General features: G+C 66.1%; 98 protein-coding genes and 4 pseudogenes (1 of these 102 running past the window's edge). 40 read left to right on the top strand and 62 right to left on the bottom strand.

Going from position 1 to position 115,343, the window contains the following annotated elements; genetic code table 11:
* Positions 1-16, top strand: the end of a protein-coding gene (locus ACFFDA_RS26520; RefSeq protein WP_404480249.1) for an HAD family hydrolase. The gene continues 686 nt to the left of window position 1, outside the view; 16 of the gene's 702 nt are visible here — the last part of the coding sequence; the start codon falls outside the window, past its left edge; the stop codon is at positions 14-16.
* Positions 17-179: 163 nt separating this feature from the next.
* On the opposite strand, the gene maiA is transcribed toward ACFFDA_RS26520, so the two are convergent.
* The 4 genes from maiA to phhA all read right to left on the bottom strand — a co-directional run bounded on the left by maiA (position 180) and on the right by phhA (position 3,428).
* Positions 180-818, bottom strand: coding sequence for a maleylacetoacetate isomerase (gene maiA, locus ACFFDA_RS26515; protein ID WP_404480248.1), 639 nt, complete (start codon positions 816-818; stop codon positions 180-182).
* 3 nt (positions 819-821) lie between these two features.
* A complete protein-coding gene (locus ACFFDA_RS26510) occupies positions 822-1,385 on the bottom strand; it encodes a VOC family protein (protein ID WP_404480247.1) in 564 nt (187 codons plus the stop codon).
* 64 nt (positions 1,386-1,449) lie between these two features.
* The gene (gene hppD, locus ACFFDA_RS26505) at positions 1,450-2,574 is read right to left on the bottom strand and encodes a 4-hydroxyphenylpyruvate dioxygenase (RefSeq protein ID WP_404480246.1); all 1,125 of its coding nucleotides are present in this window, start codon (positions 2,572-2,574) and stop codon (positions 1,450-1,452) included.
* On the bottom strand, positions 2,571-3,428 hold the full coding sequence (gene phhA / locus ACFFDA_RS26500) for a phenylalanine 4-monooxygenase (RefSeq protein WP_404480245.1): 858 nt from the start codon (positions 3,426-3,428) through the stop codon (positions 2,571-2,573). Before phhA ends, hppD begins: the two co-directional genes overlap by 4 nt.
* Positions 3,429-3,534: 106 nt before the next feature.
* Here phhA and ACFFDA_RS26495 point away from each other — a divergent pair, with 106 nt between their 5' ends.
* Positions 3,535-3,996, top strand: coding sequence for an Lrp/AsnC family transcriptional regulator (locus ACFFDA_RS26495; RefSeq protein ID WP_404480244.1), 462 nt, complete (start codon positions 3,535-3,537; stop codon positions 3,994-3,996).
* 46 nt (positions 3,997-4,042) lie between these two features.
* Here the strand turns inward: ACFFDA_RS26495 and ACFFDA_RS26490 are convergent, their stop codons facing one another.
* The 3 genes from ACFFDA_RS26490 to ACFFDA_RS26480 form a co-directional block, all read right to left on the bottom strand.
* On the bottom strand, positions 4,043-8,812 hold the full coding sequence (locus ACFFDA_RS26490) for an NAD-glutamate dehydrogenase domain-containing protein (protein ID WP_404482888.1): 4,770 nt from the start codon (positions 8,810-8,812) through the stop codon (positions 4,043-4,045).
* 318 nt (positions 8,813-9,130) lie between these two features.
* A complete protein-coding gene (locus tag ACFFDA_RS26485; protein ID WP_404480243.1) occupies positions 9,131-10,054 on the bottom strand; it encodes an ROK family protein in 924 nt (307 codons plus the stop codon).
* 5 nt (positions 10,055-10,059) lie between these two features.
* On the bottom strand, positions 10,060-11,220 hold the full coding sequence (locus ACFFDA_RS26480; protein WP_404480242.1) for a glycoside hydrolase family 68 protein: 1,161 nt from the start codon (positions 11,218-11,220) through the stop codon (positions 10,060-10,062).
* 169 nt (positions 11,221-11,389) lie between these two features.
* Between ACFFDA_RS26480 and ACFFDA_RS26475 the strand changes: the two genes are divergently transcribed.
* The 6 genes from ACFFDA_RS26475 (at position 11,390) to msrA (ending at position 18,279) form a co-directional block, all read left to right on the top strand.
* Positions 11,390-11,515 (top strand): hypothetical protein, encoded by a 126-nt coding sequence (locus ACFFDA_RS26475; RefSeq protein ID WP_404480241.1) that lies wholly within the window; start codon positions 11,390-11,392, stop codon positions 11,513-11,515.
* Between the two features lie 48 nt (positions 11,516-11,563).
* Complete coding sequence (locus ACFFDA_RS26470; protein ID WP_404480240.1) at positions 11,564-12,904, top strand: MFS transporter; 1,341 nt, start codon at positions 11,564-11,566, stop codon at positions 12,902-12,904.
* 46 nt (positions 12,905-12,950) lie between these two features.
* Positions 12,951-14,015, top strand: coding sequence for a LacI family DNA-binding transcriptional regulator (locus tag ACFFDA_RS26465; protein ID WP_404480239.1), 1,065 nt, complete (start codon positions 12,951-12,953; stop codon positions 14,013-14,015).
* Between the two features lie 129 nt (positions 14,016-14,144).
* A complete protein-coding gene (locus tag ACFFDA_RS26460) occupies positions 14,145-15,851 on the top strand; it encodes an Hsp70 family protein (protein WP_404480238.1) in 1,707 nt (568 codons plus the stop codon).
* Positions 15,848-17,524, top strand: a complete 1,677-nt coding sequence (locus ACFFDA_RS26455) for a hypothetical protein (RefSeq protein WP_404480237.1) — start codon at positions 15,848-15,850, stop codon at positions 17,522-17,524. The genes ACFFDA_RS26460 and ACFFDA_RS26455 overlap by 4 nt, the downstream gene beginning before the upstream one ends.
* 83 nt (positions 17,525-17,607) lie before the next feature.
* The gene (msrA, locus tag ACFFDA_RS26450; protein WP_404480236.1) at positions 17,608-18,279 is read left to right on the top strand and encodes a peptide-methionine (S)-S-oxide reductase MsrA; all 672 of its coding nucleotides are present in this window, start codon (positions 17,608-17,610) and stop codon (positions 18,277-18,279) included.
* Positions 18,280-18,390: 111 nt separating this feature from the next.
* Here the strand turns inward: msrA and ACFFDA_RS26445 are convergent, their stop codons facing one another.
* Both ACFFDA_RS26445 and ACFFDA_RS26440 read right to left on the bottom strand, forming a co-directional pair.
* Positions 18,391-19,569, bottom strand: coding sequence for an NAD(P)/FAD-dependent oxidoreductase (locus tag ACFFDA_RS26445; protein WP_404480235.1), 1,179 nt, complete (start codon positions 19,567-19,569; stop codon positions 18,391-18,393).
* Positions 19,566-21,188: an NAD(P)/FAD-dependent oxidoreductase gene (locus tag ACFFDA_RS26440; RefSeq protein WP_404480234.1), complete on the bottom strand. Its 1,623-nt coding sequence runs from the start codon at positions 21,186-21,188 to the stop codon at positions 19,566-19,568. The genes ACFFDA_RS26445 and ACFFDA_RS26440 overlap by 4 nt, the downstream gene beginning before the upstream one ends.
* Positions 21,189-21,360: 172 nt before the next feature.
* On the opposite strand from ACFFDA_RS26440, the gene ACFFDA_RS26435 reads away from it, so the two are divergent.
* Complete coding sequence (locus ACFFDA_RS26435; protein WP_404480233.1) at positions 21,361-21,990, top strand: hypothetical protein; 630 nt, start codon at positions 21,361-21,363, stop codon at positions 21,988-21,990.
* 34 nt (positions 21,991-22,024) lie between these two features.
* Here ACFFDA_RS26435 and ACFFDA_RS26430 read toward each other — a convergent pair whose 3' ends face one another.
* The 4 genes from ACFFDA_RS26430 to ACFFDA_RS26415 form a co-directional block, all read right to left on the bottom strand.
* The gene (locus ACFFDA_RS26430) at positions 22,025-22,975 is read right to left on the bottom strand and encodes a winged helix DNA-binding protein (RefSeq protein ID WP_404480232.1); all 951 of its coding nucleotides are present in this window, start codon (positions 22,973-22,975) and stop codon (positions 22,025-22,027) included.
* 89 nt (positions 22,976-23,064) lie between these two features.
* Positions 23,065-24,081 (bottom strand): ferrochelatase, encoded by a 1,017-nt coding sequence (gene hemH, locus ACFFDA_RS26425; RefSeq protein WP_404480231.1) that lies wholly within the window; start codon positions 24,079-24,081, stop codon positions 23,065-23,067.
* Positions 24,081-26,378 carry a molybdopterin cofactor-binding domain-containing protein gene (locus ACFFDA_RS26420; protein WP_404480230.1) on the bottom strand — a complete coding sequence of 766 codons (2,298 nt, stop codon included), beginning with the start codon at positions 26,376-26,378 and terminating at the stop codon, positions 24,081-24,083. The genes hemH and ACFFDA_RS26420 overlap by 1 nt, the downstream gene beginning before the upstream one ends.
* Before the next feature lie 43 nt (positions 26,379-26,421).
* On the bottom strand, positions 26,422-27,453 hold the full coding sequence (locus ACFFDA_RS26415) for a P-loop NTPase (RefSeq protein WP_404480229.1): 1,032 nt from the start codon (positions 27,451-27,453) through the stop codon (positions 26,422-26,424).
* 307 nt (positions 27,454-27,760) lie between these two features.
* Here ACFFDA_RS26415 and hflK point away from each other — a divergent pair, with 307 nt between their 5' ends.
* The 3 genes from hflK (at position 27,761) to ACFFDA_RS26400 (ending at position 31,514) form a co-directional block, all read left to right on the top strand.
* Positions 27,761-28,954 (top strand): protease modulator HflK, encoded by a 1,194-nt coding sequence (gene hflK, locus ACFFDA_RS26410; RefSeq protein ID WP_404482887.1) that lies wholly within the window; start codon positions 27,761-27,763, stop codon positions 28,952-28,954.
* A gap of 11 nt (positions 28,955-28,965) precedes the next feature.
* On the top strand, positions 28,966-29,805 hold the full coding sequence (hflC, locus tag ACFFDA_RS26405; RefSeq protein WP_404482886.1) for a protease modulator HflC: 840 nt from the start codon (positions 28,966-28,968) through the stop codon (positions 29,803-29,805).
* A 164-nt stretch (positions 29,806-29,969) separates the two neighbouring features.
* On the top strand, positions 29,970-31,514 hold the full coding sequence (locus tag ACFFDA_RS26400) for a Do family serine endopeptidase (protein ID WP_404482885.1): 1,545 nt from the start codon (positions 29,970-29,972) through the stop codon (positions 31,512-31,514).
* Positions 31,515-31,823: 309 nt separating this feature from the next.
* Here ACFFDA_RS26400 and ACFFDA_RS26395 read toward each other — a convergent pair whose 3' ends face one another.
* The 3 genes from ACFFDA_RS26395 to ACFFDA_RS26385 all read right to left on the bottom strand — a co-directional run bounded on the left by ACFFDA_RS26395 (position 31,824) and on the right by ACFFDA_RS26385 (position 35,115).
* Positions 31,824-34,040 (bottom strand): transglycosylase domain-containing protein, encoded by a 2,217-nt coding sequence (locus ACFFDA_RS26395; RefSeq protein ID WP_404480228.1) that lies wholly within the window; start codon positions 34,038-34,040, stop codon positions 31,824-31,826.
* 132 nt (positions 34,041-34,172) lie between these two features.
* Positions 34,173-34,571, bottom strand: coding sequence for a peptide-methionine (R)-S-oxide reductase MsrB (gene msrB / locus ACFFDA_RS26390; protein WP_404480227.1), 399 nt, complete (start codon positions 34,569-34,571; stop codon positions 34,173-34,175).
* A 79-nt stretch (positions 34,572-34,650) separates the two neighbouring features.
* Complete coding sequence (locus ACFFDA_RS26385; RefSeq protein ID WP_404480226.1) at positions 34,651-35,115, bottom strand: cupin domain-containing protein; 465 nt, start codon at positions 35,113-35,115, stop codon at positions 34,651-34,653.
* 56 nt (positions 35,116-35,171) lie between these two features.
* On the opposite strand from ACFFDA_RS26385, the gene dapE reads away from it, so the two are divergent.
* Positions 35,172-36,314, top strand: coding sequence for a succinyl-diaminopimelate desuccinylase (gene dapE / locus ACFFDA_RS26380; protein WP_404480225.1), 1,143 nt, complete (start codon positions 35,172-35,174; stop codon positions 36,312-36,314).
* A 127-nt stretch (positions 36,315-36,441) separates the two neighbouring features.
* A complete protein-coding gene (locus tag ACFFDA_RS26375) occupies positions 36,442-37,761 on the top strand; it encodes a dicarboxylate/amino acid:cation symporter (protein WP_404480224.1) in 1,320 nt (439 codons plus the stop codon).
* Between the two features lie 28 nt (positions 37,762-37,789).
* Here ACFFDA_RS26375 and ACFFDA_RS26370 read toward each other — a convergent pair whose 3' ends face one another.
* The 3 genes from ACFFDA_RS26370 to dapB all read right to left on the bottom strand — a co-directional run bounded on the left by ACFFDA_RS26370 (position 37,790) and on the right by dapB (position 39,692).
* Entirely contained in the window at positions 37,790-38,176 is a 387-nt protein-coding gene (locus tag ACFFDA_RS26370) for a hypothetical protein (protein ID WP_404480223.1), read from the bottom strand.
* 134 nt (positions 38,177-38,310) lie between these two features.
* Complete coding sequence (gene nth / locus ACFFDA_RS26365; protein WP_404480222.1) at positions 38,311-38,967, bottom strand: endonuclease III; 657 nt, start codon at positions 38,965-38,967, stop codon at positions 38,311-38,313.
* Positions 38,964-39,692 carry a 4-hydroxy-tetrahydrodipicolinate reductase gene (gene dapB / locus ACFFDA_RS26360; protein WP_404480220.1) on the bottom strand — a complete coding sequence of 243 codons (729 nt, stop codon included), beginning with the start codon at positions 39,690-39,692 and terminating at the stop codon, positions 38,964-38,966. The genes nth and dapB overlap by 4 nt, the downstream gene beginning before the upstream one ends.
* Before the next feature lie 124 nt (positions 39,693-39,816).
* On the opposite strand from dapB, the gene ACFFDA_RS26355 reads away from it, so the two are divergent.
* A complete protein-coding gene (locus ACFFDA_RS26355) occupies positions 39,817-40,527 on the top strand; it encodes an NAD-dependent deacylase (RefSeq protein WP_404480219.1) in 711 nt (236 codons plus the stop codon).
* Between the two features lie 31 nt (positions 40,528-40,558).
* Here ACFFDA_RS26355 and ACFFDA_RS26350 read toward each other — a convergent pair whose 3' ends face one another.
* From ACFFDA_RS26350 to ACFFDA_RS26285, 14 genes are all read right to left on the bottom strand, one after another.
* Entirely contained in the window at positions 40,559-41,332 is a 774-nt protein-coding gene (locus tag ACFFDA_RS26350; RefSeq protein ID WP_404480218.1) for a HesA/MoeB/ThiF family protein, read from the bottom strand.
* Positions 41,329-41,721: a DUF983 domain-containing protein gene (locus ACFFDA_RS26345; RefSeq protein ID WP_404480217.1), complete on the bottom strand. Its 393-nt coding sequence runs from the start codon at positions 41,719-41,721 to the stop codon at positions 41,329-41,331. The genes ACFFDA_RS26350 and ACFFDA_RS26345 overlap by 4 nt, the downstream gene beginning before the upstream one ends.
* 233 nt (positions 41,722-41,954) lie before the next feature.
* Positions 41,955-42,806: a diguanylate cyclase domain-containing protein gene (locus tag ACFFDA_RS26340; RefSeq protein ID WP_404480216.1), complete on the bottom strand. Its 852-nt coding sequence runs from the start codon at positions 42,804-42,806 to the stop codon at positions 41,955-41,957.
* A gap of 266 nt (positions 42,807-43,072) precedes the next feature.
* Entirely contained in the window at positions 43,073-44,641 is a 1,569-nt protein-coding gene (gene dnaA / locus ACFFDA_RS26335) for a chromosomal replication initiator protein DnaA (RefSeq protein ID WP_404482884.1), read from the bottom strand.
* Positions 44,642-45,094: 453 nt separating this feature from the next.
* Positions 45,095-45,355, bottom strand: coding sequence for a 30S ribosomal protein S20 (gene rpsT, locus ACFFDA_RS26330; RefSeq protein ID WP_404480215.1), 261 nt, complete (start codon positions 45,353-45,355; stop codon positions 45,095-45,097).
* 178 nt (positions 45,356-45,533) lie between these two features.
* On the bottom strand, positions 45,534-46,346 hold the full coding sequence (gene mutM / locus ACFFDA_RS26325; RefSeq protein WP_404480214.1) for a bifunctional DNA-formamidopyrimidine glycosylase/DNA-(apurinic or apyrimidinic site) lyase: 813 nt from the start codon (positions 46,344-46,346) through the stop codon (positions 45,534-45,536).
* A 73-nt stretch (positions 46,347-46,419) separates the two neighbouring features.
* The gene (gene ribA, locus ACFFDA_RS26320) at positions 46,420-47,502 is read right to left on the bottom strand and encodes a GTP cyclohydrolase II (protein WP_404482883.1); all 1,083 of its coding nucleotides are present in this window, start codon (positions 47,500-47,502) and stop codon (positions 46,420-46,422) included.
* Positions 47,499-48,287, bottom strand: coding sequence for an exodeoxyribonuclease III (gene xth, locus ACFFDA_RS26315; protein WP_404480213.1), 789 nt, complete (start codon positions 48,285-48,287; stop codon positions 47,499-47,501). Before xth ends, ribA begins: the two co-directional genes overlap by 4 nt.
* Before the next feature lie 384 nt (positions 48,288-48,671).
* A complete protein-coding gene (locus ACFFDA_RS26310) occupies positions 48,672-49,328 on the bottom strand; it encodes an outer membrane lipoprotein carrier protein LolA (protein ID WP_404480212.1) in 657 nt (218 codons plus the stop codon).
* A gap of 42 nt (positions 49,329-49,370) precedes the next feature.
* The gene (rpmG, locus tag ACFFDA_RS26305; protein ID WP_007688317.1) at positions 49,371-49,538 is read right to left on the bottom strand and encodes a 50S ribosomal protein L33; all 168 of its coding nucleotides are present in this window, start codon (positions 49,536-49,538) and stop codon (positions 49,371-49,373) included.
* A 154-nt stretch (positions 49,539-49,692) separates the two neighbouring features.
* Positions 49,693-50,487, bottom strand: coding sequence for a polyphosphate kinase 2 (ppk2, locus tag ACFFDA_RS26300; RefSeq protein WP_404480211.1), 795 nt, complete (start codon positions 50,485-50,487; stop codon positions 49,693-49,695).
* A gap of 3 nt (positions 50,488-50,490) precedes the next feature.
* Positions 50,491-51,303, bottom strand: a complete 813-nt coding sequence (locus ACFFDA_RS26295; RefSeq protein ID WP_404480210.1) for an undecaprenyl-diphosphate phosphatase — start codon at positions 51,301-51,303, stop codon at positions 50,491-50,493.
* Between the two features lie 207 nt (positions 51,304-51,510).
* A complete protein-coding gene (locus ACFFDA_RS26290; protein ID WP_404480209.1) occupies positions 51,511-53,667 on the bottom strand; it encodes a M13 family metallopeptidase in 2,157 nt (718 codons plus the stop codon).
* Between the two features lie 169 nt (positions 53,668-53,836).
* Complete coding sequence (locus tag ACFFDA_RS26285; protein ID WP_404480208.1) at positions 53,837-55,666, bottom strand: ABC transporter transmembrane domain-containing protein; 1,830 nt, start codon at positions 55,664-55,666, stop codon at positions 53,837-53,839.
* Between the two features lie 214 nt (positions 55,667-55,880).
* On the opposite strand from ACFFDA_RS26285, the gene ACFFDA_RS26280 reads away from it, so the two are divergent.
* The 5 genes from ACFFDA_RS26280 to ACFFDA_RS26260 all read left to right on the top strand — a co-directional run bounded on the left by ACFFDA_RS26280 (position 55,881) and on the right by ACFFDA_RS26260 (position 60,296).
* Positions 55,881-57,125 carry a polyhydroxyalkanoate depolymerase gene (locus tag ACFFDA_RS26280; RefSeq protein WP_404480207.1) on the top strand — a complete coding sequence of 415 codons (1,245 nt, stop codon included), beginning with the start codon at positions 55,881-55,883 and terminating at the stop codon, positions 57,123-57,125.
* 142 nt (positions 57,126-57,267) lie between these two features.
* Positions 57,268-57,987, top strand: a complete 720-nt coding sequence (locus ACFFDA_RS26275; RefSeq protein WP_404480206.1) for a murein L,D-transpeptidase catalytic domain-containing protein — start codon at positions 57,268-57,270, stop codon at positions 57,985-57,987.
* Positions 57,988-58,069: 82 nt separating this feature from the next.
* Positions 58,070-58,684, top strand: coding sequence for a TetR/AcrR family transcriptional regulator (locus ACFFDA_RS26270; protein WP_404480205.1), 615 nt, complete (start codon positions 58,070-58,072; stop codon positions 58,682-58,684).
* Positions 58,684-59,697: an XdhC family protein gene (locus tag ACFFDA_RS26265; RefSeq protein WP_404480204.1), complete on the top strand. Its 1,014-nt coding sequence runs from the start codon at positions 58,684-58,686 to the stop codon at positions 59,695-59,697. The genes ACFFDA_RS26270 and ACFFDA_RS26265 overlap by 1 nt, the downstream gene beginning before the upstream one ends.
* Positions 59,694-60,296, top strand: coding sequence for an NTP transferase domain-containing protein (locus tag ACFFDA_RS26260; RefSeq protein WP_404480203.1), 603 nt, complete (start codon positions 59,694-59,696; stop codon positions 60,294-60,296). The genes ACFFDA_RS26265 and ACFFDA_RS26260 overlap by 4 nt, the downstream gene beginning before the upstream one ends.
* An 11-nt stretch (positions 60,297-60,307) precedes the next feature.
* Here ACFFDA_RS26260 and ACFFDA_RS26255 read toward each other — a convergent pair whose 3' ends face one another.
* From ACFFDA_RS26255 to ACFFDA_RS26245, 3 genes are all read right to left on the bottom strand, one after another.
* Positions 60,308-61,087: a TetR/AcrR family transcriptional regulator gene (locus ACFFDA_RS26255; protein WP_404480202.1), complete on the bottom strand. Its 780-nt coding sequence runs from the start codon at positions 61,085-61,087 to the stop codon at positions 60,308-60,310.
* 199 nt (positions 61,088-61,286) lie between these two features.
* Complete coding sequence (locus ACFFDA_RS26250; protein ID WP_404482882.1) at positions 61,287-62,483, bottom strand: FAD-dependent monooxygenase; 1,197 nt, start codon at positions 62,481-62,483, stop codon at positions 61,287-61,289.
* 128 nt (positions 62,484-62,611) lie between these two features.
* Positions 62,612-64,309, bottom strand: a complete 1,698-nt coding sequence (locus ACFFDA_RS26245; protein WP_404480201.1) for an alkaline phosphatase family protein — start codon at positions 64,307-64,309, stop codon at positions 62,612-62,614.
* Between the two features lie 122 nt (positions 64,310-64,431).
* Between ACFFDA_RS26245 and ACFFDA_RS26240 the strand changes: the two genes are divergently transcribed.
* Positions 64,432-66,483, top strand: a complete 2,052-nt coding sequence (locus tag ACFFDA_RS26240; RefSeq protein ID WP_404480200.1) for a protein-disulfide reductase DsbD family protein — start codon at positions 64,432-64,434, stop codon at positions 66,481-66,483.
* 42 nt (positions 66,484-66,525) lie between these two features.
* Here ACFFDA_RS26240 and ACFFDA_RS26235 read toward each other — a convergent pair whose 3' ends face one another.
* The gene (locus ACFFDA_RS26235; RefSeq protein ID WP_404480199.1) at positions 66,526-67,935 is read right to left on the bottom strand and encodes a M16 family metallopeptidase; all 1,410 of its coding nucleotides are present in this window, start codon (positions 67,933-67,935) and stop codon (positions 66,526-66,528) included.
* Positions 67,936-67,947: 12 nt separating this feature from the next.
* Positions 67,948-69,381, bottom strand: a complete 1,434-nt coding sequence (locus ACFFDA_RS26230) for a M16 family metallopeptidase (protein ID WP_404480198.1) — start codon at positions 69,379-69,381, stop codon at positions 67,948-67,950.
* A gap of 717 nt (positions 69,382-70,098) precedes the next feature.
* Here ACFFDA_RS26230 and ACFFDA_RS26225 point away from each other — a divergent pair.
* Genes ACFFDA_RS26225 through virB11 form a run of 9 tightly spaced genes read left to right on the top strand, consistent with a single transcriptional unit; the run spans position 70,099 to position 80,559 of the window.
* A complete protein-coding gene (locus tag ACFFDA_RS26225) occupies positions 70,099-71,778 on the top strand; it encodes a DUF1800 family protein (RefSeq protein ID WP_404480197.1) in 1,680 nt (559 codons plus the stop codon).
* Positions 71,742-73,172, top strand: coding sequence for a DUF1501 domain-containing protein (locus ACFFDA_RS26220; RefSeq protein WP_404480196.1), 1,431 nt, complete (start codon positions 71,742-71,744; stop codon positions 73,170-73,172). Before ACFFDA_RS26225 ends, ACFFDA_RS26220 begins: the two co-directional genes overlap by 37 nt.
* On the top strand, positions 73,169-73,549 hold the full coding sequence (locus tag ACFFDA_RS26215; RefSeq protein WP_404480195.1) for a TrbC/VirB2 family protein: 381 nt from the start codon (positions 73,169-73,171) through the stop codon (positions 73,547-73,549). Before ACFFDA_RS26220 ends, ACFFDA_RS26215 begins: the two co-directional genes overlap by 4 nt.
* Before the next feature lie 4 nt (positions 73,550-73,553).
* A complete protein-coding gene (locus ACFFDA_RS26210) occupies positions 73,554-73,838 on the top strand; it encodes a type IV secretion system protein VirB3 (RefSeq protein ID WP_404480194.1) in 285 nt (94 codons plus the stop codon).
* Between the two features lie 28 nt (positions 73,839-73,866).
* Positions 73,867-76,281 (top strand): VirB4 family type IV secretion/conjugal transfer ATPase, encoded by a 2,415-nt coding sequence (locus tag ACFFDA_RS26205; protein ID WP_404480193.1) that lies wholly within the window; start codon positions 73,867-73,869, stop codon positions 76,279-76,281.
* 4 nt (positions 76,282-76,285) lie between these two features.
* The gene (locus ACFFDA_RS26200) at positions 76,286-77,497 is read left to right on the top strand and encodes a type IV secretion system protein (RefSeq protein WP_404480192.1); all 1,212 of its coding nucleotides are present in this window, start codon (positions 76,286-76,288) and stop codon (positions 77,495-77,497) included.
* Positions 77,494-78,426, top strand: a complete 933-nt coding sequence (locus tag ACFFDA_RS26195) for a TrbG/VirB9 family P-type conjugative transfer protein (protein ID WP_404480191.1) — start codon at positions 77,494-77,496, stop codon at positions 78,424-78,426. The genes ACFFDA_RS26200 and ACFFDA_RS26195 overlap by 4 nt, the downstream gene beginning before the upstream one ends.
* Positions 78,427-78,429: 3 nt before the next feature.
* The gene (locus ACFFDA_RS26190) at positions 78,430-79,515 is read left to right on the top strand and encodes a TrbI/VirB10 family protein (protein WP_404480190.1); all 1,086 of its coding nucleotides are present in this window, start codon (positions 78,430-78,432) and stop codon (positions 79,513-79,515) included.
* 6 nt (positions 79,516-79,521) lie between these two features.
* Complete coding sequence (gene virB11, locus ACFFDA_RS26185; RefSeq protein WP_404480189.1) at positions 79,522-80,559, top strand: P-type DNA transfer ATPase VirB11; 1,038 nt, start codon at positions 79,522-79,524, stop codon at positions 80,557-80,559.
* A gap of 152 nt (positions 80,560-80,711) precedes the next feature.
* Here the strand turns inward: virB11 and ACFFDA_RS26180 are convergent, their stop codons facing one another.
* Positions 80,712-81,536, bottom strand: coding sequence for an IS5 family transposase (locus tag ACFFDA_RS26180; RefSeq protein ID WP_404477960.1), 825 nt, complete (start codon positions 81,534-81,536; stop codon positions 80,712-80,714).
* Positions 81,537-82,042: 506 nt separating this feature from the next.
* On the opposite strand from ACFFDA_RS26180, the gene ACFFDA_RS26175 reads away from it, so the two are divergent.
* Positions 82,043-82,627, top strand: a complete 585-nt coding sequence (locus tag ACFFDA_RS26175) for a hypothetical protein (protein WP_404480187.1) — start codon at positions 82,043-82,045, stop codon at positions 82,625-82,627.
* 363 nt (positions 82,628-82,990) lie between these two features.
* Here ACFFDA_RS26175 and ACFFDA_RS26170 read toward each other — a convergent pair whose 3' ends face one another.
* The 5 genes from ACFFDA_RS26170 to ACFFDA_RS26150 form a co-directional block, all read right to left on the bottom strand.
* Complete coding sequence (locus tag ACFFDA_RS26170; protein ID WP_404480186.1) at positions 82,991-83,281, bottom strand: UPF0149 family protein; 291 nt, start codon at positions 83,279-83,281, stop codon at positions 82,991-82,993.
* A gap of 80 nt (positions 83,282-83,361) precedes the next feature.
* The gene (gene tnpC, locus ACFFDA_RS26165; protein ID WP_404478319.1) at positions 83,362-84,888 is read right to left on the bottom strand and encodes an IS66 family transposase; all 1,527 of its coding nucleotides are present in this window, start codon (positions 84,886-84,888) and stop codon (positions 83,362-83,364) included.
* Between the two features lie 154 nt (positions 84,889-85,042).
* Positions 85,043-85,396, bottom strand: a complete 354-nt coding sequence (gene tnpB / locus ACFFDA_RS26160; RefSeq protein WP_011608149.1) for an IS66 family insertion sequence element accessory protein TnpB — start codon at positions 85,394-85,396, stop codon at positions 85,043-85,045.
* The gene (gene tnpA, locus ACFFDA_RS26155) at positions 85,393-85,743 is read right to left on the bottom strand and encodes an IS66-like element accessory protein TnpA (protein ID WP_404477676.1); all 351 of its coding nucleotides are present in this window, start codon (positions 85,741-85,743) and stop codon (positions 85,393-85,395) included. Before tnpA (ACFFDA_RS26155) ends, tnpB (ACFFDA_RS26160) begins: the two co-directional genes overlap by 4 nt.
* Positions 85,744-85,947: 204 nt before the next feature.
* A protein-coding gene (locus ACFFDA_RS26150; RefSeq protein WP_404480184.1) for an IS3 family transposase occupies positions 85,948-87,128 on the bottom strand; the annotation gives its coding sequence in 2 pieces (ribosomal slippage) (positions 85,948-86,855 and positions 86,855-87,128; 1,182 coding nt in all).
* A gap of 52 nt (positions 87,129-87,180) precedes the next feature.
* Here ACFFDA_RS26150 and ACFFDA_RS26145 point away from each other — a divergent pair.
* Positions 87,181-87,318, top strand: a pseudogene (locus ACFFDA_RS26145) (IS3 family transposase); the annotation flags it as partial.
* A 241-nt stretch (positions 87,319-87,559) separates the two neighbouring features.
* Positions 87,560-88,726 carry a nucleotide sugar dehydrogenase gene (locus tag ACFFDA_RS26140; protein ID WP_404480185.1) on the top strand — a complete coding sequence of 389 codons (1,167 nt, stop codon included), beginning with the start codon at positions 87,560-87,562 and terminating at the stop codon, positions 88,724-88,726.
* A 228-nt stretch (positions 88,727-88,954) separates the two neighbouring features.
* Here ACFFDA_RS26140 and ACFFDA_RS26135 read toward each other — a convergent pair.
* The 4 genes and pseudogenes from ACFFDA_RS26135 to tnpA (ACFFDA_RS26120) all read right to left on the bottom strand — a co-directional run.
* Positions 88,955-90,135 (bottom strand): IS3 family transposase gene (locus ACFFDA_RS26135; RefSeq protein WP_404480184.1). Its coding sequence is split into 2 segments (ribosomal slippage): positions 88,955-89,862 and positions 89,862-90,135, totalling 1,182 coding nucleotides; the frame shifts between segments, so codons are not numbered across the junction.
* Positions 90,136-90,200: 65 nt separating this feature from the next.
* A pseudogene (tnpC, locus tag ACFFDA_RS26130) lies at positions 90,201-91,259 on the bottom strand (IS66 family transposase); the annotation flags it as partial.
* A gap of 31 nt (positions 91,260-91,290) precedes the next feature.
* Positions 91,291-91,617 (bottom strand): IS66 family insertion sequence element accessory protein TnpB, encoded by a 327-nt coding sequence (gene tnpB, locus ACFFDA_RS26125; protein ID WP_404476432.1) that lies wholly within the window; start codon positions 91,615-91,617, stop codon positions 91,291-91,293.
* A gap of 26 nt (positions 91,618-91,643) precedes the next feature.
* Positions 91,644-92,003 (bottom strand): annotated as a pseudogene (gene tnpA / locus ACFFDA_RS26120) (IS66-like element accessory protein TnpA); the annotation flags it as partial.
* Between the two features lie 156 nt (positions 92,004-92,159).
* Between tnpA (ACFFDA_RS26120) and tnpA (ACFFDA_RS26115) the strand changes: the two are divergent.
* The 3 genes from tnpA (ACFFDA_RS26115) (at position 92,160) to tnpC (ACFFDA_RS26105) (ending at position 94,541) form a co-directional block, all read left to right on the top strand.
* On the top strand, positions 92,160-92,510 hold the full coding sequence (gene tnpA, locus ACFFDA_RS26115) for an IS66-like element accessory protein TnpA (protein WP_404477676.1): 351 nt from the start codon (positions 92,160-92,162) through the stop codon (positions 92,508-92,510).
* Positions 92,507-92,860 carry an IS66 family insertion sequence element accessory protein TnpB gene (gene tnpB / locus ACFFDA_RS26110; RefSeq protein WP_011608149.1) on the top strand — a complete coding sequence of 118 codons (354 nt, stop codon included), beginning with the start codon at positions 92,507-92,509 and terminating at the stop codon, positions 92,858-92,860. Before tnpA (ACFFDA_RS26115) ends, tnpB (ACFFDA_RS26110) begins: the two co-directional genes overlap by 4 nt.
* A gap of 154 nt (positions 92,861-93,014) precedes the next feature.
* Positions 93,015-94,541 carry an IS66 family transposase gene (gene tnpC / locus ACFFDA_RS26105; protein WP_404478319.1) on the top strand — a complete coding sequence of 509 codons (1,527 nt, stop codon included), beginning with the start codon at positions 93,015-93,017 and terminating at the stop codon, positions 94,539-94,541.
* 249 nt (positions 94,542-94,790) lie between these two features.
* On the opposite strand, the pseudogene ACFFDA_RS26100 reads toward tnpC (ACFFDA_RS26105), so the two are convergent.
* The 11 genes and pseudogenes from ACFFDA_RS26100 to ACFFDA_RS26050 form a co-directional block, all read right to left on the bottom strand.
* Positions 94,791-95,636 (bottom strand): annotated as a pseudogene (locus ACFFDA_RS26100) (IS5 family transposase); the annotation flags it as partial.
* 128 nt (positions 95,637-95,764) lie between these two features.
* On the bottom strand, positions 95,765-97,060 hold the full coding sequence (locus tag ACFFDA_RS26095) for an O-antigen ligase family protein (RefSeq protein WP_404480183.1): 1,296 nt from the start codon (positions 97,058-97,060) through the stop codon (positions 95,765-95,767).
* A gap of 283 nt (positions 97,061-97,343) precedes the next feature.
* A complete protein-coding gene (locus ACFFDA_RS26090; RefSeq protein ID WP_404480182.1) occupies positions 97,344-98,390 on the bottom strand; it encodes a glycosyltransferase family 4 protein in 1,047 nt (348 codons plus the stop codon).
* 66 nt (positions 98,391-98,456) lie between these two features.
* Complete coding sequence (locus tag ACFFDA_RS26085; RefSeq protein WP_404480181.1) at positions 98,457-99,839, bottom strand: hypothetical protein; 1,383 nt, start codon at positions 99,837-99,839, stop codon at positions 98,457-98,459.
* Between the two features lie 84 nt (positions 99,840-99,923).
* The gene (locus tag ACFFDA_RS26080; protein ID WP_404480180.1) at positions 99,924-100,937 is read right to left on the bottom strand and encodes a glycosyltransferase family 2 protein; all 1,014 of its coding nucleotides are present in this window, start codon (positions 100,935-100,937) and stop codon (positions 99,924-99,926) included.
* 2 nt (positions 100,938-100,939) lie between these two features.
* Positions 100,940-102,196: a hypothetical protein gene (locus ACFFDA_RS26075; RefSeq protein WP_404480179.1), complete on the bottom strand. Its 1,257-nt coding sequence runs from the start codon at positions 102,194-102,196 to the stop codon at positions 100,940-100,942.
* Entirely contained in the window at positions 102,184-103,284 is a 1,101-nt protein-coding gene (locus ACFFDA_RS26070; RefSeq protein ID WP_404480178.1) for a glycosyltransferase family 4 protein, read from the bottom strand. Before ACFFDA_RS26070 ends, ACFFDA_RS26075 begins: the two co-directional genes overlap by 13 nt.
* A gap of 313 nt (positions 103,285-103,597) precedes the next feature.
* Complete coding sequence (locus ACFFDA_RS26065; RefSeq protein ID WP_404480177.1) at positions 103,598-104,758, bottom strand: hypothetical protein; 1,161 nt, start codon at positions 104,756-104,758, stop codon at positions 103,598-103,600.
* Between the two features lie 4 nt (positions 104,759-104,762).
* Entirely contained in the window at positions 104,763-106,961 is a 2,199-nt protein-coding gene (locus tag ACFFDA_RS26060; RefSeq protein WP_404480176.1) for a GumC family protein, read from the bottom strand.
* Positions 106,962-107,074: 113 nt separating this feature from the next.
* Positions 107,075-108,445 (bottom strand): O-antigen ligase family protein, encoded by a 1,371-nt coding sequence (locus tag ACFFDA_RS26055; RefSeq protein ID WP_404480175.1) that lies wholly within the window; start codon positions 108,443-108,445, stop codon positions 107,075-107,077.
* A 112-nt stretch (positions 108,446-108,557) separates the two neighbouring features.
* On the bottom strand, positions 108,558-108,818 hold the full coding sequence (locus ACFFDA_RS26050) for a hypothetical protein (RefSeq protein ID WP_404480174.1): 261 nt from the start codon (positions 108,816-108,818) through the stop codon (positions 108,558-108,560).
* Positions 108,819-108,892: 74 nt separating this feature from the next.
* On the opposite strand from ACFFDA_RS26050, the gene ACFFDA_RS26045 reads away from it, so the two are divergent.
* The 3 genes from ACFFDA_RS26045 (at position 108,893) to galE (ending at position 111,787) form a co-directional block, all read left to right on the top strand.
* The gene (locus ACFFDA_RS26045; RefSeq protein WP_404480173.1) at positions 108,893-109,831 is read left to right on the top strand and encodes a PDZ domain-containing protein; all 939 of its coding nucleotides are present in this window, start codon (positions 108,893-108,895) and stop codon (positions 109,829-109,831) included.
* 94 nt (positions 109,832-109,925) lie between these two features.
* Positions 109,926-110,633, top strand: a complete 708-nt coding sequence (locus tag ACFFDA_RS26040) for a polysaccharide biosynthesis/export family protein (protein WP_404480172.1) — start codon at positions 109,926-109,928, stop codon at positions 110,631-110,633.
* 137 nt (positions 110,634-110,770) lie between these two features.
* Entirely contained in the window at positions 110,771-111,787 is a 1,017-nt protein-coding gene (gene galE, locus ACFFDA_RS26035) for a UDP-glucose 4-epimerase GalE (RefSeq protein ID WP_404480171.1), read from the top strand.
* An 18-nt stretch (positions 111,788-111,805) separates the two neighbouring features.
* Here the strand turns inward: galE and ACFFDA_RS26030 are convergent, their stop codons facing one another.
* From ACFFDA_RS26030 to ACFFDA_RS26020, 3 genes are all read right to left on the bottom strand, one after another.
* Complete coding sequence (locus ACFFDA_RS26030) at positions 111,806-112,384, bottom strand: Smr/MutS family protein (protein WP_404480170.1); 579 nt, start codon at positions 112,382-112,384, stop codon at positions 111,806-111,808.
* A complete protein-coding gene (locus tag ACFFDA_RS26025; protein WP_404480169.1) occupies positions 112,381-113,631 on the bottom strand; it encodes a murein transglycosylase A in 1,251 nt (416 codons plus the stop codon). The genes ACFFDA_RS26030 and ACFFDA_RS26025 overlap by 4 nt, the downstream gene beginning before the upstream one ends.
* A gap of 87 nt (positions 113,632-113,718) precedes the next feature.
* Positions 113,719-114,405 (bottom strand): Tim44/TimA family putative adaptor protein, encoded by a 687-nt coding sequence (locus ACFFDA_RS26020; protein ID WP_404480168.1) that lies wholly within the window; start codon positions 114,403-114,405, stop codon positions 113,719-113,721.
* 368 nt (positions 114,406-114,773) lie between these two features.
* On the opposite strand from ACFFDA_RS26020, the gene secB reads away from it, so the two are divergent.
* Complete coding sequence (secB, locus tag ACFFDA_RS26015; protein ID WP_404480167.1) at positions 114,774-115,289, top strand: protein-export chaperone SecB; 516 nt, start codon at positions 114,774-114,776, stop codon at positions 115,287-115,289.
* Positions 115,290-115,343: the final 54 nt, after the last annotated feature.

Below are 115,343 nucleotides of genomic sequence, written 5' to 3'. Positions count from 1 at the left end.
ACCGACGGCGGGCTGACGCCCTCCCTTTGCCCCCGATGCCGGCGGGTCCTTCGTGAAACCCTCGCAGTGGCAACGAAGGGGACGAACGACATGCGCCGATCCTGCCGGGCTGCTGCTCGCGATCGACGGCTGGAGTACATACAGGCCCACATCCTGAACGCGCCCGTGAAGGCCTCTGCTCAGGCCGGCTGGTTGTCCGGATGCGCGGCCGCGAAGGCCGGGTCCTGGAGGCAGGCTGCCTCGATCCGCATGCAATGCGGATAAGGCCCAAGGTCGAAGGCGAAGCGCCGCGCGTTGTGGAGTTGGGGTACGAGCACGCATTCGAAATAGCCCGGCGCATCGAACAGGAAATCGCCAGTATCCCGCTGGCGCAGTCGCTCCTCCACGCCGGTCAGCGTCTTTTCCAGCCAGTGCCAATACCAGATGTCGACTTCCGCCTGGGCATGGCCGAGGTCCAGCTTGAGGTATTCGAGCACCGGAGAGTTGAGCGGCGCATGCAGTTCGGTGGCGATCGCCAGCGCCAGTTCGCGCGCGGCGAAGCGCTTCTCGATCCCCGTCGGCAATAGCGGCCGATCGGGAAACCGCTCGTCCAGCCATTCGAGGATCGCGATCGACTGGGCGTGAACCACCCCGTCCGCCTCGAGCGCGGGCACGCCGGCGAAGGGGTTGAGCGCGCGGAAGGCATCGCCGCGCTGCTCGCGCGCCAGGAGGTTCACCGGCACGATCTCGTGATCGAGGCGCTTGAGGTTCAGGGCAATGCGGACCCGGTAGCTGGTCGAACTGCGACGATAGCCATGGAGGCGAAGGAGCGCGCCCATCGGTCAGCTTTCCGCCGCGATCTTTTCGTGGAGCCAGGCGGCGTGGCGCGGGGCCTTGCGGGTGCGCGCCCATTCCTCCAGCATGTCGGCCGCCACTGCCTTGAGGCTCCCCATCTGGTCGGCGGTGCCGAACTGCCAGGCCAGTTCCAGGCGGTGGCCGTTGGGGTCGAAGAAGTAGATCGACTTGAACACCCCGTGATGCGTGGGACCCACCACCTCCAGCCCGGCGGCCTGCGCGCGGGCCTTGGCGGCGACGAGGCTCTCCTCGCTTTCGACCTTGAAGGCGATGTGCTGGACCCAGGCGGGCGTGGCCTCGTCGCGCCCCATCTCGGGCGCATTGGGCAACTCGAAGAAGGCCAGCACGTTGCCGCCGCCGCAATCGAGGAAAACGTGCATGTACGGGTCCGGCGCGCCGGTGGAAGGGACGGTGTCCTCGGCGATCGCCAGCATGAAATCCATGCCCAGCACGTCGCGGTAGAAGTCCACCGTCTCCTTCGCGTCGCGACAGCGATAGGCTACGTGGTGGATGCCACCCAGCACCGGTGGCGTTGTCGGCTCCGAGGCCATCGTTCTCTCCCGTTCTTGTCCTCTCCGTTCGTGCGGGGCGAACGGGGGCGCGGCGATTAAACAGTCATTCCGCCGGTTCGTCCACTCCCACCGCATCGCCCGGCGCCACCTTCAGCACGCCGCGGCGCACCTGGTCGCGTTCCATGCTTTCGAACAGGGCCTTGAAGTTGCCGTTGCCGAAACCGTCGTCGCCGCGCCGCTCGATGAACTCGAAGAACACCGGACCGACGCGCGCCTCGGCGAAGATCTGCAGCAGCAGGCGCGGCTGGCCTTCCCCGGTGGTCCCGTCGAGGAGGATGCCGCGCGCCTTGAGTTCGCCGACCGGCTGGCCGTGACCGGGCAGGCGCTCGTCCAGCATCTCGTAGTAGGTTTCCGGCGGGGCGGTCATGAACGGCACGCCCAGTGCCTTGAGCCGGTCCCAGGCGGCGGGAAGGTCGTCGCAGATGAGCGCGATATGCTGGATGCCCTCGCCGTTGAAGGCGCGCAGGAACTCGTCGATCTGGCCCTTGCCCCCATCGGCTTCCTCGTTGAGCGGGATGCGGATCTTGCCGTCGGGTGCGGTCAGCGCCTTGCTGGTGAGGCCGGTATATTCGCCCTTGATGTCGAAGTAGCGGATCTCGCGGAAGTTGAAGAGCTTCTCGTAGAAATCCGCCCAGTAGGCCATGCGCCCGCCGTAGACGTTGTGGGTCAGGTGGTCGATCTCGGCAAAGCCTGCGCCGACCGGGTGGCGGTCGACGCCCGGCAGGTACTCGAAGTCGATGTCGTAGATCGACAGGGCCCCGTCGCCGTCCTTCTCGTAACGGTCGATCAGGTAGATGATCGAGTTGCCGATGCCGCGGATGCCGGGAAGGTGCAGTTCCATGGGCCCGGTGCCGACATGTACCGGCTCGGCCGAGCGGGCCAGCAGTTCCGCATAGGCCGCCCGCGCATCGCGCACGCGAAAGCCCATGCCGCAAGCGGACGGGCCATGCTCGCGGCTGAAGAACCAGGCGGGACTGTGCGGCTCGTAGTTGGTGATGAAGTTGATCGCCCCCTGCCGCCACAGCTCGACGTCCTTGGAGCGGTGGCGCGCAATGCGGGTGAAACCCATCGCGGTGAAGACCGGCTCCAGCACCCCCTTCTCGGGAGCGGAGAACTCGACGAACTCGAAACCGTCGAGACCGATGGGGTTGGCGGGAAGGTCGGTCATGGGGTTCCTCCGGTGATGGATCTCTCGTCCGGCAGCATGGTGCCGGCGGGCAGCGGCGCGTGCGTGCGCCAGGTTTCGTAGACGGGGCCGAAATCGAGCGCGACGAGCGCCTCGATCAGTTGCGGCAGGCTTTCGAGGACGAAGTAGGTCTTCTGGAAACTGTCGATCATGTAGCCGGTGCGCATGATCCTTACGGGCTCGAACGGCAGGCGCAGCACGGCCCGATCCTCGATCGCGAAACGGGTCTCGCCCGACGAGGAGATGATCCCGGCGCCGAAGACCTTGAGCCCGCCCTCCTCGCGCACGAGACCGAACTCGATCGTGTACCAGTAGATGCGCGCCAGCATGTCCAGCGCATCCATCGCCATCGCCCGGGCGCCGGCCTTGCCGTAAAGCTCGAGGAAGTCGGCGATGGCGGGGTCGAGCAGCATCGGCACATGGCCGAAGAAATCGTGAAACACGTCTGGTTCGACGAGATAGTCCAGTTCGTGTTCCTCGCGCAGCCAGCGCGTCACCGGAAAGCGGCGGTGGGCGAGATGGTCGAAGAACACCGCGTCGGGGATGAAGCCCGGCACCGCGACGAGCCGCCAGCCCGTCGCGGCGGCCAGGACGAGGTTGGCGTCCTCGAACCGGGGAATGCCGCCCGCGCAGTCCAGCCGCGCCAGCCCCTCGCGGAACGAGGCACAGGCGTGGGTGCGCACCAGTTGGGACTGCCGCGCGTAGAGGCGGCGCCAGCGTTCGTGCATCTGCGGGGTATAGGCATGCCACTCCTGCCCGACGGTGTAATCGTCGGCGGCGCCTTCGTACTCTCCCCGAAGGCCGCTGCTGGACGTGAGCGTGCAGGGCTTCTTCATGAAAAGAGAATAACACAGCCCTTGCATCAGTTCCGTGCGATTGTGCCCGGCCTGCGAAACGTTATTGGTGGAATCGACCAGGACAATGCCATTTGGGAGGTGATCCGTGCAGCTCGACGAATTCGACCGAAAGATCATCGCGACCCTTCAGGAAGATGCGCGCATGCCGGTCGCGCAGGTGGCGGAACGGGTCGCCTTGTCTGCCACGCCGGTCAGCCGGCGGATCAAGCGGCTGGAGGACGAAGGCGTGATCCGCGGCTATGCCCCCGTTCTAGACCCCCGCAAGCTGGGCTTCGAGCTGGAAGCCTACGTGCTCATCAATCTCAACGCCCACGTCGACGAGAACATCGCCCGCTTCGAGCAGGCGATCGCCGAAAACCCGCACGTCATCGCCTGCCATGCCGTGACGGGCGACATGGACTACCTGGTGCGGGTGATGGCGCGGAACGTGGAGCACCTCTCGCAGATTACGCTGCGCACCTTGCTGCGCATCCCCGGGGTGCGCGACGTGAAGTCGATCATCGTGCTGGAGACGGTGAAGGAGGAACGGGCGTTGCCGCTGGGCTGAACCGCAGCGTCGAAGCCGGCGCCCCGCGATCACGGGGCGCCGGATATCACCGCCCCAGCAGGTTCCGCGCCTGGCTGGCGATCTGCGCGAGCATCGCCGGGGTCACCGCCACGGCATGTTCCGCGCGATGGACGATCGCGCGGAAGGCGCTGATCGCCGCCATGTGTTCGCGCCCCCACGCCTCGGTCGCGGCAAGCGGGTCACTCTTGCCCGCCTTGGTGCGCGCCAGCCCACGCAGGAAGTCGAGGCGCATCTGCTGGAAATCGCGCGCCAGGCCTGCGACGAGCAGGCGCTCCCACGGATCGGACGGGCTCATCATCGCCGCGCTCGCCTGCGCCCAGTCGAGTCCGAGGCCGGCGCCGACGCGGGTGAAGGCAGTGACCAGGCGGCGCGGCGCGATCCCGGTCTCGGCCGCCAGCGAGGCGATGCCGACGGCGCCGTCGAGGTCGAACAGATTGCCCACCTGAGCCGCCACGTCCTCGGGCGCGCCGAGGTCCCTGAGGCCCTCCAGCAGCTTGCGCGAATGGGCCAGCGTACGCTCGCCCAGCAGTTCGAGCGTGTCGGTCGAAAGCGCGCCGATGCCTTTCTCCAGCTTGGCCGCAAGCTCCGACGGCGCCACCCGGCCCGCGCCCGCGCGCAGCAGGTCGGCCATGTGACCGCGCACCGCATTGGCCACCATCTCGAACAAGGCCACGCGTGCGGGCTCGGCCATCGGCGCGGTTTCCAGCCGCTCCCACAGCGCGTCGAGCCCGAACAATCGGTCCGCCAGCGCGAAGGCCGCCGCGATCTGCGCGAGGTGCGCGCCTTCCTCCTCGGCCAGTTCGAACGGCGTGACGATGCCGAGGCGATTGACGATGCGGTTGGCAAGCTTGGTTGCGATGATCTCGCGCGCCAGGCGATGGCCCTTGATGAAGCGCGCGAACTTCTTCTGCATCGCCTCGGGGAAGGCGGTGAGCAGCATGTCCGAAAGGCTGGGATCGGACGGCAGGTCGCTGTCCTCGATCGCGGCCTGCAACACCAGCTTGCCACTGGACAGCAGCACCGCCAGTTCCGGCCGGGTCAGCCCGCGCCCGTCCTGGGCACGGCGCAACAGCACGTCGTTTTCGGCAAGGCCTTCGGTGCGGCGGTCGAGATGGCCGCCTTCCTCCAGCGTCTCGATCAGGCGGATCTGCGAAGGCATGACTTGCGCCCCGCCCCGCTCGGCGATCGACAGGGCAAGGGCCTGGAGGCGGTTGTCCTCGAGCACCAGCGCGGCGACGTCGTCGGTCATCGAGCGCAGCAGTTCGACGCGCTTCGGCTCGGTCAGCTTGCCCGCGCGCCGGGCGGCGGCGAGGGCGATCTTGATGTTGACCTCGTTGTCCGAGCAGTCGACGCCGGCGGAATTGTCGATGAAGTCGGCGTTGATGCGCCCGCCCTTGCCCGCGAACTCGATGCGCCCGGCCTGGGTGACACCCAGGTTCGCACCCTCGCCGATGACCCTGGCGCGCACTTCGTTGCCGCTGATGCGCAAGGCGTCGTTGGTGGGATCGCCCACCTGGACGTTGTTCTCGGCCGAGGCTTTCACATACGTGCCGATGCCGCCGAACCACAGCAGGTCGACCGGCGCGCGCAGGATCGCGGTAATCAGCGAATCCGGGTCGATCTCCCGGGCATCGATGCCCAGCACGGCGCGCACTTCGTCGCTCAGCGGGATCGACTTGAGCTTGCGCGGGAACACCCCGCCGCCCTTGGAGATCAGCGCCTTGTCATAGTCGTCCCAGCTCGACACCGGCAGGTCGAACAGGCGCTGACGCTCGGCCCAGCTCGCCGCCTGGTCGGGATCGGGGTCGAGGAAGATGTGGCGGTGGTCGAAGGCGGCGACCAGCTTGAGCGACTTCGACAGCAGCATGCCGTTGCCGAAGACGTCGCCCGACATGTCGCCGCAGCCGACCACGCGCACGGGGTCGGCCTGCACGTCGACGCCCAGTTCCAGGAAGTGGCGCTGCACCGAAAGCCAGGCGCCCTTCGCGGTGATGCCCATGGCCTTGTGGTCGTAGCCGTTGGAACCACCGCTGGCGAAAGCGTCGTCGAGCCAGAACTGGCGGCTTTCCGCGATGCCGTTGGCGACATCGGAGAACTTCGCGGTGCCCTTGTCGGCGGCGACCACGAAATAGGGGTCCTCGCCATCGAGCACGACCACGCCTTCGGGGTGCACCACCTTGTCGGCGACGATGTTGTCGGTGATCGACAGCAGGGTATCGACGAAGACCTCGTAGCTCGCCTGGCCTTCCGCCGCCCACGCCGCGCGGTCCCGCGCGGGGTCGGGCAACTGCTTGGGATAGAAGCCGCCCTTGGCGCCGGTCGGCACGATCACGGCGTTCTTGACGCGCTGCGCCTTCATCAGGCCGAGGATCTCGACGCGGAAGTCGTCGCGCCGGTCGGACCAGCGCAGGCCGCCGCGCGCGATCGGGCCGGCGCGCAAGTGGATGCCCTCGACCCGCGGCGAATAGACGAAGATCTCGCGCCAAGGCACCGGCTTGGGCAGACCGGGAACGAGCGCGGAATCGAACTTGAAGGCCAGCGCCACCTCGCCCGCCGGAGCGAAGGCATTGGTGCGCAGCATGGCGAGCACCATGGCCCGGAACGAGCGCAGCAGGCGGTCGTCGTTGATCGCGTTGACGTCTGCCAGGCCGGTGCGGATCGCTTCTTCCGCAGCCGCGCGCGCCTCCTCGCGATCACCCGCGAAGGCGGGATCGTGGATCGCCCGGAACAGGCTGACGATCCCGCGCGTGACCACCGGCGCGCCGAGCAGCGCATCGACCACGGTGGGAACCCCGAAATGCGTGCCCGCCTGGCGCAAGTAGCGATACCAGGCACGCAGCCAGATCGCCTCGGTGCTGGTGAGGCCAAGGCCGGGAACGAGGCGGTTGAAGGCATCGTTCACCGCCGCGCCGTTCAGCACGGCGCGCATCGCGTCCTCGATCATCGGCGCGCGTTCGAGAACCTCTTGGGCGGCGCGTCCCCCACCCAGTTCGAGCGTGAAATCGTGGATCGTGCCGAGCTTGCCCTTCTCCAGCGGCGTGGGCATTTCGCCCAGGACGCGGAAGCCGAAGTTCTCCAGCCCCGGCACCGCGTCGGACAGGGGCAGGCTGCCTTCCGACTGGTAGATCTTGAGCCGCAACTGCCCATGCGCGTCGCCTTCGTGGGCATAGAGGCGCACGTCGCGGTGAGTGCCTTCGCGGGCCGCTCCTCCGCGCTTCGCGTCGGCCGCCTCGCCCACCGCGATGCGGCGCATGCAGGTGATGTCGGTCGCCGCCTCGGCGGCGCCGTATTCGCTGCGATAGCCCATCGGGAAGGCTTCGGCGTAGCGCCCCGCAACGGCAGCGGCGCGGCCCGGCTCCAGCGTGGTCGCCAGCGCCGCCTCGACCGCCTCGGTCCAGCCCCGCAGCAGGACCTGCAGCTCATGGTCGAGATCGGCCTCGGAGGGCTCGTGGTTCCCCTCGCGCACGTCGAGCGTGTAGCGCAGCATGGCAAGGTTTCCGGCTTCCACCTGCAGGCTCCAGTCGAGCGTGGCGGCGTCGGCCGCGGCCTCGATCATCGCCTGGATGCGGCGCTGCATCTGGGTGGAGAGCATGTCGCGCGGCAGCCAAACGAAGGCGAAGATGTGGCGCATCAGCGGCGAGCGGGTGATGAGCAGGCGCGGGCGCGGCCGGTCGACAAGGCCGGTCATCGTCATCGCCAGCCGCTCCACGTCGGCCTCGCCCAGGCCCAGCACGAGATCGTGCGGCAGACTGGTCATCGCATGGGCCAGCGCCTTGCCGGTATGGCCGGTGGGGTCCAGATCGAGGCGCTGCGAGAACGTCGCCAGCAGCCCGCGCAGGCGCGGCACGCGGTCGGGCGTGGCGGCAAGCGCGGCGCTGGTCCACATGCCGGCGTGGACGGACAGCGCGGTCACGTTGCCGTCTTCGATCACCGGCACCAGGAACAGGTCCATCGGCACGCGGCGGTGGACGGTGGCGATGCGGTTGGCCTTGATCGCCATCGGTGCATGGACGGCTCCGTCCACGATCAAGGCATCGAAGGCCGCGAAGGCGCGATCGTAGCTGGCGTCGGAAAGGACGTCCTCCTTGTCGATCCGGCACACGCCGAGGCAATCCGAACGGCTGCCGTCGCGCCCGCGGGTGACGTGGCCGAGCTGGGTGAGCATGCCATCGGCGAACCAGCGCAAGAGTTCCGAGCCCTCGGCATCGGCGACGCGGTTGGCATCGGCGCGCATCGCCTCGACCATGCGCGGCCAGTCGGCGACGGCGGCGCGCACGTCGGCCAGCGTCGCTTCCAGCGAGCGCAGCAGGTCGCGGCGCTGGCGGGCGTCGACACGGGCCGTCTCGATGTAGATCATCGATTCGCGCCCCGTGGCCTCGGCCATTTCCTCGGGGAGGCCGGTGAGCCGGCCCTTGGCGTCGCGCTGCACGGGGACGACCGGATGGACGAGCCGGTCGATCACCAACCCCGCATCGGCGACCGCCGCCGCGACCGAATCGACCAGGAACGGCATGTCGTCGTTGACCAGGGCGATGCGCAGGAGGCGACGCGCCTCGCTGGCGGAGGCCAGTTCGATCGTCGGCTGGCCGACGGTGCGGGTCTGGGCGGCGGCGAGCAGGAAGCGCGATGCCTCGTCGATCCAGGCACCGCTTTCGCCGGCAGCGGGGCCGTCGCCCGGCAGGATCGCGTCGCGTACGTGAACGGCGATCGCGTCCTGCAACGCATCGGACGTCTTCGCCCCCCGCTTCCTGGGAACCCGGGCCTTGCCGGGGACGGTCAGTTCGCCTGCGCTCATCATGTTCTCCGCGATCGTCGATTTTTCAATTGGATCGATCCCGCTTCTGCGTCGGGATTGTAGCGTTGTGACCATATAGGCCGGTTCGAACGATACTCCACCCGCCCGGCCAGGAATTTACCCTGCATCGGACACGACCATGACAACCGTGCTGCGCGCCCTTGCGTTGCGACCCGAAGGGACGGCGTTTGCCTCACGAATTTGCGAGCCTAGTAACACGATTCCCTCACGACGCAATATTCGTTCAATCGTGCGCAAGTTATTTCAGGAGCGCCGGCCATGGCCACGCGGCCCGCTTCGGGGAGCGAGGCGGAAGCCTCAGGCCTCTGCGGCGATCGCCCGGGCCGCGGCGGTGCGGTCTTCCAGCGCACGGGCGGCGAGGACGAGCGCGCCCATCGGACCGGCATCGTCGCCGAGCAGCGGTGCCACGATCAGCCGAGCGAGCCTTTCGCGCGTGCATTCGCGCAAGTAGCCGCCGAGCAGCGCGGGCACGCGTGCGATCGCCATCGGCAGGAGGTGCGGTTGTCGGTTCGATACGCCGCCGCCCACCACGATCCGTTGCGGCGACACGGTCAGGATCAGCATCGCGAACAGTTCCGCAAGGTCCTGCGCCACGGGCTGCCAGGCGGGATCGTCGGGATCGACGCGCGAAGGATGCGTGCCCAGTCGCGCGGCGAGGCCCGGACCGGCGACGAGGCCCTCGATACAGTCGCCATGGAACGCACAGCCCCCCTCGAACCTGTCGCCGGCGGCGCGGCGCAGGCGTACGTGGCCGATCTCGGGATGGAGCAGGCCGTGCGCCGGCTCGCCTGCGATCAGGATGCCGCCACCGATGCCGGTGCCGATGGTGAGGTAGACCATGCTCTCGCAGCCTTGCGCGGCACCGAAGCGATGCTCGGCCAGCGCGGCGCCGTTGACGTCGGTGTCGATCGCCACCGGGCAGCACAGCGCGGCGTGGACCGGCCCGGCCACGGCCGCGCCGCTCCACCCGGGCTTGGGCGTGTCGAGCATGAAGCCATGGTCCGCCGCCTCGCGCGAGACGCGGACCGGGCCGAAGCTGGCGATGCCCACGGCGTCGACCGGCTTGTCGTCGCGCCACCCCCGGATCGCCTCGATGGCGCGGTCCAGCGTCGCGGTGGGGTCGGTGGTGGGGAACTCCATCCGCTCGTCGATGCGGCCCGGCTGGCCGAGCACGACCACCGTCTTGGTTCCGCCCAGTTCGATGCCTGCCAGCTTGTGCATGTCACTCACCCGTCCTTGAGCGTGGCGCTATCGCCCTCCAGACGCAACTTCAGGAAGGGGGCGAAAGTTCCGCCGAAATGCGCACGTCCGGGCGGCTTCTCGCACGCGGTGGCATCGTCGATGCCCCAGTAGTCGACGAAGCTGGTGACGGACAAATCCGGGAGAACCCACCAGCTATAGGCCTGGAACGGCTCCGTGGCGGGATTGGCGAAAACCAGTCCGTGCCCGTTGAGCAGGCTCCAGGGGCCTTCGATACGCTCGGCCACGGCGCCGTAGAGGCCCGTCGGCGCGGCAATGCCGGGCGCGAAGACGTTGGCCTGGGTCGACCAGAACAAATACAGCAGCCCTGCGTGGGCGACGACGTGCGGGCGCTCCAGTTCGTTGTTGACCCCCGATGCGTCGATCAGCGGCGGCAGCTTCTCGAACTCGCCCACGTCGCCGCGGCCGCGCCGGGCGCAGCCGATGACGCCGTTGTAGCGGCCCAGATCACGCGCGGAGGACGCCGTGAACAGGAGATATTCCTCGCCCGCCGGCGTGCGCCACGTCGCGGGATCGCGGAAGGCCTTGATCTTGCCGATCTCGCCTGTGCCGTCGTGGCGGCTCATGTAGATAAGGTCGACCGGGACCGTCAGTTCGACCGGGTCCGACCAGCCGGTGAAGGCCCCGCCCTCCCCCGTTTCTCCCCCTTCCGCAAGCCGCGTGGTCGAGGCGAAGAGGCGCTGCTGGAAGGTGGGCTCCGCCTCACCCCGCGTACCGGCGGCCGTGAAGTAGAGCGTGACCAGCTCATCCCCGTAGTGCGCCGAGCCCGACCATTCGCGGCTGCCGGGCGTGAAGTCGTCGGGAAACGTGGCGCCCAGGGGATCGAACCGCCCGTCGATGCGATGGAAATGGTGGATGCGCGCCTTGCCGTGGCGAGCTTCGGGATCGTCGCAAGCCGGGGCAGCGAGCGCGAACCACAGCTCGCCGCCGCGCCAGCGAACCGGCATGCCCCGCCCGCAAGCCAGCGGCCAGGCATCCCACACGTCGAGATCCGCCGCGATCCGGCGCACGTCGCAGCGGCCGAGGACGGGCGCCTGTGGCACTGGCCGGTCCGCCAGCATCGCCAGGTCCGTTGCCGCCCATCGCAGCGTGACGGGGCATTCGGGAAGTTCGGAAGCGAGATTCATCGGCCCATCTCCTACAAACGATTGTATGAGATGGAAATGAAAAACATGCAAGGACGGGAAAGTCACTATACGTATCGTTACTGAGGAAATTTTCCGTTCTCTAATAAAAATGAACCATGATTGTCTGATGACGCGATACCTTAAAGAAACGCACAGGAAACCGATGCGCTTGACCGGTATCGCATGGAACGTTGCGAGGCCCAGGAAAATCGCCGCCGCCGCCGTGCCGCAGGCGTTTCTCGAGGCACTGCAATCGATTATTATCAAACATATGCTGTCGACACCGCTATTTTAGCGTTAAGGCCTGTCCCAACCGCAGGATTCGACAGGAATTTCGAAGGAAATGTCGATCGGCACGTCGAGCAGGCCGGACCCCAGACTGTCGCTGCTGCGCATCTTCGAGATGAACATCGGCTTCTTCGGACTGCAGTTCAGCTTCGGACTGCAGCAGGCGAACATGGGGCCTATCTACGCCTACCTCGGCGCGAGCGAGGCGATGATCCCCCTGCTCTGGCTGGCAGGCCCGGTGACGGGGCTTGTCGTCCAGCCGCTGGTGGGTGCGATGAGCGACCGCACGCTCTCGCCGCTCGGACGGCGCACGCCCTACTTCCTCGTGGGGGCGGTTCTGTGCTCGCTGGCGCTGCTGCTGATGCCCCATTCCTCCGCGCTGTGGATGGCGGCGGGCCTGCTGTGGATGCTCGATGCCGGCAACAACGTGACCATGGAACCCTACCGCGCCTACGTCGCCGATCGCCTGGCGCCCGACCAGCGCACCGTCGGGTTTCTGACCCAGAGCGCCTTCACGGGCCTGGCGCATACGCTGTCGTACCTGGCGCCGTCGCTGTTCGCGGCCCTGGTGGACCGTCACCTGCTGGGCGCCAACGGCGTGCCGGAGATCGTGCGGCTGGCCTTCGTCGTCGGCGCGGTGCTGTCGATCTCCAGTATTCTCTATTCGATGACCCGCGTGCCCGAACTGCCGCTCACGCCCGGGCAGCGCGCCGCGATCGCCGCCGCGCCGCTCACCTGGCGCGGCACCTTGGGCGAAATCCGCTCCGCCATCGCCGAGATGCCGCGCCCGATGCGCCAGCTCGCCCTGGCGATGGCGTGCCAGTGGTACGCGATGATGGTCTACTGGCAGTACATCGCCTTCGCCCTCTCGCGCTCGCTCTACGGCACGTCCGACGCCTCTTCGGACGCCTTCCGCGACGCGGCGCTGACGGCGCAGCGGCTGGGCGCGGTCCACAACACGGTCGCCTTCGCCGCCGCCCTCCTGCTGATCCCGGTGGTACGCCGGCTCGGCGCGCGCTCGGTCCATGCCGGGTGCCTCGCCGCCTCGGGACTTGCGATGACGGCGATCCCGTCGACCGCCTCGCTGCCGCTGCTCGTGGCACTGATGGCGGGGATCGGCCTGGGCTGGGCCGGCATGATGGGCAACACCTACGTCATGCTCGCCGATTCGATCCCGCCGGCGCGCAACGGCATCTACATGGGGATATTCAACCTCTTCATCGTCATCCCGATGCTGTTCGAGAACCTGACCCTGCCGCTGCTCTACCGGTCGGTGCTCGGCGGAGACGCACGCAATGCGCTGGTGCTTGCCGGAATACTCATGCTGGCGGGCGCCCTCGCCACGCTGTTCGTCGATGCCGGTCGTCGGCCGGACCGAAACTCGACTGCTAACTGAACAAGTTACTTCCGGCGCGGCAATCCCGGTGATAAGGCTCGCGCCCATGGCGGCAGGGACGGGTGAGAACACGGGTAGCAGCGATGGCACGGACACGTCCGGGCCATCCGTAGAGGTACGTACCCTCGCCGACCTTGCACGCGTGGCCGGGGTTTCCGCCGGCACCGTGTCGCGGGCGCTGGCGGGCAAGTCCCTCGTCAACACCGAGACGCGCGAGCGCATCCAGGCGCTGGCCCGGCAATACGGTTTCCGCCCCAACCAGATGGCCAGCAAGCTGCGTTCGCGGCGCACCGGCGTGATCGGCGTGGTGATCCCGCTTGGCCACGAGAAGCGGCAGAGCATCTCCGACCCGTTCTTCCTCACCCTGCTCGGCCATCTGGCGGACCAGCTGACGGAAAGCGGATACGACCTCATGCTCAGCCGGGCGATTCCCGACGGCACGTCCGACTGGCTGGAGCGCATCACCGGTTCGGGCATGGTCGACGGGGTGCTGGTGATCGGCCAGTCCGACCAGTCCGACGTGATCGACCGGGTCGCGGCGCATTATCGCCCGCTCGTCGTCTGGGGCAACTACCGCCAGGGTCAGGCCCATTGCGTCGTCGGCACCGACAACGAGATCGGTGGCCGGCTCGCGGCCGAGCACCTGATCGCATCGGGCGCGCGGCGACTGGCGTTCCTGGGCGACACGACCGGCATCGAGATCGCCATGCGCCATCGCGGTGCGGCCATGGCGGCGAAGGAGGGCGGCCTTCCCCTGGCGCACATTCCCGTCAATCTCGCGACCACCGAGATGGGACCGCAGATCAAGGCGGCATTGGCCATGCACGTCGACTACGACGGCTTCGTCTGCGCCTCCGACCTCATCGCCATGTCGGCTCTGCGCGTGCTCTACGAGACCGATCGCGCGGTGCCCGACGACACCCAGATCGTCGGTTTCGACGACCTGCCGCTGGCCGCGCAGACGATGCCCCCGCTCACCACCATCCGTCAGGAGATTGCCGAGGGTGCGCGGGTCATGGTGGAGAAGCTGAAAGCGCGGATCGAGGGCGAGGACACCTCCAGCCTGGCGATGCCGCCCAGCCTCATCGTGCGCCGTACCACGCGCGGGTAAGAGCGGACATTGCCGCGGGACAGACGGCCACTTCGCCCTTTACCCCCCGCCCGCGATGCCGCTACTCACGCCATAGGCCCCGGCGAAATCGAGGAAGATCGTGGTTCTGAAGTACCCCGGCAAGGTCCCATGCTGATCGGCATCGACCTTGGCACCACCAACAGCGCGGTCGCCATCTGGCAGAACGGCGAGGCCCGGCTGGTCCCCAATGCCCTGGGCGAACTGCTGACCCCGTCCGCCGTCGGCATCGCGAAGGACGGCCAGGTCTGGATCGGCACGCCCGCGCTCGACCGCATGGCCGGCCACCCGCAGGACACCGCCACCAGCTTCAAGCGCCTGATGGGGACCCAGCGCACCGCGCGGCTGGCGGCCCGGGACTACAAGCCCGAGGACGTCTCCGCGATCGTCCTGGAAGCCCTAGTCCGCGACGTTGAGGCACTGACCGGCGAGAAGCCGACCGAAGCCGTCATCACCGTTCCCGCCTATTTCAACGACCGCCAGCGCAAGGCCACTCGCCGTGCCGGGGAACTCGCCGGGCTGTCGGTAAGCCGCCTCATCAACGAGCCGACCGCCGCGGCGCTCGCCTTCGGCCTGCAGGACAAGGGCGACCGCGAGCCGTTCCTCGTCTTCGACCTGGGCGGCGGCACGTTCGACGTCTCGGTGGTCGAGATGTTCGACGGCATCGTCGAGGTCCGCGCCTCGGCGGGCGACAATCGCCTGGGCGGCGACGACTTCGACGATGCGCTCGCCGCCTTGGTCAAGCCGCGCCTCGATCCCGAGGGCATGCTGGCGCAGATCCCGGACGAACGCCGCCAGGCCCTGCTCAAGCGCGCCGCCGAACGCTGTCGCCGTGCCCTGAGCACTGCCGGGGAAGCGGAGTTCGTGCTGACGATCGGCGAAACCCGCCTCGCCGCCACCGTCACCGAAGCCGAGTTCGAGGCCGCCGCCGAGCCCCTGGTGCGCCGCCTGCGCGAGCCGGTCGTGCGCGCCCTGCGCGACTGCGCGATCGATGCCGCCGAGCTGTCCGAGATCGTCCTCGTGGGCGGCGCGACGCGGATGCCGGTGGTGCGCAAGGCGATCACCCGCCTGTTCGGCCGCTTCCCCAACTCCTCGGTCCATCCCGACCACGCGGTCGCGCTGGGCGCCTCGATCCAGGCCGGCCTCGTCGGCCGCGACGCGGCGCTCGACGAGATCCGCATCACCGACGTCTGCCCCTTCACGCTCGGCGTCGAAGTGGCCGAGCAGGACCGCTACGGCGGCCTCCAGCGCGGCCTTTTCTCGCCGATCATCGAGCGCAACACCCCGGTGCCGGTCAGCCGCGTCAACAGCTACTCGACGATGGGCGACGGCCAGAAGCAGATCGAATTCGCCATCTACCAGGGTGAGGCCCGCGAGGTGTCTGGCAACGTCAAGCTGGGCCAGATCGCAGTGCCGGTGCCGCCGCGCCCCGCCGGCGAGGTCAGCGCGGAGGTGCGCTTTTCCTACGACAGCTCCGGCCTGCTCGAAGTCGACGTGCACGTCCCCCTCAGCGGCGAGAGCCACAACCTCGTCATCGTCGACGAGGAGGACCGGCCGGACAGGAAGGACATCGAGAAGCGCCGCGCCGCGCTCGCCAGGCTCAAGCATCATCCCCGCGAAGAGGCCGGCAACGTCGCCCTGATGGCCCGCGCCGAGCGCGCCTACGAAGACCATATCGGCGAATTGCGCCAGATGATCGGCCATTGGATCACCGAATACGCAGGGGCCCTCGACACCCAGGACCCGCGCCGCATCGCCGACGCGCGCGACTTCCTGGCGACCCGGCTCGACGAGGTCGAAAGCGCCAGTCCGCTGTGAGCGGCTATCCCTGGTCGACGCTGGGCATCGCGCCCACGGGTGATGCCCGGGCGATCCGCAGCGCCTATGCCGCGCGTATCAAGGCCATGGACCTCGACGCCGACGTCGAAGGCTATGCCGAGCTACGCGGCGCCCGCGACCTAGCGCTGCGGCTGGCGAAGACCATGGACCTGCCCTCGGCGGAGCCCGAACCCGCCGCTGCACCAGTGCCCGCCTCGCCCGCGCAGTGGCCGCACGCCCCCGCGACCCTTGCCGGCGAGTGGCACGGCGATCCCGCGCTATCCGCCCGGCTGGGGGAGGATTGCGGCGACAGGATGGGCCGCGTCTCTCCGGACTTCTCGGTTACCGGCGTCGGCACCGGCGAAGCCATCGCCCCCAGCACCGTGGACCCTTTCGCCGTGCCGCTGCTGCAAGGGCACGGCACGGCCTCGGTGGCGATCCGGGGAACCCCGATATCGCCGTTCGCCCGGCTCGCCGCGATGCTCGACCCGGCCGGCGCCCCGGGCCTCGCGCCGATGGACGAGGCGGAGGAAGCGCAGGCGCTCACCCTGCTCGCGGCCGTGCTCGACGTGGTCCATGCCTCCGACCTCGCGCGGCAGGACGAGATCGAGGACTGGCTGGCGAGCGTCCTCGCCGACGCCTGGCCCCGCAGCGCGCCGCTGCTCGACGAAGTGGACGCCGCCTTCGCGTGGAACCGCGAATGGGGCAAGGTCGATGCCCGCCCCGCGATCGAGTACCTGGGCGCGCGCCTGCGCGGCTATCGCTTCCAGCGCAAGGTGCGCGAGAAGGGCCACCGCTACCACAAGGCCTGGGCCGAACTGAGCCGCCCGGGCAGCGCCGGCCCGCTGCGCTTCCTGCGCGCGGGCGGCAGCGACGTGCGTGGCCTGCTCGCCGGCATCCGCAAGCATTTCCCCGAAGTCGAGGACCATCTCGACGCCACCCGCATCGCCTCGTGGGAGAAAGGCAGCGCGTGGTCGACCGGCGCCATCGTGTTCTTCGGGCTGGTGCTGATGGGCATCCTCCTGAGCCTCGGTGATCCCAAGGGCTTCGATCCCGCGGCGCGCTCGCAGACGATCGCCGCCACGATCGCCGAAGCGTTCGGCCCGGGCCACGAGATCAACTGGCTCAAGCGGCTCCAGCCCGACCTTGCCTCCAAGCTTTCGGACGCCATCGAGATCGCCCCCGACGGCAGGATCGACCGGCAGGGCAGCATCGAGAGCGGGGTGGCGCTGGTCCGGTCGCGCACCTATCTCGACGGCCGGCAGCTCGAAGGGCAGGATTTCGAGACCACCATGCGCCTGCGCCTCGCGCTGCTCAAGGCGGCGCAAGCCGATGGCGTCGCCGCGTGCCGCGCGATGATGACGCTCGCATCGCCCCCGCCCTCCACGCCGGTGCCCCCGCAAGTGCGCGACGCCGAACGGCGCTTCGCCGCAAGCCTGGTCGAACGGGGGCTGCTCGAGGCACCCGACAAGCTCGACGGGAGTTCCGCCAAAGTGCCGGGCGAACTCGTGCGCAAGGTGGTCGAGGCGACCAAGCTTGGCACCGACGACGTCGCGCAGGCGATGCAGGGCAGGGGCACCGACGCCAACCGCTGCGCCGCGACGGTCGCGCTGCTCCAGGCGACGCTGGAGTGGCAGGGCGAAGGGCGCCGCGCTATCCTGCTGACGTTGTAGCCCTCCGCCGCCGCTGCGGCCCTGAGCGGCGTCTGGTAAAGGGGCTCTGCATCCCCATATCCGGGGAAACCGGAGAGTCCCTCATGCCGATCCGCCCCCTGCCCCTGCTTGCCGCCACCGCTGCGCTTGGCCTGTGCGCCGCCGGCCTCGCCTCGTGGGTCGACACCCCCGCCAGCGCGGCTGCGTTCCCGGCACCTCCGGCCGAAAAGGCCGTTCCCAAGGGGGATCAGGTCGCAGTGCTGGCGGGCGGCTGCTTCTGGGGGATCGAGGGACTGTTCGAGCATGTCCGCGGGGTCAGGTCAGTAACGGCGGGCTACGCCGGCGGCACCCGCGCCGACGCCACCTATCGCGCGGTTTCCAGCGAACGGACCGGCCATGCCGAGGCGGTGCGCATCGTCTACGATCCTTCGCAGGTCAGCTATGGCACGCTGCTCAAGGTGTTCTTCTCGGTCGCGCACGACCCCACGCAAGTCGACCGCCAGTTTCCCGACACCGGCCCCAGCTACCGCTCGGCGGTGTTCCCCCAGAACCCCGGCCAGCGCCAGGTCGCCGCCGCCTACATCGCCGCACTGGGCCAGGCGCGGGTCTTTGCAAGACCCGTCGCGACGAAGATCGAGACCGGAGCGTTCTACCCTGCGGAGAGCTATCACCAGGACTTCCTGCGCCGCAATCCGACCAACAGCTACATCCGCCGCTACGACGCGCCCAAGCTGGCGGCGCTGCGGTCGAGTTGGCCGGCGCTGTACCGGAACTGACGCCGTCCAGCCGCCGTCGTCCCGGGCTTGATCCGGGACCGTGGGCAAGGCCCGCTTACGTCGCCTCGAAAGTACCCCACGGCCCCGGGTCGAGCCCGGGACGACGGGGCATCAGATCGACAAGCCGGCAGCCCTCGCGCTCGCCCAGGCCCACTGGAAGTTGTAGCCGCCCAGCCAGCCGGTTACGTCCACCGCCTCGCCGATCGCATAGAGGCCGGGCGCCTTGCGCGATTCCATGGTCTTCGACGACAGTTCCGCTGTGTCTATGCCGCCCGCGGTGACTTCGGCCTTGGCGTAGCCCTCGGAGCCGTCCGGCAGGAACGGCCAGCGCGCCAGCCGCGCTTCGGCGGCAGCCAGCGCCTTGTCGGACAGGTTGCCGATCTCGCCCTCGAGCCCGAGCCGCGCCGCCAGCGCATCGGCCAGCCGCTCGGGCAGGCCATCGCCCATGGCCTTGCGGAACGACAGGCGCGGACGTTCGCGCTTCACGGCCTTGAGCCAGCCTTGCGGGCGGTCCGGCACGAACTGCGCGCTCACCGTGTCGCCGCGCTTCCAGTAACTCGATATCTGCAGGATCGCAGGGCCCGAGAGGCCGCGATGGGTGAACAGCGCCGCCTCGCGGAAGGCGGCCTTGCCACCGTCGATGCGTGCGACGATCTCGGTGGAGACGCCCGAAAGCTCGCGGAACAGCGCCTCCTCTCCGGGCAGCGTCAGCGGCACCAGCGCCGGGCGCGGTTGCACCACCTTGAGGCCGAACTTGCGCGCGAGGTCGTAGGCGAAGCCGGTCGCGCCCATCTTGGGGATGGACGGCCCGCCGGTCGCGATCACGAGGACCGGGGCGCTGGCACAATGGCTTCCGTAGTCGACGCGGTAGCGCCCGTCGGCATGCTCGACAGCCCCGGTCGCATCGCCGCAGCGGACGGTCACACTACCCTTTGCGCATTCCTCCAGCAGCATGGCGACGACCTGCTTCGCCGAACCGTCGCAGAACAACTGGCCCAGCGTCTTCTCGTGCCAGGCTATGCCGTAGGCCTCGATCAGGGCGATGAAATCGGCGGGAGTGTAGCGACTGAGCGCCGACTTGGCGAAGTGCGCGTTGCCGGCGATGTAGCGGTCGGGAGCCGTGTGCAGGTTGGTGAAGTTGCACCGCCCGCCGCCCGAGATCAGGATCTTCTTTCCCGCCTCGCCCGCATGGTCGAGCAGCAGCACCCGCTTGCCGCGCTGGCCGGCGGTGGCGGCGCAGAACAGGCCCGCCGCGCCGGCGCCCAGGACGATCGCGTCGTAGTCGGTCATGCCGGCACCAGTTCCAGCGCCAGCGCCTCGGCCACGCGGATGCCGTCGACAGCGGCCGAGAGGATGCCGCCGGCATAGCCCGCCCCCTCGCCCGCCGGGTAGAGCCCCCGAGTATTGACGCTGTGGAAGTCGCGCCCGCGCGTGAAACGCACCGGCGAGGACGTGCGCGTCTCCACCCCGGTCATGACGACATCGGGGTGGTCGTAACCGGGCACCTGGCGGCCGAACACCGGCAGCGCCTCGCGGATCGCCTCGACCGCGAAGTCGGGCAGGCATTCCTGCAGGTCGGTGAGATGGACGCCCGGCTGGTAGCTCGGGTTCACTGCGCCCAGTTCGGTGGACGGCCGGCCGGCGAGGAAATCGCCCAGCTTCTGCGCCGGCGCCTTGTAGTTCGAACCGCCCGCCACGAAAGCCAGCTTCTCCAGCCGGCGTTGCAGCGCGATGCCGGCGAGAGGGTGGCCGGGGAAGTCGCGCTCGGGCGTGATGTCGACGACGAGGCCGGAGTTGGCGTTGAACTCGGCGCGCGAATACTGGCTCATGCCGTTGGTGACGACGCCGCCCTCCTCGCTGGACGAGGCCACCACGCGGCCGCCCGGGCACATGCAGAAGGAATAGACGGTGCGCCCGTTGCCGGCCTTGTACGAGGTCGAATAGGCCGCCGCGCCCAGGATCGGGTTGCCGGCGCAGGGACCGAAGCGAGCCTTGTCGATCCAGCTTTGCGGATGCTCGATGCGCACTCCGATCGCGAAAGGCTTGGCCTCCACGTAGACGCCCCGCGCGTGCAGCACTTCGAAGGTATCGCGCGCCGAATGGCCCACGGCCATGATGACGTGGCTGGTTTCGAGGAACTCGCCGCTGGATAGCTGCAGCCCCCTGAGGCGCCGCGCGCCGGCCGCGTCCTGGTCGATGACGAAATCGTCCACCCGCGTGTCGAAGCGGTATTCGCCGCCCAACGCCTCGATCGTCTCGCGCATGGACATGACCATGGTGACGAGGCGGAACGTGCCGATGTGCGGGTGCGCCTCGGTGAGGATGTCCTCGGGCGCGCCGGCCTTCACGAACTCGGTCAGGACCTTGCGCCCCAGGTGCCGGGGGTCCTTGATGCGGCTGTAGAGCTTGCCGTCGGAAAACGTCCCCGCCCCGCCCTCGCCGAACTGGACGTTGCTTTCCGGGTTCAGTTCCGAGCGGCGCCACAGGCCCCAGGTATCCTTGGTCCGCTCGCGCACCGCCTTGCCACGCTCGATGATGATCGGCCGCAGGCCCATCTGGGCCAGCACCAGCGCGGCGAGCAGCCCGCAGGGGCCGGCACCGATCACGACCGGCCGAGGCCCGGCATAGCCCTCGGGCGCGCGGGTGACGAACTTGTACGAGGTGTCCGGCGCCCTGCGCACATGCGGATCGTCGGCGAAACGGGCCAGCACGCCGTCCTCGTCGCGCACCGTGACGTCGAGTGCATAGATCAGCTTGATCGCGTGCTTGCGGCGCGCGTCGTTGCCGCGGCGCACCACCGTCACGCGCTCGAGATCGGCGGGCGCAAGGGCCAGCCGCTCGCAAACCGCCGAGTCGAGCTGGGCGGGGGTATGGTCGAGAGGCAGGGCGAGGTCGGTCAGGCGAAGCATCCGCGCGCCTTTATACGCTCGCGCGCCCGAGCGCCATCGCCGCCTTGCGCACGGGCCCGGCTTGAGCGGCTCGGAGCCACGCGGCCGAATCTGCTCCCCAAGTCGCTGCACCAGGTGGCGGCCGAGGCCTCCGTGCATAACCTGGCCTACCTCACCGAATCGCAGCCGGCCCGTGCGCAAGGCGGCGGTGGTGCGCCGGGCACAACTGGCCGACTACCGCGACTTGTGTTTCTTCCACCAGTCGCTGTTCGTGCGGCCCGGCCGCAAGCCCCTGCGCACGCCCGACTGGGACATGCTGGGAGCACTGCTGGCGGGCGTACCGGCCGGCCTGCGCCGCACTGGCCGGAGCGAATTTACGATCGGCGATGGCGACTTCGAGGTGGGCGACGATACCCTCGCCGATTTTCTCGAAGCGCTCGTCAGGCATGCCCCGGCGCGACTGCCGCTGGCACCGTTCGCGGCCTCGCCGTTTCATTGCGAGGCGATCTTGCGACTGGTCGACCGCGGTATCGTCGAATTGCATTCGCTGCCGTTCCCGGGCGCGCTGGAACCGGGTGAACGTCCACGCGCCAATGCCCTCGTGCGGGCCATGATCGGGCGCGGCGAGACACGGCTGTTCACGCTCGACCACCGCGCCATCGCCATCAGCGAGGAGGGGCCGCGCCGGTTCCTGTCCCTCCTGGACGGCAGCCGCGACCGCGCCGAACTGGCGGCGGAATGGGAAGCGTCCGGCTTTTCGGTGCAGACCGACGTGGATACGGCGCTGCGCCAACTGGCCCGGGCGGGGCTGCTTTCGGAATGACGGGCCGGCGCCACTTCCACTGGATGGGACCAGACTACACAGGAAGCGGGGCAGTCAGGACGATTTCGGTGAAGTAGCGAGCCATGGCCATGGCGGCCTTGTCGCTCAGTTCGATGAAGGCACGGCGGCGGTCGACCTCGTCGTTGACGCGCACGAAAAGGCCGGCCTCCACCAACTGGCCGATCCAGCGCAGCGCGGTCGTGGGCGGAACCGAGGCGGCGATGCACAGCGAGGTGACCGAGACCTGCTTGCCCTCGATCCGCGACGCGGTGAGATCGAGCAGCATGTCCCAGGCGGGATCGGCGAACAGATCGCCGTCTAGGAAACGGGCGCGCAACTGGCGCTGGCGGATGATCCGGCGGACCAGCTTGGCATCGGGAAGCCGGGTCTCCGCGTGCGGCGCCAGGGGGGACGGAGCGGGGACTTCGACAGGGGAAAACCGCGGGTCGAGGCGGTCTATGCGGCCGGCGATCTGCCCGACCTGTTCGCTCAGGCGCAGGAGCATGAGGCGGTCGTCTTCGGAAAGTTCGCGCAGGCGGCCGGACGGGAAGCCCGCCAGCACCTGCCCCAGAGCGATGACCCGTTCGGCACGGTCCGGGGCGACCAGCAGGACCGGACGCGACTGGTCCATGCAGGCGAAGACGTCTTCCAGCGCATCGACGCTGGTCGAGACGATCAGCCGAAGCTCCCCCTGCCCGGCCCGCATGTCGAGTCGGGCCAGTGCCGCCAGTGCGGCGGCATCGACTTGCGGACAGTCGACCAGCACGACATCCCCCAGCGACTTTTCCCTGCCGTCTGCCAGGTCCGCCAGCGCACCTGCCGTCCTGACCGTGAGCCCGGCGGCCTGCGCATCCTCGCGCAACGTGGCGCGCAAGTGAGCGCGATCGGCGTAGATCGACAGCACGACCGGCCTGTCGGCGCCCGACTTTCTTTCCGGCGTGGGTCCGTAGCCGAAATCGGGCTGGATGAAATCCGTCTCGCGCATCGGTTCCGACTCCCTGTCCTTGTTGGAACATAATCGGAACAAATCCAACCGGCGTCAAGAAACCCCGCGGTTAAAAGGCTGCAAGCCGGTCAGGTGGGCCACCAGCCCGACAGTTCGCGGCGGACCAGCGTTTCGAGCATCGCCAGGCCTGGGGCACGGTCGTTGAGGCAGGCGAGGACCGCGAGGCGTTCGCCGCCGGCGGCCTCGAACACCTCGCGCGCGCGGATGGCAAGTTCCTCCAGCGTTTCGACGCAATCCGCCGAGAAGCCCGGCGCGGCGATGGCGATGCGGCGGGTGCCGGCTTTCGCCTCGGCCTCGAGCGTGGCTTCGGTGGCGGGTTCGAGCCATTTGGCGCGACCGAAGCGGGACTGGAAGCTGGTCTCGATCCGGAGGCCGGGAAGCCGGGCGGCGAGGCGCTCGGACAGCAGGCGCGAGGTCTTGCGGCAGTGGCAGTGGTAGGGGTCGCCCAGTTCGAGCGTGCGCTGGGGCATGCCGTGATAGGACAGCAGCAGCAGGTCCGGCGGGAAGTCCAGCGCCTCCACTTGCGCGGCGAGGTCGTCCTCCAGCGCGCCGATATATGCCGCATCGTCATGATAGGGCGGCAAGGTCCGCAGCGCGGGTTGCCAGCGCATCCGCCCCAGAGCGGCGCCCAGGCTGTCCATGACCGAGGCGGTCGTGGCGCCGGAGTACTGCGGGTAGAGCGGGGCGACGAGGATGCGCTCGCATCCGGCGTCCTTCATGGCCTGCAGGCGCGAAGGGATCGACGGGTTGCCGTAGCGCATTCCCCAGTCGACAAGCACGCCTTCGCCCAGCAGCCCCTGAAGGCCGCGCGCCTGAGCCGCCGTGATCGCCGCGAGCGGCGAGCCTTCGCTCGTCCAGACCTGAGCATAGGCGTGAGCGGATTTTGCCGGACGGGTGCGCAGGATGATGCCGTGGAGGATCGGCTTCCAGGCGATGGCGGGAATTTCCACCACGCGCGGATCGGACAGGAACTCGGCCAGATAGCGACGCACCGCCGCCGGCGTCGGCGCATCCGGGGTGCCGAGGTTGACCAGCAGGACGCCGACTTTGCCGGTGGCGACCTCGGGATGACTTGCAGACAGCATCACAATTCCTCGCCGAAAAAGGGCAGGCGGCGCAGGCGAAGACCCGTCGCCGAATAGAGCGCATTGGCGACGGCCGGGGCGACGGCGGCGACGCCCAGTTCGCCGGGGTCGGCGGGATCGGCCTTGCTCTCGACGAACTCGACCTCGATCGTGGGACAGTCCGCCAGCGTCGGCAGGCCCATGGCGGCAAGGCTCTCGCCGTCGGGGCGGCCGCCTTCGTAGCGCACCGCGCAGCCAAGCGCGAGGCCGAGGCCAAAGACCAGGCCGCCCTCGATCTGCTGGCGCGCGATGTCCAGGTTGACGATACGGCCAATGTCGACGACGGCGCTCAGGCGGTCGACGCGCACGCCGCCATCGGCCTTTGCCGCGTCGCGCCGGGCACTGGCGACGACGGCGATGCGGCCTCCGCTCTGCCCGCCCCCGCTCTCTCCGGCCCCGATGACGTGGCAGGCAATGCCCTGGCCGCTGGCGTCGCCCCCGCCGCCCCATTGCGACAGCGCGGCGACGCGTTGCAGGCACTCGGCCAGGCGCGGGTCCCGGCCGAGCATCGCCATGCGATAGGAGAGAGGTTCGCGGCCGGCCTTGTGGGCCAGTTCGTCGACGAAGCTCTCGTTGAAGAAGGCAGTCCAGGCGTGGGCATTGCCCCGCATCCGGGCCGTGGGCAGGCCGATGCGCACGGGGACATGGTCGACCACCAAGCTGGGGATCGCATAGGCCGGCACCGCACCTTCCAGCGCCATCGGGTCCGGCCCGCCCGCCGCGGCGGCGATGGCATCGAAGGGGGTGTCGCCCTCGAACAGGCGGCGGCCGAATTCGCGGGCGGTGGCGGGAACGGCGACGCGCGCGCGCCAGCCGGCGATGGCGCCTTCGGTATCGACCCGCGCGCCCATGACGGCGACCACCGGAGTGCGCGGGAGGCCGGCGCGGAACTCCTCGCGGCGGTCCCAGGTGAGTTGCACGGGCTTGCCGATGGCCTTGGCGATCACCGCCGCCTCCACCGCCTGGCCGAATTCGAGCCGGCGGTCGAAGCTGCCGCCGATCGCCATCGGATAGAGCACGACGTCCACGACATCGAGGCCGACGGCACGGGCGGCGGCCTCGCGAGTGGCCTCGGGGACTTGCGTGCCGGCCCAGAGTTCGAGGCGCCCGTCGCGCAGGCGCGCTGCGGCAGCGGCGGTCTCGATCGTGGCGTGGACGGCAGGGGCGACTTCGTAGCGGAGCTGCACCGGCAGGCCGCCCTGCACAACGCCCATGTCGCCCTGCCGGTGCAGCGTATGGGCAGTGCCCATGTGCATGGCCTCGTCCATCGCGGCGTCCACCGCATTGGTGTCGGTGCCCGCGGCTACCTTGAAGCGCGGGGCCATCCGCGTGAGAGCCTGCTCGGCCGTCCAGCTATCGGTGGCGACGGCAGCAACCCAATCTCCACCCCTGACCACCCCGAGGTAGCCGCGCATGGCCTTGGCCGCCGTCTCGTCCAGCCCGGAGAGCGACGCGGCCATGCCGATCGGCGCGTGGCGGATCGCGGCAAAGACCATGTCGGGCAGGCGCACGTCGCCGGCGAACGTCCACGAACCGTCCACCTTGGAAGGCAGGTCGAGACGGGGATAGCGCAGCGGCGCACCCGGCGGGTACTCGCCGGGACGCTCGGCCATCGGCTCGGCACGCAGCGGCGGCGGGGACGGCGGGGAAAAGGCTGCGGCCTCCTGCGCCAGCGCGCCGAAGGGCAGGCGCTTGGACTCATGCCTGACGAAGCCCGCGATCGCCTCGCATTCCTCCCAGGCGACGTTCCAGCGCGCGGCGGCGGCCTGCATCAGCATCGCCCGCGCGCAGGCCGCCGCCGCGCGCGCCGGGGCCTCGTAGGCGGCGAGCGCCGTGCCGTCGGCAGTGGCGTTGAAGCGGCGCCCCTGTGCCCAGCGGCGCGTCGCCAGATCGTCGGGCCCGTCTGCCAGCGAGGGGGCCAGCGGCATCCACAGCGGCGCCCACTTCGCCGCCAGTGCGAGATTGGCATAGAGCGCGCTGACCGGCGCGGGCTCCACCGCGACCTTCCGCCAGTCGGCGCCCAGTTCGTGCGCGACGACTTGCGGGATCAAGGTGGTGACGCCCTGCCCCATCTCCACTTGCGGCACGGCGACGGTGACGACGCCGTCGGCGCCGATGGTGATCCAGGCGTCGAAGGCGAACTCGCCCTTGCCGGGCTCCAGGGGCAGTGGATAGCTGCGCGGACGCAACAGGAAGCCGAGCGTCAACCCGCCGCCGGCCAGCGCGCCGATCAGCACCTTGCGCCGGGTGACGGTCATGAGATCACCCCCATGCCGGATGCCGCCCGAACCTATCCATCCCCTAGGCCGCCTCGTCCAGCCACCCAGCGACCTGCCGGGCGAGCGTTGTGAACGCCTCGGCCTGCGGGCTGTCGCCGGCGGCGGTGGGGGTCCCGGCATCGCCCTCGCGGCGGATCGTGATGTGGAGCGGGATGCGGCCGAGGAACGGAACGTCCATCTCCTTCGCCGCAGCTTCGGCGCCGCCGGAGCCGAACGGGTCGCTCACCTCGCCGCAGTGGGGGCAGGCGTAGCCGGCCATGTTCTCGACCACGCCGACCACCGGCACGCCGCCCTTGGCGAACATGTCGAGCGCACGCGCGGCGTCCATCAGCGCGAGGTCCTGGGGGGTGGAGACGATCACCGCCCCCGCCGGCCGGAAGCGCTGGAGCATGGTGAGCTGGATGTCGCCGGTGCCGGGCGGCAGGTCGACCACCAGCAACTCCGCCCCGTCCCAGTGCGCCTCGAGCAACTGGACCAGCGCGCCCGAGATCTTGGGTCCGCGCCACGCTATCGCCTGCCCGGCTTTCGACAGATGCGCCATCGAGAGCACTGGCACGCCCCAAGCGCTCTGGAGCGGCACCAGCCGCCCCTCGTGGGCGACCGCGCGCTTGTCCTCGGTGCCGAGCAGCCGAGCTTGCGAGGGTCCGTAGATATCCGCATCGACGAGACCGACCTTGCGCCCCATGCGGGCCAGCGCGATCGCGAGGTTCGCGGCCAGCGTCGACTTGCCGACCCCGCCCTTGCCGGAGCCCACCGCGAGGATGCGCGGACCGGCCGGAGCGGGCGCGGCTGCAACGGGAGCTGCGGCGGGAGCTGCGGCGGGGGCAGCCTTGTCCGCCATCATCGCCACACGCACTTCCGAGACGCCCGGTGCGGGTTCCAGCGCCGCCTTGACTGCCGCCTCCAGCCCGTCGCGCGCGGCCGGCGCAAGGCCGCTGGCGTCGAGGACCAGGATCGCCCTGCCCTCGACGAGCCGCAGCGACTGCAGGCGGTCCGCAGCTTCGATGGGCAGCAGCGCCTTCAATTCGTCGCTCGTTCCTGCACCGCTCGTCACTCGCGTCTCCGCAACAATAATAAACATTCGCCATTTTCCGCGACAGCGGGGCCCCGCCTCCCGGCATCGCGTTTCGATGCGGCGGGAGACGAGCCCCCGCGTTCGCAGGGAGGACGAGAAGGAATTCGGGCAGCACCGTGGCGCCATCCCGTCGCCGCTCAGGTGGAGTACCCGAGGAAAAAGGGCAAGAGAGGCACTGTTATTTGGCCGGAGGGTTCTTATAGATAGCCTCATGAAAGCATTCGGTGGTGCAGGAACGCGCAGCGGCGTGTCGGGGGAAGACGCAAGGGTCGACGGCGTGTCGGCGATGGCCGGCCGCAGCCCCTGGGGCGGCGGCAAGGACGGCGACGGCCCCTCCGACGAGGACGGCGAAGCGGTCGGCGGCGGCGATCCGTCGCCCGGACGCGAGCCCGAAGCCAAGGACGGCGGCAAGGACGGGGAGCGCCGCGGCCCGCGCAATCCCTGGCTGCCCAGCGGCGATGCCCTTCCGCCGCGCCGCTCCGCCGGCATCGAGGACATCTTCCGCAATCGCGACCAGCGCCGCCCCGGCGGCGGTGGCGGCCCGCGCGGGCCGGCAGGCGGCTTCCCCAATTTTCCGCGCCGGCCCGACGGCAAGTCGTGGCTGCCGCTCGGGATCGGCGCGGCGCTCGTGGTCCTGCTCGGCTTGTCGAGCGTCCACATGCTCGGCCCCAAGGAACAGGGCGTTGTCACCACCCTGGGCAAGTATTCGCGCACCGTCGATTCCGGCGTCTCGGTGACCCTGCCCTGGCCGATCGAGCAGGTCCAGGTGGCCGACGTGCGTTCGTTCTCGGTGGACATGATCCCCGACAACGAGAACGAGAAGCTGATGCTGACGAGCGACAAGAGCCTCGTCGACCTCAGCTACCTCGTGCGGTGGAACATCAAGGACCTCAAGAACTACACCTTCCGCCTGACCGACCCCAAGGAGACGGTCCGCGAAGTGGCCGAGGCGGCGATGCGCGCCTCGATCGCGCAGGTTTCCCTGAGCGATGCCCTCTCCGGTGCCGGCCGTGCCCAGGTCGAGCAGGACGTGCGCAACCGCATGCAGGTCATCCTAGACTTCTACCGTGCCGGCATCTCGATCCAGGGGGTGGAGATCAAGAAGGCCGATCCGCCGGCCAAGACCAAGTCCGCGTTCGACCAGGTCAACGTCGCCCAGCAGGAATCCGAGCGTGACCGCTCCGAAGCCCGTGCCTGGGCCCAGCAGGTCATCGCCCGCGCCCAGGGCGACGCGTCGGCATTCGACAAGGTCTACGAGCAGTACAAGCTCGCTCCCGAGGTCACCAAGCGCCGCATGTACTACGAGACGATGGAACGCGTGATCCGCGACAACGACACGGTCGTCGCCGAAAAGGGCGTGACGCCCTACCTGCCGCTCGCCGAATTCAAGCGCCGTGCTCCCGCCGCGGACGTCGGCGCGCCCGTGGGCGTAGACCCCGGCACCTCTGTGACCGCTCCGACAGCGCGGGGTGGCCAGTGATGGGCAACGCGATGGGCAACCTCTGGCAGGACTACAAGGCTGCATGGATCGCCGCCGGCGCGGTGGTGATCGCGCTGATGCTCAGCGTCATAATCGTCCCCGAGGACGAGCAGGCGGTGGTGGTGCAGACCGGGCGTCCGGTGCGTGTCTACAACCCCTTCGTCGACAAGGCAGCCTTCGGCCAGACCGGCGCGGGCGTCCATTTCCGCATCCCGCTGGTGGAGCAGGTCATCCGCATCGAGAAGCGCTTGCTCTCCGTCGACATGGAGCAACAGCAGGTCCTGTCCACCGACCAGCAGCGCCTCAACGTCGACGCCTATGCCCGCTTCCGCATCGTCGATCCGGTCAAGATGGTCGAGACCGCCGGCACCACCGAGCGCGTGACCCAGCAGTTGCAGCCGATCCTCTCCTCGGCCGTGCGCCAGGAGCTGGGCAAGCGCACGTTCCAGTCGCTGCTGACCGCCGAGCGCGGACAGGCGATGGAGAACATCCGCGACAGCCTCGAGAACGAGGCTCGCGAGTACGGCGCCCAGATCGTCGACGTGCGCATCAAGCGCGCCGACTTGCCCGAGGGAGCGCTCGCCGCCGCGTTCGTCCGCATGGAGGCAGCACGCCAGGAAGAGGCCAAGACGGTCGCCGCACGCGGCCAGCGCGACGCGCAGATCATCCGCGCAGACGCCGAGGCGCAGGCCGCCAAGATCTACGCCGACGCCTTCGGCAAGGACCCCGCGTTCTACGATTTCTACCGGGCGATGCAGAGCTACTCGGTGTCCTTCGCCAAGGACCAGGGCGGCAAGACCATCCTTCTTTCGCCCGACAATGCCTATCTGAATCATTTCAGGGAGCCGTAAGTGGTTCTGGTCGTTGCAGGCCAGGACCGGAGAATGGCGGAACGCCGGCATCATTCAAATCCGGTTAAGCTCACAAGGCCTCAATCGGCGGTGAGTTTCCTGGCCAGACCGGCCGAGACCGATGCAGCACCGCCGAAACGGAGGAATCAAAGGACGTGAAGCCCGTGCGATACGCTTATGGATTGACCAGCGCGCTCCTTCTCGGAGGCGCCACCGCAACGCTCGTCACCGGCTACCCCGCAGGCGCGCAGGTGGCCCAGAACGAAACCAGCGAAATTACCAGGACCGTTCCCCGGGCCGGCGCCCCTGCCAGCTTCGCGGACCTGACCGCCCAGCTCGCCCCGGCGGTCGTCAACATCTCGACCCGCCAGAAGGTGCAGGTCGCGGGCAGCGGCAACAATCCCTTCGCCGGCACCCCGTTCGAGGGCCTCTTCGGCGGTCAGGGCGGTGGCCAGGGCGGCGCCCCCCAGACGCGCGAGGCGCAGTCGCTCGGTTCGGGCTTCATCGTATCGGCGGACGGCTACGTCGTCACCAACAACCACGTCATCACCGCCGACGGCAAGGGACAGGTCGAATCGATCACCGTCACCATGCCCGACGGCACCGAGTATCCCGCCAAGCTGATCGGCAAGGACGCCGCCTCGGACCTCGCGGTGCTCAAGATCGAAGCCAAGAAGGCGCTGCCGTTCGTCAAGTTCGGCGATAGCCGCAATGCCCGAGTGGGCGATTGGGTGATCGCCATCGGCAACCCGTTCGGCCTCGGCGGCACGGTCACCTCGGGCATCGTCTCGGCGGTCTACCGCAACACCGGCGCCGGCGGTGCCTACGACCGCTACCTGCAGACCGACGCCTCGATCAACCGCGGCAACTCGGGCGGGCCGATGTTCGACATGAGCGGCCAGGTCATCGGCATCAACAACGCGATCTTCTCGCCCACCGGCGGCAGCGTCGGCATCGGTTTCGCGATTCCCGCCGAAACCGCCGCCCCGCTGGTCCAGAAGCTCATGAAGGGCGAGGCGATCGAGCGCGGCTACCTGGGCGTGCGCATCCAGCCGATCAACGAGGATCTCGCGGACTCGCTCGGCCTCGAGCACAACAAGGGCGAGTTCATCCAGGCCGTCGAGCCCGATGGCGCCGCCGCCAGGTCCGGCATGCAGGCCGGCGACGTGGTGGTGAAGGTCGGCGGCAAGGAAGTGACGCGCGACCAGAACCTCTCGTTCCTGGTCTCCAACATCGCGCCGGGCAGCCGCGTGCCGATCGAGGTGATCCGCAACGGCAAGCGCGTGACGCTCAACGCCACGGTCGCCAAGCGTCCCAGCGAGGAGGAACTGCAGCAGTCGTTCGATCCCAACGGCGAACAGGACGACAATGCCTTCAACAACGCGCCCACCCAGCAGGAGCAGGGCGCGGTGGAGAAGTCGCTCGGCCTCTCGGTCACCCCGCTGACGTCGCAGATCGCCCGCCAGCTTGGCGCCGCGGACGGCACCAAGGGTGTCGTCGTGGTTGCGGTCGATCCCAACTCGGACGCCGGCCAGAAGGGCTTCGCGCGCGGGTTCATCATCCTGGAGGCCAACGGCAAGCCCGTCGCCACCCAGGCGGACCTCAACGCCGCGGTCGCCGCGGTCAAGGCCGACGGCCGCTCGGCAATCCTGCTGCGCGTCCAGCCGCGCGGCCAGCCCGCCACGTTCGTGCCGGTGCGCCTGCGCTGACGCCGGACTGACGGAAAAAGAAAAACGCCCGCCGGAGCGATCCGGCGGGCGTTTTCGTGCGTGAGTGGCCGGAAGGAGGCGGTGCCGGCTGGCTCGACCGAGGCCGCATTCGTTGCCGTCGGGCACCGCCGAGGCGCAGCCGAAGCCTTGGACCAAGACTACCTGAGGTTCGTCATTGCGACCCCGGCGAATACCCGGGTCGCAATGACGATGTTACGTAAAGTCGAATGAACGAACGGGCGTCCCTTGATGGACGCCCCCGGGTGTTGCCGCACGCTGACGAGGAGCCTGCCTGGCCCCGACCTTCGATCAGGGCTGCGTCACCGGCGAGCGCAGCGGCGTCGGGCGTGCGGTCGGCGTGGGGCGGGGTGGCGGATAGCCGGTTACCTGCCCGGGCCGCAGCCCCGGGTCCTCGTTGCCGCGCCCCGTGGCGCGATCGAGGAAGTCCTCGTTGGCGGCAGGCGGCGCATCCTGGGAGCCTCTCTGCGGCCGCCCCGGCGTTCCCCCTTGACCATAGTCGGGCACCATCGCCGGCGCCGGTAGGGTCGTGCCGTCCTCGTAGCGCGGCTGATCGGCCTGGGCACCGCCTTCGGGGTGCACCAGGTTGCCGTTCTCGTCGGTGTAGTAATAGTCCTCGGGACTGCCCTGGAGTTGTTCGTCGTCGGGCTCCAGCTGCCATTCGGGAAGCTTGAGTTCGGTGTCAAACGGCTCGACCGGACGGTTGGCAACCGCGACCTTCATGTAGTCCGCGAAAGCCCGCGCGGGCGCATGTCCGCCAGAAAGGCCGCCGACCGCCTTGGCATCGTCGCGCCCCATCCACACGCCGGTGGTGATGCCGCTGGAAAAGCCGAGGAACCAGCCGTCCTTGTTCGAACTGGTAGTGCCCGTCTTGCCCGCCACGGGGCGCCCGATCTGCGCCGCGCGGCCGGTGCCGGTGGCAACTGCGGTCTGTAGCAGATCGGTGATCCCGGCGGCGACGTAGTGCGGCACCAGGACCGAGCCACGCACCGACTTGTGCTCGTAGAGCAGTTCACCCGATGTCGTCGTCACCTTGACGATGCCATAGGGCTCGACCGAAGTGCCGCCGGCCGAGACCGCAGCGAAGGCCCGCGTCATGTCGATCACGCGCACTTCGGACGTGCCCAGCACCATTGCCGGCTTGGTGTTGATCTGCGAGGTGATGCCGAAGCGGCGCGCCATGCTGGCCACGGTGCCGAAGCCGACTTCGTTGCCCAACTGCGCGGCGATGGTGTTCTTGGAATAGGCGAAGGCAGTACGGATGTCGATCTGGCCGGCGAAAGTGCGCCCGGAGTTCTGCGGGCTCCAGCCGTCGATCGTCACCGGCTCGTCGACAACGCGATCGTCGGGCGTGTAGCCCGCCTCGAGCGCGGAAAGGTAGACGAACAGCTTCCACGCCGAACCGGGCTGGCGCAGCGCGCTGACCGCCCGGTTGTAGTTCGAATTGACGTAGTCGGTACCGCCCACCATCGCCAGCACCGCCCCGTCGCGGTCCATGCTGACGAGCGCGCCCTGCGCGCCCTTGGGCACGTTGGCGTCGACCGCCTTGGTCGCGGCGTTCTGCATGCCCACGTCGAGCGTCGTCCAGACCTCGATCGGCTCGTTGTTCTCGGGGAGAAGCATGTCGAGCTGCGGCAGTGCCCAGTCGGTGAAGTAGCGAACCGAGTTCTGGCCCTTTTCCTTCGCGACACTGACGTTGTTGAAATCGACCGAATCCGCCTCGGACTGCGAGAGCACGCCCTCCCGCGCCATCAGGCCGAGCACGACCTTGCCGCGTCCGATCGCCGCCTCGACGTCGGCCGTCGGCGAATAGTTCGACGGCGCCTTGACCAGCCCCGCGATGATCGCCGCCTCGGCGGTCGACAGCTGGGTGCCGGGATGGCCGAAGAACTTGCGGCTCGCCGCGTCCACTCCATAGGCACCGCCTCCGAAGTAGACCTTGTTGAGGTACAGCTCGAGGATCTGGTCCTTGGAGAACTTGCGCTCCAGCGCCAGCGCCAGCACCATCTCGCGCGCCTTGCGCGTCCACGAGCGGGTGTTGTTGAGGAAGATGTTGCGCGCCAGCTGCTGGGTGATCGTCGAAGTCGCCTTGGCGCGGTGGTCCGTCGTCAGCGAAACATAGACCGCACGGGCCAGGCCGATCGGGTCGACGCCGGGATGCTCGCGGAAGCGCCGGTCCTCGACCGAGACCAGCGCATCGCGCATGATCGGGGGGATGTCGGAATAGCTCAGCCACTTGCCGTAGCTGGGCCCGAGCGAGACGAGTTCGCGCCCGTCACGCGCGCGAACGACGATCATCTGGCCGTTCTGACTGCTCTTGAGCGCGCTGTAGTCGGGCAGCTCGCGCATCGTGAAGAAGACGGCGGTGCCCAGGAAGATCGCGCCCAGCAAGGCGAGCGCGGCGCCCCAGATGAAAACGGCGCGCACGATGCGGCGCCACAGCGGCATGTTCACAGGCTCGGCAGATGCGCCGCGGCCCGCGCGGCTGCGGCCGGAATTCTTGGCCATGGGTAAGGTGCAAACCCCGAATGTAGGACGAAAGGTGCGGTCGCTCCTACACCTTGCACGGGCTTTTGTAACCCGAGGTGAACGCATGGTCCCTCGACCACCCGCTGCAGGGGGCGGTCAACGCCCCCGGGGTCAGTCCTTCGGCAGGAACTCCAGCGAAGCGCTGTTGATGCAGTAGCGCAAGCCCGTGGGTCCGGGGCCATCGGGGAAGACGTGGCCGAGATGGCCTTCACACTTCGCGCAATTGACCTCGATGCGCACCATGCCGTGCGAGACGTCGCGATGCTCCTCCACGGCGCTCTCGTTGACCGGCGCGGTGTAGCTCGGCCAGCCCGATCCGGAGTTGTACTTGGTATCCGAGGTGAACAGGGGCTCGCCGCAGCCAGCGCAGGCATAGAGGCCTTCCTGCTTGTTCTTCTCGTACTTGCCGGTGAACGCGCGCTCGGTCCCGGCTTCGCGCAGGACGTGGTACTGCTCGGGAGTAAGACGGTCGCGCCACTCGGCATCGGTGAGGTTGATCTTGTCGGTCATCCAAAGCTCCTTCGGACGCGGATATGGGTGGAAATGCAAAGAGTTTCCAGACTCCGTCCTGCGCTCAAAGCGAACGGCTCTAGCCCGGCCGACGTGTCGCGTAGGGCGTCCCGTCCCTGCGACAGTAGCCTTCGGGGCCGAAGGTCATGTCGATGTCCGGGTAGGCGCCGGTGCCGTCGCGATTCCCGGCGCTCACCGCGATGAAGCTGCAATCCGCGTCGCTCTCGTTGACGAGGTGATGGCCGTTGGTGACGCCCTTCGCCCAGGCGCAGACGTCTCCGGGGCCGAGTACGGTGCGGCCCTCGTCCTCCACCAGCACCGCTTCGCCGGTCAGCATGACGAGCAGTTCGTCCTCGTCGCCATGCCAATGCCGCTGGCTCGACCAGGCACCGGGTTTCAGCACGACGTGGCTCGCGCCCATCGCGGTCAATCCGCCCACGGGCGCGAGGCGGCGCCACCAGCGGCCCTGCACGGCCGCGTCGAAGGGGGCGGGATAGCCGGTCGCATTGGACTGCGGAATGGCGTCGACGTCGAGTTTGGGCACGGCTGCGCTGTCCTCCCTATGGCCTTGTGCGACCTCCTGTGCGATGGCGCGAACCTATGTCCCAGACCCTTTCCCAGACTGCAAGCGTCCTCGAACTGGCCGAGGCCCTGATCGCCTGCCCGAGCGTGACGCCCGCCACCGGCATGGTGTTCGACTGCCTCGAAGGCCAGCTCGCCCCCCTCGGCTTCGAGGTCGTCCGCTTCCTCGCGGGCGAGGCGCCGGACGGGCCGGTCGAGAACCTCTTCGCGATCCGGCGCGGACCCGAAGGATCGCGCCACCTCGCCTTCGCCGGGCACCTCGACGTGGTGCCACCGGGGGATGGCTGGACCACAGGGCCGTTCCTGCCCGAACGGCGCGGCGACCTGCTCTACGGCCGCGGCGCGGTGGACATGAAGGGCTCGATCGCGGCGATGGTCGCGGCAGTGGCGCAAGTCCCTCCCGAAGCCGGCACGATCAGCTTCGTCATCACCGGCGACGAGGAAGGCCCCGCCCGCTTCGGCACTCTCGCGCTGATCGACCTCATGCGCGAAAGAGGCGAGATTCCCGACTTGTGCCTGGTGGGCGAACCCACCTCGGTCCATCGCCTCGGCGACATGATGAAGGTCGGCCGGCGCGGCTCGGTCAACATCTGGCTCGAAGTCGAAGGCGTGCAGGGCCACGTCGCCTACCCGCACCTCGCCGACAACCCGATCACGCGGCTGGTCGCCATGCTCGCCGAACTCGACGCCATCGTGCTCGACGAGGGAACCGACTGGTTCCAGGCGAGCAACCTGGAAGTCACCGATCTTTCCTGCGGCAACCCCGCCACCAACGTCATCCCGGCGAAGGCGTCTGCCCGCATCTCGATCCGCTTCAACGACCTCCACACCGGCGAGGGCCTCGCGAACCGGGTCGCCGAAATCGCCGGGCGTCACGGCGGCACCACCCGCGCGGTCATCTCGGGCGAGGCGTTCCTGACCCAGCCGGGCGTCTTTTCCGCCATGCTCGCGGACGCGATCCGCACGGAGACCGGGATCGAGCCCGAACTGTCGACCAGCGGCGGCACATCGGACGCGCGGTTCCTCAAGGACCTGTGCCCGGTGATCGAGTTCGGCTTGTGCAACGCGACCATGCACAAGCGCGACGAGGCCGTGGCGGTGGCCGACCTCGAGGCATTGGTGCGAATCTTCCGGGGCGCCACACTCGCCGCCTTGGCGTAGTCCCGGGGACTCGATACCCGAGCCTGCACCTTCATTGCGAACCCGATGACGGTCGGCGTTGACCGATCGGGTCACGCTGTTAGGCTCCGAGCGTAGGGCTTTCGGGCAATTTCAGTACGAGGTACGAATGGGCAGACGCCTGACGCTCTATATCCTGGTCGGCATGGTGCTCGGCATCCTCGCCGGCTGGATACTCCATTCCAGCCTGCCCGCCGGCGATCCGCGGCTGGCGCAATGGGCCGACTACTTCAAGCTGCTGCCCGACGTTTTCCTCAAGCTCATCAAGATGATTATCGCGCCGCTGGTGTTTGCCACGATCGTCACCGGCATCTCGGGCATGGGCGACAGCGCGGCGCTGGGCCGGATCGGCGGCAAGGCGATCACCTGGTTCCTCAGCGCCAGCCTGATCTCGCTCGGCCTCGGCCTCGTGCTGGTCAACGTGCTCAAACCGGGGGTCGGCGCCGGACTCCAGCCCGCCGAAGACCTCGGCAAGCTGGACACGGCGGAACTGACGCTGCGCCACTTCATCCTCGAGATCTTCCCGAGCAGCGCCTTCGACGCGATGGCGAACAACAACATCCTGCAGATCCTCGTCTTCTCGCTGTTCGTCGGAGTCGCCCTTACCGCGATCGGCGAACGGGGCGCCCCGGTGGTGCGGGGAGCCGAGGCGCTGGCCGAGCTGATGCTCCAGATCACCGGTTACGTCATGCGCTTCGCCCCGTTCGCGGTGTTCGGCGCGCTGGCCGGCGTGATCGGCACGCGGGGCCTGGGCATCATCGTGACGTACGGGGTGCTCGTCAGCGAATTCTACTTCGCCATGTTCCTGCTGTGGGTGCTCCTGTTCCTGGTCGGCGGCCTGTTCCTGGGCGGACGCGTGATGACGCTTTTCCGCTACATCCGCGAGCCGCTGCTGCTCTCGTTTTCGACGGCCTCGTCGGAAGCGAGCCTGCCCAAGCTGTTCGAGCAGCTAGACCGCTTCGGCGTGCCGCGCCGCATCTCGGGCTTCATCCTGCCGCTGGGCTACAGCTTCAACCTCGACGGCTCGATGATCTACATGAGCTTCGCGTCGATCTTCATCGCCCAGGCTTACGGCATCCACGTTCCCATCGGGAGCCAGATCCTGATGCTGCTGACGCTGATGGTCAGTTCCAAGGGCATCGCCGGGGTGCCGCGCGCCAGCCTCGTGGTGATCGCGGCGACGCTCTCGCAGTTCGGCCTGCCGGTCGAGGGCATCGCGCTGCTCCTGGGCGTCGACACGTTCCTCGACATGGGTCGTTCGGCGACCAACGTGGTGGGCAATGCCGTCGCCACGGCGGTCATCACCCGCAGCGAGGGCATGTTGCAGCCATTGCTCGATCCCGACGCCGACGTGCCCCACGCGCCCACGCATACAGCATCGCAGGGCCGCAGCGGCCTCAACATCGACCCGGAGCAGTACGAGACGTAAGCGGCGGGCAGGCGGGGACGGTCCGGCCCTACTCCGCCAGCTTCACCGGCACGAACGGCCCCATCCCGCAGCCGCCGCCGCGCTGCCAGTTGTTGCCGTACTGCTGCAGCGGATAGATGATGTCCTGCCGGCATAGCTGCGTCAGCGACGTTTCGTAGGTGAATGTATTCGCCGACTTGAGCCCGTTGCAGCGATTGGGCAACGTCACGCGCCACACCTTGTTGCCGGCACCGCCGATGAAATCGATGGTCCGGTCGTCGCGGATGCGGGTGTTCGAAAACTGCGTGAGCGGCAGGCAGTCGCGCGCCTCGCCGATGGCCTGGGCAGCGGGCGAAGGCGCGGGGATCTCGCGCGGCTGTTCCTGCGAACAGGCGGCCAGGGCGAGAAGCAGGATCACGGGCGTGCCTTTGTTCATGGCTTCATCCTCTCGTAGCCGTCGGGGGACGGCGGACCGATTGTCCGCTCATCCGCCCTCGCCTGCAAGACGGAGCCGACGGACGATGGCCTTGGAACGGAAATCCTTCCGGTAGCACCCCGATCACCTGGATTTCAGGCCACTGTCCTGCCGCCCTTGCCGAGGACCTTGGCCTTGAAGGCGCACAAGTCCACCTCCGGGCAGCGCCAGCATTCGGGCGTGCGCGCCTTGCAGATGTAGCGGCCGTGCAGAATCAGCCAGTGATGGGCGCCGACCCGGAAGGGCTGCGGTACCTTCTTCTCCAGTTGCTTCTCGACCGCCAGCGGCGTCTTGCCCTTGGCAAGCCCGGTGCGGTTGCCGACGCGGAAGATGTGGGTGTCCACCGCGAAGGTCTCGGCCCCGAAGGCGCAGTTCATCACCACGTTGGCGGTCTTGCGCCCGACGCCCGGCAGCTCGACCATCGCGTCGCGATCGGCCGGGACCTCGCCTCCGTGCCGGTCGACCAGGATCTGCGAGAGGGCGATGACATTCCTCGCCTTGGTGTTGAACAGGCCGATGGTCTTGATGTGCTGCTTGAGGCCCTCTTCGCCCAGCGCCACCATCTGCGCCGGCGTCTTGACCTCGCGGAACAGCGCCCGCGTCGCCTTGTTGACGCCGACGTCGGTCGACTGCGCCGAGAGCGTCACGGCGACCAGAAGCTGGTAGGTATTGCCGAACTCCAGCTCCGTCTCGGGCGAGGGATTGGCCTCGGCGAGACGGCGGAAGAATTCGAAAATATCGTCCTTCTTCAAAGACCCAGAACCTCGGGCATGGTGTAGCGGCCAGGGTCCTTGCCCACCAGCCACTGCGCCGCACGCACCGCGCCCTTGGCGAAGATCGCCCGGTTCTCGGCGAGGTGCGAGAGCGAGAGGCGCTCGTTGTCGGCGAGGAAGTGGACGGTGTGGTCGCCCGCCACGGTGCCGCCGCGCAGCGCCGCGAAGCCGATCGTGCCCGCCTCGCGCTTGCCGGTGATGCCGTCCCGGCCGCGCACGGCGGTGTCCGCCAGCGTGACTTCCCGCCCCTGCGCCGCCGCTTCGCCCAGCAGCAACGCGGTGCCCGAGGGCGCGTCGACCTTCATGCGGTGGTGGGTCTCGACGATCTCGATGTCCCAGTCCTCGCCCAGCCGCGACGCCGCCTCGCGCACGAGGTGAGCCAGCAGCGTGACGCCGAGCGAAGTGTTGCCGGTCTGTAGCACGGGGATCGTCTGCGCCGCCGCGTCGATCAGCCAGTGGTGGCGCTCCTCCAGGCCCGTGGTGCCGATCACGATGGGCAACCCGGCGGCGATGGCCGCGTCGAGGTTGCCTTCCAACGCGCCGGGGCTGGAGAAGTCGATCAGGATTTCGGCCATGGCGGCCACTGCGGCCACGTCGCCATCCTTGTCGACGCCGCCTGCCAGATCCTCTCCCGCATCGGCGACGGCCGCCGCGATCGCCTGGCCCATGCGCCCATGGCTGCCGATGATTCCGATTCGTGTCACGCAACTGTCTCCAAGCGGGGGTCATGCTGAACTTGTTTCAGCATCCATCGTGCCCCAAACCCGCAGCAGCGAATGGCGCACAATGGACCCTGAAACAAGTTCGGGGTGAGGCTGAAGGAAAGCGATGTCCGATATCCGCAAGATCGTCATCCTCACGGGCGCGGGCGTGTCCGCCGAGAGCGGCATCGACACGTTCCGCGACGGCGGCGGGCTATGGGAGCAGCACCGCGTCGAGGACGTCGCCACGCCCGAGGCCTTCGCGCGCGATCCCGACCTCGTGCTGCGCTTCTACGACATGCGCCGCGAGGCGATCCAGACCAAGCTGCCCAACGCCGCCCACCTCGCGCTGGCGAAGCTGGATGCCCAGTGGCGGCAGGCCGGGCGCGAGTTGCTGATCGTCACCCAGAACGTCGACGACTTGCACGAACGCGCCGGCGCTGCCCGCGTCCTGCACATGCACGGCGAGCATCTCAACGCCTGGTGCACCGCCTGCGACGTACGCTCGCGCTGGACCGGCACGCTCATCGAGCGCCCACCCTGCCCGGAATGCGGCGAGACGGCACTGCGTCCCGACGTCGTCTGGTTCGGCGAGATGCCCTACGAGATGGACACGATCTTCTCGGCGCTGCGCGAGGCGGACCTGTTCGTCTCGATCGGCACTTCCGGCGCGGTCTACCCGGCTGCCGGCTTCGTCCGCAATGCGCGCGAGTTCGGGGCCGCGACGCTCGAACTCAATCTCGAGCCCAGCCAGGGCACCGCCTGGTTCGACGAGGCGCGCCATGGGCCGGCGACGCAGATCGTGCCGCAGTGGGTGGAGGAGATTTTGGGCAAGTAACGCGGTTTCACGCGGCGCCTCCGCGCGCGCCCTAATGGCCCCCGCCGCACCCCTTGCAGGCCGGGTCCTTGGCGATCTTCAGCCCCCGCATCGAGGGCGCCAGGCCATCGATCAGGTGGAGCGTCCCGAACTGCGGCTCCCCGAACGCGGCGTGTCCCGCCAGCAGGACCCGCATCGCGTGCAGCGCGGCGAACGTCCCGACCATGCCCACCATCGCCCCCAGGACGCCGTCGGCGGCGCAGGTATCGCAGTCGACCGCGTCGAAGGCGTCGCCTACGAAGCAGCGGTAGCAAGCCTGATCCGGCAGATGCCCGGCGAAGTTCGCGACCTGGCCCTGGAACCGGCCGATCGCCGCCGTGGTCAGCGGCACGCCCAGTTTCACGCAGGTATCTGACACCAGCAGCCGAGTCGCAAAGTTGTCACACCCGTCCAGTACGAGGTCGGCGCCGGAAAGCACCTCGTGCGCGTTGTGATCCCCCAGCCGCGCCACCACGGGTTCGACCTTCAGGCCAAGATCAAAACGCCGCACCCACTCGGCTGCCGTTTCCGCCTTGGGCCTGCCGACATCCGACGGCGTGTAAATCGTCTGGCGCTGGAGGTTGCTGACGTCGATGACGTCGTCGTCCACCAGGGTGAGACGGCCTATGCCGGCTGCGGCGAGGTATTGCAGGGAAGGACTGCCTATCCCGCCGCAGCCGACAAGCACCACATGCGCCGCCTCCAGGGCCACCTGGCCGGCGCCACCGACTTCAGGCAGCACGATATGGCGCGCGAAGCGGCCGATCCGTTCGGGAGCGATGGTCATAGGGCCTCGGGGTCCTCGGGCAGGCGCTCCTTGACGAAGCCGTGCATCCCGAACCACCACTGGACGGCGATCACGCCGCCCTTGGCGGGCTGGAGCATGCCCAGCATCATCGCCAGGGCCAGCGGCACCAGGATCGCGATCATCGCCACCGGGCCCAGCTCGAAATCGAGCGAAAGCATGATGATGAGCGGGGCCATGAGATGTCCGGTGACGATCATGGCGATGTAGGCCGGAAAGTCGTCGGCCCGCTGCGGCCGCAGATCGAGCGCACAGACCGGGCAGCGCTCGCGCGGCTTGAGCCACTTATGGAACAGGCGGCCCTCGTCGCAGCGCGGGCAGCGGCCGCGAACGCCGCGCAGCAGGGCTTGTGCGAAAGTGGCGGGTATCATCGCCCAGCGCCTACAGCATGGATGGCGGGGGGTGAAGCGTTGTTGGCACACGCGGGCACGTTATCGCGCCCGTGTCGCCATCCTGGATAGCACCCTTGTTTCGTCATTCCCGCATAGGCGCTCACGCATCTGATGAGGTTTCCAGTTGCACGGGCATCAGATGGTCCCCGCCTTCGGGGATGACGAAAGTTTGGAACCTATCGACGTTCTGGCACGGCAGGAACCACCGGCCCTCAGAGCCCGCCGACATGCACCTGGTTGCGGCCGGCGTTCTTGGCCGCATAGAGCGCCGCGTCCGCCTGCTTGGTCGCATCGCCGAGCTGCGCGAAAGTGCGCACCGGCGCCAGACCGCAGGAGAACGTCACCGCCCGGTCCTCGACGCCCAGCCCCGTATCGAGCGCCACGGTCGCACGCAGGCGCTCCATCACCAGGCGTGCCTCGTCGAGCGTGGTGTCGGGGAGCAGCACCGCAAACTCCTCACCACCCCAGCGAGCGGCGATATCGGTACGGCGCAGGTAGTCCTCGATCTTGCGGGCGAGCGACTTGAGCAGCACGTCGCCGGTATCGTGGCCATACTGGTCGTTGATCGTCTTGAAGTGGTCGATGTCGATGATCGCGAGCACTGCGTTGCTGCGGCCGCGCAGCACCTGCTCGGCCGAATCGAGGAAGCCGCGACGATTCCGGATTCCCGTGAGCGGATCGCGCTCGGCCGCCTCTACGAGCTGGTCGATGCGCGCCGCCGTCTCGTTGGCGGCCGTGGTCACGCCGCTCAGCAGTCGGCCGACGAGATCGTCGCCGCCCCGGGGGACGACGACGATGCGCTCGCCGTTCTGGATCGCCGAAAGCATGCCGGTGGCCTCGCCGATCGGCGCCAGCAATGCATGGATCGCGGCCAGGCCAAGGCCGGTGCCGACCAGCGTCGCGACCAGCAGGGTCACCAGGGTCAGCACCTGCCATTGACCGGTCACTGCCTGGAGGGCGATGCAGGCGATCAGCGGAATGTGAACTGCACCGAAGCAGAAGAAGAGAATCCGCCGCTCATAACTGCGGGGAAATAGAAAAGCCGTGGCTCTGTAGAAGCGCATGGGGGGAATGCCTTCTTTCCGTTGGAGGAGAATGAAACGCGGCTGCGTTCCGGTCACGCTACGGACGATAGGCTTATCGAAAGGTTAAGTTCCGCCGCCCGAAGGCCGATATAACCGCTGCGAAGCGATTAATGTTCGATCCGGCTGGAGTTCGTTCCCGCGGCTTTCCTGCCCCCGCCGGGAATCAGACGGGCCGGCAAGGTCATCCCCTGCCGGCCCGCTGTGTCCGATCCTGTGGTAACCCGCCGGCCGGGGCCGGGCGGGACTCAGCTTTCGAGCTGGCGCAGTAGCGAGCGCACGTCGCCGTCCATGTCGGCATCGCGGGTACGCAGTTCCTCGATCAGGCGAACCGCGTGGATCACCGTCGAGTGGTCGCGGCCACCGAACTTGCGGCCGATCTCGGGGTAGGAGCGCGGGGTCAGCACCTTGGCGAGGTACATTGCCACCTGGCGCGGGCGGACAACGGCGCGGGCGCGGCGCTTGGAACTCATCTCGGTGCGGTCGATGCGGTAGAACTGGCAGACCGTGCGCTGGATCTCGTCGATCGTGATGCGGCGGCGGTTGGCCGAGAGGATGTCGGTGAGCTGCTCCTCGGCGAGCTGGAGCGAGACTGCCTGCCCGGTGAGCTGCGCATAGGCGATCAGCTTGTTGAGGCCGCCGACCAGCTCGCGCACGTTGCGATTGATGGTGCGGGCGAGGAACTCGATGACGTCGGAGGGCACCTCGATCGAGGCGAAGCGCGTCAGGCGGCTTTCGAGGATCGAGCGGCGCAGCTCTATGTCGGCCGGCAGGATGTCGGCAACGAGGCCCATCGACAGGCGCGAGAGCAGCCGCGGTTCCACCCCGTCGAGCGCCTGGGGCGCACGGTCGGCGGCGAAGACCAGACGCTTGCCTTCCTGGAGCAGCGCGTCGATCGTGTAGAGCAGTTCTTCCTGCGCCGACGCCTTGCCGATGATGAACTGGATGTCGTCGACCAGCAGCAGGTCGAAGCCCCGCAGGCGCGACTTGAACTCGATCATCTGGTTCTGGCGCAGCGCCTGGACGAACTCGACCATGAAGCGCTCGGCCGAGCAGTAGAAGATGCGGGCGTGCGGGTGACTGGCGAGATAGGAATGACCGATCGCGTGCAGCAGGTGCGTCTTGCCCTGGCCGGTGGCGGCCTTGAGGTAGAGCGGCGAGAATTGCGGCGTCTCGGTTGCCGACATGCGCTGCGCGGCATTGCAGGCCAGGACATTGGACGCGCCGGTCACGAAGCTGGTGAAGGTCTGCGAGGCGTCGATGCCGGCCGGGCCCTGGCCGAGCGAGGCGAACGATTCGCCCGCCAGCGCGGCGCCGAGCGGATCGGAAGACCCGGCCGCCGAATCGTTGGCCGGCGCGCTCGAAGGGCGACCGCCGTTGCCGAGACGCAGTTCGGGAAGCTGGCGACGGCCGGGATGGACCAGGATACGCACGTGGCGCACGTCGGGACGGGCGATCTTCCAGGCCAGCGACAGGCGGTCGGCGAATCGGTCCGTCACCCAGTTGGCCGAGAACTCGGTCGGCAGGTACAGGTCGAGCGTGCCGGTCTCGGCGCAGTAGTTGCCCGGCTGGATCGGCTTGATCCACTGGCTGTGCGCCTGTTGGCCCAGGTCCTTGCGCAGGCCCTGGCTGATGTCAGCCCAGTCCGCCGCCAGGTTCACGGCTTCCTGATCTTCTTCAACGGCCACTCGCACCACCTTGGACTTCCTGTTCACTTCGTTGTTACCTTGGTCGACCGCTTGGACCGTTTTGGAGCTGTTTGCCGAGGGATGACCTGCTGACGTATTGGACACCGTCCGGAACTCCCCCGCTTGCATAGACACCTAGTGGTTGCAGAATGAGGCCCACAGCACGAACGCGTCGTGAACGAGGGAAGGAAAAACCTCCCCTCAACCGCAAACGCAATGTTCGCGGCCGTCGTTCCAAACGCTATCGCTTGTTTCCCCGGCCCGTTCCGCAACGGCCGAGCCCCCTTTTAGGAAGGCGTTTGCCCCACAGGCAATACGGCTCTCCCCAAATATAAAAAATATAGGCTGTTGACTCATACGGACCCACGCAATTCCGTAGCCAAACTGTAATATGCTTATTTTTCAGAATGTTCCGCGTCGCAGCGCGCCGAATCGCAGCATTTCCGTGCGTTTACCCCAAGCCATGCTGCGCTGCCGCAAAAACGAGAACGGAGCCGGGATCTGAGATCCCGGCTCCGTTCTCGTTTCGTCCTGAGACAAGTGCCTCGCAACTCGCTCCGCAGAGCGAATCGCAACGGCGACTCAGAGCGCGGCGACGCGCTTGGTCAGGCGCGACAGCTTGCGCGCCGCGGTGTTCTTGTGGAGCACGCCGCGGGCAACGCCGCGAGCCAGCTCGGGCTGGGCAGCCTTGAGCGCTTCGGCGGCAGTCGCCTTGTCGCCACCGTCGAGAGCGGCTTCCACCTTCTTGACGAAAGTACGGATGCGGCTGACGCGCGTGGTATTGATCTCGGCGCGGCGATCGTTGCGACGGATGCGCTTGCGGGCTTGCGGCGTATTGGCCATCGAATTTCCTCTGTCTGGCCGGCCAACTGGTGACTGGGCGGCCCATGCCTAACGAATCTGCTGTGGCGAGCGGACTCGCCGGAAAGCGCGGCCCTTACCGGCGAAGGGGCTTCCCGTCAACCCGAGAGAACCTCGGCAACGCCCCTATCTCCGGCGAGCGAGCCCCACGGGACCGGCACTACTTCTGGCAGCGCCGACACCAGAACGTGCTCCTGCCCCCCTGCACGAAGCGCAGGACGGGCTCGCCGCAGGTGCAAGGTTCGCCTTCGCGCCCATAGACCTGCCAGGACGCGGCGAAGTAGCCCAGCTCGCCATTGGGTTGCGCGTAGTCGCGGATGGTCGACCCGCCGGCGGCGATCGATTCGCCCAGGACCTCGCGGATCGTGGGCACCAGCCGGCCCAACGCCGGCAGGGTGACACGGCCCGCCGCCTTGTCGGGACGGATGCCGGCGCGGAACAGCGCCTCGCAGACGTAGATGTTGCCCAGCCCCGCAACGATCGTCTGGTCGAGCAGCATCTGCTTGATCGGCGCGATTCGCCCCGCGAAGGCCGCGCGCAGGTGCCTGGCCGTAAGGCCCTCGCCCAGCGGCTCGGGGCCCAGGCTGGCGAACGGCCCCCACGACTCGAGCGTGGCGGTGGGCGCCAGGTCGACCGAGCCGAAGCGGCGCGCGTCGTTGAGCGCCAGGACATGGCCGCTGCCGGTTTCCAGCACGAGATGGTCGTGCTTGTCGGACGTCTCGGGCTCGATTCGCCAGCGACCCGACATGCCCAGGTGAAAGACCATGGTCTGGTCGCGATCGGTATGGATCAGCCCGTACTTGGCGCGGCGACCCATCCCCGTCACTTTCGCGCCGGTGAGCACCTGGACGAGATCGGGCGGGAACGGTCGGCGCAAGTCGGCACGGTTGAGCGAGACGCGCGCGATCCGCTCGCCCTCGAGGAAACGGGCAAGGCCGCGAACGGTGGTTTCGACTTCCGGGAGTTCTGGCATCGTAGGCGTGAGATAGGGTGCGCCGAGGCGTGAGGCAACGTCGTCCCGGATCAGGTCCGGGACCACGCAGGCGTCACAGCAGATGTCCGGTCCGGTCCCGCTTGGTATCGAGATAGCGCGCGTTGTGGGGATTGGGCGGCAACTGGTGCGGCACCCGTTCGATCACCTCGACGCCCACGCCCTGCAAGGCCGAGACCTTGGCGGGGTTGTTGGTCATCAGCCGGATCGCCCGCACGCCCAGCAAATCGAGCATCCGCGCCGCCACCGGGAAGTCGCGCGCCTCGGTCGGCAGGCCGAGGCGATTGTTGGCATCGACCGTGTCGTAGCCCAGGTCCTGCAGCCGATAGGCGCGCAGCTTGTTGACGAGACCGATGCCGCGTCCCTCCTGCCGCAGGTACAGCAGCACCCCCCAGCCCCCGGTCTGTGCCTCGTTCGCCATGGCTCGCAAGGCGGCGTCGAGCTGCGGCCCGCAGTCGCACTTGAGGCTGCCCAGGATATCGCCGGTCAGGCACTCGGAATGGAGCCGCACCAGCGGCGGCCGGTCGCCGTCCTGAGTGCCGATGACGAGCGCGACATGCTCGCGCAAGTCGTCCAGGGCGCGGAAGGCGACGATCTCGGCATTCTCGGCCGCCGCCACCGGCAGGTGCGCGCGGCTGGCGATCGCCAGACGGCGCGTATCCTTCCACTCGGCGAGATCGGCGGGGGAGACGGCCTGCACCTCACCCTGGGTCGCGCCATGTACCTCGGGCTCCACGAGGAAGGCGGGCAGGATGCCGGCGAGCCGCGCCAGCTCCATCGCCGTGCGGGCCGCCTCGAGGTCGTCGATGTGCTGGGCCGCGAACGGGCCCTTCATCGGGTGGGCGAGGTCGAGCGCGGGATCGGCGACGGCGCGGGCGGTTTCGAGGTCGAAGGGCTCGGCCGCGCGAATCAGGACCGGGGCCTCGGGCACCGCCGCCTCGCGCTGGTTGGCGAGCTTGAGCGTCACCGCCCGGGCCGCCGAGATCAGCATGCGCGGAGCAGTGACCCCGGCCGCGAAGCCGGTCTCCGCCGGCAACAGCACGTCACCGCCTGCCACCTGCACGAGCCAGCCGTGGCGCAGCGCATCGAGCGCCAGCGCCACCCGCCGCGCGCCTGCCGAAGGAAGCGGCTCGCTCAGAGATCGAACTCCGTGACGAGCGGGATGTGGTCGCTGGGCTGGTCCCAGCGGCGCGTTTCCTCGACGAAGTGGTGGCCGCGCGCCTGCGGGGCGAGATCGGGCGAGGCCCACATGTGATCGAGCCGGCGGCCCTGGTCCTTCTGGCGCCAGTAGCTGCGGTAGGACCACCAGGAATAGTTGCGCTCGGGCGCCGGGATGAACCGGCGCCCCATGTCCTCCCAGCCATGCGCGTCCTGGAAGCGCTTGAGCGTCTCCACTTCCAGCGGCGTGTGGCTGACGACCTTCAGGAGCGCCTTGTGGTCGTAGACGTCCGATTCGAGTGGGGCGATGTTGAAGTCGCCCACGATCAGGGTCGGGCGATCGATCGCGTCGGCCCAGCGGGTCATGCGTTCGAGGAAGTCGAGCTTCTGGCCGAACTTGGGATTGACCTCGCGGTCGGCGACATCACCGCCGGCGGGGATGTAGACGTTCTCCAGGATCAGGCCCTGCCCCGGCCCCAGCAGCTCGACGCCGATGTGACGGGCCTCGCCGTTGTCCTGCCAGTCGTGCTTCGAGAAGTCACGGAACGGGACTTTCGAGACGGTGGCGACGCCGTGGTAGCCCTTCTGGCCGTGGATGGCGCGGTGGGTGTAGCCGAGGCGTTCGAACATCTCGTGGGGGAACAGCGGCTCGGCGACCTTGATCTCCTGCAGGCACAGCACGTCGGGCGCCTGCTCGGTCAGGAAGCGCTCGACCTGGTCGATGCGCAGGCGGACGGAATTGATGTTCCAGGTGGCGATCTTCATGGCGCTGGCTTTAGGCATGGGATCGGCGAAATGCCAGAGGGCCTTCGACAGGTCCCGGGTGGGCGCAAATGGGTGCCGGCCAGGTTGCACAAACCGAAGGTGCCCCTGCCCGTCGCCGCGCGGCAGGGAGGATTGGCGATGCACCACACAACAGAAAACCCTCGAGCCGGGGGCAGAGGCTCGAGGGTTCCTGTAAGCGTTCGTCACGCTAGATGTATCAGAGCGATCACTCAGGAGGCGCGGGCAACAGGGGGGAAACCCGCCTCAAAACCGCTCTGACAAGACCTATGTAGGATGGATCGCCTTGCTGCCAAGTGAACGAAGTTCAGAAAACTGTCGCAGCTTGTCGCGAGCGACGCACAACCCGCGACAGAGCGTTCCGTCCTATCGACGAGTCTTGGGCCGAGGGTCGTTCCAGCGGAAATCGTTGTCGGTCACCGGCACGCCGTATCGCTGATTCGACAGGGCGATGGTGGTGCGCTTGTTCTGCGAATCGAGCGAGACCCAGTAGGTCAGCTCGAGGCCACCCGGCGCGGAAGCCTTGCGCTGGAAGATGAGGGTTATGATGCCGTATTCGGGATGCGAGCGATCCCGCACTTCGATGCTGGTGACGTTGGGATTGCCGGTCTGGAGGACCTTGCCGAACCTGGCGACATCCCGTTTAGGATCGAGCAGCGCGCCGAGCGGGCTGTTGCTGATCGGCCAGCGCTGCACCTGGCGCACGTCGTAGTCGATCAGGGTGAGCGCCCTGCCGTCGCCGACGATGAGCATGTTGGCGCTCTTCTCGTACTGGAAACGGATCTTGCCGGGACGCTTGAGCGTCAGGACGCCGCGAACGGTCTGGCCGGACCGGTCGGTCTGGACGAAGTCCGCCTTGAGGGTGTCGATGCCGCGCAGGGCTTCGACAGCCTGGTCGAGCTGCTTGCCGTCCTCGGGCGAGGCGGCGAGCGCGGGTGGCGCCGGAAGAAGGGCTGGAATGGAAAGCGCGGCCAAAGCGGCCGCGCCAACGCAGGATCGAAAAGGTCTGTTGGTACGGTTCATGGCTTCCCCATTGGGTTCACAGCCTTGAACCGACCGTGAACCTTACTTGATCTTGGCTTCCTTGAACTCGACGTGCTTGCGCACGACGGGATCGTACTTGCTGAAGCTCATCTTCTCGGTGGTGTTGCGCGGGTTCTTCTTGGTGACGTAGAAAAATCCGGTGTCGGCAGTCGAGACCAGACGGATCTTGACGGTTGCGGGCTTCGCCATGGCGGTTCCTGTACTCTCTAAGTTTCAGCCGCCCTGGCAGGCCGGCGTTTCGACAATACCACGAAGGCGACACCGAAGAGCCGCCCCGTAAGGTTGCGCCCCTTGCTGGATCGAACCTGCAAAGTCAAGCGCGTGCAGTCGATTCGGCGCTGATTCAGGAGAGCGGAAACGCCTTGATCGGCTCGATCACGCCGAATTTCTCGCGCCGCGGCTTGGTCCCGAGCGGTGGCAGGTCGAGTTCGGGCGCATCGCAATGGGTATCGGGCATCCGGTCGAGGAAGTCGCGAATCAGGGTGAGGCGGCCGCGCCTCTGGTCGTTGAAGTCGACCAGGGTCCAGGGCGCATGGGCGGTGTGGGTCGCCTCCAGCATCGCCTCGCGGGCCAGGGTATAGTCGTCGTACTTCTCGCGCGCGGCGATATCGACGGGCGAGAGCTTCCAGCGCTTGAGCGGGTCGTCGGCGCGTTCGGCGATGCGTTCTTCCTGGCGTTCCTGGTCGCAGGCGAGCCAGTACTTGAACAGGAGCACGCCGTCGTCGATCAGCGCCTTCTCGAACAGCGGGGCATGGTGGAGGAAGGCCTCCACTTGCGCCTGGCTGGCGTAACCCATCACCCGCTCGACCCCGGCCCGGTTGTACCACGAGCGGTCGAACAGCACGATCTCGCCCTTGGCCGGCAGGTGCGGCGTATAGCGCTGGAAGTACCACTGGCCCTGCTCGCGCTCGGTCGGCGCGGCGAGCGCGACGGTGTGGCACTGTCGCGGATTGAGCTGGCCCGAAAGCGCCTTGATCGCACCGCCCTTGCCGGCGGTATCGCGCCCTTCGAACAGGACGACGATACGGGCGCCGGTCTTCTGCGCCCAGCGCGCCATGCCGACGAGTTCCTCCTCCATCGGCTCCAGCAGCTTCTCGTAGTCCTTGCGGCCGAGCTGTTCGATCTTGCCGCTACCCATGGATCAGACCCTCGAAAGCAGGAACAGCGCCAGCGCCCCGGCGACGATACGATACCAGGCGAACGGCGCGAAGCCGGATTTGCTCACGAAGGCCATGAACGCCTTGATGACCACCAGCGCCACCACGAAGGAGACGAAGAAGCCGACCGCGATCTCGTTCCAGCCCACCGGCCCGAGGCCGCCGGACAGTTCGTGGCCGTGCTTTATCAGTTCGAGCGTGGTCGCGCCGACCATCGTGGGAACCGCGAGGAAGAAGCTGAACTCGGCCGCCGTGCGCCGCTCGATACCCATCGCCAGCGCGCCCATGATCGTCGCGCCGGACCGGCTGACGCCCGGCACCATGGCCAGGCACTGTGCGAGACCGACGCCGATGCACTGCCTGGCCGGCAGTTCGGCAACGCCGGTGAGCGGGCCGGGCCTGGCGATCTTCTCGATCCCCAGGATCGCGATGCCGCCGACGATCAGCGCCCAGGCGACCACCGAGGGTTCGCCCAGCAGCCCTTCGATCCAGTCGTTGAGCAGCAGCCCGAGAATCGCGGAAGGGACGAACGCCAGCAGCACGTTGCGCACGAAGCGGATCGAGGTGGGGTTGAGCTTGAGCAAGCCCATGCCGACCGCCCAGAACGTGCGCCAGAACTGCACGATCACGGCCAGGATCGCGCCGAGCTGGATGACGATGTTGAACGTCGCCCATTGGCTCGAATCGTAGCCGAACAGCTTGGTGGCAAGGATGAGATGGCCGGTCGAGGAGACCGGCAGGAACTCGGTGAGGCCCTCGACAATGCCGAGGAGGATCGCAGTGAAGGTCAGGTCCATGGCGCCGAGGTCATGCCGGACGGGACGGCCAAGTCAAGCCGGTGGATGCTGCGATGCGGTAATTTGCAGGTGGACGGTCCTCCCCGTTCCGAAACCATGAGGAGGTGGCAGTCGCGACGCGGCTGGCGGAGGGGTCTTCTTCACCCCTCCGCCACCGACTGCGTCGGCGCTCCTTCCCCATCCGCGCCCGACAGGGAGGATTGGCCGTCACCAGATCCGCACGCGGTCCTTGGGAGCAAGGTACAGCTTCTCGCCCGGCTTCACCCCGAACGCCTTGTACCATTCGTCGAAGTTCCGCACGATGCCGTTGATCCGGTACTGCGGCGGCGAGTGCGGGTCGGTGACGAGGAACTGGCGCGCCTGCGCCTCGCGCACTTGCGAGCGCCAGACTTGCGCCCAGCCCATGAAGAAGCGCTGGTCGCCGGTGAAGCCGTCGATCACCGGGGCCGGCTTGCCGTTGAGCGAGAGCTTGTAGGCACGGTAGGCGAGGCTGAGGCCGCCGAGGTCGCCGATGTTCTCGCCCATGGTCAGGCGCCCGTTGACGCAGGTCTTCCCGTCGTCGAACGGGCACAGCGCGTCGTACTGCGCGGCGAGCTTGTCCTGGAGCTTCTCGAAGGCGGCCTTGTCGGCCGGGGTCCACCAGTCGCGCAAGTTGCCGGTGCCGTCGGACTTGGCGCCCTGGTCGTCGAAGCCGTGGCCCATCTCGTGGCCGATCACCGCGCCGATGCCGCCGTAGTTGACCGCAGGGTCGGCCGAGAGGTTGAAGAACGGCGGCTGCAGGATCGCCGCCGGGAAGACGATCTCGTTGAAGGTCGAGTTGTAGTAGGCGTTGACCGTCTCGGGCAGCATGCCCCATTCGGCCCGGTCGACGTTCTGGCCGATGCGGTTCATGTCGAAGTTCGTCTGCCAGGCGCCGGCCGCGACGGCGTTGCCGAGCGGAGCCGTCGCCGAGAACGCCAGGCCGTCATAGGTCTTGAACGTCGCCGGGGCGCCGATCTTCGGGGTGAAGGCGTCCAGCTTGGCCTTGGCCTCGACGCGGGTCGCCGGGCTCATCCAGGCGAGGTCCTTGAGGTTGACGCCCATCGCCTTGCGCAAGTTGGCGACGAGGTCGGTCATCGCCGCCTTCTGCGCCGCCGGGAAATACTTCGCCGCGTAGATCTTGCCGACGAGTTCGCCCGCCATCCCCTCGACCGCCGCGATGCCACGCTTCCAGCGGGCGCGCTGCTCGGGCTGGCCCGACAGGGTCTTGCCGTAGAACGCGAAGCGCGCGTCGTCGATATCGGACGGCAGCACCGAGGCGTTGTCGCTGAGGAAATGCGCGGTCAGGTAGGCTTGCCAGGTCGCGACCGGTACCGTTTCCACCAGCTTGACCACTGCCGGGACCCCGCCGCCGAACTGCGCCTGCGCCTTGGCAGGGTCTATGCGGGCAGCCTTCAGTTCCTCGGCCGTGGGCGGAATCTCGGCCGCGAGCACGTAGGTCGCCTTCTGGGCGCCGAGGCTGTCCAGGAAGCCCTTGACCACCCCGGGCGAGCCCATCGCCTCGAACTCGGCGACCGGCAGCTTGTTGTAGGTAAGGTCGGGGTTGCGGGCGGCCGCGCGGTCCCAGTCGGCCTGGGCGATGCTGGTTTCCAGAGCCAGGACGGCCTTGGCCGCGCCCTGCGCGTCGGGATAGCCGGCCTTGCCGAGCAGGAACGCGAGATAGGTCTCGTACTGCGCGCGCAGGGCGACCGAACGCTCGTCGGTCTTCAGGTAATAGTCGCGGTCAGGCAGGCCGAGGCCCGCGACGCCGATGTTGAGCGCGTAGATGTCGCTCTGCTTGTCGTCCGCGCCGACGTAGGTGCCCAGCGGCGAGGCATATCCGGGCTGGCCGAACAGGCGGGCGAGATCGACAGGGCTCTTCGCCGCCTTGATCGCGTCGAGGTAGGGCCTGGCGGGAGCGAGACCGGCCGCGTTGATCGCGCCCGTGTCCATGAAGGCCATGTACGCCGCCGCAATACGCGCGGCATCCGACCCCGGTGCGGGGTTGGAGGCGACCAGTTCGTCGAGAATCGCGTGGACGCGCTGTTCGGACAAGTCGTTCAGTTCGATGAACGAGCCCCAGCGGGTGCGGTCGGGCGGCAGCACGGCGGTCTTGTTCCACACGCCGTTGACGTAGGCGTCGAAATCGTCGCCTGGCTTGACCGACTTGTCGATCCACTGGGTCTGGATACCGAACTTGCCCCAGTCGGCCGATGGGGCAAGCGACGGCTTGGCCGATGCGGTGGCGGGAGCGGCATCCTGCGCGAACGCGGGCGCGGCGAAATTCAGGGCGAAAACGGAAGCGACGGCGCTCGTGGCGAGCACCTTGCGGGAGAAGCGCGACATGTCCTGACCTTTTCGTGAGGGGGGAGACAGGAAAGTTATGACAGGGCCAGAACGGCCTCGATGCCGCGCAACATAATTGCACCGCCGCGCAATGCCAGTCGAAAATTCCGACGGTCGGGGGCGGATCGTCGGTGGACGGATCCGGCCGGATCGGTGATCGGGCGGGGCCTTAGCCCAGCGGGGCCATATCGAACTGTAGCGAGGCGAGGCGCGCGTAGAGGCCGCCGGCCTGACTCAGGCTCTCGTGCGTGCCCTGCTCGACGATGCGGCCGCCATCCATGACGATGATCCGGTCCGCCTGGCGCACGGTGGCGAGGCGGTGGGCGATCACCAGCGTCGTGCGGTGCGCCATGAGGCGCTCCAGCGCATCCTGCACCAGGCGCTCGCTCTCGGCATCGAGAGCGCTGGTGGCCTCGTCCAGAAGCAGGATCGGGGCGTCGCGCAGCAGGGCGCGGGCGATCGCGATGCGCTGACGCTGCCCGCCGGACAGGCGCCCGCCGTCCTCGCCCAGGAACGTGTCGAGGCCTTGCGGCAGCGCCCGCAGGAAGCTTTCCGCATTGGCGGCGCGCGCCGCATCCCAGATCGCGGCGTCGTCCGCCTGCCAGTTGCCGTAGCGCAAGTTGTCGCGCGCGGAGGCGGCGAACAGGACGCCTTCCTGCGGCACCAGGGCGATGCGGGCGCGGATCTGCGCGGGATCGGCCGAGGCCAGCGGCACGCCGTCGATCTTGATGGCACCGCCCTGCGGATCGTAGAACCGCTCGGCCAACTGGAACAGCGTCGACTTGCCAGCACCCGAGGGCCCGACGATCGCCACCGTCTCGCCCGGCTCGATGCTGAGATCGAAGTCGTGCAGTGCCGGCAGGTCGGGTCGGGAGGGATAGCGGAAGGTCACGCGCTCGAAAGCGAGCTTGCCACGCGGCGGCTCGGGCAGGAACAGCGGGCGCGCGGGAGGCGCGATGGTCGGCCGCTCGCCCAGCAGTTCGGCAAGGCGGCTGGCTGCGCCGGCTCCGCGCACGAGATCGCCGTAGACCTCGGTGAGCGAGCCGAAGGCGCCCGCCACGATGCCGGCGGTGACGACGAAGGCGGCGATGGTGCCCCCCGTGATCGAACCTTCGGCGACGCCGATCGCACCGCGCCACATGATGACGGTGATCGACCCGAAGATCAGGAACATGATGACCGCGGTCATGATCGCGCGGATGGTGATGCGCTTCTTGCCGGTCTCGAAGGTACGTTCTACGGCGGCGGCGAAGCGCTCGTGCTCGCGGCCTTCCTGGTTGAACGCCTGCACGACCTTGAGGGCGCCGAGCACTTCGGCGGTCAGCGCGCCGATGTCGGCGACGCGGTCCTGGCTGGACCGCGAGACGACGCGCAGGCGGCGGCCGAACATCGCGATCGGCACGATGACCACCGGAATGGCGATGACCAGACCCGCCGTCAGCCCGGGCTCCAGCGCGAAGAGGTAGATCACGCCGCCCACCGCCATGATCGCGTTGCGCAATGCCACCGAGACGGTGGTGCCGACGATCTGCTCGATGATCGCGGTGTCGGCGGTCAACCGCGAGGAGATTTCCTTGGGGCTGTTGTCTTCGAAGAAACTGGGTGCGAGGGTCAGCATATGACGCTGGACGCGCAGGCGGATGTCGCCGATCACGCGCTCGCCCAGCCACGAGACGGAATAGAAGCGGATCGCGGTGGCCACGGCCAGGATCACGACCACGGCCAGCAGCATCACGAACCACCAGCGGATCGCGTGGGGATCGGCCCCTTGGGCGAAGCCCTGGTCGATGATCTGGCGAAAACCGTAGGGGATCGCGAGCGTCGAGGCGGCGGTCGTGACCAGCGCCAGGCCCGCAGTAACCATTCGTCCCGGATATTTGAGCATCTCGCGCCAGACCATGCGCAAAGGGCCGAGGCTACGGCTGCGCCCCGCCGGCTCGCTGCCCGGAGCGGAAGAGGTGCCTTCCGGCGCTGTCGAATTGCCCTGCATCGCATCCATCCCGGCGCCCTTACAGCCTCGCGCGGCGGAGGAAAAGGCCTCCTTCCGACCCACCACGCCATCCGCCCGATAGGCGTGATTCGCGACGAGCCGGTATATTCTTGGGAAACTGGCATGGCACAATTCGCCATTGCCGCGTTGCAACGGTAACGCTTCGTTCCCAATCAGGGAGTAACCTTTCGGATTGAGGTCGTACGCGGCCAGGAGACTCGACTTGCTTTACAATGCCTACGAACTGCAGCGCACCATGCTCAGCGGCGCCGCCGCCTGGGCGTCGGTCGGCGCGGAGATGCTGACGAATCCAGCCCTTCCCATGGGTTACTTCGGGTTGGGCCCGGTGATGGCCTCCGCTCTCGACGTGTTCGCGCACGCCGCCTCCCCGCGCGGCAAGCCCGCTTTCGACATCGAGACGGTGACCGTCGACGGCACCACGCACAACGTCACCGAATCGATCGTGCTCCATCGCCCCTTCGGCAACCTCCTGCGCTTCGACCATCCGGGCCTGCCCGCAAACGCGCCCAAGCTGCTGATCGTGGCACCGATGAGCGGGCACTACGCCACGCTCCTGCGCGGGACCGTGGCGCGCATGATCGAGCGCTGCGAGGTCTACATCACCGACTGGGCCGACGCCAAGCTCGTCCCCGCCAGCGCCGGCCGCTTCGACCTCGACGACTACATCGACTACGTGATCGGCTTCCTCGAGCATATCGGCCAGGGCACGCACGTCCTGGCGGTCTGCCAGCCATCGGTCCCCGCTTATGCCGCTACGGCGGTAATGGCTGCGAAGAACAACCCCTGCCGCCCTGCGACGCTGACCATGATGGGCGGCCCGATCGATACGCGCGAGGCGCCCACCAGCGTCAACGACGTGGCCATGCAGCAACCGCTTTCCTGGTTCGAAAACAACGTCGTCGCCACCGTGCCGCTGACCTATCCCGGCGCTGGCCGGAGGGTCTATCCCGGATTCCTGCAACTGGCGGGCTTCATGGCGATGAACCTGGGCAGCCACATGATGAGCCACTACGGCATGTTCAAGCACATGGTCGCAGGCGACGGCGAGAGCGCGGGCGCGACCAAGGCGTTCTACGACGAATATCGGGCCGTCTGCGACATGACCGCAGACTTCTACCTCCAGACGGTCGAGCACGTGTTCCAGAAGCACTCGCTGCCCAAGGGCGAATTCGTCCACCGCGGGGAGGTCATCGACCTGACCGCGATCCGCGACACCGCGTTGCTGGCGATCGAAGGCGAGCGCGACGACATCTCGGGCATCGGCCAGACCCGCGCCGCACTGCACCTTGCCAGCCACCTGCCGGACAGCCGCAAGAAGTACTACCTCGCCAAGGAAGTGGGCCATTACGGCATCTTCAATGGCAGCAAGTGGCGCACGCGAATCGCCCCGGTGCTGGAGGACTGGATCGCCCAGCACGGCCGCAAGCCGCTGAAGGTCGTGGCCTGAGGCACCCTGCCTCGGTCCGGGCCAGCCCGGCCGGTGGCCGCGAAAGCAACGGCGCGCGCTTGCGTCCAACCGCCCGCCGGGCGCGCCGGCCACGTCGACGAGACGGTGGATCGCGGCTAACAATTGTGTTATAAGTGCAACTATGAATCGGTCGCATTCTCGGCGCAAAGTAATCAAGGGCGGTCTCGTCGCGGGACTCGGCCTTGTCCTGCCGTCGCGGGTCTTCGCGGCGGAGGAACTGTCCTCCGACGTGCTAGCGCCCGGCGAAGGTGCCTCCGCCACGCTGGCGAGCACGTTCCCGAGCGGGATCTCCACCACGCCGGCCCTGGCCAGCGGCCTCACGTCCTACGAACGGCGCGTGATGGATCTCGCCGCACGCCAGTCGCAGCGCGTGCGCGGCCAGCTCTGGCGCGCCGACGTGGTGGGCATGGTCGACTTCGCGCAGCCCTCGTGGAAGCCGCGCCTGCACTTCGCCAATCTGGAAAACGGCACGGTGCGCTCCTTCCTCGTCGCCCACGGCCGCGGCTCGGACCCGGCACACAGCGGCTGGTTGCAGAGCTTCTCCAACGTCGTCGGTTCGGAAGCCACCTCGCGCGGGGCCTATCTCACGGCCGAGTGGTACAAGGGCAAGTATGGCACCTCGATCCGCCTGGTCGGCCTCGATCAGGACAATTCGATGGCCCTCCCGCGCGCGATCGTCATGCATCCGGCCTGGTACGTGGACACCATGATGATCGAGAAGTGGGGCAAGCTCGGCCGCAGCGAAGGCTGTTTCGCCATGAGCAATTCCGACTTCAACGAGGCGCTCTGGCATCTCTCGGGCGGTCGCCTGCTTTTCGCGGACCGTATCGGCGAAGGGTGATCCCCTAAGGGATGATCGCGCGGGACGGCCCATCCCGCCGGCCGGTTAGACACGCGCCCGTCCCAATGATACGGGATGGATCATGGAAACCAGCCTGAACGGCCTCAAACGCGAAGCACCCACCGATGCCCGCCAGGTACGCTCGCGCAATGCGCTGACCGCGGCCCTGCTTGCGCTGCTGGAGGAAAAGCCCTTCGACCAGCTCACCATCCGCGAGATCACGGCTCGCGCCGGCACCGGCTATGCCACGTTCTTCCGCCACTATCCTACCAAGGAAGCGCTGCTCGCCGACGTCGCCTCGGGCGAGATCGCGGACCTGCTCTCGCGCACGATCCCGATTCTCTACGAGACCAACAGCTACGAATCGACTCGCGCCTTGTGCGGCTACGTGGCCGATCACGCGATGCTGTGGTCGGCTCTCCTGGCCGGCGGCGCGGCCGGCATCGTGCGCGAGGAATTCATCCGCCAGGCGCGCGGCCTCGCCGACGTCGCGGTGTCGCGCAACGCCTGGCTGCCCTCGGATCTGGGCGTCGTCCACGGCACCGGCTCGACGATCGACATCCTCGCCTGGTGGCTTTCGCAAGGCGAGAACCCGGTCTCGGCCCATTCGCCGGAAGACGTCGCGACGATCCTGCACCGGCTGGTGATCGCTCCGCTGGTGGGCGACACCGTGGAGCGCCGCGCGGTGCAGGCCTGATGGCGACTCTCACCGACCACACCCTGACCGGCGCCATCGAAGGCGCCGAATGGCCCGAGTTCGGCTGGGTCGACGACGTGCGCCCCGCGCTCGCTCAGGCGGTGGCGGCAGGCCGGCCGGCAGCGCTGGCGACGCTCTACAAGGTCGCGGGCAGCGCCCCGCGCGGGCCGGGCGCGCAGATGCTGTTCGTCGCCGGGACCGACGGCGGGGTCGCCGCGACGGGGTACTTCTCGGGCGACTGCATCGAGGGCGATGTCGCCAGCCACGCTGCGCAAGTGCTTGCCGACGGTGCCCCGCGCCGCCTGCACTACGGCATGGGTAGCCCGTGGATAGACTTGCGCCTGCGCTGCGGCGGGGCGTTGCACGTACTTCTCGAACGCATCCTGCCGGATGCGAGCGCCGTGCGCGACCTGCTGCGCCATGCCGCCGAGCGGCGATCGTGCACCTGGGCCAGCGACGGCGAAACCCAGGAGGTCACCGAAGCTGCCGGCGCCCTGCTCGACCTTGACGACGAGCCCTTCCGCCTTGCCCGCCGCTACGACCCGCCGCGCCGGCTGATCGTCTCCGGCGGCGATCCCGGCGCACTCGCCGCGGCGCGACTGGGGGCGATGGCACAGTTCGAGACGATCCTGCTGCGCCCCGGCGGCCCGCATGCACCGCCGCCCTTCGCCGTTTCGCAGTACTTGCGCGAGGAGCCTGCCGAGGCCCTCGCCCGGCTCAAGGTCGACCGCTGGACCGCATACCTGGGCGCGACGCACGAGGATCACCACGACCTCGGCGGCTGCCTGGCCGCGCTGCGCGGGCACGCCGGCTACGTCGGCATGATCGGCGCGAAGTCGCGCGCGCCCGAACGCCTCGCAGCGCTGGAAGCGGCCGGGGCGACGCCCGGGGAACTGGCCCGCCTGCGTCTCTCGCCGGGCGTTCCCGGGCTGGGCAAGTCGCCGTGGGAAGTGGCGACCGGCATCCTCGCCGAGATCATGCAGGCGTTGAACCCGGCGCGGGAACGCGCTTGAGCGATCTCGTCGCCGTAGTGCTGGCCGGCGGGCGCGCCACGCGGTTCGGCAGCGACAAGCTCTCGGCCATGCTCGGCGATGCGCCCCTGCTGTTCCACGCGATCCGCGCCGCCCGCGCCGCGCCGGTCGCAAAAGTGATCGTCGTCGCCCGGCCCGGCCTCGCGATCGGTGAATGGGCAGGTGCGCCGCCGGTCGAGGTGGTCCGGCTCGACAGCACCGCGCTTTCCGAAACGCTCAAGGCCGGAATCGCCGCCGCGGGGAGTGCCGAGGGCGCCTTCGTGTTCCTGGGCGACATGCCGCGCATTCCCCACGCAGTCGCCGGGCGGCTCGCCAGGGCAATCGGCCCGGCCTATGCCGCGATGCCCCGCCATGCGGGACGCCCCGGCCATCCCGTCCTCCTCTCCGCCCGCGCCTTCCCCGAGATCGCGACGCTCACCGGCGACGAGGGCGCCGGACGACTGCTCCGCCGCCGCGCGGACATCGTCCTGGAAGATTGCGACGATCCCGCCATCCACTTCGACGTGGACAGCCCCGAAGACCTCGCCAGCGCCCGGAATCTGGCCCGAGATGCGCCGTCATCCGCAAGCGGGCCAGGTTGACGCCGTTCGATTCAGTCCTTCACCAGTTGCCCTGCCTGTTCCACCCGTCGGCGTGCCAGAGCAAGACCCTCCTCGGCCTCGCGCAGGAGGCGGCCGAGTTCGCCGGCATCCCCCTGCCTGGCGCCGACCGGCGCCGGCGGTGCCTCGTCCCGCACCCCGCGCAGGAACAGGCCTACCGAGTAGCGAGTGTGCCGGTCGATCGCGGCCGGGTCGACGTGCATGCCCCAGGCCGCATTGCTCGCCGGACCGGCGACGACGATGTTGAGAAATGCTTTTGCGGCGTCGTCGGCTGCGGGAAAAGCCTGGGCCGGGCCACCGAGATTGCGGTGGAACAGGTCGGCGAGGTAGGCCAGCGTGGGGTCGGTGCCGAGACGGACGTTTTCCATTGCGATCTCGGGCATCGCCACTGCTTCCGCATTGGTGAGGCGCAGCAGTTGCAGGCCTTCCACGCCCAGCACGTTGTCGAGGAGGATCGCACCGATGCGCAGGAGGCTCGCCTCGAAATCGTCGCACTCCTGGGCCCGGAGGTGGTCGATCGGGACCAGCCAGCCATCGATCGCGCGCGTGAGCGCCGCCTTGAACAGCGTCTCCTTGTCGCCGTAGCGCGCGTAGACGGTGCGCTTGGCCATGCCCGCCGCCGCGCAGATGGCATCGATGCTGGTGCCCGCAAAACCCTTCTCGAGGAACAGCCCGAACGCCGTGTCGAGCAGTTCCTCGTTGCTTCGAGACGGCCGCCCCGGCCTGCGCCGGATGGCATCGCCCGGGCCTTCGGTCGAGTCGCTGTCAGGCACGGAGATCGCTCATGTCGCCTCGCTCGCTTGCGGGCAGCACCCTAACCCCGCGCCTGACCGCCTGCAACGGGGGTTTGAAACGCTCGCCGGCACATACCATGCGCGCCATTCCAGCGCTCGGGCGAGTAGGAACCCGAACGAGGGAAACGACATGGTGCAAGCGCGCCCGCAGTCCCGGCTTAAGCCCGGGGCGGAGCCTTCACGCCTGCAGCAGCTGCGGCAGCTTGCCCGACATGCCGCGCGCCTCGTCCATGAAGAAGCGCTTGAGGGCGGGCAGGCGCTGCACCGCGCCCATGCCGAGACGTCGCGCGGCGCTGGGCAGGCGACCGGGAACGCCGAAAAGGCGGGTGAGCCCGTCGGTCACCGACATGACCATGAACGTATCGAGGCTGCGCCACTTCTCGTAGCGTGCCAGCAATTGCGCATCGCCCGGCTCCAGCCCCAGGCGCATACCCTCGGTGAGCACTTCGACCAGGGCGCCGACGTCGCGCAGGCCCAGGTTCAGGCCTTGCCCGGCGATCGGGTGCATACCGTGCGCGGCATCGCCGATCACCGCGAGGCGCTCGCCGACCACTTTGCCGGCGTGATGGAAGCGCAAGGGATAGCTCATGCGCGGGGCGGCAAGGGAGATCGTCCCCAGCACGCCGTGCATGCGGGCCGAAACCTCGCCCACGAACATCGCATCGGGCATCGCCATGACCCCGGCAGCGTCCTTCTCGGCAACGGTCCAGACCAGCGCGCTGCGGTGGCGTCCCTGCTCGTCGTCGAGCAGCGGCAGCAGCGCGAAGGGACCCGCCGGATAGAAAATTTCCCAGGCGGTGTTCTCGTGCGACTTCTCGTGGAACAGCGCGGCGACCGTGGCGCGGTGCTTGTAGTCCCACTTGGCGAGCGCGAAGCGGGCCTCGTCGCGGGTCGGCGACTGGCGCCCCTCTGCCGCGACCAGCAGCGAGGCGGCGAGCACGCGGCCGTCCGCAAGCTCAACCTCGACGCCGTGGGGCCCGCGATCACGGCGGACCGCCTCGGTCTTCACATGCCAGGCGATGGCCGGTTCCTCGCGCGCGGCGTCGAACAGGGCGATCCGCAAGTCGCGATTGGCGAACATGCGGCCCAGCGAGCCTTCCTCGGGCTTGGGTGTGAAGTCGATTCGGCCAGGCTTCATACCGTCGGTCACCGCGATCGAATCGATCGGGCATCCCAGCTTGTCCAGTCGCGCGGCGAGACCGATGTTGCTGAACAGGTTCCAGCTCGCGGTCGAGATCGCGGAGGCGCGCGCATCGGCCCCCTCGGCCACGAGATCGGCCGGGTCGGCCCGGTCGATGACGTGGCTGGTGATCCCGGCCCGGGCGGCGGCCAGCGCCAGCGTCATGCCGACAAGGCCGCCGCCCAGGATAATCAGGTCGCGGCTTTCGCCCCTCGAAGAAGGACTGGCGCCCCTCGAAGAAGGACTGGCGCCCCTCGAAGAAGGACTGGCGCCCCTCGAAGAAAGACTGGCGGCCGCCGGGTTCGCATCGATAGTGTGCTCGCTCATCGCGCGCAGCTATCGGACTCCCCGGCGAATATGTCCAGACACCTGCCGTCCCAGGTGCCGGCCGGTTCGGTGAGACCCACCAGCGCTGCCAGGGTCGGCGCGATGTCCACGGTCTCGACCGGCTGGGCCTGCTCCATGCGGACGAGGCCCTTGCGCCAGAACAGCATCGGCACGCGGCGATCGTAATCCCACGGGCTGCCGTGGGTGGCGGTGTAGCCCGGCACCGCCTTGGTGCCCGGCACGACCGCGCGCTTCGTCATCATCAGCACTTCGCCCGAGCGCTCGGGATCGAACGAGGCGGCGACGCGCTCGAGTTCGGTCCAGTCCTGCGGGTGGCCGCTGGGAACCTTGACCGCCTTCAGTTCCTGCGCGGTGTAGACGCCGGAAATCTGCGGGTTTGCCTTCAGCTCGGCGATCAGTTCGGCGACCACCTTCTTGTGCTGGCGGGGCGTCAGGCCGGCGTTCAGCCAGATGTCGCCAGAACCGCCCGCTCCGTAAAGCAGCGGCCCATCCTTCGGCACCACGCCGGTCGCCTTGGAGACCGAATCCGAAAGGCCCTTGTCGGTCAGCGAGGCGTCGAGCCGCGCGGCTTCGGGCACGCCCTGGAGCTTCATGCGCTCGGGCGCGTCGGCACCGCCGTGGTCGGCGCTGAGGACGACGGCATAGTCGATGCCGCGCGCGTCGAGCGCATCGAGAAGGGTGCCGATCGTCTGGTCGAGCACGTTCATCTGGATGCACATCTCGACGCCCTCGTTGCCATAGGCGTGGCCGACCTTGTCGGTCGCCGAGTAGCTGACCGAGAGCACGTCGGGTACGTCATCCTTGCCCAGCGGCATCTCGTCGAGCAGGCGCACCGCCATGTCGGTGGTGGCCTGGTCCATGCGCGGGCTATTGGAGAAGCCCTTGAAATCGCCGGCCTTGAGCGGGAAGCGATACGTCCCGATGGTGAAGCCGCCGACATCGGTGGCACGGTCGACCGGGCCGCACCAGCCCGGAACCGGCAGTTCGGCGCCGCCCATGCCGACGCCGGCGGCAAGCGCCTGGTTCTCGGCCAGCGCCGCGGGAGAGAGCTTGCGATCCTCGAAACTGGTGAAACCCTTGCCCTTGAACCAATAGGCCGCGTCCGCCGTGTGGCCGCTCATCATGACGACGGCCCGGTCCTTGGCGGAGACGGCGACGTTGAGCGTGGCCGGGTTCTTCTTCTTGAGCAGGTCGCCCAGCGTCGGCGCCTTGAGGTGTGCCGGGCTGATGACCGAATCCTCGGACGTGCTCTTCGGATTGGTCTCGTCCTCGGAGCAGTAGACCTGCTTGTCCGCGCGGCCGATGCCCGGAACGACCCAGTTGTTGGCGATGATTCCCGTGCGGTTGGGGTGCACGCCGGTCAGCAGCGTGGAATGGCCGGGGCACGTCTCGGTCGCGGCGTGCGACTGGAAGCCCGAGGGGAACACCGCACCCTGCAACAGGCGGGCGAGGCCCTTGGTGTAGCGCTCGCGGTATTGCTGGAACAAGTCGGCGGAATACTGGTCGACCGAGATCGCGACGATCAGCTTGGGCGGGCCCTGCGGCGCCGGAGCGGCGGCGGGCGCTGCGGGAGCGGCCGCAGCAGCATCCTGGGCGAAGGCCGGAGCGCTCCCTGCAAGCGCGATGGCGACGGCGAGCGAGGAGAAGGCCAGCGAGAGTTTGGGGGGGCGCATCGGGGAGGTTCCTTGAAAAGTCCGCGCGTTGGGGGCAGATGCTTCGATGACCGGATTGCCGCCCGAGCGCAAGGCCCGAGCGGAAGGGTAGTCCGGCACCACCGACAACGCATCGGAGCACCATGGAATCGCGCCGCTACGCCGTCCTGATGACGGTTCTATGTCACGTCACGGCGCTTCTGGGTGTCTTTCTCGCAAGTGGCGTTCCCGCCCGCGCGGCGCCCACCCACATCGCCGCGGAACTCGTCGCCGGACCTGCGCCGAGCGCGGGACAGGCCACGCTGGCGATCCGCATGACGCCCGAGGCCGGGTGGCATGGCTACTGGATCAATCCGGGCGACGCGGGCCTGGGCATGCAGCTCGCCTGGGAGCTTCCCGAAGGCGCCAAGGTCGGCGAGCAGCGTTACCCGGTGCCGCGCACGCTGGTGGTGCAGGGCCTCATGAACCACGTCTACGAGAGCGAATATGCGGTGCTCGTGCCGGTGGTGCTGCCGGCCGGCGCCGCTCCCGGTGCGCGCCTGCCGGTGCGCGTGAAGGCCCAGTGGCTCGCCTGCACCGAGCAGCTCTGCGTCCCCGAGCGGGCGGAGCTTGCGACCGAGATCGTCGTCGGCGCGGCGCCCGATGCCCAGGCCGCCGGCCGGTTCGACGAATGGACGCGCGCCCTTCCCGCCCCGCTCGACGCGCCCGCCGCCTTCGTCCTTGGCGACCGCGACTTGCGCCTTGCCATTCCCCTTCCCGCCTCGGTCAAGCTCGATGCCCCGCACCTGTTCGTGCGAGAGGACAAGCTGGTCGACTATGCCGCGCCGCAACTGTTCAGCCGCAAGGGCGACCTGCTGCTCGTGACCATCCCGCGCGCCCGGTTCGCGGCACAGGGAGCACAGGCGATCGACGCCGTCCTGCGCCTCGACGATCTGGGCAATGGCATCGCCCTCACGGCGAAGCCCGGCGGGGTCCCCACCGGAGGCGTCCCGGTCACCACCGGCGAGGCACCCGAACTCCCCGCTCTGCCCTGGCTGTTGCTCGCGGCGGTCGCGGGTGGACTGCTGCTCAACGTCATGCCCTGCGTCTTCCCGATCCTCTCGCTGAAAGCCCTGAGCCTGGCCCGTGCCGGCGAGAGCGAGGCCCATGCCCGGGTCGAGGGGCTGGCCTATGCGGCCGGCGTGATCGTCGCCTGCCTCGGCCTCGGGGCGCTGCTGCTGGTGCTGCGCGCGGGCGGACAGCAGGTCGGGTGGGCGTTCCAGTTGCAGGAGCCCTGGGTCGTCGTGACGCTCTTCGCGCTGGCGGTGGCGATCACCGCCAACCTGCTCGGGCTGTTCGAGTTCGCGGTGCCGGGCTTTGCTTCCGGCGGCTCCGCGCAAGGATCTTTCGCCACCGGGCTGCTTGCCGCCTTCGTCGCCACGCCCTGCACCGGTCCGTTCATGGCGAGCGCGATGGGCGCGGCGCTGCTGCTGCCGGTGGTGCCCGCGCTGACGCTGTTCGCGGCGCTGGGTATCGGCATCGCGCTGCCGTTCCTCGCCGTCGCCTTCGTGCCCGCCCTGCGCGCGCGACTGCCCCGGCCCGGCAAATGGATGGTGACGTTCCGGCGGATCATGGCAGTGCCGATGGCGCTGACCGCGCTGGCGCTGGCATGGCTGGTGTGGCGCCTGGGCGGGCCGGCCTCGCTGTCCTACGTGCTCGCCCTCGCGGTGATGCTCCTTGCCCTGCTGGCGCTTGCCGGACGGGCGCAGCGCCGGGGTCGCCGGGCGCTGGTGCCCGCGCTGCTGACGCTGGCGGTGCTCGCGATCGGCGTGCTGACGATGCCCGCGCCGCGTGCCCCGGTGCAGACCGCCGCCTCGCTCATCGACGCGAAGCCCTTCACCCCCGACGCACTCGCCAAGGCACGGCGCAGCGGCAAGCCGGTCTTCGTCTGGATGACGGCCGACTGGTGCCTAACCTGCAAGGTCAACGAGGAAGTCGCCATCGAACGCGAGGATACCAGGGCGGCCTTCGAGAAGGCAGGCGTCGTGGTCCTGCGCGGCGACTGGACGCGCCGCGACCCCGAGATCACCCGCTACCTCACCGCCCAGGGCGCTGCCGGAGTGCCGCTCTACGTATGGTACGCGCGCGACGGCAGCCCCGAGCAACTGCCGCAAGTGCTGACGCCCGCACTGCTGGCGCAGCAGGCCGGAACCTGACCCCACGCCCCCCGTCGCCTCGCGACAGGGGGGACGGGCGGCCTACTTGGCCGGAAGCTCGCCAGCGATCTCCGGCACCTTCTCCAGCTGCGGGCGCACGCTTGCCAGCGGGCCGACGACCACCACGCTGAGCTTGTCCACCGGCAGTTCCCGCTTTGCCGCCGCCTGGAAATCCGCCGCCGTCAGCGCGCTCACCTTGCCGACGTAGCCGTTGAGGAAATCGGCCCCGAGACCCTGCACGTCGAGCCCCGCCAGCGAGCCCGCCAGCCCGTCGCGCGAGGACAGGCCGATCACGAACGTGCCGTTCATGTAGTTCTTGATCCCCTGCACTTCCGCCGGGGTTGGCAGGGTCTCCTGCATGCGGCGGATCTCCTTGAAGATCTCGGTGATCGCCGGGCCGGTCGATTCGGCGGAGATGTCCGCATCCTCGATCCAGGTCGTGCCCTGCACCTGCTGCGCGATCGCAGCGCCGGGCGAGTACGTGTAGCCCTTGTCCTCCCGGATGTTGCGGGTGATGCGCGAGGAGAAGTAGCCGCCGAGCAGCGTGCTGGTGGCGCGGAAGTCGAGATCGTAGCCCTGCTTCGCCACGCGCCGCCCGATCAGCACGGTAGACTGCGGCGCGCCCGGCCGGTCGAGCAGCACGACCTTGGCGGCCCGGACCGCGGGCGCCGGCAGCACGGTGGGCGGGGCGCCCGCCGCCCAGCCGCCGAAAGCCGTCTCCACCGCCGTACGCACGGCCGCGGGATCGAAACGCCCGACGACATAGAGATGCGTGCGCGCCGCGCCGAAATTGGCGGCATGGAAGGCCTTCACCTGGGCCAGCGTATAGCCCGAAAGCTGCTCCGCCGTCGGGAACACGCGGCCATAGGGATGGTCGGGATAGACCGCTGCCTGGAACGCCTCGGACGCGACCGAGCCCGGCGTGGACTTGGCGACCGTCAGGTTGCGCAGCATGTCGGCGCGCACCTTCTCCAGTTCCTCCGCCTTGAGGTCGGGCCGCCGCAGCAGGTCGGCGACGAGGCCGATGGCCTGCGGGGTGAACTCGCCCAGCACGTCGATCGATGCGGTGGCGGCATCGACCCCGGTCGACAGCGCCAGGCTACCGCCCATGCCGGCAGCGGCTTCGGCAAGCTGCGAGGCGTCTCGCCCGCCCGCGCCTTTCTGCATCAGCCCGCCAGTCAGGTCGGCGAGCCAGACGTTCGCGCCGTCGTCTATATTGCCGGTACGCGTCGTCGCGAGGATCGACACCTTGGGCACGTTGCCGTGCTGCGCCATCGTCACTTTCATGCCGTTGGGCAGGGTGAACTCGGTGAGCGGCGGCAGGGTGAAGGGCTTGGGCGCCGCTGGCCCGGGCGGCGTTTCGCGGGCCAGCGAAGGGGCGGCGGTGGCGACGAAAGCCAGGGCTGCGGCGGAGAGCGTCATGGCCGTCAGACGTGCCTTGATCGAAGTCATCGTCATGCCTCCTTACTTCGCTGCGGCCGGGGCCGCGGGAGCTGCGCCGGGCTTGAGGCTGATGATCGTGCGGTTGGTGGGGCGCAGGTATTCCTTCGCAGTCTTCTGGATCAGCGCGGGAGTGACCGCGTCGATCTCCTGCGCCAGACGGTTGATCCGCCCCGGATCGTCGTCGAACAGGGCGAAGCTGGCAAGCAGGTCGACGAGGCCGAAGCGGTAGCCGTCACCGATCGCGTCGTAGAGGCTGGAGCGCGCCTTGGTCTTGGCGCGGGCGAGTTCGGCGGCGCCGACCGGCCGGTCGGCCAGGTCCTTCACCACCGCATCCACATCGGCAAGGATCGCGGCATCGCTCACTTCGGGCCCATGGACCAGCATCGCCGACCACAGCATCGGTCCGTTGTAGTTGTAGGCGTTGCCTAGCGGCCAGTTGATCCCGCCGGAGACCTCGCCGGCATAGCCCTTCTGGTTCACCAGCACCCGGGCCAGCCGGCTGTCGCCACCCTGGATCAGCATGAGGTCGATCAACTGCATCGCCGCCGCTTCGGGCGTGCCCTTGGGCGGAACGTGGTAGGCGAAGGAAAGCGCGGGCTGCGGCGCCAGCGCATCGGTCTTGTCCGAGCGCTTCTCCGCCGTCTGGCGCGGTTCGGAGATATCCGGGAACTTGAGCGCAGCAGACGCGGGAATCGGTGCGAAGTACTTGTTCACCCAGCCCATCACTTGCACCGGGTCGACGTCGCCTGCCACCACCAGCACGGCGTTGTTGGGGACGTAGTAGTCCTTGAAGAACTGCTGCACGTCGGCCAGCGTCGCGGCGTCGATCTCCTTGAGATCGCCGTAGAAGTTATGGGCATTGTACCAGTTCGTGTTGGCGATCTGCGGCAGGTCGAGCCACGGGAAGCCACCGTAGGGCTGGTTGATGACGTTGACCTTGACCTCGTTCTTCACCACGCCCTGCTGGTTGGTCAGGTTCTCCTGGGTGATGTCGAGGCCCTTCATGCGGTCCGCCTCCGCCCACAGGAAGGTCTCGGTCGCATTGCTGGGGACGGCCTCGTAGTAGTTGGTGAAATCGAACCGGGTCGAGCCGTTGAGCACCCCGCCGTTAGAGTTGACCAGGCCGATGAACTCCGCCTTGCCCAGGTTCTTCGAGCCCTGGAACATCATGTGCTCGAACAGGTGCGCAAAGCCGGTACGATCACGCGGTTCGATGCGGAAGCCGATGCCGTAGTAGACGCCGATGGTGGCGGTGGGGACAGTGTGGTCGGGCGAGATGACCACCTTCAACCCGTTGGCCAGCTTGTGGTATTCGACCGGGACTTGGCCCTGCGGCACAGGAGCGGTCGCGAGCTTGTCGGCCTGGGGCGCGGCCAGCGCAGGGCTTGCGGCGAGCGCGGCCAGCGATGCTGCGGCGAGGAAGGCGGCGCGTTTCAGTCTGCCGTGCAAGACCATGTCGATTGTGCTCCCGGAAGTGTCCCTGTCGACGCGGGCCATTCGGAACGCGCGCGAACCTGGATCGGATGGCAGACTACCGGCTGGCGCCCGGAACACAATCGACGAGCGGCATCCTGGCATCGACGAAGGATTTGGGGGGTGGGTTCGCCAGATAAATGCTCCGGCCTCTCGACCGGGGCATTTCACGTTAGCGGCAGACCCGGACACGACGGTGATCGCGCCATACGGTCTTGCAATGGCGCGCGTTCCGATAGCTGTGGCCATGCCGGACCGAACGCCGGTGGCGACGCTCGTCGCCACGAGCGTGATCGCGGCGGACGTCGCCGCGGCGCTCTACGTGCTCCACTCGGTCGCGCCGGTCGTGACTCTGAGCGCTTGCCGAAGTGGTCAAGCCGACGCTTCCCGCGATCAGCGCAAGAGCGGCAGAAAACTTGAGTATTCGCATTATATTCTCCTTGAGGACGGGGAGACAACGCAACCGCACCCAATTCGCTTCACGCGCCCTGACAAAATCCGCCGATTGAAAATGGCCTGCCGTCGCTGCCAATGTCGCAGCCGCAGGCAATGGCGAAAGCATCCAGATCGGGCACATATGCAGCTAAACCCGATCCAAAAGGGGTTCAAAGGCGTCGAAAGTAAGGACGCCTACTTATTGTCGAGCCCCCCCTTTCAAAGCCTAAAATTGCGCCGGCTTCCCCGATCACGGATCGTTCGATGCAAGATACGATTTCTGCTGCACCCGAAATTCCGCAAGACCACTCTACGGTCAGCACTGCGAGCTTGGTCCCAATGTTCGCTTTCGCGCTCAGCGCCTGCGGCGGAGGGGAAGGCTCCTCCCCAACACCAACGCCGTCCCCAACGGCCGTGCCGACACTGCCTATCGGCATTGAGCAGCAGCGCGCAAGTCGATTTCTTTGCCAGGCTACCAACGGGGCGACACGAGCGGAAATCGATGCCTTCGTGCAAATAGGTATGGGAGCTTGGCTGGACAATCAATTTGCTCAGCCCAGGGGCCAGTCACATTGGGACTGGATGATTGAGCAGAGCTTCAATACTATTGAAAATAAATATAATAAATCTCATTGGAATTTCAGCGTATGGCGCCAGACCGTCTCTGGTTTAGATCAAATGAGACAGAAAATTTCCTTGGCTTTATTGGACATTTTCGTAGTTAGCATAAACGACATCATTGTCGGATGGCCGCAATTTGCCCTTGCAAATTACATGGACATTCTGCTTGATCACGCTTTTGGAAATTTCAGAACTCTCTTGAGCGCTGTTACCTACTCGACAGCGATGGGTGAATACTTAACCTATGTTGGTAGCAGGAAACAGAATTCGTCAGGAAATGTGCCGGACGAGAATTATGCCAGAGAAATGATGCAACTGTTTACCATTGGTTTGTATGAACTCAATCCGGATGGAACAAAAAAATTGGGGCCCGATGGACAGGCTATCGCCACGTATAATGCCACAGATGTGTCCCAACTCTCTCGCATTTTTACCGGCTTCTCATTTCCTTCAAGCGACTTATCGACGCCAGATTTCCGCCAAAAACCGTTGATTATCGATGCGGCGACGAACGAGACCGGGGAAACCACATTTCTGGGTGCGAAAGTCACCGGCGGCGGCAAAGTTGCGGTCGAAGCGGCATTGGATGTTCTGTTCCAGCACCCCAATGTGGCGCCGTTCTTTGCCAAGAATCTGATCCAGCGGTTGGTTACGAGCAATCCATCGCCAGCCTACGTATCGCGTGCTGCAGCCGCATTCGAAAATGACGGAAACGGAAAGCGCGGAGAGCTCAAGGCGGTCATTCGTGCTATTCTCACTGATGCAGAGGCTCGCAGCGATGACGCGGCCCAGAGCGATAGTTTCGGCCTGCTGCGATCTCCGGTGCAGAGACTGTCCGGTGTTCTGCGCGCGTTCAGGGCGACGTCAGCAGCGGGGAGCTGGAAAATGGAGGATTTACGAGCGATTATCGGGCAATCACCCGGTACGAGTCCATCGGTCTTCAATTTCTTTCAACCTGCCTACTCTCCGCCGGGCTCCGAGTTCTACAACCGGGGACTGGTCGCGCCTGAGTTTCAGATAACTGATGAGGTCTCCACGATCGGATATGCAAATACCGTGCGCAAAGCCGTGCGGTCGGGCCTTGCCAGCGGGGACATCAAGCTTGATTTGAGCGATCTGGTGGTACTGGCCCCTGATCCCGCAGCGTTGGTAGACGAAGTCAGCATCCGCATCGCCGCAGGTCGCATACCCGCCGGGATCGCTGCAAAGATAGCAAGTTCTGTCAGCGCTATTTCCAGCACCAGTGCAAGCGGTCTGCAGAGCCGAGCACAAGTCGGGGTGCTGCTATGCGCCGTTTCTCCCGACTGCATGGTTCAGAAATAAAAGGGGCTGCTATGTATATAGGCTCTAATCAATCGCGCCGTGAGTTCCTCCGCTACGCATCGCATTTCGCAGCGGCGGGCACTGGGGCGAGCCTTGCCTGCAACCTTGGTCTGATTGGGCATGCTGCGGCGACAACAGCTGACGATTATAAAGCGCTTGTCTGTATATTTTTATATGGCGGCAACGACGATCAAAACACGCTGCCGCCATACGATCCCGAGAATTACAATCTCTATCTGGCGGCTCGCCAAAGCATCGCGTTGGATCGCTCGCAACTGGCAGCAACCTTGCTGTCGACAGATACGGACCTTGGCGGACGCCAGTTTGCCCTCCATCCTTCACTCGCCCCCTTGAGGCCAATATTCGATGACGCGAGGATGGCTGTTCTTTTGAATGTGGGAACCTTGTTGCAGCCCATCAACAAGGTTCAGTATCAAAAATTGCCGACCATGGCGCCACCCCGGCTTTTCAGTCACGTGGATCAGCAGAACTTTTTTCAGACCGGAAGCTTTACCAATCCCACGGTTGGTTGGGGAGGCATGATCGGAGACCTCCTCCAAGCCTATAATGGGATTCCTTCCCTGACGTGCATAAGCGCAGCGGGCAGAGCCGCCTTCGTTTCGGGAACCCAGTCCGGCGGATATTCGATCGGCGTGAATGGGGCTGTCGAACTGTTCGACGGATCAACCACGGTCGCCGATTCTCCCTCGATCTATGCGTCCATGCTCGACATCATGAAGAATTCCGGGCGCGATATGTTTTCCCGGGAATATGCAAAGGTCACGAGCCGAGCGCTTGCCCTGAGTGACAATCTCGGAGCAGCCCTGGACACAGCCCCGGACGCCGGTTTTGCGCTGTTTCCTTCCGGAAACAGTTTGGCGAGCCAGCTCAAGATCGTTGCCAGGATGATAGCATCAACGTCACAGACGAGCGCCAAAAGACAGGTCTTTTTCGTCTCCTTGGGCGGATTTGATACCCATAGCGGTATCCCTGAGCGGCATCCCGCACTGCTAGCAACGTTAGCCACCGCATTGAAGGCATTCTACGATACGACCGTGGCTCTGGGCATTTCGGAGAAGGTCACCACTTTTACGGCTTCCGATTTCGGGCGAGCCCTTGCCTCCAATGGCGATGGTTCCGATCACGGGTGGGGAGCTGCCCATTTTGTCGTAGGAGGAGCGGTCAAGGGGAGGCGTTTTTATGGAACTCCGCCGGCTGTGGGTATCAACACTAATGACGACGTTGGACGGGGAAGGCTCATTCCAACTACCTCCGTCGACCAGTATGCGGCCACATTGGCAAGCTGGTTTGGAATAGCTGTGTCGGATCTGAGCCTGCTGCTTCCCAATATCGTCAACTTCGATGCGGCCAAGTGGAACGTGGGGTTCGTATGAAATACGCGTCGCAAAGGGCAATGTGGCTGAGCACTCGTACAGGGCCATTATGGCGCCGCCCGTCCAGAACGAAAAACGCACTTCGCGGGATCGGTTCTATAATAATTGGAGCAAGTGCGCCGCTGACTGCCCATGCGCAAACTTCTATCGACCCCGCCGGGTCGGGCCCGATCGTTGCCGCGCTCGGCTGGCTGCAAGGGACGCTGCTGGGTAACGTCGCCACTGCGGTTGCGGTCATGGCGGTTGCCGCGGTCGGCTTCATGATGCTGACGGGCCGGATGAACTGGCGCTTCGGAGCGACCGTCATCATCGGCGTGTTCATCCTGTTCGGCGCCGGCGCGATCGTCACCGGCATCCAGTCGGCGGCGGTGGGCTGAAGCGATGAGTTCGCTCGCCCGGTATCCCGTGCATCGCGCGCTCACGCGGCCGCAGATGTTCGCGGGCGTGACCTACAGCTTCTTCATCATCAATGCCGCGGTGACGACGGAAATCTTCCTCATCACCAAGAGCTTCTGGGCGCTGCCCGCGGCGCTCGCGATCCACACCGCCGGATACCTCGCCTGTCTTCGCGAACCGCGGGTGTTCGACCTGTGGATCGCCAAAGTCAGCAAATGCCCGCGCGTCGCCAACTGGCAGCGCTGGGGCTGCAACAGCTACGCGCCGTAAGCGACACGGGCGCGGGGGGACTACAGGTATGGGCAAGAGCTTCAAATCGCCGCTGAAGGGCTGGGGCAGCAAGGAAGTCCTTGCCGGCGACCGGCTGCCTTATGCGGGGCTGGTGGACGAGAACGTCGTGCGCCTGCGCGACGGGTCGGTCATGCTTTCGCTGATGGTCCCCGGCTTCGCCTTCGAGACCGCCGACAGCGACGAACTCAACGCCCACGTCGCCACCCGCGAAGTGCTGCTGCGCTCGGCGCTCGACGCGCGCTTCGTGCTGTACCATCACGTCATCCGCCGCCGTGTCGAGATCGAGATGGACGGCCAGTTCGACGATCCGCTGGCCGCCCACATCGATGCGCGCTGGCGTTCGCGCACCTCCTCGGGCGCGCTGTTCGTCAACGACCAGTTCGTCACCCTGGTGCGCCGCCCCGCGCGCGGCAAGGCGGGCTGGGCGGACAAGCTGTCGCGGATGATGAAGTCGAAAGCCGAAGCGGTCGAGGCCGATCCCGGCGACGTGCGCGCGCTGCGCGCCGCCGCCTCGGCGATGGTCGCCTCGCTCGGCGCTTATGGCGCACGGCTGCTGGGCGACTACGAGGGCGCGGCCGGGCAGTGCTCGGAAGTGCTCGAACTGCTCAGCGCGCTCTACAATGGCGAGATGCGGCCCGTGCGCCGCCCGTCCGACGAGACCGACGTCGGCCACATGCTGCCTTACCGCCGCGCCAGCTTCGGCATGGACGCGCTGGAACTGCGCGGCGCCACCGGCGGCGGCTTCGGCTCGATCGTGTCGTTGAAGGACTACCCCGATTCGACCGCGCCGGGCCTCACCGACGCGCTGCTGCGGATGCCCTGCGAACTGGTGCTGACCGAGACGTATGCCCCGGCCGACCGCCAGATCGCCCGCGAACGCATCGACCTGTCGATCCGCCGCCTGCGCAGCGCCGACGAGGAAGCCGTGGCCGAGCGCCGCGAGATGTCCGCCGCGCGCGATGCGCTGGGCACCGGCTCGGTCGGTTTCGGCGACCACCACCTCACGGTCCTCGTGCGCGCCGATTCGCTGGACCAGCTCGACGACGTCACGGCCGCCTGCGCCGCGGCGCTGGCCGATGCCGGCGCCGTCGCGGTGCGCGAGGACGTCAACCTGGAGCCCGCGTTCTGGGGCCAGCTTCCCGGCAACGAGAGCTTCATCGTGCGCCGCGCGCTGATCTCCAGTGCCAACATGGCCTGCTTCGGCAGCTTGCACGGCTTCGCGATGGGCCAGGCGAGCGGCAATCACTGGGGCGATGCGGTGACGCTGCTGTCGACCACCAGCTCCACTCCGTTCTTCTTCAACTTCCATCAGGGCGATCTCGGCAACTTCACCGTCATCGGTCCGTCGGGTTCGGGTAAGACCGTGGTCATGAACTTCCTCGCCGCCCAGGCGCAGAAGTTCGCGCCCCGCACCATTCTGTTCGACAAGGACCGCGGCGCCGAAGTGTTCCTGCGCGGCATCGGCGGCACCTACAGCCGCATCGCCGCCGGCCATCCGACCGGGTTCAACCCGCTTTCGCTTCCCGACACTGCCGGCAACCGCGCTTTCCTGCGCGACTGGCTGGGTGTCCTGCTCGCCGCCAAGGGGCCCGAGGAGCTGTCGACGATCGCCGGCGCGGTGGATGCGGCCTATCACAACGACCCGTCGCTGCGCCGCCTGTCGCACTTTCGCGAACTGCTGGCCGGCGCGCGTCGGCCGCAGCCCGGAGACCTCGCCTCGCGCCTCGATGCATGGCTGCAGGGCGGCGAGAACGGCTGGCTGTTCGACAACCAGCACGACCGGCTCGACCTGAGCCAGCGCGTGCTCGGCTTCGACATGACCGCGCTGCTGGAAAGCCCGCGCCTGCGCACGCCGGTCATGATGTACCTGTTCCATCGCATCGAGGAACGCCTCGACGGCGAGCCGACGATGATCCTGATCGACGAGGGCTGGAAGGCGCTCGACGACGAGGTCTTCGCCGCCCGCATCCGCGACTGGCTCAAGACCCTGCGCAAGCGCAACGCGCTGGTCGGTTTCGCGACGCAGTCGGCGCGCGACGCGCTCGACTCCAAGATCGCCACCGCGCTGGTCGAGCAGACCGCGACGATGGTGTTCATGCCCAACTCGCGCGCACGGGCAGAGGACTACTGCGAGGGCTTCGGCCTGTCCCACCACGAACTCGACGTCATCCGCACGCTGCCCGCGCACTCGCGCTGCTTCCTGATCCGCCAGTCGGACGCCTCGGTGGTGGTGCGCCTCGACTTGTCGGGCATGCCCGAGGTGCTGACGGTCCTTTCGGGCCGCGAGAGCACGGTGCGCAAGCTCGACGGCCTGCGCGAACGCTACGGCGACGCGCCGCAGGACTGGTATCCGGTGCTCACCGGCATGCCCTGGCCGGGCGAGGCCGACGACGACGCGCTCTGGACCGAGGCGGCCGAGTAAGGCCATGAGCGTGGCCTGCGATCAGCTCACCGAAGTCGCCTCCGCCGGTGTCGCTCCGGCGCTGCGCGCGGTCGATTGCGTGGCCAACGAGATGGCGGCTTCCGCCTTCGGGCGGCTGTTCGGGGCGGGCGGGGCGATGGCTCCGGTGCTCACCATCCTGCTCACGCTCTACATCGCCTTCTTCGCCTTCTCGCTGCTGACCGGGCGGTCCAGCCTGGGCGTCTCGGCGCTGACCCCGCGCATGCTGCGGCTGGGCGTGGTGCTGACTTTCGCGACGAGCTGGATCGCCTACCAGGGCGTCGTCTGGAACCTCGCGGTGGGCGGGCCGGACTGGATCGCGGGCGTGCTGATGGGCGCCAAGGGCTCGGCGACCCAGCTCTTCGGCGATCGGATCGACATCGTCTTCAAGGCTGTTGGCGAGGCGTCAGCTAAGGCTCGGGGAGCCTCAAACGGAGCAAGCCCATTATCGACATCAGCATTGTTCACGCCCGACAGCGTCATGTGGATGGGCGCGCTGCTGCTGTTGCTGGGCACCGTGGGCGTGCTGCTGACCGCGCGCATCGCGCTGGCCGTGCTGCTCGCGCTCGGCCCGATCTTCGTCATCATGGCGCTGTTCGGCGGCACCCGCGGCCTCACCGCCGGCTGGCTGCGCGGGGTCGTGCTGACCGCCGTGACGCCGCTGTTCGTGGTGCTGGGCGGCGGGATCACGCTCGAACTGCTGGTGCCGATCACCAATGCCCTTCTTCAATTTTCTCAATTGGGAACAATAGACGGACGAGCTTCCATGGCCTTCTTCGTCATCTCCTTCGTGCATGTTGCGCTTATGATGATGGTGATGAAAGTGGCAGCAACAACGGTGTCGGGTTGGAAGATCTTCAGCATCGGGTCCAACGACGCTCGTGAAGCCAACGGCGCGTCCCAGCAAACGGCCGATTCCATGACTACAACTGCATCGGCAGGATCAGCCACAGCCTACCGCAGTCGCACTTCCGCAATCGCGACCACAGGTGAACCAGTCATGGCCGATGTACGCGGTCAAAGCGGCCCTTCTCTTTTACCTTCAAGCGAGCGCCGGACCGTCATCACGCAAGTCGCGGGCGGGGGGCTCGAACCGCTCCGGCAGGGCGAATCGGCCCCGCGCGCCCGTGGCATCGGCAGCCGCTTCCGCGCCTCGAACGACTCCGGCAGACTGCCGGCGAAGGAGAAGACACGATGATCCGCGCACCCCTGCGCACCCTCGCTCTGACGGCGAGCCTTGCCACCCTGGCGCTGGCCGCCCAGGCCCGGGCCAGCGTCCCGTCCGACCCGCGCCTCGTCGCCCATGCCTTCAGCGACAACGAGGTCGTGCGCATCGATGGCAAGGCCGGCGTCCAGGCGACCATCGCCTTCGGACAGAACGAGGCGATCGAGAACGTCGCGGTCGGGGATTCGCAGGCCTGGCAGATCACGCCCAACAAGCGCGCCGACCTGCTGTTCGTAAAGCCGCTGGAGGCTACGGCCCGCACCAACATGACGGTGGTGACCAACCGCCACACCTATTTCTTCGACCTCGTCGCCTCCGCCAAGGCGCGGCCGCTCTACATGCTGCGCTTCACCTACAAGGACGAGCCCAAGCAGGGTCCGGTGGTCACGGGAACGGGCACGGGCGGCGGCGCTGCGGTCGCCTCGCTCGACCCGGCGGAACTGGCACTGGCCGCGGGCGACCCGGCCGCGATCCCCGCCGATCCCGCCGCGCTGAACTTCGCCTGGAAGCGCGTCGGCGTGGAGAAGCTGATGCCTGCGCGCATCTACGACGACGGCGTGTCCACCTACCTGCTCTGGCCCGACAAGACGCCGGTGCCGGCGATCCTCGTTACCAACGAGAAGGGCGACGAAGGCCCGGTCAACTATGCCGTGCGCGGCGCCACGATCGTGCTGGAGGACGTGCCGGGCACGATCGTCCTGCGCTCGGGCAAGTCGAAGGCCGAACTCGTCAACGAGCGCCCGCTCGCCGCGCGCGCTGCGCCCGTCGCGCCGGCCCGGCAGGCCCGGGCCGAGACCCAGACCCAGGCCCCGGCCGCGAAGCCGGTGGTCGTGGCCGCCGAAACCGCACCGTCTCCCGCCACCTCCGTCGCGGTCGCGGCACCAAACTCCTCGGGGAACTGACCCATGGCGCCCAACTCCTCGCTGCGCGAACGCCTCGCTCCGGAAGCCGCCACCGATCCGCGTGACGGCGAAGGCGCGCAGATCATCGACCTTGCCACCCGCAACGTCCTGCCTCGCGTCTCGCAGCGCAAGAAGGCCGACGGCCTGGGCCTGGCCGCGGGCGTGCTGATCGTCGCCGCGCTCGGCGGGTTGACGCTGTGGTCGATGGATACGGCGCGCAATGGCCCGGCCGGCGCCAAGCCCGCGGCGCCCGTGCCGCAGCCCGCCGTGCCCGCCGCCGTCGTTCCCGCGCCCGCCGTCGTCCCGGCCGCCGCGCCGGCGCCGCTGGCGGCTCCCGCGCCCGCCCCGGTCCTCGCCGCGCCGCCCGTGACCAATCCCGCCGCCGGCCCGCAGGCCAGCCGCTACGCCAGCCCGACCGTCGTGTTCGATGTCGGCACCGGCGCCGCCGTCCCGCTCACCGGCCCGGCCGGCGAAGCGGCCAAGGGCGGCACCCCCAACGACGATTTCGCCGCACGCGTCGGCGGCACCGGCGGCACCGCCTCGGCCACCCATTCGTTCGACCCGGCCACCACCGTCACCCAGGGCACGCTGATCCCCGCCGTGCTGGAAACCGCGATCGACACCGACGTCCCCGGCTACGTGCGCGCGATCGTCTCGACCGACGTGCGCAGCTTCGACGGCAAGCGCGTGCTGGTCCCGCGCTCCTCGCGCCTGATCGGCCAGTACAAGAGCGGGCTGACGGCGGGCCAGAAGCGCGCCTACGTGATCTGGTCGCGCCTGATCCGCCCGGACGGCGTCTCGGTGAACCTGGGCTCGCCGGCCGTCTCCTTCGGCGGCGAGACCGGCCTTCCGGGCAAGGTCAACAGCCACTTCTTCGAGCGCTTCGGCTCGGCCATGCTGCTCTCGGTGGTCGGCGGGCTGACGACGCTCGCCTCGAGCGGGTCCAGCGTGGTCGTCGCGGGCGGCAGCTCGGCGGCCTCGCAGGCGGTGCAGAACGGCTCGCAGATCGGCCCGACCATCCGCGTGCGCCAGGGCGAGCCGATCCGCGTGTTCACCGCCAAGGACCTGGACTTCAGCAAGGTCCAGTGACGCGACATGGCGGACGTTCTCACCCTGCAGCCCCATGCGGCACACGGTTCCATGGCTGACGTGCCCGTGGAGCCCGGCGCCGCGCGCAGCGTCTACCTCGATGCGTACCTGGCGCCGCTGCGGCCCTGGCTCGAGCGCGAGACGGTGACGGAAATCCTCGTCAATCGCCCCGGCGAGATCTGGGTGGAAGACGCCGACCATGCCGGCATGAGCCGCGTCGAGCTTCCGCAGATGGACGACCGCCTGCTCCAGCGCCTTGCCGAGCAGGTCGCGCGGATCAGCCACCAGGGCATCAACCGCGAGCATCCGCTGCTGTCGGCCACGCTGCCGGCCTATGGTGGCCAGAGCGGTGCGCGTATCCAGCTCGTCGGCCCGCCGGCGACGCGCAGCCACTGGGCGCTGGCGATCCGGCGCCATCGCCTGCTCGACCTGCCGCTCGACGCCTACGATCGCGGGCCGATCGTGCCGCCGGTGGAAGCGCCGACGCCCGATCCCATGGCCGAGCCGATCGCCTTCCTGCGCGATGCGATCCGCCGTCGCCGCACGATCCTGATCTCGGGCGGCACCTCGACCGGCAAGACCACGTTCCTCAACGCGATGCTCTCCGAGATCCCGCAGCACGAGCGCGTGGTGCTGGTGGAGGATACTGCCGAACTGCGCCTGCCGGGCGCCAACGGCGTCGGCCTGATCGCGGTGAAGGGCGAACTGGGCGAGGCCAAGGTCTCGGCCAACGACCTGCTGCAGGCGGCGCTGCGCCTGCGCCCCGACCGGATCGTGCTGGGCGAGCTGCGCGGCACCGAGACGGTCAGCTTCCTGCGCGCGATCAACACCGGCCATCCCGGCTCGTTCTCGACCGTCCACGCCAATTCCCCGCGCGGTGCGCTCGAGCAGATCGCGCTGATGTCGATGCAGACCGGCATCGGCCTGACCCGGGCCGAGACGCTCGAATATGCCGCCTCGGTGATCGACATCGTGGTGCAGCTCGACCGCAGCGGCGGCAAGCGGGGCATCTCCGCGATCGCACAAAGCGCGACGCTGGTGTAATTTGTGGTGACCACCCTTCCAGTTCCACGGCAGGAGTGCCACGCATCGGCGGCTCTCACGGACAGTCATGTTGCGCGCGGGCCCAGGCTGGAACTTACGTTAACGATCGCAATTCGGGTTATCGCATCTGGGCTAAGAGTCTGTTTGGAAAATCAGGGGTGAGCGTTTCGGCGTAGGAGATTGCCGCCCATAGCGACGAGGATCATGGCCTGCGAGACGTCGATGCGCTTCTCGTAGTCACGGACCAATCGGCGCCATCGGATCATCCAGCCAAAGGTCCGCTCGACGACCCATCGTCGGGGCAGCACCTTGAAGCCCTGCTGCTGATCGCTGCGTCGAATGACCTCGACGACGAAATCCAGATAGCTTGCCTTGTCCATGAGCTTGAGGCGGTCATAGGCGCCATCGGCGAAGAGATGTTTGATCCAGGGCCAGCGTTTGCGGATGCCATCGAGGATGGTCTGAGCGCCCGCGCTGTCCGAAATGTCCGCAGTGGTCAGGTTGACCATCAGCAGCCGCCCATCGGTATCGACGGCGATATGCCGCTTGCGCCCGACAACCTTCTTGCCTGCGTCGAACCCACGCTTTTCTGCCGATGGCGCCTTGACCGACTGGCTGTCGATCACTGCTGCGCTCGGACTGGCCTCTCGCCCTTGGCGCTCGCGATCGAGCATCAGTTCGATGTCGTGGATTGTCTGGAACAGGAACCTGCGAGCCAGTTCCCGGAACCAGCCATAGACTGTCTGCCATGCCCCGAAATGGATCGGCAGCATCCGCCAGCCACAGCCCGAACGAACAAGGTAGCGCACGGCGTTGATCACCTCGCGAAAATCCACCTCGCGTGGACGGCCCCGGCGCCCCGGCTTGGGCATCAGGGGCGCCAGGCGATCCCATTCTTCATCGGTCAGATCACTGGGATAGCGCTTCGTCTTCTTGGCAATTTGGGCCATTCGCCCTCGGCTCTGCTGGGTCCACATCCAGAGCCTGAATCAGACGCAGAGCCTCGCGACAACCCCCGGCAACGATTTTCCAAACAGCCTCTAAGATCCACGCTGATTTGTCTTGAACATGCCATGTGCTAATACGTATTTTTTGGCAGCAAGGCGAATATGATGGAGCGTGATCTATCCTACATGTCTGAAGTGCAAAATGTCCTTTCAGAGCTGGAGGCGATCCTTACCCGCATGGACGCGTGCGGCTTGGACATCGCCGCTGCGCATGTCCACGAAGGCTTGGAAGCGATCCGCCGAATGGCAGACTTTCCCTCTCTTTCGCCTACGCTGCCTTCAGTAGACGGGGCTTGATGCTTGCAACGGATATCGCTGCCAAGCGATGCAAAGCTTTGCTGTCGTGTTGAAATAAATTTCATAAGCGGTAATAAATCCACATTGAATGTAATTTACCGTAGATGAATGAACTTTAACGCATTTCTCCAGACCCCCGTGAATACACTTAATGAGTGTTAGAGATTCGGGATGACGGCATGAAACGACAGACTGATTTTGCAAACGACTCCTCGATTGAGGAGAAACAACGAGAGATGCTTGAGCAACTATCGCAACAAGCCGCGCATTTGAACGATGCACTGGCAAAATTCACCGCGCTGAATCCTCACCTTCAGGTCGCCCAGAGTGCGGAAGGCCTGATGAATGGCGACGAAATAATACGAGCAGATCAACTGACAGAAATAACGCCTGAGTTGGCCAAACTTGCGCTTGGGCTGTATCGAGTGCGGCGTAAACGCGAGGATCATCTCGACAAGGAAATAATGGGAGAAGCTGGATGGGACATACTGCTCGACATCTATGCACGCCAGTCCGAAGGGAAGACCGTAAGCATCACGAGCGCATGCATTGGTTCTGCCGTTCCCTCGACAACAGCTCTGCGATGGGTCTCGATCCTGGTCGATCGGGGCTTGCTGACTAGGCACGAAGACCCGGAAGACAAAAGACGCGCCTTTTTGACCCTTACCAAACACGGTATCATGGCGATGAACAAGACTTTGAGGGACGCCGCAAAGACGCTGCGCGTGGTGTCGCCGAGTGCACGTCAAAAATGGGTGGCTTGAAATCAGGATGCAAGCGCGAAAAAATTTATTTTTGTCAGATTGACAAATACAGAAAGTCAAATTAACTTATAAAATTTCCATTTACGTTACTTATTTTTCGCCACTGATGCAGTTACTGTAAACTTGGGAAAAATGAACACCTCCAGCATTGCATCGCCTGGATTGATATGAGCGCATTTGCGTCACCATCATGCAGCAGCGCCAGCGATTCGGGGTTATCGCAAGCACAATTCCGAATTGAATGCGCGCAGCATTCCGAGATGATGACACGCAGTTGGGATGACGTGAAGCCTGGGCATGAGATGATCCAGTCGATCCAAGTCTATCGTTAGCAATGCGAGAACCCCACGTTGACGCTGCTGGTTATCGGATTTCGATGTTTCGGGCGCCGCCGATGCTGACGTGAAGCATCTCGACCAGCTCTGGAACGACCTTCCAGGATTGAGCCAAGATTTCACCGACCTGGCCGCGTAGTGCGTTCTGGCGTTGATCCTCAGGCATCATGGTCGTGCAATGGCCGAGGATGGCGGTCAGTGGGTGGCCGATTTCCGGATTGGATATGTGCGGCTTCCAGTCGTCAATGCTGAGCCGCATGCCAAGGTAGAAGCCGTTGGCGAAGTCCTCTAGGAGAACTTCGCCGTCGTCCGTGCGCATTGAGGTGGTCCGTAAGCGGTAAAAATCCCCCACGTGGCGGTGGAGCCGCCACGGCAGGTTTGGCGATGTAATTTCGGTGATCAAGCAGCGGTGGCGATGTTGCTCATTTCGAACATGGTTTGCCCGGCGTTTGTATTGACCCAGTTGTATGGGAGCAGGTCGTCGATTGGATCGGTGTCGGAGCGGCTGATGATCCGGGCGAGCACATCGGAGAGGTAGGCGTAGGGCTCGAGGTCCAGCATCTTGCAGGTTTCGACCAACGAGGCGATCGCAGCCCAGTTTTCGGCTCCGAGCTGGTGGCCAGCGAAGAGCGCATTTTTCCTCTGAAGAGTCACTGGCCTGATGGCACGTTCGGCGGAGTTGTTGTCGAGCTCGATCCGCCCGTCGTCGAGGAACCGACTGAAGCCGGCCCAACGTTTCAGCGCATATTTCATCGCGTCGCTTGTCGCCGAGCCAGCCATGACGCGGGGGCTGATGGCGGTGAACCAGGCGTGGAGCTGCTCGACCAGCGGACGGCTCCGTTCCTGCCGTACAGCGAGGCGTTCCTCGGGCGGGCGACCACGGATGTCCTTTTCGATGCCGTAGATCCTGGCGATGCGCTGCAACGCATCCTGCGCGATCGGAGCATCACTGCCCGCGTCGACAAACTTACGTCGCAGGTGCGCCCAGCAGTAGGATTTCCAGACGCCAGCATTGGCGCGGTCATCCTTGCCGAACTGGTCGTAGGCTTGCCAGGCATCGACCTGCAGGATGCCCTGGTAGGCTCCCAACAGCTGTCTGGCCCACATGGCCCCGCGGCCGGGCATATAGGTGTAGAGCGCCAGCGGCGGATCGGCACCGCCATGGGGCCGGTCGTCACAGACGATGACCCACATGTAGCCGGTTTTGGTCTTGCCGGTCCCCGGTGCGAGCACCTTGACGGTGGTTTCGTCTACGGACAGCCGTGATCGTGCAAGTGCATCCACGCGCATCCGGTCGACGATCGGCAGCAGCGCCGCAATGCCCCGGCCAACCCAGTTGGCCAGCGTGGCGCGGCTGACCTCGATGCCTTGCCGCGCGAAGATCTTCGACTGGCGGTAAAGTGGAAGGTGGTCGCAGTATTTGTTGATGAGAACATCGGCGATCAGCGCTTCGGTCGGCAAGCCGCCCGGCACTACGCGCGCCGGTGCTGGGGCCTGGTGTACGCCATCGGTACAGCACCGGCATGCATAGCGCGGCCGGATCGTGACCATGACGCGGTGCTGCGCCGGGATGATGTCGAGCCGTTCCGCACGGTCCTCGCCGATCTTGTGCAGCGCGCCGCCACAGGCGCATTCCAGGCTGTCGGGTTCGATCACCACCTCGAAGCGCGGCAGATGCGCCGGCAGCGATGCGCGCTGTGTATCGGCGGGCCGGCGTTTGCGAGGCACGAGGCCATGACGCTCGGTTTCTTCGTTTGTCTTAGCCTGCAGGCCCTGGGCTTCGCCAAGGGCCACGGCCTGGTCTTCCAGCGCCAGTGCGAGCTGATCGGCAGGAAGCTTCTCCGAACGCTTGCCGAAGGTCGTGCGGTTGATCAGCTTGAGGATATGCTCGAGCCGCGCTGCGCGGGCGCGCTCGGCCAGCAGCATCGCCTTGAGCTGCTCGACGTCGTCGGGAAGCTCGTCGTATCCGGCTTCAGGCCCGGTCGCTGCAGTGAGTTCTGGATGCGCCGCCACGCCTGCATTCTAGCGGATTTTGCCTCGCGAGGAACAGCCTTGCGCCAAGCAGAATCAGGCTTGCGGCCTACTGCGCATGAAGCGGTTTGGGCACGCGCGGCACGTGCACGCGCGACCAGTCCAACCCCTCGATCAGCGCCGAGGCTTGCGCCGCCGACAGCTTCATCACCCCGTCGCCCGGGCGTGGCCAACGGAACTTCCCATCGTGCAGGCGTTTGGTCACCAGCACCAGCCCGGTGCCGTCCCAAACCAGAAGTTTGATCCGGTCCGCCCTGCGCGCCCGGAAGATAAACAGCATGCCTGAGAAGGGATCGAGTCTGAGCTCACGCTCGACCAGCGAGGCAAGGCCCACCATCCCTTTCCTGAAGTCCACGGGCTGCGTTGCGACCAGCACCTTCAGGGGGCCAGGCGGGATGATCACGCGCTCACCCGCGCGGCCAACAACACCCGCTCGATGTGATCCGCGCTCACGTCGGGCGGAATGCGGATCAACAGCCCGCTTGCCTCGACGATGATCTGGCCGCTCACTGGTGGCACTGCCGCGCTGGACAACTCGTCAACCTTTCCGCGCTCGACCATCGCAGGCACAAAGGTCATCGCCTCTGCGCGCTCCCGCAATCCGCGTCGCCATGTGTACAACTGCTGCGGAAACATCCCGTGGCGGCGCGCCACCGCTGACACATTGGCGCCCGGCTCCAGACTTTCCGCGATGATCTGCGCCCGCGCCTCGGGCGTCCAGTGCCGCTTGCCCCGCGGGCTTTCGATCACGTCAAGCCGCTGCACCTGACCCGGGGCGTTCGTTTCGAAACATGTTTCGAAATCAGTTTCATCTCTCACTGGTAACCTCGCCATTTATTGCGGCGAAACTACCAACCTCGGAGCATCTGAAAATGTGGGGGATTTTTACCGCTTACGGTGGTCCCGCCTTCTTGGACAGTTTGGCGGCTGAGTTAAGCTAATCCCGGTTATCGTTCATGCCGCCTGTTTGATCATCAGATCATGGGGGGCATGCCCCCCATGATCTGATTGTCCGATCCGCCGATAGGCCTCGAGTGGGGTTCTCCCGGCCAGGCTCGAGTGCGGACGCTGGGTGTTGTAATAGGTGATCCACCGGCCCAGGCCAGCCCGCAGTTCGGAGCCCGTCTCAAAGGCGTGGAGATAGACGCACTCGTACTTCAAGGATCGCCAGAGGCGTTCGATGAAGACGTTGTCCATCCACCGGCCTCGGCCATCCATGCTGATGCGGACCTCGGCGTCGCGTAGCACGCTGGTGAACGCGTGCGACGTAAATTGGCTGCCCTGATCGGTATTGAAGATCTCGGGCTTGCCGAAGCGGGTCAGGGCCTCCTCCAGCGCTGCGACACAGAAGCCGGCGTCCATGGTGTTCGACAGCCGCCAGGCCAGTACCTTGCGGGTTGCCCAGTCCATGATCGCTACCAGATACAGAAAGCCGCGCCGCATGGGGATGTAGGTCACGTCGGCACACCACACGTGGTTTGGCCGCTCGATCGCCAGCTTGCGCAGCAAGTAGGGATAGACCCGGTGCTGCGGATGGGGATCGCTGGTGCGCGGCCGCTGGTAGATCGGCGTCAGCCCCATCTTCGCCATCAGCCGCCGTGCCCGACGGCGACCGACCTCATGTCCTGCACGCCGCAGGTGCCGCGCCATCTGGCGGCTGCCGTACCAGGGGCAGTCCAGAAACGTCGCGTCGATCACCGTCATCAGCGCCAGCGTCTCGTCCGTTTCCGGCACCGGGGCGTAGTAATAAGACGAACGACTGATCCGCAGCAGGCGGCATTGCGCAGAGATCGACAAGCGGTGGTGAGCAGGTTCGATCATCGCCCGCCTCCGATCCACGCTCATCGACCGAAGGCTTTCGCTAAAAAATCCCGCTCGACGACCAGTTGCCCGATCTTCGCGTGCAGCTTCTCGAGCTCGCTATCGTTGGCGGTCTTGGCCACATCGCCCGCACCGGAGAACGTGCCGGCCATCCCTTCGATGGCCTGCCGCTTCCAGGATGCGATCATCGTATGGTGCACGCCATGTTTGGCGGCTAACTCCGCCAGCGTCAGGTCACCCCGGATCGCCTCCAGCGCCTCCAGCGCCACCTTCGCCTTGAAATCCGCGCTGTAGCGCTTCCTCGTCGTCTTCATTCCCGTACCAATCCGTCAGGTCGGAATTAGCTTAGCATCCTGTCCAGAAAACCGGCACCACCTCACGAGAGCCCAGGCGAAGGCCGATGTGTTCGACTATATCGAATGCTTCTACAACCCGACCCGGCGGCACTCGACCCTTGGCTATCTCAGCCCCATAGATTTCGAACGGGAAGCTGGTGTAGTCTGACTGAGCTTATCTCGGTGTCCGCCAAACCGGCAGCAGGCCAGCATTCCCGAGACCGCCTCAGACTCTATCGCTACGCAAAACAACTCATAAATGCGTTGACTCGCCCTGCTGCATTGCGGAATAGATAGGGCACCTTGGTCGATTTAGACCCATCCGTACCTATCGCATTTTTGGCGATTTCTGATCGGTTCACTGCCGATAGGTAGCGTGCCTAAAACGAAGTTTTCGCGAGTATTCCTGCATGAAGATTGCTGTTTTTGGCCTCGGCTACGTCGGCTTATCCAACGCGGCTCTCTTGGCGCAGCACAACGAGGTCGTCGCCGTAGACATTACTGCCGAACGCGTGGAGATGCTCAATGCTCGCAAGTCGCCAATCGTCGACGCCGAACTTCAGGAATTTCTCGCCACCAAGCCGCTAAACCTCATGGCTACGCTCGATGCCCAGGCCGCGCTGGCCGGCGCCGACTACGTCATCGTGGCCACGCCGACCAACTACGACGTCGATACCAACAAGTTCGACACGTCCTCGGTGAAGGCCGTCATCCGGGCCGCGATCGCTGCCAACCGTGATGCCACCATCGTGGTGAAGTCGACCATCCCGGTGGGCTTCGTCGACGAGATAAACGCGGCCTACGACAGCAACCAGGTCATCTTCTCGCCGGAATTCCTGCGCGAGGGGAAGGCGCTCTACGACAACCTTCATCCCTCGCGCATCATCGTGGGCGAACAATCGGAACGGGCGCGATTGTTCGCCGACCTGCTGGTGCAAGGCGCGATCAAGAAAGACGTCGAAGTCCTGTTCACCGACGCTCGCGAAGCCGAGGCGATCAAGCTTTTCGCCAACACCTACCTCGCCATGCGCGTCGCGTTCTTCAACGAGTTGGACAGCTACGCCATCGCCGGCGGCATGGACACTCGCCAGATCATCAGCGGCATCGGCCTCGATCCGCGCATCGGCAGCCACTACAACAATCCGAGCTTCGGCTATGGCGGATATTGCCTGCCGAAGGATACCAAGCAGCTTCTGGCAAACTATTCCGAAGTGCCGCAGAACCTGATCCGCGCCATCGTCGATGCCAATCGCACCCGCAAGGATTTCCTGGCCGACCAGATCATCGCCAGGAAGCCCAGGAAAGTGGGCGTTTTCCGCCTGGTTATGAAAGCCGGGTCGGACAATTTCCGCCAGTCTTCGATCCAGGGCATCATGAAGCGCATCAAGGCCAAGGGCATCGAAGTGGTGATCTACGAGCCGGCGATGGCCGAGGCTGAATTCTACGGATCCAGGGTCATACGCGACCTCGACACCTTCAAGCAGGAATCCGACGTCATTCTCGCCAACCGCATGACCGCAGCGGTCGAGGACGTGAAGGAAAAGGTGTTCACGCGCGACTTGTTCGGGTCGGATTGAGGGCAGTGAAAAGCACGACGATTGATCCATCGATTTCAACCCTGCGTCCGGCCCGAAACCAAGCGATCGAGATTATGCGTATCGTGGGTTGCGTGTTTCGGAAAGTCCCGGACAGCGATTCCGGTAAGTCGCGGACAGTGATTTCAGAAAGTCCCGGACAGGCATTCTGAGGTGGTCCCGCCTTCTTGGACAGTTTGGCGGCTGAGTTAAGCTAATCCCGGTTATCGTTCATGCCGCCTGTTTGATCATCAGATCATGGGGGGCATGCCCCCCATGATCTGATTGTCCGATCCGCCGATAGGCCTCGAGTGGGGTTCTCCCGGCCAGGCTCGAGTGCGGACGCTGGGTGTTGTAATAGGTGATCCACCGGCCCAGGCCAGCCCGCAGTTCGGAGCCCGTCTCAAAGGCGTGGAGATAGACGCACTCGTACTTCAAGGATCGCCAGAGGCGTTCGATGAAGACGTTGTCCATCCACCGGCCTCGGCCATCCATGCTGATGCGGACCTCGGCGTCGCGTAGCACGCTGGTGAACGCGTGCGACGTAAATTGGCTGCCCTGATCGGTATTGAAGATCTCGGGCTTGCCGAAGCGGGTCAGGGCCTCCTCCAGCGCTGCGACACAGAAGCCGGCGTCCATGGTGTTCGACAGCCGCCAGGCCAGTACCTTGCGGGTTGCCCAGTCCATGATCGCTACCAGATACAGAAAGCCGCGCCGCATGGGGATGTAGGTCACGTCGGCACACCACACGTGGTTTGGCCGCTCGATCGCCAGCTTGCGCAGCAAGTAGGGATAGACCCGGTGCTGCGGATGGGGATCGCTGGTGCGCGGCCGCTGGTAGATCGGCGTCAGCCCCATCTTCGCCATCAGCCGCCGTGCCCGACGGCGACCGACCTCATGTCCTGCACGCCGCAGGTGCCGCGCCATCTGGCGGCTGCCGTACCAGGGGCAGTCCAGAAACGTCGCGTCGATCACCGTCATCAGCGCCAGCGTCTCGTCCGTTTCCGGCACCGGGGCGTAGTAATAAGACGAACGACTGATCCGCAGCAGGCGGCATTGCGCAGAGATCGACAAGCGGTGGTGAGCAGGTTCGATCATCGCCCGCCTCCGATCCACGCTCATCGACCGAAGGCTTTCGCTAAAAAATCCCGCTCGACGACCAGTTGCCCGATCTTCGCGTGCAGCTTCTCGAGCTCGCTATCGTTGGCGGTCTTGGCCACATCGCCCGCACCGGAGAACGTGCCGGCCATCCCTTCGATGGCCTGCCGCTTCCAGGATGCGATCATCGTATGGTGCACGCCATGTTTGGCGGCTAACTCCGCCAGCGTCAGGTCACCCCGGATCGCCTCCAGCGCCTCCAGCGCCACCTTCGCCTTGAAATCCGCGCTGTAGCGCTTCCTCGTCGTCTTCATTCCCGTACCAATCCGTCAGGTCGGAATTAGCTTAGCATCCTGCCCAGAAAACCGGCACCACCTCAGAATTTACGCCGGACGTGCGACCAACAGAAAGCGAGGCTGACCTGCTGGCGACGCTTGGCAAGCGCCGTATACCCGCCATAGCCATCCACCTGCAGGATGCCTGCGAAGTCTCCGAGATGGGCGTCGGACCGTTCGGCTTTGCGGTCGGGGGCGTAGACGTAGGCGACCATCGGCGGATCGCTGCCACCCCATGGTCGATCATCGCGGGCGTAGGCCCAGATCTGGCCGGTCTTGGTGCGCCCACGTCCGGGTTCTAGCACCGGCGCCGTCGTCTCGTCGGCAAAGAGGCGCTGCGATCTTCGTAGCTCTTCGAGCGTGCAATCCCGCAGGGGTCTCAGGTACCAGGCTGCTCGGCCGACCCAGTCCGCCAAGGTGGAACGGTCGAGCTTGATGTCTTGGCGGGCGTAGATCTGCGCCTGCCGGTACAGGGGAACATGGTCGGCGTACTTCGACACCAGAACCTGGGCTATCAGTGCCTCGGTCGGAATGCCGCCCTCGACTATCCGGGCCGGTGCCGGCGCCTGGACGACCGCCCCTTCGCAAGAACGGCAGCCGTAGCGTGGACGACGCGTCACGAGGACGCGGAATGTGGTCGGCACGACGTCGAGGCGTTCGGAGACGTCCTCGCCGATCGCATGCAGCGCGCCGCCGCAGCAGGGGCAGGCCTTGTCCTCTACATCTACCACCTGCTCGACCCGCTCGAGGTGGCCAGGAAGCGAGCCGCGGTTGGTCTTGCGCGGCTCATGGCTTTGAGCGAGCTGAGAGACCGCATCGCGGCTCGCGCGTGCTTGACCTAGCGCCGTCTCGACATCCTCCAGGCCAAGCTGGAGCTGGTCAGGATCGAGCTGCTCGGAACGGGGGCCGAAACGGTGGCGCATGAAGGCGTCGATAATCGCCTGTAGCCGCTCGATCTCGGCATCGGCCTCACCTTTGGCGAGGGTCAGCTCAGCGACCTGGGCCTCCTTGGCGACCTGCACCTCGGCAAGCATCCGGGACTGCTCGAGGACCAACGCACGTAGCGTGGCAACGTCCTCGGGTAGGTCGGCTTCGGTGAGCATGAAGGCAGTGAATCAGTAGGCGAAAGCCCCGTCAACCGGCAATCTGCGGCGCCTGCGGCCGGCGCCCACCATGTACGCGGCGCCAGTCCAAACCTTCCAGCAAAGCGCCGAGTTGGGCCGCCGTCACACGCATCACGCCGTCCTGTATCCCAGGCCAACGAAAGCCGCCCTGCTCGAGCTTCTTCGCCATCAGGCACAGACCAGTGCCGTCCCACCAGATCAGCTTGATTCGGTCGCTTCGCTTCGCCCGGAAGACGTAGATGACCCCGGAAAAGGGGTCGCCGCCGTACTCGGCCCCGACGAGTGCAGCCAGAGCATCCGGCCCTTTGCGAAAATCCACTGGCCGCGTTGCGATCATGACGCGGGCGCCAACACCAGGTCCGATCATCGCGTAGCCTTGAGCGCTTCGATCACCGCGGCGATCAGCCCTTTATCGGTACCGCGGGCAATCCTCACCGCCACACCATCTATCTCCAGCTCCACCGCGCTCGGAGACGATCGGCGCTGACGCCGCGGACGCTTGGCAACGGCAGGCACCTCGCTTGGCGGCGACGGTTCTATCACTGCGGGAACGAAGAGAGATGCGGGCGCCGGGGCAACAGGAAGCGCGAACCCTTGGGCTTCCATCTGCTTGCGCAGTTCGCGGCGCCAGGTGAAAAGCTGCGAGGGGATCATGCCGTGCCGCCGAGCAACGGCGCTGACGGACTCTTGGCCGGAATAGCTCTCCGCGACGATCGAGACCTTGAGCTCGGGTGTAAGCGGTAAAAATCCCCCACATTTTCAGATGCTCCGAGGTTGGTAGTTTCGCCGCAATAAATGGCGAGGTTACCAGTGAGTGATGAAACTGATTTCGAAACATGTTTCGAAACGAACGCCCCGGGTCAGGTGCAGCGGCTTGACGTGATCGAAAGCCCGCGGGGCAAGCGGCACTGGACGCCCGAGGCGCGGGCGCAGATCATCGCGGAAAGTCTGGAGCCGGGCGCCAATGTGTCAGCGGTGGCGCGCCGCCACGGGATGTTTCCGCAGCAGTTGTACACATGGCGACGCGGATTGCGGGAGCGCGCAGAGGCGATGACCTTTGTGCCTGCGATGGTCGAGCGCGGAAAGGTTGACGAGTTGTCCAGCGCGGCAGTGCCACCAGTGAGCGGCCAGATCATCGTCGAGGCAAGCGGGCTGTTGATCCGCATTCCGCCCGACGTGAGCGCGGATCACATCGAGCGGGTGTTGTTGGCCGCGCGGGTGAGCGCGTGATCATCCCGCCTGGCCCCCTGAAGGTGCTGGTCGCAACGCAGCCCGTGGACTTCAGGAAAGGGATGGTGGGCCTTGCCTCGCTGGTCGAGCGTGAGCTCAGACTCGATCCCTTCTCAGGCATGCTGTTTATCTTCCGGGCGCGCAGGGCGGACCGGATCAAACTTCTGGTTTGGGACGGCACCGGGCTGGTGCTGGTGACCAAACGCCTGCACGATGGGAAGTTCCGTTGGCCACGCCCGGGCGACGGGGTGATGAAGCTGTCGGCGGCGCAAGCCTCGGCGCTGATCGAGGGGTTGGACTGGTCGCGCGTGCACGTGCCGCGCGTGCCCAAACCGCTTCATGCGCAGTAGGCCGCAAGCCTGATTCTGCTTGGCGCAAGGCTGTTCCTCGCGAGGCAAAATCCGCTAGAATGCAGGCGTGGCGGCGCATCCAGAACTCACTGCAGCGACCGGGCCTGAAGCCGGATACGACGAGCTTCCCGACGACGTCGAGCAGCTCAAGGCGATGCTGCTGGCCGAGCGCGCCCGCGCAGCGCGGCTCGAGCATATCCTCAAGCTGATCAACCGCACGACCTTCGGCAAGCGTTCGGAGAAGCTTCCTGCCGATCAGCTCGCACTGGCGCTGGAAGACCAGGCCGTGGCCCTTGGCGAAGCCCAGGGCCTGCAGGCTAAGACAAACGAAGAAACCGAGCGTCATGGCCTCGTGCCTCGCAAACGCCGGCCCGCCGATACACAGCGCGCATCGCTGCCGGCGCATCTGCCGCGCTTCGAGGTGGTGATCGAACCCGACAGCCTGGAATGCGCCTGTGGCGGCGCGCTGCACAAGATCGGCGAGGACCGTGCGGAACGGCTCGACATCATCCCGGCGCAGCACCGCGTCATGGTCACGATCCGGCCGCGCTATGCATGCCGGTGCTGTACCGATGGCGTACACCAGGCCCCAGCACCGGCGCGCGTAGTGCCGGGCGGCTTGCCGACCGAAGCGCTGATCGCCGATGTTCTCATCAACAAATACTGCGACCACCTTCCACTTTACCGCCAGTCGAAGATCTTCGCGCGGCAAGGCATCGAGGTCAGCCGCGCCACGCTGGCCAACTGGGTTGGCCGGGGCATTGCGGCGCTGCTGCCGATCGTCGACCGGATGCGCGTGGATGCACTTGCACGATCACGGCTGTCCGTAGACGAAACCACCGTCAAGGTGCTCGCACCGGGGACCGGCAAGACCAAAACCGGCTACATGTGGGTCATCGTCTGTGACGACCGGCCCCATGGCGGTGCCGATCCGCCGCTGGCGCTCTACACCTATATGCCCGGCCGCGGGGCCATGTGGGCCAGACAGCTGTTGGGAGCCTACCAGGGCATCCTGCAGGTCGATGCCTGGCAAGCCTACGACCAGTTCGGCAAGGATGACCGCGCCAATGCTGGCGTCTGGAAATCCTACTGCTGGGCGCACCTGCGACGTAAGTTTGTCGACGCGGGCAGTGATGCTCCGATCGCGCAGGATGCGTTGCAGCGCATCGCCAGGATCTACGGCATCGAAAAGGACATCCGTGGTCGCCCGCCCGAGGAACGCCTCGCTGTACGGCAGGAACGGAGCCGTCCGCTGGTCGAGCAGCTCCACGCCTGGTTCACCGCCATCAGCCCCCGCGTCATGGCTGGCTCGGCGACAAGCGACGCGATGAAATATGCGCTGAAACGTTGGGCCGGCTTCAGTCGGTTCCTCGACGACGGGCGGATCGAGCTCGACAACAACTCCGCCGAACGTGCCATCAGGCCAGTGACTCTTCAGAGGAAAAATGCGCTCTTCGCTGGCCACCAGCTCGGAGCCGAAAACTGGGCTGCGATCGCCTCGTTGGTCGAAACCTGCAAGATGCTGGACCTCGAGCCCTACGCCTACCTCTCCGATGTGCTCGCCCGGATCATCAGCCGCTCCGACACCGATCCAATCGACGACCTGCTCCCATACAACTGGGTCAATACAAACGCCGGGCAAACCATGTTCGAAATGAGCAACATCGCCACCGCTGCTTGATCACCGAAATTACATCGCCAAACCTGCCGTGGCGGCTCCACCGCCACGTGGGGGATTTTTACCGCTTACGCTCGGGTGGCCAGTCCCGACGCTTCCCCGCGCCGGTGAAGACCTCGAACCGCTGAACCTCGCTAGTGCCAGCATCGTCACATGACATCGTCATAGCACTAAAGACCTCCGCCTGATCAAAGGCGGTGAAACTCGGCGATGCGCCTCACACCCGCAAGGTGGGGCTCAGGCTTCGCTTACGGTGAACATCCCCTTGGCGAGAAAGGCCTCGTTCTTCTTTGAGCGGTAGGCCGTATCGGCCCAGACGCCTGAGGCCGTGTTGTCCGGGCTGATCAGCACCGGCAGCCTGGCCCCATCATGGGCGTTCGCGGCGCTGGCATCCCAGGTGCGGATCAGGCCGTGAGCCCGGTCGATGCCTATGTGGTTTTTGTAGCAGAACATCGGAATGGCGAGGTCGATCGGCTTGAACGCCTTGGGATCCGCGCCCTCCTTCACCTTGGCCTTGGTGTACTTCACACTCTAGCGGGCATCGCGATCCTTTTGCCGGACCTTCGCGGGCTTGTCCTTCCAGCGCTCGGGGATACGGCCCTCCTTGATCGCGGCCTTCTCCTCCTCGGTGTTACGTTGCTTGGGCGCCGGCACCACGGTGGCATCAATGATCTGTCCGCCCATGGCAAGATAGCCCCGGTCGGTCAGCGCCGCATCGAACCGGGCAAAGAGCTTGTCGATCGCCCTGGCCTTCACCAGGCGTTCCCGAAACAGCCATACCGTTGTCGCATCGGGCACCGTTCCGTCGAGACCCAGGCCCAAGAAGCGTTGGAACGAGAGCCGATCCTTGATCTGGAACTCCGTCCCTTCGTCCGACAGCGAGTAGAGCGCCTGCAGGAGCAGGATCTTGAACATGAGCACCGGGTCGAATGGCGGTCGTCCGCCCTTGCCCCGAGGGCTGCGGCGCAGCGCTCCGACAAGCGGTCCGCGGAAAACCTCGAAGTCCACGACAGCCGCCAAGCGCTCCAGCGGATCGCCCGCCGCGCTCAACGCCTCATATCGGTCCGAAAGATCGAAGAAACCTGGCTGTCCAACCATCGCTGCCTCCGCTGTCGCGTAAGGGCAGTGAATCATTTCATGCCGTTAGACGCCACGAGTTTTTCGAGGTGTCCAATTCACGAGCTTAATAGCCACTACCTGCTCCTTCTGCGCCAGCGCCAATGATATTAAATTAGTTCAACTCTCGACACCATATGGCGCTTGAATTTGGGTTTGATTTTGACACCGCGGCCAGGTGCCCAAAACATAAGAGCCAAAAACAGCGCAGCGAACGGGATGGCATTCCCAATGAACACTGGGGCTAGCAAGCTGTAAACGACCATGACCGCACCAGCCAAACCTAGCCCTATCTTAAGAGACGCATTGTTAACCCTTAATCGGACGTGAGAAAAACACGCCGCATAGGCAATAACACCATAAAATAAGAATCCAAAAACACCAAACATCATAAATACGCCGAGCAGACCGATATCCTGCGGATAGAAGAATCCGACATGGGTGATCGGCTCGTAGGCTTTTGGTCCATTAGGAATACCCAAACCAAAAAGCCAATGCTCAGGTATTAAACGATTTGCGAGATCGATATCTTTCCATCGTGCCCATGCAGACACATCTGCCTTACTTGATAAATCGGTAACAAATCCGTTGAATGGATTATAAGAATGCACAGCAACGACATAAGTCGTAAAAATAAATCCAATTGAAAATATCCCAAAGAAAATAGCACGCGTTAATCGTGCATTTTGGGAAATAGCATAAAATCCAACAAATGCCATTGTAAGCAATGAAATAAATCTTGACCCAGATAGGTAAAGGCAAACCGCAAAAATAATAAAGGTTACGATTGATCTTGCTTGTAGAAAACGAAACAATGAGGCGGTTGCGACGCATGTGCCGAATACCGCAAATGAATTGGAAAGTACCAAACGAAGGCCACGATCTATACCGCCGCCGCTACGCAATACGATCTGCGAATCTTCTCCGGGCACTATTACGCCTACGTAAACACCAAACCAAAGAGCAATATATACCAAGGCATAAACCAGCGAGAGCTTAAAGATAAAGTTCAGCAATGGTTCTGCTTGGCCATTTCGTAAGACCAGGTAAAGGAGAGCAATCATTCCAATGGGAAGATAGTCCCCGCCTGATGCCGGAACGAACGGAAGGCCTGATGCGTTACTGAAAACATAGGCATAGAATGGCACAGCTATCATGATCATTAGCGAAAACAGGGCTACTGCAAGATACTTGCGGGAAAGCGCAATGAAGATGCCATAGGCAGCCATAGCAATTTCAAGGAGCAGACATACCAAGCGCACGATCTCGCCTCCGGGAGCGAGCTCCAAAAAGCGGCTGCCGGACAGCAAGAAGAGCGCAATCGCAGCGCAGGCCAGGAACAGCTCCGAATTGCTTTGAAAAGATGGAGCGACGGGGCGCGTCGTCCTTGGCAAGGCTGGCTTCAATCCTAGAGTCCTTCACGGGCGGTAGCGTGATCGGGCGAAGCCATAGACGGGCTCAGACGGAGACTCAATCGAAGAGCAGGGGGCACGTCGATCGGCAGCCTTGGTCCGCGGCATGAGTCCGCTGCATCGAGCGGTCCCGGATGACCGCCCGCTTCATATCCGATCCTCGGCCCAAATCCTTAATAACGCCTCCTTCCGGTTCATGAATCGGGCAAGCAAAGCTCCGGAATGCGCCCAGCTGCGCTGCTCAACCACGAACCCGCGTGCCTGCGCTCCGAGAGCTTCAAAATCGGGAGCCGTGTCGAGCTGCTCGCGCAGGCATTCTGTCAGCGATTCGGCGTTTCCTTCTTCGAACAGGGTGCCTCCCCCCCCCCGAAGTCACGAGATCCCTGAACACCGCCAGGTCGCTTGCCAGGATCGTGCGCCCGAAGCTCATCGCCATGAGCGCCACCCCGCTTTCGTAGACGCGATGATAGGGCAGGATCACCGCACACGACGCGCGAAAATACAGCGGCATTGCCTCGTCCGCCACATGGCCGATGTCGAGCCGGACACGGGCGTCGAGACCCCGCGCGCGAATGTCTGCACGAAGCTCGGCTTCATCGGCAGGCTTCATCTTGCCCGCGACCACCAGCAGCAAACGCTGGTTATCCTTCAGCGGCTCCATGGCTTCGATCAATAGCGAAAGGCCTTTTTCCCGGCGCGGATTGCCGAAGAACAGCAGCACTAACGGACTTTGCGGCAATCCAAGAACCTCGCGCGCCTGCATCATCGAAGGCATATCCGGGAAACGATCGACATAGTTTCCGTGGGGTACGATCGCAGTCTTTCTGTCCGCCAGCGGCGTCGCCGCGACGAGTGCGCTCCTGGAGAAGGCATTGTGAACGACCAGCCCGCTGGCAAAACGGACGATCGCGCCACGAAACTCCAACCGCGTCTTTGCATCGAGGCGGGCCACGTCGTGAACGATCGCATAAGCACGCATGCCCATGACGCGGGCCATCGCCACGGTCAGGAATTCGAAAACGTCAGATTTGAAAACATGAATCAAGATCGCACTGCTTCCCGCTCCCTTGGCTTTGAAGAGCGCACGCACCAGGCCGATCGCCAGATTGCGAGCACGCTTCAAACGGGAGCCTTGCCCATCTCCGTAAACGTTTTCGAATGAGGGATGCATACGATAGGCAGCTTGCCCTTCCAGACCCGTAGTCGCCACAAACACTTCGATACCATGCCCCTGCTCAACGAGCGCATTGGCCAGATCGTGATCATAATAATGCATCCCGCCATGCATGCCGAGCGGATCAATGATTGCCAGGTGTATCGTCATCCGTTGTTTCGACCTTGTAAAAGGACCTCCCGGGCTCAGGCGGGAAACCTAAAATTCTTATGAGCGCTAGCGGTCGCGCACCGGCTTTCGCAAAGCGGCATCGCTGCGTATGTTGGTCCAGCCCCTCACGTCACGGATCGTCAACCGGCTGCCGGCGACCTCCTCGAACGGGGAAATGTCATCGGGGTCGGCGGGGTTATGAAGTAGCGGCACTGTGGACCCGACCATACCTGAGACGAGAGTGTCACCGCGGTTGCGCAGCAGACGCCGGAAGCTCGTCGACGTGGGGTTGTTGGGCCAGTTGACGTCTCTCATGGTCATTCGGCCACCACGTACATCGACCAGGGGCTGGCGCTGCAGATCGACTTTATCGTTCACGGGTGGAGGCACATTCTTGGCTTGTGCGTCGCTCATGGTTTCAAGGTATATTCCGTCGAAACAAGACGCGATTCCGGAAACATAGACCAGTTCCCGGTCGAAATTATGCATCAGCGTGACATCGCGAAAGCGGCCATCGCCCTGTATAAAAATGAGCCCGATCATGTTGAACTCGGCCTTGCCGGTCACTCGCAGGTCGGTGCCGTGGATCCCATCGGCATTTGCGCCGAAAGACCACCCTACGTCATTGCGGCTCGCCTGCACATCGAACCGAGTAATCTGCGCATCGATGCCCGAAAGACCACAGGCCCGGTGCACCAAAGCCGCTCCGTCGAGCGCGCGGCGCAACGTGCGGCCAAGCTTCAGCGTGTGCCCGCGAACCTCGACGACCGAAAAGAACTCATCTGGGGCCTCGGGAATCTGAACGGTATCGCCGACGCGCGCATCGATCGAACCAGATACCGTCACCTCGCTCCCGCCCGCGCCCCCCGAGCAGGTAGTCCGATAGCGTCGGTGTGAGCAGCGCACGACTGTAAACTCGAACCGACTGCAGTCAGTTACCGTGTCTGCCAGGAACCCGATCGAGGCGAGTTCCGCGCCGTCAATACACCCGCCGCCGCGCATGCTCGACGCGGAGCTGCCGTAAATGGCGCCGATCGTCCCCAATTCCGCTTTCGACGCAGTGCGCACGATGGTTTGGCCAGCTTTGCATCCCACGAGCGTCGATCCCGTCGGCAAACGATAATCAACGCCTGGATAAATTACCAAGGTATTCGAAAAGCAATGAATTCCAACTAGGTCGACAACAAGCCCGCTTTGAACAAAACCGAAGGTGCTGCGATAAGCATCGCTAATCCGTTCGACCCGGGCACAGACGTAATCGTTCAGCGCAGTAATAGCGTCCGCATCGTCTGCGCCACCGCCCTTGGCGCCAAATGCCCCCAGCGTCAACGTCGATCCCTTGGCTACCTCTGCCGATGCCGAAATCGCGCCAGGCGCGACTGCGATTGTTCCCGCCAGTCCCGCAGTGGCGGATGCCTTGAGCAGCGATCTTCTGCGCATGTCGACCATACTTACGACCTCTATTTAACTCAGCGACGGAATTGCCGCTTTCCTGCGGCATTCCGGATCAAAGCACCAAACTGGCAGCGCCCCTCATTGGCCCTCGATTTTACTCCCCATGCCATGGTAGGAACCGGCCACGTACCGCGAAGGGCTCTGCAGGAAGTCGCGAATGCCTTGAACCACTGTCCTGCTGTGTGCCTGGTCTCCCGCCAAAGCCCATTTTACGGCTCTTGCCAGCGAAAGCGCCAGGGCAAGCGGTAGGACGCCGACCCTGTGAGCCCGAATGAGTCTCAGGTATCCGACGGTCATGAAATAAGTTGCCATCACGCTGGGCCGGCCGCGCGTCGAGGTCCCGATCGCGGCCCCTTCCTTGTGGATGACGACCGAATCGGGCGCCCATCCCAGCGCAAAGCCCCCGCGCCTGGCGCGAAGGGCCCAGTCGAGTTCCTCGAAATAGAGGAAGTATCGCTCATCCATTTCGCCCACGCTCCGGATCAGGTCCATAGAGACGAGCATCGAGGCGCCGATCACGTAATCCATCTCCCGCTCGACTTCGTCGGGTGCCGGCAAGGTGCCGCGCTCGCGAAACGCGCCGATCGGAGTGCCGCGTCCCGACACCATGTCGAACCGTCCGCCGCATCCCTGCACAATGTCTTCGGGTTGGTGATAGACGAGAGTCGAGCCGCAAATTCCCACGCGGTCGTCGCGATCGAAGCGGTGGATGAGCGCCGACAGGGAATCCGGTTCAACCAGGGTGTCATTGTTCAACAGCCAAACATGCGTGCAATCGGGATCAGCGAGCGCTTCACGAATTCCGATATTGCAGCCTCCCGCAAAGCCTGTGTTGTCCGGGGAAGCTACAAATTTCAGGTCGAAGGACGCCTGCCCGACACGGCCGAGCGTGATCCATCCTGAGCCATCCGGTTCGCCGGCATCAAACCAGGCATTCAGGTACTGTACGGAGCCGTCAGGTGAGTCGTTGTCGACCAAGACCACCCGGAAGTCGACACCCGTGAGCCCGTGAAGCGATTTCAGGCACTCGATGGTGTCGTCTGCTCGCCCGTAGTTGACCATCGCGATGTAGACGAGTGGAGAAGCCGTCATTGTCACCATCCCCGGATGAGAAGCAGAATAGCCAGGGCCAGACCCGGCAGCGACACGCCGACGAGGCGCCGATCGTGGAACGCCCAGCCGCAAACGATGCAGGTGATGCTCTGCGATATCATCGCGGCGCCGAAATAGCCGGTAGCACTGGGCCAGCGCTGGAAATAGAGAAGCGCCAGGCTCGACACTGCGAGGTCGATCAGGGCCTTGGTCATGATGACGGAACCCAGCCTTCTGACGTTGGCCTCACGCAGGACGATGGGGGTGGACGACGTCAAGGACAGCCAGGCCAGAGCGACGATCGCGTAGGAAATCGTCTGCTGTCCCCCGAGATGGTTCCAGAGCGCCGCGGCCAGCACCATCAGGTTCGAAATCAGCGGAAAGGCGAACGAATAGCGTCCGTAAAGGCGCTCCGTATCCTCCCAGTTGATGCGGACCATAAGCACCGCGTTCACGAAAACGCCGACAATGGCACTCCCGATGCGGTTTGCCAGGAAGAGGACGGTGGCGGAGCCCGCACTCAAGTTCCCTGCCGCGGTGACAAAACCGATCGGCAGGATGGTACTGGTCACCAGCCCCACAACCAGCCCGAGAGCATGGAGAAACTTGTTCCGAGCCGGTTCGGGCGCGTGCTTGTTCTGCGCCGCGTTGTTGACGGGCAGGGGCAGGGCAACGAAGACGACCGCGATCACGAAAGCCACGAGCGACCAAGCTGCAGCGGGTAGCACGGGGGCGAACGCCAGACCTGCGAAGCCGAAATGGAGGGCGCCGGTCGTCAGCGCCATGCCCAGGTTCGGACCCATCGTCACCCCGGCAAGCAACCAGGGCCGGCCCAGGCACGCCTGCCGCACCCCCCTGACGCTGGCGATTCCAAGCGCGATGCTACCGCCTCCGAACAGCAGGACGATCCAGGCGGTCTGGCCCATAGGCAAGGCATGATCCGCGCTGCGCTTGAGCGCCGACACCAGCGAATAGGCCGTGAGAACGATCGCGAATGCCACCACGGCGAAGTAGACGAGTTTCCAGCGATCGAAATTGGGGCGGCCGATCACCATCAGGTAAATCACGCCAAGCACCAGTCCGTTGTATGGCCCGGTGCCCGTCTGCACCGCGATTGCATAGACATCGGATACGCGCAGTCCCAGGAGTGGCAACATGAAAAGGCTTAATGCCGAAACGGCCTGCGAAAGCAGCAGCACGGCAGTGGTGGGGCCGAACCGCAGGACCAGTTTCCCGGCATGGGCGATCAGTCCCGCCACAGCCATTCCTCCGCTTGCATGCGCCCGCTGAGCAGCGGCAGCGTCTCGAGTATCGCCTCGCCGCCCGGATTTTTGAGGAGTGCACCGGCGATAGCCCGGGACAGCGACCGAGCATCGGTCGGGTCGTCAACAATCGTGTGGCCGTGATCTTCGAGCCACTCGCACAAGCCTGTTTCGCGGGTGGTGACGACCGCGCAACCATGGGAAAGCGCCTCGACTATAGGCAGCCCCACTTGTTCTCGCCAGCGCGCCGAGGATATCGAGGGAAGCACCAATACGTTGCTGCGCGACAACCCCTCATGGATGGCCCGGCGCGGCGGATCGATCTGCACGACTACATCGGACCGTCTGTTCGCCCAGGCCTGCACCCGATCGGTCATCGCTCCCTTGCCGATGATCGCGAGCCGCGCGCCCGGAACCGCGCGCACCACTTCCGGCCAAGCCGCCATGAGGTGCGAGACCCCCTTGCGCTCGTCGAACGCGCCGACGAAAATGACCGTACCCGGGACCTTGGCACAATCGCATTGGCTACAGGCCGGTTCGACGGCCGGAAAGATCGCCGTCTCGACCCGTCTGGGAAGCGGACCGAGCAGATCTTCGTAAGCCTGCTTGGCGGCAAGCGTCCCGAATGCCACCCTGTCGTATGAGGCGAAGGCCCACCTCAGGATCCTGCCCAAGGTCAGGCGCAGCAAGGGAGTTGGCAGCCTGCTATGACTGGACAGTTTCAGGGCCATGTCGATGTTCTCGATCGCATAGGTCACGAAACGAGGCCGCCTTCCACCGCGCAGAAGCCGCAGCTTTCCTCCGATGAGACTTGCCACCATCAGCGGAAGGGCGCGCAGGAAGAAAGGCTCGTTCAATTCCACCCAGCGGCCGTCGCTCTCAAACACCCGCCACGCAGCCCCCCGTGCCGAGACTTGAATAGCCCCAACCTCCTGGGCCGCGCGACGATCGAAATCATAGCTGGCCTTCCGGTACAGGAGCCGGGCCGGCACGGCTTCGTGCCCGGCCCGCTCCAGATGGGCCGTGCGCGCCTCGTCGTAGATCTTAAGCCCTGAAGTGGAACTCGAGCCGGCGGTATGTTTCATGCTTACCTTAGCGAACTATCGTCCGGAAGTGGACGTGACTGCGTTCACGGCGCCACTGACGTGAATCAGAAATCCTAACAGAAGGCATGCGCAAGGACTGGGAAAAGCAAGGAAAAGCGCCAAGCCTCGCCCAGGCTACAACCGGAACGGCCCGGTAGGGCAAGCCGTAACGCCTCTTTATGTGCATATTTGCTTAAGTGTAAACTCTGAAAATGCCGCAATGCACAATAGCATCTCGGCAATCCGTAACGGATTTCTGCGCCTCCCGATCGGCGCTTCCGGATCGACGTCGGCGGACTCCAGCGCCCTGACCTCATTCGACCATGATGGCCCGCACTTCACCCGATCCCCGCGATGCCATGATCGTCATTTCCTGGCTTGCGCAGTCTCGCGCAGGGATACGGATCGCACCGGATGAGTTCGTAAGATCAACGTTGACAAAACCTTGCGGCGCCCCGCTGGCGGAAAAGCAGGTCAACCGCAACGACGGCCGGCGCTCGCCCCCACCGAAGCCCCTTGCCATGTCCAGGCGTGTCTTATGCTCACCAGCCCCGAGGACGGTATAGCGCTTAGCGATTTCCGCCCGTATGGGCTCGGAATTGGTATAGCTCAGCGAGGTGGCACCGCCATCCTCGCGTAACTCGACATCGAGGCCCGCCTGTTCCGGCAATCGCCAGTCGAAAGGCCCCGGCTTTCCATCCGAGAGCCGGAATACGAAATCCCGTGGCCCGATCACCGGCCGCTTCGCGCAAGCTGCTCCCCAGAGCGCAACGGCGGACTGCGCTTTGCCAGTGCGGACCATCTGCCCGACCCTCAGCGAAATCCTGTCGCACTCGAAATAGGCATGCCGTCTGGCCAGCGTTGCTGCAACGGCCGTCAAAGTGTCGGTAGGAAAGATATCTCCAGCCCAGGAGAGGAAATCGGTACCCCAGTAGCGTTCATGATCGATGATCCCGCCGGTAAACGCCGTCAGCGCGGATGGATTTGCCAGCACCGTGGCAGTGAGGTCCGTGAGCCATGGGCCTCGTTCTCCCTGCCGCCAAAGAGCCAGCAGGCGCTGGGCCGCAACCTGCCAATCGCCGGCCTGTATCGCTGACAGAATGACGACACGCTGGGTCGAGCGATCGCGCCAGCCCCGCTGAGCCGCTAGTTCGACGGCAGGCAATGCCGCGTCGAGGTCGCCGGTGGCGATCAGGCCATCGGCATACAGCGACAGCGATTCCGCAGGCACCGGCCGACGTTCCACCAAGGCGCGCGCGAAGCTCGCGGCTGCGGCGTAATTACCGCCGCGATAGGCTTCGCGCGCCAATGTCTCCAGAGCGTACCCGCGGAACGGCTGCGGCACCAAGGCAGCCACTGCCGGGTCCTTGCGAGCCTGTCGGTCCAGTTCGAAACCTGCGGCGAGGATCGCAGCGACGAGGAACAGCGCAACCCACGCGAACTCAACAAACAGCGCCCAGGGATACGCACGCACGCTCCTAGTCCTCCTTCGATCCGTAGCTGTAGTAGTTGTAGGCATAGTATTCGTAATCGTTGTCGCCCGCCTTCGGATCGAAGCGGTTGAGCACGACGCCCAGAATGTTCGCCTTGATGAGTGCTAGGCGACGAAGCGCCGACTTCACTGCCCCGCGATGGAAACCGGAGGCATCGATCACGAACAGGACGCCGTCGGAATAATTGGCGAGAACAGCGGCGTCCGACAGGCCCAGAAGCGGCGGACAGTCGAGTACGACCAAGTCGTAACGGCTGCGGGCTTCGGCAATCACGCTCGCCAATCCTTCGCCGGCCAGAATGAGCGCGGGGTCAGGCGGGATCGGCAAGGCGGAGATATAGTTCAGTGTTGGCACGTCCGAGGGCTGCACTACCTCGTCGAAAGTCTTCTGGCCGGTCAGCACATCGGTAAGGCCGGAGTTACCCGTGCTGCCCATGGCGTGGTGAAGCGTGGGTCGACGAAGATCGGTGTCGACCAGCAGGACGTTCTTGCCGAGCGTCGCCACGTCCCTGGCGATCGTGCGAGCCGTCGTCGATTTGCCTTCGGCCTCGCGGGAACTGGTGATTGCCATGACCTGCGGAAGGCCGGTCGCCGTCGAATAACGTAAGTTGGTGACGAGCGAGCGATAGGCTTCGCTCACGCCAGAGCGACGATCTGCGATCTTCTCGCCGAGATCGCCGTCCTTCATCATCGGAATGAGGCCGAGCAGCGGCATGCCGAGCTTGCGCTCGACATCCTGCGGCGTGCGGATCGCATCGTCGAAAATTTCCCGCAGGAAGACCGCAACGGCCGCGATGACGAGCCCGAGCACGAAAGATAGCAAAAGGTTGATGAAGAGCTTGGGGGAATCCGGCGAGCGGGGAACTTCCGCCCGGTCGACAAGCGTGATGTTGTTCGACGCCGCGCCGGCGGTCGCACTGATCTGATTATAACGCGACAGCAACGATTCGTAGAGAGCCCGGTTCGTATCCGCGACACGCTTGAGCACGGAATACTGGACACCGCGATCCTGCTCGTCGAGTGCCTCATTGCGCAGCTTATTCACGCGTTCGGTCAGCGATTTTTCGCGCTCGAGAGTCGACTGATAGTCGATGTACGCGGATTTCTTAATCGAATTGGCGAGAGTGGTGATGCGGCGGTCGAGTTCGGCAAGTTCCGCTCGCTTGGCCTTGACGGTGGAATATCCATCTAGGTGACGCGCGGACTCTTCAGCGAGCGCCGCTTCGGCCGTTGCCTTCTGCGCCAGTAGCTGCTGGATCGCGGCGTTGGCGGTGACTTCCGGAACCGACAAAGGTGGCTGGTTCGCTAGCGTCTGCCAACGATCCTCGGCAGCGATGCGATCGGCGGCCGCCCGTGAGGCTGCATCGTTCAACTGCACGAGCGTATTGTTTGTGACCGACAGCGCGGATTCCTGCCGTCCCGTCTCGCTCTGACTGGTCACCCGGATCAGCCCAGCGGCGCGCGCGTACTGGTTGAGGTCGCGCTCGGACTGGGTGAGATTGGCGCGGGCCTCGGAGAGTTGGTCGGACAGGAACCTGCGCGCGTAGGCGGAACTCTGGTACTTCTGGTTCAGATTGTACTCGATATACCGATCCGCATAGAGGTTCGCCAGCCGGGCCGTGAGCTCGGGATTGCGGCTCACGAGCGTCATGGTCGCAATGCGGCTGTTGGAGGGCAGCTCTACCTTGAGGCTCTTAATAAGGAGGTTGATGGCCTCTTCCTCGCGCGCCTCTTCCAGTTTGCGGCCGCGCAACTCGCCGGCCGCGGGGATTTCACCACCCAATGCCTTGAAAAATTCTGCGTCGCGGTCGAAGCGACCGCTCTGAACAACGCGACGTGCGAGCGACCGGCTTTGCACGATCCCCAGCTGCGTCTGCAGAAAGCGGTCCGTGTCCCAGGTCGCACCGACTTTCTGCAGTTCGCTGCCTTCGATGATCTGGTCGGCCTGGTCCTCGATGAGGACTTGCGCGCTGGCCTTATACTTGGGCGTAATCAACATCGTGGCAACGACACCGGCAAAAAGCGTGCCCGCTACGATTGCCGCAATCAAGGCGATGTTGCGGCGGACGATCAGGATGAGAGACTTGAAGAAAAGGGCGAGATTCAGTCCCTCTTCTTCACCTTCGACATATTCGCCGTAACCATCTCTGTCGAAAACTTTATTTTGCAAGTTCTTTTCCGCCATCTTGTTGCAACGTCTAGGCTGAATATCAACCGGGAGTGCAGCCCACCGACCTGGCGTTACAGCCAGTGTCAACCTGCCGACTGCCTTGCATGTCGGCAAGTATGCAAGCCGACTTACTTTTCCCTACGCTTAACCACTTTTTTCACTTCCCGCTCACCTGCCCCCGGAGATCGCGCGATCAGGAGCCCCAGCATCAGTCCGGCAACGCATAGCAGCGTTTGACTGCGCAGGGGATAGTCCAAAATCGACTGCAAGGCGAACAATACGAAGACCGCGGCTGGCGCCATGCCGCTGCCCCCCCGGCGGACAACGCGAACAATCACGGCGATCAAGCCGACGAACCATGCGGCGACCAGCAGCATGCCGGCCACGCCGGACTCAAGTGCGATTTCTAGATAATCGTTGTGCGCGCGCGCGGCACGCCCAGGACTGATGTTCTCGAGCGATTCATCGACCTGGAAAACCTCGTCGAACGTGCCCACGCCGCTACCCACGGGCCAGAACCGCGCGATGGCGCCGGTCGCATCCTCCCAAATGGCGGGTCGCGCATCCTTGAGGTCGTCGAACCTAGAAATGCTACGCTGGATACGCGCATTGTCGGCGACGAGAAGCCCCCCGGCACCCGCCAGAAGCGCCGCGCCGACCGACAGGATGGTGACGCTCCGGCGCGAAAGTCCGATCGCCTTGCGCAAGTGCCACAGACGCACCGCCAGGAAGATCGCCGGGACGCCCACCAGAACTATCCCTGACCGCGATCGCGTGAGAAACAGGCCGATGGCAAGCAGTAAGCCCACCACACCTCCAAAGAGCAACCAGGTCAATCTCGGATACCGATCGGGAATGAGCCCCACCAGCGCGCAGAGGGCGATGTCGATGAACAGCCCCGCAGAATTGTGGTTGGCGAACGTTCCGTGGAGGTCTTGCGAGCCATAAGTCTCGGCGAAGAGAACAAATTGCCGGTTGCCCATCGCCAGTTGTTGGGCTCCGAGCATCACCACGAACGCACCGCACACGACGACGAGTAGGAGCAGCGAGCGCCGTTCTTTTCCCGCGAGGTTCCACGTAAGGACGAGGATCGCCAGAGCCGGCAGCAGGGCCATTACAGCGACGATCGTGCGACGCACGTTCAGCGAGAACGGCATCCAATCCTGCTCCTTGCCCAGCAATGCCAACGCCCCGGCAGCAAGGTCCCGGCCCGGCAGGTGCTGCCAAATGCCGGGAGGAAGCGGTATGGTCTGCATCAGAGGCAGCAGCACGGTGACGCCGACGAGCGCGGCCCACATCCTCGGTGCATGCGCAAAGAAACCGACAACGGTGCGTCGATTGAAAGCCAGGGCGGCACAAGCAGCCAGTTGCACGACCAGATTAGAGAGACCAGCACCGGACCCGCCGCCACCGAACATCACCGCAATCAGGAACAGCAGCATCGCCTGATAGGGCAAGCCATCGGGAAGAACCCCACGCCTTAAGAACGCACCGCCCATCGCCAGTCGATCCGACAGAAAATTACCCCCCAGAATCAGGCGAGCAAACAGATAATAAAAGGCTCTGCCCCCGATAACCCGGCGGCAGAGCCCCAAAAGAAGTATTTAGATATTAGGAACCGTTCGACTTGTCGTCCTTGGTCGCCTCGTAGATGCCGTAACCGGCAGCGCCGGCGCCGACGACTGCGAGCACGATGATGGCCGAATCAGCCTTCTGCTTGCCCTTGACAGCCATCGACTGACGCGCACCAAGACCGGAAACGTTCGCGATCTTGCCAGTCGCCGCCGAAGCGGTCGTGCCAGCCTGGGCCGCAACCGGAGCGGCGAGCACGCCAGCGGCCGCAACCGAAAGCATGATGTTCTTGAGCTTCATGTAGCCTCCTTAAACCTGTTTCGATGGACTCACTTGTCCGATGCGGTATACCGCACCGCACAATGAAACGCAAAATGAATTACGCACATGCGCTTAGACGTGCTGCAAGCGCGATGATCTCCTTGTTTGCGTTTGCCCTGCTGACACCCGCTGCGCAGGCCGCCACTTCCGAACCCTGGCCGATTACCTTGCGCACCCAGATCCAGCGTCTGGCGACGGTCGGCTACCGACTGGACCTGGCGGCCGCGCATCTGTGTACGGAGCAAGCTGCCGGAACCGGCCTCGCCCTCGACTACATCCAGGCCTACCCCGCCGGCGACCGGCCGGCGGTCGCGCAATTGCTCGGGCTCGGCGACGTGCCGCAGATTGCCGCCGTTGTTCCGGATGGCCCGGCCGAAAAGGCCGGCATTCGCGTGGGCGACGACCTGCTCTCGATCGACGGAGAACAGGTCACCGGAATCATTTCCGCATCCAGCGACCCCGCCCTTCTGTCAGACGAGCTGGAACAACGGATGGCGAGCCGACCCGCAAGCTCGCCCATCCTGCTCGGCCTGCGCCGCGGCGGAGAACCGCTGGAGGTAAAACTCGTGCCGACGGCCACCTGCCCGGCCCGGTTCGTCCTCAAGACCGGCGAAGGCATCACCGCCGTCAGTGACGGCGTCAATGTCGCGGTTTCGAGTAAACTCATCACGTTCTCGCGAAACGACGACGAAGTTGCGCTGATTGCCGGCCACGAACTCGGCCATGTGCTGCATCGCGACGGAACTGCTCGCAGCCTGGGCGAGCGCCGCAGCATGGAAGATCGTGCCGACCTGCTGGGCGCCCGATTGGCCGCCTGTGCAGGGTACGATCCGGAACTCGGGCTGCAGTTCTGGCTTCGCCGTGACAGCCAGGACTGGCTTCGTCTGTTTCGCGACCCCACCCACCGTTCGCGCAAGGCGCGTGTCGAGTTGATGCGCAAGGACCTCGCCAATATCACCTGCCCGGTCGAACCGTTATCGACGCACGGTTAGACATGCGGGGCGCGCGCGACGCTTGCGCAAGCCCGGGCCTCGCAGTACCTCCTAGGCACCCAATCGAACCCCGTCGCGATGGAGACATCCGGTAGTGCAAAAGTCCAATTCGTCCCTGCTGCTTACCGCGTTGCTCGCGAGCTCGCTCCTTTCGGGGTGCAGCACGACCACTCGCAATCCGGATCTTCCCACCGGCGCCGCCGCCTATGACACGATTCCCGCAACGGTTCCGGTGCCCACCAGCTACCCCCTCCGGGCGAAGGACGTCCTGACGCTGCGCGTGTTCGGCGAACCCGACATTTCGCAGGACGAACTGCGGGTCGACGAATCCGGCATGATCCAGGTGCCGTTGATCGGGAGCGTCAAGGCCGCAGGCCGTGGTGCCGAGGACGTGGCAGCCGAGATCACGCAACGCCTCGGACAGAATTACCTGCGCAATCCGCAGGTTGCCGTCTCCGTCAAGGAAGTGGCGCTGAGCTACGTCTCGGTCGAAGGCGAAGTCAAGAAGCCGGGGGTCTACGAGATCGACGGCCGGACCACCCTGCTCGCCTCGATTGCCCGCGCAGAAAGCCCCACCCCGACGGCGAAGCTCGACGAAGTCGTGGTGTTTCGCACCATCGACGAACAGCGCATGGTCGCCCGCTTCGACCTCAAGCGGATCCGGACGGGCCTCGATCCCGACCCCATGATTCTCGACGGCGACGTCGTCATGGTCGGCTTCTCCGCCTCGAAGGGCCTGTGGCAGGACGTGCTGCGGACAGCGCCATTCTTCAACGCCTTTGCGGTGCTCAGCACCCGCTAAGCCCCGTTCCGAAAGCCTGGCCGCCGCGCCGCATCACCTGCGCTTGGGGTGGTTTGATTTGACGCACTGCGGCATTCCCAATATCCTCCGCCCCGCCAGTCCGGGCCGCCGGATGGCGGGGCAATTTCAGGATAGTCATGACCAAGATCCATCCCGTCCTCGTCACCGGCGGCGCAGGTTATATCGGCAGCCATGCGGTCCTTGCGCTCAAGGATGCGGGCTGGCCGGTCGCCGTGATCGACAATCTGGTCACGGGCTTCCGCTTCGCCATTCCCGAAGGCGTGCCCTTCTACGAAGGCGACATCGAGGACGGCGTGCTGCTGGCCCGGATCTTTGCCGAACAGGGCATGGGCGACGGCGTAGGCGCCATCATGCATTTCGCAGGGTCGGTCGTCGTACCCGAATCGGTCGATAACCCGCTGAAGTACTACCACAACAACACCGCCAAGAGCCGGGCCCTGGTGGAGGCGGCCGTTGCGGCCGGCGTGCCGCACTTCATCTTCAGCTCGACGGCGGCGACCTACGGCATTCCCGAAGTCTCGCCCGTCACCGAAGACAGCCCGCGCGCGCCGATCAACCCCTACGGCATGTCCAAGCTCATGACCGAGTTCATGCTGGCCGACGTCGCCAAGGCTCATCCGTTCAACTACTGCGCGCTGCGCTATTTCAACGTCGCCGGCGCCGACCCGCAGGGCCGCACCGGGCAGTCGACGGCGGGCGCCACCCACCTCATCAAGGTCGCGGTGGAAGCCGCGCTGGGCAAGCGCAGCCACGTCGGCGTTTTCGGCACCGACTTCGACACGCCCGACGGGACGGGCGTGCGCGACTACATCCACGTCTCGGACCTCGCCAACGCGCATGTCCTCGCATTGGACGCGCTGATCGGCGAACCGGCCCGATCGCTGACGATGAACTGCGGCTACGGGCGCGGGTTCTCGGTGCTCGAAGTGCTCGACGCGGTGGATCGCGTCACCAACAAGCAAATCGATCGCCGCCTCGAAGGCCGCCGCGCCGGCGATCCGGATGCGCTGATCTCCGACAACAGCCGGATCAAGGCCACGATCCCCTGGGTGCCGCGCTATGCGGACCTGAACACCATCGTCGAACACGCCCTCGCCTGGGAACGCAAGCTGGGCGAGACGCAAGGCGCCTGATCGCCGTCCAGGCTACGCCTACCGCCGTTTCCTGAGTACCACGTAGATCGCGCCCTGGCCGCCATGGCGGCGATGGGCGCCGCGGATGGCGACAATGTCGGAGGCATGCTCGCTGGCGCCGAGCCAGTCGCCAACCTTGGCCCGGATGGCGCCGCGCGCGGTGCCGCGGTCGGCGGCGTCCACCGGGCGGGGCTTGCCGGTGACGATCAGCACCACCCGCGCGCCCATTGCCTTGGCCTGCGTCAGGCCATGCATGAGGCGCGAGTAGGCCTGGTCGAGCGTCGCTCCGTGGAGGTCGAGGCTGAAATCGGGCAGCAGAGTGCCCTTTGCGATCCTCTTGTCCCACGAACCGTCGAGCGGAGCGGGCGTCTCGGGCCGTGGCTTGGCAGGAACGGGCTTGGGCGCCAACGGCGGCGGGATACGGCCCCTGATCTTCTTCGCAGGCAGCGCCGGCGGCGCCGCGACGGTCGGCGTCACGGCCTGCTCGCTCTCTGCGCTGCGGGCGGGAATCCGGCGCTCGAGCGGCTTCACGGTACGCGCCACTTGCGCCCAGACTTGCGCTTCCTCGGCGGTGAGCCTGCGCCCGGGACGTCTCATCGCGCGCCAAGCCGCGCCAGCGTTCCCTTGGGGACGAGGACGAGCGCGCTGCCGCGCCCGCTCATGCCGCCCGCCGTGGTGCGCGCCTGTGCACCCGCTCCCCAGAAGGTGTCGAAGCGGTTGGCACCCTTGATCGCGCCGCCGGTATCCTGCGCGATCCACAGGCCGTTGGCCTCGCGCCGGTCGACGTCGAGCCACACCGGGGCGCCCAGCGGCACGTAGCGCGGGTCGGTGGCGACCGAGTTGCCCGCCCGCACCGGCACGTTCAGCGCGCCAAGCGGGCCGTCGCCGTTCAGGACCTTAAAGAAGACCCACGAACGGTTCCGTTCCATCAGGGCGCGGCCCTCTTCGGGATGCTCGCGGATATATTGCATGATGCCCTGCATGGAACCGGAATACTGACCCGGGCCCGAGCCGACCAGCCCCATGTCGCGCATGATGCCGCCGATGCCCGTGTAGGGCAACCCGTTCTGGCCGGCATAGCCGATCCGCGTCACCGTCCCGTCGGCGCCGACGAGGCGGCCAGAGCCCTGGACCTGGAGAAAGAAGAACTCGACCGGATCGGCGACCCAGGCGATCTCCAGACCTTTGCCCGCAAGAGCGCCTGCATCGATCTGGGCACGGTCGTAGTATGCGGTGAACGCGCCGTTGGCTGCGTAGCGACCAAGCGGCATGCGCCCGTCCTTGAGCGGCGCCGCGTCGCCGGGGCGGGCCCGCACGAGATCGGTGGGAAAGCCGTAGACCGGCACGGTATATCCGGGAAGCGGAGCGCGTGCGCCCGCGATCTGGGGTTCGTAGTAGCCGGTGGCATAGGCGGCACCGTCGCCGACGCGGGCAGTCTCGAAGTAGCTGGTGAAGAACGCGGTGGGCGATCCGGCTCCCCAGTTCACCGCTGCGGTGCAGGCCTGGCGCCAGTCGGCCGGGCGGGTCAACCCGCTGCCATCGGTGCGCGCGGTCAGGCGCGGGCAACTCTCGCGAAAAGAGGCAAGAGCGCCTGCCGCATCGGCGGCGGTCATCGGCAGGGCCGAGACTGCGGGCCCTGCGCGGACACCCAGGAGAAGCGCGTTCTGCGCAGGCGGCTGCGTTACTCCCCCGGGGCCCGGACGGACAGGTGGGCGCGGCGTCGAGGGTCCGCCAGTGCTGGGAATGACGCCGCCGCACGCCGCAAGCGCGGCCAGCAAGGCGAGGACGAACAGCGATCGCACCGACCGACGGGCGATTCCCGCCGCATCCCCCCGAAACTGCAAGATCGTCGTCTCCCCAACGCCAACGCCCCGCACACTGGGCGCGGGGCGGTTTTCAGGCGCGAATGGATATCAGCCCCGGATCGGGGATCAACCTTCGTCGGTTTCTTCGAGCAGCCAGTCGGGATCAGGCGAGTTCACGGCGCGACCAAAGGTCCATACGTCGATCGCCTCGATGGCGTCGTCGAGTGAGCCGGCGACGACGTGACCTTCCGCATCGCGGGTCACGGCGGCGATGTCGGCGCGCAGGCGCAGAGTGATGCGGGCATAGCCATCCTCGACACCGGCCGCGACGAACGCGGTTTCCTCGATACGGATCAGGCGGTTGTCGAGCGTCTCACCCGCGTCGATGCGAGCGTCGATCGCCTGGGCGAAGCCGGCATAGACGTCATCGTCACATAGCTGGCGCAATTCCGCCTTGTCGCCCTTCCAGAAGGCTTCGAGGATCATGCGATAGGCACTGCGCGCGCCTTCGACGAAGGCGGCGGGATCGAAGCGGCGGTCGACCTGGGCGATTTCGGCAAGGCCGCGCTCGACGGACGGGGGGGCCAGAGGCATCTCGCGCAGACGCTGCGGCTGCTGGGTGCGGCCGCGGTCATCGCCACGCGCGTCGGGCTTGGAGGGCGCGGCGACGCGCGCACCCGGCTGGCCCTGGCGGCCTTCGAAGCGCCCCTGGATCGGCTCCTCCTCATGCTCGGCACGGCGACCGAGCACGGAATAGAGCCGCAGGCCGAGGAAGGCTGCGATCATGGCCAGGATCACTATTTCCGGTGTCACGTCCCTAAATCCATCCCTTCTGTCCGCGCGCCACCAGATGAACGCCTTCGTGGCGTCCCGGAATTGCAGCGGCTGGCTCGCGGCCCATGCAGCGAAGCCCCTTTGGGGAGACTCCGGCACATCGACCTTAGCACTCCAACATAGACCCAGATAGGTAGGCTTTACAAATGAACAACGCGTGAGCGGCCGGTTCGGGGTATTTTTCCGCCGGTTCGAAGCGGCATGGAGACTGCCTTCCCACGCGCCTTGCATCCTATCGGGACATGCAGACTACAATTTTCCGGATGCTCGGGTGTTCCACGATCGGGCAAAATGTTTTAGGCGCCCCGGCACGCACATCCACTTTTTTCATGCGGGACGATCATCAGATGGCCGACGAAGGCAACATCATTTCCGACCTCAACCTCGGAAACGGCGAAGACAACGGACCCGCGGCGGGGATCATCTCCCAGTACGTCAAGGATCTCTCGGTCGAGAATCCGAACGCGCCCGAGAGCTTCGCGTGGCAGGACCAGCCGCAGATCGACGTGCAGTTCAACATCGGCGCGCGCGCGATCGATGGCGAAGTCCACGAGGTCGAGCTGAAGATCACCTGCGCGTCGCGCACCGATGCCGGCGTCGCCTTCGCGGTCGAGCTGAGCTACTGCGCGCTCGTGGGCATGCGCAACCTGGAAGAGCAGCAGAGCCACGCGTTCCTGTTCGCCGAAGCCCCGCGCATCCTCTTCCCGTTCGCCCGCCGCGTGATCGCCGACGCCGTGCGCGATGCCGGCTTCGCACCGCTCCTGCTCGAGCCGATCGACTTCAACGGCCTCTACATCCAGCAGTTGCAGGCCCAGGCCCAGCAGGAAGAAGCGGGAATGGGCGAGCCGGTCGGCCACGCCTGAGGCATCCGTCGTACCGGGATCGACCCGGGACCGAAGGCAGTTCTTCAGGCGGTA

It is taken from the genome of Novosphingobium sp. BL-52-GroH (assembly GCF_044813085.1).
GTDB lineage: Bacteria > Pseudomonadota > Alphaproteobacteria > Sphingomonadales > Sphingomonadaceae > Novosphingobium.
This window is presented reverse-complemented; position numbering and strand designations above follow the sequence as displayed.

Excerpts from the sequence above, each read along its gene's own strand:
- ACFFDA_RS26465 (WP_404480239.1), top strand. The coding sequence starts at position 12,951 with ATGGCGGCAGGGACGGGTGAGAACACGGGTAGCAGCGATGGCACGGAC.
- ACFFDA_RS26140 (WP_404480185.1), top strand. The coding sequence starts at position 87,560 with ATGAAGATTGCTGTTTTTGGCCTCGGCTACGTCGGCTTATCCAACGCG.
- ACFFDA_RS26430 (WP_404480232.1), bottom strand. The coding sequence starts at position 22,975 with ATGCGCGAGACGGATTTCATCCAGCCCGATTTCGGCTACGGACCCACG.
- ACFFDA_RS26240 (WP_404480200.1), top strand. The coding sequence starts at position 64,432 with ATGGAATCGCGCCGCTACGCCGTCCTGATGACGGTTCTATGTCACGTC.
- ACFFDA_RS26370 (WP_404480223.1), bottom strand. The coding sequence starts at position 38,176 with ATGAACAAAGGCACGCCCGTGATCCTGCTTCTCGCCCTGGCCGCCTGT.
- ACFFDA_RS26195 (WP_404480191.1), top strand. The coding sequence starts at position 77,494 with ATGATCCGCGCACCCCTGCGCACCCTCGCTCTGACGGCGAGCCTTGCC.
- msrA (WP_404480236.1), top strand. The coding sequence starts at position 17,608 with ATGCCGATCCGCCCCCTGCCCCTGCTTGCCGCCACCGCTGCGCTTGGC.
- ACFFDA_RS26290 (WP_404480209.1), bottom strand. The coding sequence starts at position 53,667 with ATGTCGCGCTTCTCCCGCAAGGTGCTCGCCACGAGCGCCGTCGCTTCC.
- ACFFDA_RS26205 (WP_404480193.1), top strand. The coding sequence starts at position 73,867 with ATGGGCAAGAGCTTCAAATCGCCGCTGAAGGGCTGGGGCAGCAAGGAA.
- ACFFDA_RS26480 (WP_404480242.1), bottom strand. The coding sequence starts at position 11,220 with ATGAATCTCGCTTCCGAACTTCCCGAATGCCCCGTCACGCTGCGATGG.
- hflK (WP_404482887.1), top strand. The coding sequence starts at position 27,761 with ATGGCCGGCCGCAGCCCCTGGGGCGGCGGCAAGGACGGCGACGGCCCC.
- hemH (WP_404480231.1), bottom strand. The coding sequence starts at position 24,081 with ATGCTGTCTGCAAGTCATCCCGAGGTCGCCACCGGCAAAGTCGGCGTC.
- ACFFDA_RS26220 (WP_404480196.1), top strand. The coding sequence starts at position 71,742 with ATGCGCCGTTTCTCCCGACTGCATGGTTCAGAAATAAAAGGGGCTGCT.
- ACFFDA_RS26420 (WP_404480230.1), bottom strand. The coding sequence starts at position 26,378 with ATGACCGTCACCCGGCGCAAGGTGCTGATCGGCGCGCTGGCCGGCGGC.
- rpmG (WP_007688317.1), bottom strand. The coding sequence starts at position 49,538 with ATGGCGAAGCCCGCAACCGTCAAGATCCGTCTGGTCTCGACTGCCGAC.
- ACFFDA_RS26355 (WP_404480219.1), top strand. The coding sequence starts at position 39,817 with ATGTCCGATATCCGCAAGATCGTCATCCTCACGGGCGCGGGCGTGTCC.
- ACFFDA_RS26445 (WP_404480235.1), bottom strand. The coding sequence starts at position 19,569 with ATGACCGACTACGACGCGATCGTCCTGGGCGCCGGCGCGGCGGGCCTG.
- ACFFDA_RS26055 (WP_404480175.1), bottom strand. The coding sequence starts at position 108,445 with ATGGGCGGTGCGTTCTTAAGGCGTGGGGTTCTTCCCGATGGCTTGCCC.
- xth (WP_404480213.1), bottom strand. The coding sequence starts at position 48,287 with ATGAAGATCGCCACCTGGAACATCAATTCCGTCCGCCTGCGCATCGAC.
- ACFFDA_RS26270 (WP_404480205.1), top strand. The coding sequence starts at position 58,070 with ATGGAAACCAGCCTGAACGGCCTCAAACGCGAAGCACCCACCGATGCC.
- ACFFDA_RS26310 (WP_404480212.1), bottom strand. The coding sequence starts at position 49,328 with ATGAACCGTACCAACAGACCTTTTCGATCCTGCGTTGGCGCGGCCGCT.
- virB11 (WP_404480189.1), top strand. The coding sequence starts at position 79,522 with ATGGCGGACGTTCTCACCCTGCAGCCCCATGCGGCACACGGTTCCATG.
- hppD (WP_404480246.1), bottom strand. The coding sequence starts at position 2,574 with ATGACCGACCTTCCCGCCAACCCCATCGGTCTCGACGGTTTCGAGTTC.
- ACFFDA_RS26070 (WP_404480178.1), bottom strand. The coding sequence starts at position 103,284 with ATGAAACATACCGCCGGCTCGAGTTCCACTTCAGGGCTTAAGATCTAC.
- phhA (WP_404480245.1), bottom strand. The coding sequence starts at position 3,428 with ATGAAGAAGCCCTGCACGCTCACGTCCAGCAGCGGCCTTCGGGGAGAG.
- ACFFDA_RS26470 (WP_404480240.1), top strand. The coding sequence starts at position 11,564 with ATGTCGATCGGCACGTCGAGCAGGCCGGACCCCAGACTGTCGCTGCTG.
- ACFFDA_RS26350 (WP_404480218.1), bottom strand. The coding sequence starts at position 41,332 with ATGACCATCGCTCCCGAACGGATCGGCCGCTTCGCGCGCCATATCGTG.
- ACFFDA_RS26080 (WP_404480180.1), bottom strand. The coding sequence starts at position 100,937 with ATGACGGCTTCTCCACTCGTCTACATCGCGATGGTCAACTACGGGCGA.
- ACFFDA_RS26285 (WP_404480208.1), bottom strand. The coding sequence starts at position 55,666 with ATGGATGCGATGCAGGGCAATTCGACAGCGCCGGAAGGCACCTCTTCC.
- ACFFDA_RS26245 (WP_404480201.1), bottom strand. The coding sequence starts at position 64,309 with ATGCGCCCCCCCAAACTCTCGCTGGCCTTCTCCTCGCTCGCCGTCGCC.
- ACFFDA_RS26190 (WP_404480190.1), top strand. The coding sequence starts at position 78,430 with ATGGCGCCCAACTCCTCGCTGCGCGAACGCCTCGCTCCGGAAGCCGCC.
- ACFFDA_RS26230 (WP_404480198.1), bottom strand. The coding sequence starts at position 69,381 with ATGGTCTTGCACGGCAGACTGAAACGCGCCGCCTTCCTCGCCGCAGCA.
- ACFFDA_RS26295 (WP_404480210.1), bottom strand. The coding sequence starts at position 51,303 with ATGGACCTGACCTTCACTGCGATCCTCCTCGGCATTGTCGAGGGCCTC.
- rpsT (WP_404480215.1), bottom strand. The coding sequence starts at position 45,355 with ATGGCCAATACGCCGCAAGCCCGCAAGCGCATCCGTCGCAACGATCGC.
- ACFFDA_RS26215 (WP_404480195.1), top strand. The coding sequence starts at position 73,169 with ATGAAATACGCGTCGCAAAGGGCAATGTGGCTGAGCACTCGTACAGGG.
- ACFFDA_RS26510 (WP_404480247.1), bottom strand. The coding sequence starts at position 1,385 with ATGGCCTCGGAGCCGACAACGCCACCGGTGCTGGGTGGCATCCACCAC.
- ACFFDA_RS26045 (WP_404480173.1), top strand. The coding sequence starts at position 108,893 with ATGAATTACGCACATGCGCTTAGACGTGCTGCAAGCGCGATGATCTCC.
- ACFFDA_RS26340 (WP_404480216.1), bottom strand. The coding sequence starts at position 42,806 with ATGCGCTTCTACAGAGCCACGGCTTTTCTATTTCCCCGCAGTTATGAG.
- maiA (WP_404480248.1), bottom strand. The coding sequence starts at position 818 with ATGGGCGCGCTCCTTCGCCTCCATGGCTATCGTCGCAGTTCGACCAGC.
- ACFFDA_RS26085 (WP_404480181.1), bottom strand. The coding sequence starts at position 99,839 with ATGGTCGACATGCGCAGAAGATCGCTGCTCAAGGCATCCGCCACTGCG.
- ppk2 (WP_404480211.1), bottom strand. The coding sequence starts at position 50,487 with ATGGGTAGCGGCAAGATCGAACAGCTCGGCCGCAAGGACTACGAGAAG.
- ACFFDA_RS26200 (WP_404480192.1), top strand. The coding sequence starts at position 76,286 with ATGAGCGTGGCCTGCGATCAGCTCACCGAAGTCGCCTCCGCCGGTGTC.
- ACFFDA_RS26170 (WP_404480186.1), bottom strand. The coding sequence starts at position 83,281 with ATGCGCACGGACGACGGCGAAGTTCTCCTAGAGGACTTCGCCAACGGC.
- ACFFDA_RS26050 (WP_404480174.1), bottom strand. The coding sequence starts at position 108,818 with ATGAAGCTCAAGAACATCATGCTTTCGGTTGCGGCCGCTGGCGTGCTC.
- ACFFDA_RS26060 (WP_404480176.1), bottom strand. The coding sequence starts at position 106,961 with ATGGCGGAAAAGAACTTGCAAAATAAAGTTTTCGACAGAGATGGTTAC.
- tnpC (WP_404478319.1), top strand. The coding sequence starts at position 93,015 with ATGCTGCTGGCCGAGCGCGCCCGCGCAGCGCGGCTCGAGCATATCCTC.
- dnaA (WP_404482884.1), bottom strand. The coding sequence starts at position 44,641 with ATGCAAGCGGGGGAGTTCCGGACGGTGTCCAATACGTCAGCAGGTCAT.
- ACFFDA_RS26375 (WP_404480224.1), top strand. The coding sequence starts at position 36,442 with ATGGGCAGACGCCTGACGCTCTATATCCTGGTCGGCATGGTGCTCGGC.
- ACFFDA_RS26180 (WP_404477960.1), bottom strand. The coding sequence starts at position 81,536 with ATGTGGACCCAGCAGAGCCGAGGGCGAATGGCCCAAATTGCCAAGAAG.
- ACFFDA_RS26275 (WP_404480206.1), top strand. The coding sequence starts at position 57,268 with ATGAATCGGTCGCATTCTCGGCGCAAAGTAATCAAGGGCGGTCTCGTC.
- mutM (WP_404480214.1), bottom strand. The coding sequence starts at position 46,346 with ATGCCAGAACTCCCGGAAGTCGAAACCACCGTTCGCGGCCTTGCCCGT.
- ACFFDA_RS26210 (WP_404480194.1), top strand. The coding sequence starts at position 73,554 with ATGAGTTCGCTCGCCCGGTATCCCGTGCATCGCGCGCTCACGCGGCCG.
- ACFFDA_RS26460 (WP_404480238.1), top strand. The coding sequence starts at position 14,145 with ATGCTGATCGGCATCGACCTTGGCACCACCAACAGCGCGGTCGCCATC.
- ACFFDA_RS26485 (WP_404480243.1), bottom strand. The coding sequence starts at position 10,054 with ATGCACAAGCTGGCAGGCATCGAACTGGGCGGAACCAAGACGGTGGTC.
- tnpC (WP_404478319.1), bottom strand. The coding sequence starts at position 84,888 with ATGCTGCTGGCCGAGCGCGCCCGCGCAGCGCGGCTCGAGCATATCCTC.
- ACFFDA_RS26440 (WP_404480234.1), bottom strand. The coding sequence starts at position 21,188 with ATGCTTCGCCTGACCGACCTCGCCCTGCCTCTCGACCATACCCCCGCC.
- ACFFDA_RS26265 (WP_404480204.1), top strand. The coding sequence starts at position 58,684 with ATGGCGACTCTCACCGACCACACCCTGACCGGCGCCATCGAAGGCGCC.
- ACFFDA_RS26225 (WP_404480197.1), top strand. The coding sequence starts at position 70,099 with ATGCAAGATACGATTTCTGCTGCACCCGAAATTCCGCAAGACCACTCT.
- hflC (WP_404482886.1), top strand. The coding sequence starts at position 28,966 with ATGGGCAACCTCTGGCAGGACTACAAGGCTGCATGGATCGCCGCCGGC.
- ACFFDA_RS26345 (WP_404480217.1), bottom strand. The coding sequence starts at position 41,721 with ATGATACCCGCCACTTTCGCACAAGCCCTGCTGCGCGGCGTTCGCGGC.
- tnpB (WP_404476432.1), bottom strand. The coding sequence starts at position 91,617 with ATGATCGCAACGCGGCCAGTGGATTTTCGCAAAGGGCCGGATGCTCTG.
- dapE (WP_404480225.1), top strand. The coding sequence starts at position 35,172 with ATGTCCCAGACCCTTTCCCAGACTGCAAGCGTCCTCGAACTGGCCGAG.
- ACFFDA_RS26175 (WP_404480187.1), top strand. The coding sequence starts at position 82,043 with ATGAAACGACAGACTGATTTTGCAAACGACTCCTCGATTGAGGAGAAA.
- ACFFDA_RS26395 (WP_404480228.1), bottom strand. The coding sequence starts at position 34,040 with ATGGCCAAGAATTCCGGCCGCAGCCGCGCGGGCCGCGGCGCATCTGCC.
- ACFFDA_RS26090 (WP_404480182.1), bottom strand. The coding sequence starts at position 98,390 with ATGACGATACACCTGGCAATCATTGATCCGCTCGGCATGCATGGCGGG.
- galE (WP_404480171.1), top strand. The coding sequence starts at position 110,771 with ATGACCAAGATCCATCCCGTCCTCGTCACCGGCGGCGCAGGTTATATC.
- secB (WP_404480167.1), top strand. The coding sequence starts at position 114,774 with ATGGCCGACGAAGGCAACATCATTTCCGACCTCAACCTCGGAAACGGC.
- ACFFDA_RS26030 (WP_404480170.1), bottom strand. The coding sequence starts at position 112,384 with ATGAGACGTCCCGGGCGCAGGCTCACCGCCGAGGAAGCGCAAGTCTGG.
- msrB (WP_404480227.1), bottom strand. The coding sequence starts at position 34,571 with ATGACCGACAAGATCAACCTCACCGATGCCGAGTGGCGCGACCGTCTT.
- ACFFDA_RS26235 (WP_404480199.1), bottom strand. The coding sequence starts at position 67,935 with ATGACTTCGATCAAGGCACGTCTGACGGCCATGACGCTCTCCGCCGCA.
- ACFFDA_RS26490 (WP_404482888.1), bottom strand. The coding sequence starts at position 8,812 with ATGAGCGCAGGCGAACTGACCGTCCCCGGCAAGGCCCGGGTTCCCAGG.